The organism is Shewanella oncorhynchi (assembly GCF_012584455.1).
GTDB classification, from domain to species: domain Bacteria; phylum Pseudomonadota; class Gammaproteobacteria; order Enterobacterales; family Shewanellaceae; genus Shewanella; species Shewanella oncorhynchi.
Map to the genome: position 1 here is coordinate 282,217 of NZ_JABAEB010000003.1, position 115,343 is coordinate 397,559.

Here is a 115,343-nt window from a genome sequence, read left to right on the forward strand (position 1 = left end):
GGTCGTTAGCTCAGTCGGTAGAGCAGTTGGCTTTTAACCAATTGGTCGAAGGTTCGAATCCTTCACGACCCACCACTTATGATTCGCATTGTTTATGCCAAAATAAGTGAACATTTTTATCGTAATACCTAGATGGGTCGTTAGCTCAGTCGGTAGAGCAGTTGGCTTTTAACCAATTGGTCGAAGGTTCGAATCCTTCACGACCCACCACTTATTTCTTCAGCTGTATCTCTCTCAAATTTCCCCCCTGAATGTCCCACGTTAAACTCCAATACTGAGTACCGAATTTAATACCTTCGTTTTACTTATTCCACTGCAAAATATTTTTCTAACATAATTATTGGCATTAGCAAGTTCGACTAATGCGGCATCTTTAAAAAGAAACGTATCTTGAGTTTGGTGATTATATTAAAGCTGACATTATGTGCAGTGATGATGACAACGGTGCGCTGGATTCAGGGGGGCTTTCTAGGCAGTTTTATGTACCGAGCACTATCTTATGGAAAGCTCTAATCCCACTGGGTTGTGATAAAGACTAAAAAGGAGACCTTAGGTCTCCTTTTGCATTAAGCGGATCACATATCTATAGCGCTTAATCTAACAGATTGTTTTCACGAACATATTGCTCGAAATCTGTGCAGCCACCTATGTGCTTCTCATCAACAAAAATCTGCGGTACTGTTTCAACTGGCTTACCGACAGTTTTTTCTAAATCTGCTTTAGAGATGCCTTCTGCATGGATATCGACATATCTGAACTTAAAGTCATCACGTTTTTCAACGAGTTGCTCAGATAATTGCACAGCACGAACGCAATAAGGACAGCCTGGACGGCCAAAAATAACAACGAACATAATAGCTCCTTAGGATTACTTTAGTCGTTTTATACCATAGGCCTAAGTGAATTGATAATGTCAGCCGCGTTTATTTTCAGTTTGATAGCGACCTTGATAATCAAAATAGCTTTCGAGCAGATCCCAGCCTTTTTTATGTTTCTTCAGCAGCAAGAGATCGGGCATGCGGAATTTATCCGCGTCGCTGATTAACTCTGTCACCTTAGTGTATTTTTTCGGTTTTAATCCCGGTGTACGGCTATGGGGAAAGATGAATAAGGCATATAGGGCTCGCCACTGGGCCGGCGTTTGTAATTTAAAGCGGCGATTGAATTCATTGCCGTCGATATCGAGGTACTGCACTTTCAGATTGCCGTCATCGTCGATGAGGCTCATATGCTGGCAGCGGAATAAATGATGGTGCTGCTGGCTGAGCACTTGGCGTAGGCGTTTATCGGGATCGATGAGGGTCGATTGGCAGTGCTGGCAAATGCGCGCGGCGATATCATTCTCTTCGCCACAATCAGGGCAAGATTTAGATCTAAATCGAAAGTCGCACTGCAGCTTTTTACCTTGCTGTTCGACTATGCCCTGACAGCGGCGACCAAAGTGTTCGATAATGTCGCCATCGTCGTCCGTGAGTCCCCAGAATATATTGGCAAAATCGCATACTGGGCAATGCACCTGCACGGGTACCGATTTACTATTGGGTTTCGCTTGGCCGACCTCGGGGAAATACAAGTCATAACCATTGGCTGCATAGTCGATGATAAGACAATCTTTTTTGCCTTCAGCGATTCGCAATCCACGACCGATCATTTGTTGAAACAAACTGACTGAGGCTGTAGGGCGCAAAATTGCAATCAAATCCACATGGGGCGCGTCGAAGCCTGTCGTCAATACAGCCACGTTGACCAAAAACTTGAGCTCTTGGGCTTTAAAGCGTTCAATCGTCGCGTCACGTTCATTGTCGTGCGTTTGTGCCGTGATAATGGCGCTCTGCGCTGAGTGAGCTTGGTTGAGTAGGCCAAAAATCTCATTGGCGTGGCGCACCGTTGCCGCAAAAATGATAATGCCTTTTCTATGTTGGCTCAGTTCAATGAGCTGTTTCACAATCGCAGTGGTCGCGCGGCCGTAATGTCCCAGTAAATCGTTAACCTCGGCTTCGGCATATTCGCCATTCTCGTTTGCTTTAAGTTGGCTGAAGTCGTACTGGGCACTTAGGCCATCAAACAGAGTTGGCGCTGTGAGGTAACCTTGCTTAATGAGCGGCCTTATGGGCAGCTCGAACACACAATGTTCGAACACGGCATGTTCTGGAGACCCCACTTTGCCGTGATAGTGTTGCTGATAAATCCAGCCAGTGCCAAGGCGATAGGGCGTGGCGGTGAGACCGAGCAATCTCAATTGGGGATTTTTCGTGCGTAAATGGTTGAGTACTTGCTGATATTGGCTGGTTTTTTCTAGGCTGACTCTGTGGCATTCATCAATAATAACTAACGAGAATGGCTGATCGAACTGCATTAATCCCCGCGCTGCCGATTGAATACTGGCAACGACGGTTTTTCCGTCGGTGGCTTTTTGATTGAGTCCCGCCGCATAGATACTGGCTTGTGCTGTGAGGAGGCCGACTTTCTCGGCATTTTGAGCAACTAATTCTTTCACATGGGTGAGCACTAAGACTCTGCCTTTGGCGATGCGTGCCAGTTCGGCGATCACTATGCTTTTGCCGGCGCCTGTGGGTAATACGAGTACGGCGGAAGTTTGGCTTTGCCTAAAATGGGCGATGGCGGCATTAACCGCTTGCTGTTGATAGTCTCTGAGTTTGACTGACACGCTGATAAAAAATCTATGCTGAATAAAAGTGAGGCTGCAAGCTTAACATAACAGGCAAAAAAAATGCCCCTGGTTGGAGGGGCAAGCTAGAGAAAGGAGCAATCACACACACTCTCTCAACAGGGTTCACTTTTAACCTGAGGTTTAAAAAGGGAGGTTCAGGTTACGCTTAGCCTATTGGGCATAGACTAAGCGTTGTGGACGTTATTCGTCACTCAGATATTACTCAGTACGATTCAAGCGTGATTCAATCAAGGTCTCGATCACCGCTGGATCGGCCAAGGTTGATGCATCCCCTAAGTTGGTCACTTCGTTAGCGGCAATCTTACGCAGGAAGCGGCGCATGATCTTGCCCGAACGTGTTTTAGGTAAGCCCGTCGCCCATTGGATGAGATCTGGAGTTGCCAGCGCACCAATTTCTTTACGAACCCATTGACGCAGCTCTTGACGTAGCTCTTCGGTTTCTTCAGTACCACGGGTTAGCGTGACGTACGCATAAATACCTTGGCCTTTAATATCGTGTGGGTAGCCAACTACTGCAGCCTCGGCAACCAGTTCGTGTGATACCAGCGCACTTTCAACCTCTGCTGTACCTAATCTGTGGCCGGATACGTTGATCACGTCATCGACGCGGCCAGTGATCCAGTAGTAGCCATCTTCATCACGGCGGGCACCGTCACCGGTAAAATACATGCCGCGGAAGGTTTTAAAGTAGGTCAGTACAAATCGTTCGTGGTCGCCATACACAGTACGCATTTGGCCCGGCCAAGAATCGAGTAATACTAAGTTACCTTCGTTCTCACCTTCTAAAATATTCCCCATGTTATCCACTAAGGCGGGTTGAACGCCAAAGAACGGACGGGTCGCTGAGCCAGGTTTAGTATCGGTCGCGCCTGGCAGTGGGGTGATCAAAATACCGCCGGTTTCAGTTTGCCACCAAGTATCGACGATAGGGCAATGCTCATGACCTATGACTTCATGGTACCAACGCCATGCTTCTGGGTTGATAGGTTCACCTACCGAGCCCATGATCCTCAAGCTACTACCATCGAACTTATCGAAGTGTTGTTTACCTTCGGCCATCAGCGCGCGAATTAAGGTTGGCGCTGTATATAGAATGTTCACTTTATGGCGGTCAATCATTTCGCCTAAACGGGCAGGGCTTGGATGATTTGGTACACCTTCATGGATAAGCACAGTCGCACCATTGGCAAGTGGGCCGTAAACCATATAAGAGTGGCCTGTGATCCAACCCACATCCGCGGTACACCAGTACACTTCACCCGCTTTGTAGTCGAACACATATTCATGGGTCATAGACGCATAAACCATGTAGCCGCCAGTGGTGTGCAATACGCCCTTGGGATTACCGGTTGAACCTGAGGTATAAAGCAAGAATAACGGTGCTTCGGCGTCCATTTCTTCTGGTTGGCAGTGCTCTGATGCGGTTTCCATCAGTGAATGCCACCACACATCACGGCTTTCTACCCAATCCACTTTGCCACCTGTGCGTTTAAGAACTATGACTTTTTCAACGGTAGTGACATCAGGGTTTTTTAAGGCATCATCGATATTGCGCTTTAATGGAATTGCACGGCCACCGCGCATACCTTCATCGGAGGTAATGATGACTTTGGATTTACCGTCAATCACCCTAGAGGCGATTGAATCCGGTGAGAAACCACCGAAGACCACAGAGTGCACAGCGCCGATACGGGCACAGGCAAGCATAGCGACAGCGGCTTCTGGCACCATAGGCATGTAAATTGTGACTATATCACCGCGGCGCACGCCTTGGCTGCGCAGTGCGTTGGCGAATTTACACACATCTGCATGTAATTCACCGTAGGTGATTTTGCGTTGTTCGCTGGCATTGTCGCCTTCCCAAATAATCGCCACGCGATCACTGTGCTCGGCTAAATGACGGTCTAAACAGTTGGCTGAAGCATTCAGGGTGCCATCGTAAAACCAATTGATCGATAAATTATGGTCATCAAAAGAGGTTTTTTTAATTTTGGTATAGGGTTTTATCCAATCCATACGCTTGCCGTGTTCTCTCCAGAAACCTTCAGGATTGACAATCGACTCTTGGTACATTGTTTTATATTTATCGTTGTTTACAAGTGCATTGGCAGCGATATTGCCGGAGACTTTGTAGAGAGACTGCGAGCTCATAGGGCTTCCCTTTTGAAAAATTGCGTGGACTGAGTATGGTATGCAAGGGGGCGGCAACTCCATTAGACCTTGGTCTAGTGTTAAATTTTCCTTTATATTTAGTCTGTTGCATTAAAAATCCGGCTAGATTTTAGACAGGTTTTATCGCACAATAATCAGAAAAAAGAGCAAAGTATGAATTTAACCTTAGTCGTTGCTGTTATTGCCGTCTGTTATGTCTCGCTTTTATTCCTATTGGCTTGGGGGGCGGAGCGTTGGTTTACTCAGATCACTAAAAAGCTTCAGGTCGTGATCTATGGTCTGAGCTTAGCGGTTTATTGCTCCTCGTGGAGTTTTTTAGGCACAGTTGGGCAATCGGCTAAGGATTTTTGGTCTTTCTTACCGATTTTTATCGGCCCTATTCTGATTTTTACTTTAGGTTTTGGCATGTTACGCAAGATGGTATTAGTGTCTAAGGCGCAAAATATCACTTCCGTGGCCGACTTTATTGCCGCCCGATACGGCAAATCTCAAACCTTAGCCGCCTTAGTCACCTTAATTGCCTTGTTTGGCATCATGCCCTATATCGCCCTGCAGCTTAAGGCGATGGTGTTCAGTCTTAATTTGTTTCAACCCGCTGACGATCCCCTCGATGGCGTGACGATTCCGTTACTGATCACTTCGCTGTTAGCCATATTTGCCATTTTATTTGGTACTCGCAAACTCGATGCGACCGAGCATAATCCCGGCATGATGCTCGCGATTGCCTTTGAGTCTCTGGTGAAACTTGCCGCATTTTTGTTGGTCGGCATCGTCATCAGTTTCGGAGTGTTCGATGGTTTTGGGGATATTTGGCAGCAGGCCAATGCGCAGTCACTAATTAATTATCCTAATCCACGTATTGAAGCCTTAATGCCTGAGTTACTCGTCGGAATGGCGGCCTTTTTATGTATGCCAAGGCAGTTCCATGTAATGGTGGTGGAATGCGCCGATGAGTCAGTGTTGTCAAAGGGGCGTTGGCTGTTTCCCATCTATTTAGCGCTTTTCGGTTTATTTGTTGGACCGCTCGCCTTGGCGGGGAAGATTATCCTCGGCGATTCTGTGTCGGCCGATACCTATGTGATTAATCTACCACTCGCCTTAGACCAACCTTTGCTGGCGGTGATTGCACTGCTGGGCACACTTTCGGCGGCAACCGGCATGGTGATAGTGGCGGTGGTGACTATTAGTGTGATGGTGAGTAACGAATGGCTGGTGCCTGTGATGCTGCGCACTGGCCATATCCGCGAGAAAAACTTCAGTCAGTTCTCGCACCTGTTACTTAATGCCCGCCGCTTAGCCATCGTGATTATTCTGGGCTTAGGCTATGGCAGCTATTTGGCATTATCAGACAGTGATTCCTTGTCCCATTTAGGCATGTTGTCTTTTGGGGCTTTTGCCCAACTTGCGCCAGCTTTAGTCGGTGGACTCTATTGGAAACACGGCAATCGTGCTGGGGTATTTTTAGGACTCGGCGTGGGCTTTTCGCTGTGGTTCTACATCATGTTGCAGGGCATGACCGATGTGCAAAGTTCATCGGCGTTCTTGTCTAGTGTCGCGAGCGAGAAAGGCCTGCTAGATGCGATAACGCCCAATGTGCGTGATGCGCTGACGGCTCTTTTTGCCAATATCGCCTGTTATATTTTGGGTTCTATTTGGTTTAGAGCCGGTGTGGCCGAGCGTATTCAGGCCAGTGCTTTTGTGAGCCCTGGCAAATTGAAAAACAGCGCTAATAAGAAAAATGGTCCGATTTCACAGCAAGATTTACTGATACTGGCGAGTCGCTTCGTTAGCCCAACACGCGCCTACGAGAGCTTTAGCCGTTTCTCGATTGATGCGGTAAAAAGTGATAGTTGGCATAAAGCGGCGCCGCCGGAGTTGATTTCCCACACTGAACGTTTATTGGCGGGCGTACTCGGCGCTTCAAGCGCAGCGCTAGTGATGGATTCCGTGCTGCAAGGGCGCGATTTAGCGCTGGATGAAGTCTTTAGTCTGGTCGATGAAGCCTCATCGAAGATTATGCTCAGTCAAGACATGTTGCGCGGCGCGATTGAGCACGCCTATGAAGGCATGAGTGTTATCGATAACGATCTCAATCTCGTGGCATGGAATTACAAATATGTGGAGCTGTATCAATATCCCGATGGATTTTTGCAGCAGGGCATGCCCATCAGTGAAGTGATCCGCTTTAATGCGGCGCGGGGTTATTGTGGTGAAGGGGAAATAGAACAGCAGGTTGAGCAGCGGGTGCAGCATATGCGTAATGGCACACCGCACACTTCTGAGCGCCATCGCAGAGACGGCAAAGTGATTAAAATTCAAGGCAATCCTATGCCAGATGGCGGCTTTGTGATGACCTTTACCGACATTACTCAGTATCGCGAACAGGAGCGCGCGCTGCTCGAAGCCAATGAAACCTTAGAAAGCCGCGTTAATGAGCGAACCTATGAATTAGCCATGTTGAACAGTGAGTTACTCGAGGCTAAAGCGCAGGAAGAAATCGCCAACGCCTCTAAGAGTCGCTTCTTGGCTGCTGTTGGCCATGATTTAATGCAACCGCTTAATGCCGCGCGGCTGTTTACTGCGTCGTTATCTCAGTATCCCAATCTAGATCGTGAGGCCAGAACCACCTTATCCCATGTGAATAGCTCGCTAAAAATTGCCGGCGAGTTGCTCACCGACCTATTGGATATTTCTAAACTCGACTCAGGTATGGTGGATGTCAATCGCCGTGACTTTGCGATTTCAGAACTGATCAATGGCTTATCCGTTGAATTTGAAGCGATGGCGGCGGATAACCAAATTCGTTTTAAGATGGTCCCATGCAGCGCAACCGTTAATTCTGATCCTTCGCTGTTAAGGCGTGTCCTGCAAAACTTTTTAACTAATGCTTACCGTTATGCTCGCGGTGGCAGAGTCTTGTTTGGTTGTCGCTATCGCGGTCATTACCTTGAGATCCAAGTGTTAGACACGGGTTGTGGTATTGATGAGAAAGAAACCCAAGAAATTTTCAAAGAATTTAAGCGGTTGAATAATCCTAAGAGCAACAATGTTAGCGGCTTGGGCTTAGGTCTGGCGATTGCTGATCGCATCAGTAAAGTGTTAGAACACGGTATTCAGGTTTCGTCCCATTTAGGGCGCGGCTCGGTCTTCTCCATTTGTGTACCGCTTGGAGAAACTGTGCGTCAGCCACAAGTGAAGGCGTTACCGTCGCTGCTGCAGCCGTTATCGGGTATCAAAGTGTTGTGTATCGACAACGAAGAGGCCATTTTAGCTGGATTAGAAAGCCTATTAAGCCGCTGGCAGTGTGAGGTTATCTGTGCAAAAGATTTATCCGATGCACGCATTAAACTAGGACTGAAAGGCGTCGCGCCTGATATTGTGCTCGCGGATTACCATTTAGATGATGGCCAAAATGGCGTCGATGCGATGGACGGTATTCGCGCGCTTTATGGACAAGATTTACCCGGTATTTTGATCACCGCTAATACCCGCAAAGAGTTGGTGGAAGATGTGCAACGCCGCGGCTATCACTATATGGCGAAAATGATAAAACCTGCCGCGCTACGTGCCTTGATTTCTAGCTTGGTAAAATAAGCTTGGTATACGTGCTAGGTAACATGAGTTTAGTGACGTCGGTACGTTTATCGAAATGCCAAGATAATCGCGTAGTTTTTTATGCGGCTTATCTTGGCGAAACGGTTTGACACAGGTTTGTGGGTGTAACTAAATACATGACTAGAGTTTGAATACGGCCAGTTTATTGTTTAAATTCAGTGATAATTCGGCCAAACTTTCACTTTCTTGAGCCAAATAAGTCGCCGATTCAGAGACTTCGAGCGCTGAGTTATTAATCCCGCACACGTTTCTGTTCATGTCTTCTGCGACCACACTTTGTTCTTCTGCGGCGGTGGCGATATGGGTTGCCATGTCACTCACATGTTTTATATGAGCAACGATAAGCGATAAATCCTTCCCCGCTTTTGCCGATTGACTCACACTGTTTTCTGCCAAAGCTCGGCTTGCATCCATTGCCTTAGCAGCGCTCACGGCCCGTTGTTGCAATAATGAAATCGTGTTTTGAATTTCTTCGGTCGATTGCCTAGTGCGACTGGCAAGTTGCCTCACTTCATCGGCGACTACAGCGAACCCTCGCCCTTGCTCGCCAGCGCGGGCGGCTTCAATTGCCGCATTCAGTGCCAGCAAGTTGGTTTGGTCTGAAATCGCGCTGATAACAGAGGTGACCTCGCTGATCTGCATGACTTCCTCTTTAAGCATATTTACTTGATCCGTCGCTTGCTCCACTTCTTTGGCAAGTGCATGAATACCATCTACGCTGGCGTGAACATCTTGGTCGCCAAGGCCAGCTTCCCAAGTGGCTTCTTTGGTATCTTTGGCTGTGCTCTCCGCATTATTCGCGACATCGGCGATAGTGGCGCTCATTTCATTCATGGCGGTGGCAAGTTGGGCGAGTTGATCCCGCTGATTATTTACCGCTTGATTGGTTTCCTCTGCAGTTGAGGCGATACGAGCCGAGGCCTGTGCAACATTGTCAGCGCTATGACTCGCTTGAAGTAAAGTGCTACGAATGGAGTCTATGCTTTGGTTTATATTGTGGGCTAAGATGCCAAGTTCATCTTTACCATAGATTTTTAGCTGAGTCGTTAAATCACCTTTTGTGATGGCGAGCATAGCCAGATTCACATCATCCAATGGCTGCGTAATAGAGCGGCTAATGGCATATCCTAGCCAAGCCATAAGCACAATAATGACAAATGTAATGCCTCCCATGGTGAGGTATTCATTCCAAATGGTGGCTTCGATATCTTGGAGTAACATACCTGAGCCTAAGATCCAGCCCCAAGGTTTAAATCCCATGACAAGTGAGATTTTTTGCGCTGATTTGCCATTCGTCGTCGTCCAGCGGTATTCGACTAATCCTTGTTTGCCATCACGGCCGAGTTCGACCATTTCGAACCAATAATTCTCTTCGCCTCGATTACCCATTTGTTGGCCAACCAGTTCTTTTTTGATGGGATGAACGATAACGTGCCTCGATTCATCAATCACAAACAAGTAGTTATCACCATCAAAACGCATGTCGTTCAACATGTCTTTAGCGGCTTGCTGTGCTTGCTCTAGGGGGAGCGATTGCGACAACGCTTGGATACGGCTGCTGGCGAGGGACAATACGGCATTAAGTCGTGCTTCACGCTCTGCCATCAGGTTGTGCTTGAGGGCTGTGACGGAAATAGTGAGTAAAATTAAGGCTCCTGCGAGGGCGATAATGAGCTGTAGTGCGAGTTTTCGATTAACGGGGATGTTAGCGAGTTTGAACATATGATCTCCTTTTCTTTGTGTAGCGATTTAAGCCATTCCCTCTGCTCAAGTTGTTGTCAGCTTTTGGCGAAAGATATGTTGTGTAAAGTGAGTGATATAAGCATCGTTAGCTTTGATAAAATTTCCAGTTGGTGGATTAAATAAATGCACTAAATTACAGAGTTTTAATGGAAATTGTGAGCAATATTGCAATTGCAACCTTAGCGCGTTTATCTATCGAGAGGATGCGAGATTCGAACAAGGGAAGGGCTGCTGAGTCTGAGATAAGCCAAGCAGTTCGAACCCCTAGCGCACAGTGCGCAGGGGTTCGTTTATTCGACGTTAAAGGCTTATTGAGTTGAAAGAGCGTTAAACTAAAAGATGGTCAAGTGTTAAAGCATTAACCGTGGCTGATAAGCTGCGGCTCAAGATTTTTTGATACCGCGCTAATACCTGCTGCGACTTGCTTCATCGCACTGGTGAGTTTGCTTAATTGTGCTGAGCTAATGATATAGGGCGGCATGATATAGATAAGGTTGGCGAAGGGACGCACCCAGACGCCTAAATCAACAAATTGTTGCTGTAGCTCAGCGGTATTGACGGGTTCGTGCATCTCTAACACGCCGACAGCGCCGAGCACGCGCATGTCTTTTACGCTCGGCAAATCAATCGCATCCTTAAGTTCAACGCGCATTTGCTGCTCGATAGCGGCCACTTGCGCTTGCCATTCATTGCGATTGATTAAGTCTAAGCTCGCACACGCCGCCGCGCAGGCCAGCGGGTTGCCCATAAATGTCGGACCATGCATAAACACGCCAGCGGGAGATTGGCTTATGCCTTGGGCTACTTTATCGGTACATAGTGTTGCCGCTAGGCTGATATAACCGCCAGTCAGCGCTTTGCCTAAACATAAGATATCAGGGGTAATATGGGCGTGTTCATAGGCAAAAAGCTTGCCTGTTCGACCAAAGCCAGTGGCAATCTCATCTAAGATCAGCAGGACATCAAATTCATCACATAGGGTACGAAGACCCGTTAAATAATCTGCGCTGTAGAAACGCATACCGCCAGCGCCTTGCATGATTGGCTCTATAATCACTGCGGCAATATCATGGTGATTAATGCTTAATATGTCGCGCATTGCGGTTAAATCATCGGCTTGTAAGGCTTCGCCAAAGACGGTTTGTGGTGCAGGCACAAAGGATTGTTTCGTGACCGCATCGCCGAACATAGTGTGCATGCCACCTTCGGGATCGCATACGCTCATCGCGGCAAAGGTATCGCCGTGGTAACCCTTCTTAACGGTAAGAATGCGTTGTTTTAGCGGTCGCTCTTCTCCATGTACACTTCGCCCTTGCCAACTCTGACCTTGCCAAAATTGCAGCGCCATTTTAATTGCCACTTCGACTGAGATAGATCCAGAGTCGCACAAAAAGACCTTTGTTAGCGGTTCGCAGGTCATAGCGATAAGTTTTTTACACAGTTCAATGGCGGGTTCATGGGTGATACCGCCAAACATCACATGGCTCAGTTGATGCAACTGTTTTTCCATCGCGGTTAATATCTCGGGATGTGCATAGCCGTGCACACAGGCCCACCACGAGCTAGTACCATCGACCAACTTGCGGCCATCGACCAGTTCAAGCTCGCAGCCTTTGGCGCTGTGTACACCAAAAACAGGAAGAGATCGGGTCATTGAGGTGTAAGGATGCCAAATATGGGCGCTATCAAAGTCAAAATCGAGTAAATTGCGCATAAATGCTCACTTTTTTGGTGATAAAGTAGCCATTAGTAAACTGGGTTCACTGGTTGGCGTTGACAGTTTAAGGGCTGAGGTTATCCTAGCCAAGATAAAAAACAGAATAAAAAGGGTGTTCAATGTCGCAGTTGCAAGTTCGTCATGATTGGAAGCGGGAAGAAATCGAAGCCTTATTTGCGCTGCCGATGAATGATTTGTTATTTAAAGCCCACAGCATTCACCGTGAAGTGTACGATCCTAATGAAGTGCAAATTAGCCGCTTGTTATCGATTAAAACCGGTGCTTGCCCTGAGGATTGTAAATATTGCCCACAGAGCGCCCGTTATGACACAGGTCTAGAAAAAGAGCGTTTGCTGGCAATGGAAACTGTGCTGACCGAAGCGCGCAGCGCTAAGGCCGCGGGGGCTTCTCGTTTCTGTATGGGCGCAGCTTGGCGTAACCCAAAAGAAAAAGACATGCCGTACCTTAAGCAAATGGTACAAGAAGTCAAAGCCTTAGGTATGGAAACCTGTATGACGCTCGGCATGCTTTCTGAAGGTCAAGCGAACGATTTAGCCAGTGCTGGCTTAGATTATTACAACCATAATTTAGATACTTCGCCTGAATATTACGGCGATGTGATCACGACACGTACCTATCAAAATCGTTTAGATACACTGACACATGTGCGTGCTTCTGGCATGAAAGTGTGCTCGGGCGGGATTGTCGGCATGGGTGAAAAGGCGACGGATCGTGCAGGCTTACTACAACAGCTGGCTAATTTACCGCAGCATCCTGATTCAGTGCCGATCAATATGTTAGTTAAAGTGGCGGGCACGCCGTTTGAGAAGCTTGACGACCTCGACCCACTCGAATTTGTGCGTACTATCGCCGTAGCGCGTATCTTAATGCCGCTTTCCCGCGTGCGGTTATCGGCAGGCCGCGAAAATATGAGTGATGAGTTGCAGGCCATGTGTTTCTTTGCTGGCGCTAACTCGATTTTCTATGGTTGTAAATTGCTGACCACACCAAACCCAGAAGAAAGCGATGATATGGGGCTATTTCGACGTTTAGGCTTACGTCCCGAGCAGGGCGCCGCGGCAAAACTGGAAGAAGAAAGTGCTGTTTTAGCAAAAGCGGCGGCCTATCAAGATAAGTCATCGGCACAATTCTATGACGCGGGTGCTTTGTAATATCACTGAGTGCATGTTGTCCGACAAACAGGTCGAATAGCCTGTAAACCTTGTTGGCTGCAGCCTATTTTGATTGCGGCCGATAGCTTTATTGGCCGCACTCCATTTTTCAAGCAAGCATTTTTAAGACAATCATTCTTGAGGCTAAATCGATGAGTTCTCTGCTCGAGATGAAAATTGCCGCCCGTCAGCAAGCCTTACGTGAGCAAGGTTTATTACGGCAACGTAAAATGCTGAGTGTTGATCACAGCTTTGATGTTAACGCACCCACTTCGAGCCCGCGCTTTGTGTTCGAAGGGCGATCCTATGTTAATTTTAGCAGTAATGATTATTTAGGTTTATCCCGCGTTCCTGAGTTGGTTGAAGCGCTGCACCTTGGCGCGCAGACCTACGGTGTGGGTAGCGGTGCATCGCCCTTAGTGACAGGGTACAGTGATGCGCATGTCACACTTGAACGTGAACTCTGCGCCTTAACGGGGCATGAAGCGGGATTACTATTCTGCTCGGGCTTTAGTGCCAATACGGCGTTAATGAAAACCTTGTTTGATCAGCAAGATACTGTGATTGCCGATAAACTTGTGCACGCCTCAATTATCGATGGTTTGCAGGACAGCGGTGCGCAGTTAAAACGTTTTTTACATAATTCGCTTGAGAGCGCTGAGCGGCTTCTGACTCGAAATCACGCATCGGCGTTAATCACAGAAAGCGTGTTTAGCATGGACGGGGATTGTGCGCCGATCACTCAGTTATCGGCGCTTTGTCGTCAACAGAATACTTGGTTGATTGTTGATGATGCCCATGGTTTTGCGGTGCTCGGTGACTATCAAAATAGTGATGCAAGAGATAAAGCCGCCAAGCTTATCGATGTGCAAGTGGTGACCTTTGGTAAGGCATTAGGTTGCCAAGGCGCAGCGGTTTTGGGGAGTCAGGCGCTGATCGACTTTTTGGTCAGTAATGCCCGCGAATATATTTATTCGACCGCCTTATCGCCCGCCAATGCCGCATTAGCGTTAGCCGCGACTCGGTACTGCACTGCACATCCTGAGTTACAGCAAAAGCTGCTTGAGAATATTTCGCTATTCAAACAGTTATGCCTCGATGCTGCCGTGCCCCTTTTAGGTTCGGATACCGCAATTCAGCCGTTGATCATTGGCGATGCGCAGCAAACCCTGCAAGTCGCCGAAGCGTTAAGAGCCGCGGGCATTTGGGTTGGGGCGATTCGCCCGCCGACGGTGCCTGTAGGGTCGGCGCGGTTACGCATTACCTTAACGGCGACCCATACCGCTGAAGATATTGCTGCTTGTGTTGAGCAATTAGCCCAAGTGCTCAGTCGTGTTGGTATTCCGCTTGTCAGTGAACGAGAATCTGCCTATGAGTACAGATAAATGTACCCTATAGATCGCGTTATTTTATTGAATGTTAAGTTTTTATGGTTGAGTGTTAGTTAAAATGCCAAGCCTGATAAAGTCTAGTGATCCAAGCTGTAGTGAGCCTGCTCATGAGTCAAACAAGTTTATAGCTTGCGATCTTAAGCTGAGTGAGCTTAATGCGGGCGTTTCTTATGGGGGCGTTTTCGCGGGGACTGTGTCCAATGTGCACGGGACTCAAATTGCTGAACGTTTTTCTGCAGCGGCTCATAGTTACCAAGATCATAATCAATTACAACGCCTGAGCGCTGCCAGTTTACTCAGTGAGTTTTCGGCAGCAGGTTATCTGTTAGACATCGGGGCAGGCCCAGGCACGGATTTTTCTGCGTACCACAGTGTGTCTCAACCAGCGGATCTCTCTACGCAAAATCCATCCACAACTGTATTTGCCGTGGATATTGCCCTTGGCATGCTACAAAAGCTAAAACAGTCTTATCCCGATTATCTCGGCGTATGTGCCGATGCGCAGTGTTTACCTTTTACCAATGGCTGCATGGATGTTATTTACTCTAATCTAGCCCTGCAATGGTGTGCTGATTTTCCCGCTGCGGTAGCCGAAATAGCGCGGGTACTTAAGCCGAACGGTGAGTGTCATTTGAGCCTAGTAGCGCAGGGGAGTTTGAATCAGTTAGCTGAATTAGGGTTAAGAGTGAATGACTTTTCGACGATGCAAGCACTCAAGGCTGCATTTAAACTCGATACATGGCAATTACTTGAAGTGCAACTCGTCCCTATGACAGTGTATTTTGACACTCTTAAGGCACTACTCTATTCAATTAAAGGTGTGGGGGCTTCTGTACATGTCGCCAGTTCAACAACTCGGGTTTCAGGTTCAACAGTGAGTGCTTCAGAATTCACTCCACGGCTGCGTGGTCGTCAAGATTGGCAGGCCATGCAGGCCAAAGCCGAATCGCTACGTTTACCCCAAGGTTTGCCATTAACTTACCAGATAGTTCAAATACGTGCTCGGCGCAGGTTTTAAAGTTCACATATTATGCCTTTAGTCATGGCATTATTAATTAGCACTAATATCTAGAAAACGTTGGATTTTTAACATTACGTATAGAGATCGTTAGCTATATGGACATTTAGCTTATGGAGAGTGGGCTTAACAAAGCGCAACTCATAGCAACAGATAAGGATCTAATATGTATTTTGTAACAGGTACAGATACCGATAGCGGTAAGACTTTGGTTTCGGCGGCATTATTAACCGCTGTGAATCGTTTAGGGCTCATAGCCAATGCTGACTCTGCTGTGAGTATTCTTGCAGCTAACACTATGTTGACTTTAGGTGTTAAACCCATCGCCTCGGGCTGCGCGCAAACCTCTGAAGGATTGCGCAATGCCGATGCGTTACAGCTGATGACGTCATCATCATTAAAACTGGCTTATCCACTCATCAATCCTTTTTCCTTCGAACCTGCGATTGCACCGCACATTGCCGCCGCCCAAGTGGGCGTGAGTTTAGCGCCTGAAGCTATCATTGAAAGTTTAGATTTAGTGGCATTTGCTCAAGCGGATTTTTGCTTGATTGAGGGCGCGGGAGGCTGGCGTTTACCCTTAGGTGATGGTAGGTATCTTTCGGAAGTCGTACAGAGATTAGAACTGCCAGTGATACTCGTGGTTGGCATGAAACTCGGCTGCTTAAATCATGCATTGCTGACTCAAGAGGCGATATTGGCCGATGGGCTTAAGATTGCAGGCTGGGTTGCTAATAGTGTCGATCCGAACATGAGTATGTTTGAGGAGAATCTGACGAGCCTTAAAGAGATGATGACAGCACCTTTCCTCGGTTGTGTGCCATTTCTCGAGGATCCAAGTGCTGAAAACGCTGCTGACTATGTCGATATTGCGCCACTTTATCAAGGTGAGGAGAGCAATACTTAGCAACTACTTAATTGTTTAAGACTTTCCCCTAAGCGGAACGGTTATTTTTCTTTTGATAAAAAGTGAGCCTCAAATCATGTTGAGGCTCATTTCTATCAAGGCTGCTGATTAATGTTCGCAAAATCTCGCAAAATAGTGCCTGCACATTGAAGCTAAGCGCCGCTATTGATTTGCTGCTTCAATGTGGTTGAGGCTTTAAAGCTGGGCTGATTGTAACCGTCTATTTCTATGGCTTCGCCCGTTTGTGGATTACGCCCTGTTTTAGCGACATGGTATCTGAGTTCAAAGGTGCCAAATTGTGGCAGGAAAATTTTCTCGCCTTCGCTCAATGCGGCGTGGATCTGTTGCAGTATCTGCTCAACCACAGGTTTAGTGCTCGCTTGCGATGCATTGAGCTCGGCGGCAATACGTTGGATAAGTTGTGCTTTGTTCATAGAAACCTCTGAAGTCAGCTTAGGTTCAATCGAAGGGGAGTTATAACAAGCTCGTCCCGAGATTGAAAGCCATAGCAAGCTCAGCGCGGTTGATTGGTGTTTTATTGACAGGCTTGTGAAGCTTTTGGTGATTGTGTGTTGCTAAAGTAAGTACAAGTTTGTCGGATTGAGTGGCAGGCTGATTTTACTGGGCGAAGTGACTGACTTAATTTAAAGGCTTATTGAAAGGCTTATTGAAAGCCTTAGTTAAAAGGCTTAGTTAAAAGGCTTAAGCGCAAGGCGTATTGCGCTTAAGCTATGGATTGAACACTATTCAACCGTTGGGTGATGAGAAACCCCTTTTAACGCTTGCCTATGAAAAGAGCGTTTCTTCCAGAGTGCGACCTTTCAGCAGCATCTTGTATTGCCATTGATGCTGATTGAAGAGGGCGAATAGGCGCATCTCAATATCACTGTTGTGCGCTTTTTCTGTATTTGTGTCTAGCTGGATAATAAACACATTGCTTTGTTTTGAGCTAATGTTCACCACTCCCGCCAGTTTTGCCACTTCCGCTTGCAGTGCATCGCTCTCACAATTTTGCATGGTTAACGTCAGGTAATCGCTGTCGGTCGATGCATGCATTGACACCGCTTGACTCAGTTGGCCTTTATCTAAATACAACACTTGATCGCACAACTTTTCGAGCTCATCGAGATTATGGGAGCTGATCATAAAGGTTGTGGTGGGTGATAAGGCTTTGACCAGTTCACGGACTTTTTTCGCATTGGCAGGATCGAGTCCCGCCGTCGGTTCATCTAATAATACTAATTCTGGCGAGCCAATCAGCGCCTGCGCAATCGATACACGTTTACTCATACCGTGGCTAAGGCTAGGCGGTTTTTGCTCGGCAACATCAATTAGATCGACCAAGGCCAACACGCGCAGTGCCTCTTGCTTTGCTTGCTCTAGGTTCATGCCCTGCAGACGAGCGAAAAATATTAACTGACTGACAATCGTCAAGTTGGGATCGAGCACTGCATCCTGGGGTAAAGCGGCAATCTTGCCTAAGAGTTTAGGGCTATTGGGGGCTTCACCGAGTAGGGTTATGGTTCCAGAACTAGGTGATAAATAGCCGCATAACAGGCTAAAAAGTGTGGTTTTACCCGCGCCATTGGGACCGACAAGGGCGATGGGGGCACCCGCTTCAAGACTGAAGCTCACATCATTCAGCGCCTTTTTGCTGCCGTAAAGCTTCGACAGCCCTTGGCATTGGATCAGACTCATAGCGAGCTCCTTTGCATATAAATTCTGCCGAGCAAGAGGGCCACAGCGGTTTGTAACAGTGGAATAGGGGCATAGACTAAGCTATTGAGTCCATTGGTATTGAGCATGTCCGACAGTTGAGCACCGGGTAATACCCACTGGAGTTGTGCTAGTAGGCTAGATTGATTCGCTAACACCACGATAGTGATGGAAATCACTGTCCATAAAATGGTGGCAAACACCATAGCTTGGCGTGCCGTGCGCGCATACAGGGACAATAAAGTCATCACAGCCGTGTAGGGCAAGATCACTATGATGAGGTTAAGGCCCACTAAGGCGCCAGACGTTAACGCAGATAAAAACAGTTGGCTGTCGCGGCTGAGCGCAAGGGCGACAGTGGCGATAATCGTTAATAGGATCAGTAAACCTTGGATCAGAATTTGGCCAAGGAAACGCCCGAACAATAAGCTGTCACGGCTAGTGCGTATGGTTAAAAAGCGCAGCGTGCCGCGGGTTTTATCCGATGAGAACTGATCGGCGGCGATAAGAATGCTGAACAGTGGAAACAAATACAGCGCAAAGCACCAAAACACCGCCATTTCGGCCACGGGCCACTCAAAGAGCACATTGAGGGTATTGGCACCAAATAAGCTGTCGATGATATCTTTTACATTGGGCTGCAATAACATGGCCGATGCACTTTGAATGGGGTAAAGCAGAAGTACACCCCAAACTAAACCAAAGGCGACCAAGGCGATGATCCCGCGGGTATTAAATAAAAATTTGCGCAGTTCAAACATGGCGATAATAAACATGTTGTTGAAACTGCTGGGTGGATTATTGGTCATGTGCTGTCTCTATTCTTTTTGCGCTAGGTTCAGGGGCTATGGTGCTTGGCGCGGTTAAGTTTCTCACCCTTGGGTAGACAGTGGATTGGTCCATAAGTGCCATGTTGCTCACATAGCACTTATTATCCATCGGTATTTATCAGTCATTATCTATCGCTAATTAGCTCAATGAGGCGATTAATTCATCGAGCTTTTGCGTCAGTTCGGCGACTTGTTGTTCAAGCTCTGTCACTCTGTTCACTAATTCAAGCGGCTCTGCGTCTACATACACAGCAACATGGGCTAAGGTATGACTTGTGCTACGGGATTGACTAGCACTTTCGTGCGATGACGCAGCAGAGAATAATTCCACATAACGGGATTCACGGCGACCAGCTTCTCTGGGTAATTGTTTTAAGAAGGGCTTTTCACGGCTCATTAATTGACGGATGCAATCTTCCACGTCGATCACGTCTTTAAATTCGTGTAGTCGATTGCTGCGGGTCCGTAGTTCTCCCGGTGTTTGTGGGCCACGTAATAGCAACAAACAGACGATGGCGAGTGCGGCGGGGGACAGTTGAAGTTCGCTGAATTCGGTATTGCAGAACCGGTGTTTGTATTTAACGACGCGGCTGCCGAATCCCGACTGTTCGCTGATCAAACGTTTCCGATTTAGGGAATCAACGGCGATTTGCACTTGGGTTTCACTGAGTTCGAGTACGGGCTCGCGGCTGGTTTTTTGATTGCAGGCTAAGGTCAATGAGTTTAGCGAGAGTGGATATTGCTCAGGGGTGATGATTTCTTTCTCAAGCAGGCATCCGATGACTCTGGCTTCGTGTAACGTGAGTTCCATATAAGCTCCAAAGAAAAAAGCATGGCTTTGTTTATAACAGAGCCATGCTTAATATCCTAGGAGTTGTCAGTCAAACTCTGCCTTAGTGGCGGTAAACTGTACAATTTTAACGCTAAGTCCTGAATAGAGTTGATTATTCTGCTGTTTCAGTTAAACGCAGACCATCATTATCTATGCTCAGTTGGCCATTCTTAAATAAGCCACCTATGGCTTTTTTGAAGGCTTTTTTACTCATACCAAGCTGATCGTAAATGATTTCAGCATCGGTTTTATCGGTCAGGGCTAAGAAGCCGCCAGCCTGTTTGAGTTTTATCAGGATAATGTGGGCATGCTTATCTAACTCTTGTTTACTGCCTTGTTGCAGCACAAGATCGATTTTGCCATCGCGGCGCACTTGTTTGATGAAACCTTTGAGTCTTTGGCCGAAACGCAGTTTTTGGAACACTTCGTTTTCGTAAATCACGCCCCAATGGGCATGATTAATAATGGCTTTGTAGCCTAAATCTGTGGTGCCGCCGATATATAAATCGACCTGCTCACCGACTGTGTAGTCCGGCTCTGTCTTATCGAGGAACTTATCGATTTTTGATGAGGCCATGATGCGTTCATCGGCGCGGTTGGCGTGTACATAGACCAGATATGAGCGGCCTTCTTCAATAGGCTTATGTTGCTCACCGAAGGGCAGTAATAAATCTTTATCTAAGCCCCAGTCTAAAAAGGCGCCATAAGGACCGGTTGCGACAGCTTTTAAGTAGGCGAATTCGCCTACCTGTGCCAATGGACGGCGCGTGGTAGCAATCACGATATCTTCAGAATCTAGATACAGAAACACGTCAAGCAGATCACCGACTTGGCAGTCTTTTGGGGTGACTTTGTTTGGCAGCAGTACTTGCCCTAATTCGTGGGCGTTTAAATACACGCCAAAGCTGACTTGTTTTACAACCTCAAGTTTGCAGGTTTTACCTATCTGTACCATGGATCTCTCTGTGCATAATGGAATGTGATTCGGTTGCGATTATACACTTCGGTGCTGAAACTGCAGCATTATTGTCTTTGAGCTTTATCTTAGCGTGTGTGAGTCGTCACTTAGCGCAGGTTTGACCACGTATTGTGTCTCGGAGGAACCACTGATTTGTGGCGGGTTTGGCGCTGTGATATTGGTTGTTTGGCTTCGCTTAATGTTGGCAAATGTGCATCACTTGAGTGACACACAAAAATCAGGGATATTTGCAGGGGTAAATGTCAATAAAAGTGACAAAGGTGATATAAAAAATATTGAACAGACTCGTACGACGTTTATGGGTTAACTAACTAATATTACTCTATTTAAAACCAATGGGTGGCGGGTGATTGTTAAGCCGGTGTTTATTATATTTTAATGTAAAAGATTAAATGAGATTCTTGCTTGCATTCTGTGACATTGCGCGGTTTAATTGCGCCGTTCAACGATTCCGCTCGTTGCAGACATTACAAATATTACGTGAGTAATAAAGGTTTTATGGTTCACCAGTCATTAACCGTGTAATTAACAGTAGATGTAGTTACATGGGGTTAAGAGGGTTTTTATTAGCTAATGCACAAGCATCCATTTTTTGCACTTTGCCTAAAAGTGTCACAATGCCAACGCTCGATTGTCGTACCATACGATGATACTGGCCTTAAGCATCTCACGTTGATCCGCATCAATTCTGGCCGCGAAGAAGCCAATAGTCCCCTGTTAAAATAATCTTGCCTAGCGATAAGCTGGTTTGGCGTTTTCGCTAGTTCAGTGTTATCGGTTTTCGTTTTCTACTTGTGTTATCGGTTTCTGAAGGTCTTAACCTCTTTCAAACGTCTTTAAGCTACTTATTAGCTTGATGTTTTAAGGATGCGACTCAGGATCTTATTTGGCTTTTTGGCGGTATTTGCGCCCTTTAGCCTGAGGATAAATGCAAGCGAGGCAAGTAAAGATAGCTTTACTGAGGTAAGGGAATAAGCTTTCCCTTCAATATGATACGATGTATTGCGCTAAGATGCGTTGTCTCTTGCGCTATTAATGAAAATCGCAGCAATGTCACTTACACTAGCGTGACGTTGCGGCATTAAGGAGAAGGTAAAATCTACCTTCGTGTATGTCAGGTAAGGTGTCCCTTTGCCTGGGTTTGTCGAACGGGCGGTTGTGCTATTAAGCCATAACCGTTTAACCCATTTTTTAATAGACGGGCTAAATAATAATGAATGATTGGTCTATTGATGATGCTCGTGCTGGGTACAATGTTACTCACTGGAGCCAAGGTTTTTATGGGATTAGCGATCAAGGTGAGGTGACTGTGTCACCGGACCCCAAAAATCCTGATTACAAGATTGGCTTAAATGAGCTAGCCAAAGACATGGTTAAAGCGGGCGTCGCTTTACCTGTACTAGTTCGTTTTCCGCAGATCCTGCACCACAGAGTGAACAGTTTGTGCCAAGCATTCGACCAAGCGATACAGAAGTACGAGTATCAGGCGGACTATTTGCTGGTTTACCCGATTAAAGTAAACCAACAGCAAACTGTGGTGGAAGAGATCCTGGCGAGTCAGGCATCAAAAGAAGTACCACAACTGGGTTTAGAAGCAGGCAGTAAGCCTGAGCTGATGGCTGTGTTAGCCATGGCGCAAAAAGCCAGTTCAGTCATTGTATGTAATGGTTATAAAGATAATGAATATATCCGTTTAGCACTGATTGGTGAAAAGTTAGGCCACAAGGTTTACATCGTTTTAGAAAAACTGTCTGAACTGAAAATGGTGTTAGCTGAATCTAAACGTCTGGGTGTGACACCGCGTTTAGGTCTACGTGCACGTTTAGCGTTCCAAGGCAAAGGCAAGTGGCAGGCGAGCGGCGGTGAAAAATCTAAGTTCGGTTTATCTGCTGCGCAAATTTTGTTGGTTGTAGAGCAACTTAAGCAACACGATATGCTGGATTCGCTGCAATTGCTGCATTTCCACTTAGGTTCGCAAATCGCTAATATCCGTGATATTCGCCAAGGTGTGAGTGAAGCGGGTCGTTTCTACTGTGAATTACGTGAATTAGGCGCAAGCGTTAACTGCTTCGACGTCGGTGGTGGTTTAGCGGTGGATTACGATGGCACTCGTAGCCAAAGTAATAACTCGATGAACTATGGCCTGACCGAATACGCCAACAACATAGTTAACGTATTGACTGACATCTGTAATGAATACGAGCAACCTATGCCACGTATTATTTCAGAATCGGGTCGTTACTTAACGGCGCACCATGCTGTGCTTATCACCGATGTTATCGGTACTGAAGCTTATCAGCCTGAAGATATTCAACCGCCAGCGGAAGATTCACCACAGTTATTGCATAACATGTGGCATTCATGGTCTGAGATTAGCGGCCGCGCCGATCAACGTGCTTTGATTGAGATTTACCACGATAGCCAAAGTGACTTACAAGAAGCGCATTCGCTATTTGCTTTAGGTCAATTGACCTTAGCGGAGCGTGCGTGGGCTGAGCAAGCTAACCTGCGTGTATGTCATGAAGTACAAGGGCTATTGAGTGCGAAAAACCGTTATCACAGACCTATCATTGATGAACTCAATGAAAAGTTAGCCGATAAGTTCTTTGTTAACTTCTCATTATTCCAGTCATTACCGGATGCTTGGGGTATTGACCAAGTGTTCCCAGTATTGCCGTTATCGGGCTTAGATAAAGCCCCTGAGCGCCGTGCTGTCATGCTCGATATCACCTGCGACTCTGACGGTATTGTCGATCAATACGTTGATGGTCAAGGGATTGAAACCACGCTGCCAGTGCCAGCATGGAGTGCGGATAGCCCGTACCTGATTGGTTTCTTCCTTGTGGGAGCATACCAAGAAATCTTGGGTGATATGCATAACCTCTTTGGTGATACAAACTCAGCAGTGGTTCGCATTGAAGATAATGGTGTGACTAACATCGAATCGGTATTGGCGGGTGACACGGTTGCTGACGTATTGCGTTACGTTAACTTAGATGCGGTGGCCTTTATGCGCACTTATGAAGAGTTAGTGAATCTGCATATCGCCGAAGGTGAACGCGCACAAATTTTAGAAGAATTGCAACTAGGGCTGAAAGGCTATACCTATTTAGAAGATTTTTCTTAATTTCTAGCGTGTTAAAATAAATCAGCCTTGGGTAACCTCGGCTGATTTTTGTTTTTATAAGGACAGATTTTTCGCTTTTATTGCCGTTTTAGTCGTGTAAAATCGCGTTGTTCTAGGATCAAGTAAAGGATGAGTGACGATCATGAGGTCAAAGAGTTGATGTTTTTCGAAGGTTCAGAAAAAAAACTCGAGATTATCGTGACGGCGTCTACGCCGAATTTACGAGAACTCGATGTGAGTTTTTGGTCTGCCTTAGTCAACTGTGCCCACGCCGAGATACTGTCGCAGTTAAGTAATGCGGACTGTGATGCCTATCTGTTGAGTGAATCCAGCTTGTTTGTATGGCACGACAGATTTGTCATGCTCACCTGTGGTAACAGTACCTTAGTGGACGCCGCTTGTTACTTTATCGGCGCGCTTGGCGTGCCTGCCATGGCATTGGTGAGTTATCAGCGTAAAAACGAATACCAAGCTCATCTGCAAACCACGAGTTTTGCCGAAGATATTGGCAAACTGCGCCAACGTATCGCCGGTAAAGCCTTTCGAGTAGGCCATCTCGACAGCCATCATCACTATTTTTTCTGCTCTGACAGTGATTATCGAGCACCAAATGATGATCAAACCAGTGAGCTGTTGATGTACCACATTCGTGGCGAATTTGCCGACTATCTTAATGGCGGCTCGCAGAGTAAAGATGAGATTTGCGCCGCACTCGAGCTTAACGATTTACTCCCTGAATTTGAGATTGACTCCTATTTATTTGATCCGTCAGGCTTTTCGATGAACGGTCTCTGGGGCAAATATTATGTTACCTTGCATATTACGCCTCAAAGCGAGAATGCGTGCGCTAGCTCCTATGTGAGCTTTGAAACGAATCTGGATTTAGCCTTATATCCGCAAGATCTATTGGGGCGTCTATTAACCTTGTTTGCTCCTGTCAGTTGGGACACAATCCGCTTTAATACCGACGACTCAACGCAGGGATTTCCTGCCCATTTATGCTTAGGGCGGTGTTCATTAACGACCGAGCAAGGTTATAACATTGGTTTTAGCCACTATCAGCAGCTTCAGGCTGAAGTGCTGATCCCTGAACTCATGTGAATTTTTGGTGTTTGCTTAAGGAAACCCTATGACAGATCTCAGTGATATCCGCCGCGAGTATGCCAAAGGCGGCTTAAGACGTGCCGACTTACCGCAAAACCCGATGGACTTGTTTGAATTGTGGATGACGCAGGCAAGGGATGCTGAGCTTAGCGATCCCACCGCCATGTGTGTGGCGACTGTAGATGAGCACGGCCAACCTTTTCAACGTATAGTATTACTTAAGCGTTTTGATGACACAGGTTTCGTATTTTTTACTAACCTTGGCAGCCGCAAAGCACAGCAAATTGCTGCTAATAATAAAGTCAGTTTACATTTCCCTTGGCATCCTCTAGAGCGTCAAGTATCTGTGCTCGGTGAAGCGCAGGCACTGTCCACCGCTGAAGTGCTTAAATACTTTATTACCCGTCCTAAGGACAGCCAAATTGCGGCTTGGGTATCGCAGCAGTCGAGTAAACTCAGCGCTAGACAAGTACTTGAAGGCAAGTTCTTCGAAATGAAAGCTAAGTTCGCTAAGGGCGATGTGCCTTTACCCAGTTTTTGGGGCGGTTACTTAGTGAGACCTTCGAGTATCGAATTTTGGCAGGGTGGAGAACATAGGCTGCATGATCGTTTTATGTATACCCGCCATGATGCCGAGTGGGAAATCGATCGTTTAGCGCCATAGTACGGCGCAAAGTTCGATAGCTCGGCATAAAACTGAGCTTGTGAACCTAATTACAGAGCTAAAAGACATTGAGTGATTATAAAATTTGGGTTGATGCGGATGCATGCCCTAATCCCATCAAAGAAATCCTGTTTCGGGCGGCGGAGCGCAAAGCCCTGCCGCTGGTGCTGGTGGCTAATCAGATGATCCGTGTACCGCCATCTCCCTATATCAGCCAAATTCGAGTCGGTGCGGGATTTGATGTGGCAGATCAATATATAGTCGATCATGTGGAACCGACGCATTTAGTGATCACCGCGGATATTCCCTTAGCGGCTTTAATCATTGAAAAGGGCGCCTTGGCGCTCAATCCCCGTGGCGAGCTTTATACCGTCGATAACATAAAACAAAAGCTGACGATGCGCGATTTTATGGAAGATTTGCGCGGTTCTGGCGTGCACACTGGCGGGCCTGATTCGTTTTCTCAAGCAGATAAACAGGCTTTTGCCAATAGCTTAGATAAATGGTTAGTGCGCGTATGAATCATAGTTTACTGGTCGCTAATGGATAAACAGAGTATCTTTAGCTTAAGTTAGGTGATGTTGATCACGTTTAACTGGGCAGGATTTTAGCCTGTTGCGGATGTCGAATTTCTTTACGACATGGCTTTTAAACTCACTCTTTAAGGACGGATACGATGAAAAAATGGATGGGAATTGTCGCCTTATCTGCTATGGCCAGTTTTAGCTGTGCCGCGCAATGGCAAGTGATGGAACAAGATTCGCGAGTCAGTTTTATTTCGGTAAAGAAAGGTGATATAGGTGAAGTCCATCACTTTAAACAACTCAAAGGTACGCTAAAAGATAACGGTCAATTTGAATTAACAATTCCACTAATCGGTGTGGCAACGGGTATTGATGTCCGCGATGAGCGGATGCAAAATTTGTTATTTGAAGTGTCTTTGTATCCAGAGCTTAAACTGTCATCACAAGTAGACCCTAAGATACTAAAAAATCTTGGCGTCGGTGAGAGTAAAGTTTTTGATATTGATGGAAAAATTGCGTTACACGGCAAATCGCAAACTAAGGCTTTTTCGGTGATTATCACTAAAGTTTCTGATAACAAACTTTTAGTGAACAGTTTTCAACCGGTAATTGTTAATGCCAATGAGTTTGATCTTGTGGCTGGGATTGATAAATTACGTGAAATTGCGGGTTTATCGAGCATTAGTCAAGCTGTTCCTGTGTCATTTGTACTAACCTTAACTCAGTAACTTCAATAAGATTGGTATAGATCAATACGTCTGTTATCGAAGATAGGCTAGAGTTAAATAAGTGGCGTATGCGAGATCTTGATAAGAAGCCGAGCTTTTGGCTTCTTTGATATTTTCTGATGTGCTATTAATAGCATCACAATAGATATTAAGTTAATGAGTTTAAAGGGTAAAAAATGGTCACAGATAAAGATGGTTACATGCATTTGGTCCAGTATTTAACTGAACATCTTGGCTTATTTGAAACACCAGGTTCAGAGGTAGTTTCAGACGATACTGTGATGGAATTATTTGAAGAGCAATTGTCGGCACAGATCATTATGGTGTGTGGCCAAAATCCATCGTTGTCTTTTACGCAACGTAATGTGATTATCCGTGAAGTGGATGCAATTGTGTATGATTTAGAAGAGATTTTAGCTTCAGTAGCCAACCATAAAGCGACTCCCGCACAGACTTTATTTATTACTGAGTTTTCTAGTTTGATTAAGAATTTGTTCGATCAAGAAATCGCTAAACTTCAAGTGAGTGCTTAGTCAGAATAGCAATTAGATTATTTATTAATGCGTGATTTCAGGTAAGTCAGGACTAATACTAATTTTTAGCGGCGTAAATCATCATCGTTTGAGTACCATGTGTTTCCTCACTCTTATTGTTAAGCTCGAGCTGCAGCAGCTTTGAGTGTGAGGTAAATATCTGCTCTTTGCTTCACTTCATGTTATTTCGTATGGTCACCATTTTTCATCGAGTTCTGCGACTAAGTTTTGTTGCTGGGTTATGCGAGTTATCGCTGTGGATTCGCTCCTTTTGGCGTCATTTGCATTGCTGATGTGTATGTATAAAATGGTGTTAGCTTAAAATAAAAAGCCCATCTTTCCCGCATTTATGTCATTGTCTGTGTATCTTTAGTGTATGAGCTTTAACTATTTTTCCCTTCATGTATTGATAAGGAGTGTTCAATGCTAACGATTTCTTCGGGTCATGCTGATGATATATTGGCTGTGGTCGCATCTGGCCGTGTTAACCATGGGGATGTTGAAGGCTATTTGGTTCCCGCCATAGAAGCCAAGCTGCAAGACCACGCCAGTATTCGCCTTTGGTACGAGTTTTCCCCTGAATTTGAAGGTATATCCGTTGGGGCCCTGTGGGATGATGCGGTATTAGGTTTATTTCATTTAAGTGATTTTTCAAGGGTTGTGATGATTGCCAATGCCACTCAAACAAATGCTATGATTAATGCGCTAGCCTGCATGCTGCCATGTCCGGTAAAGGTATTTACCGCCGATGAACATAGCCAAGCCAAGGCATGGTTAGATCAATAACGCACCTTTGTTTATTGCGGTTCTAAATTTGTACTCAATGGCCAACGACATTGAATGTGTGTGCCTTGGTTCAAGTGGCTACTGATGCTAAGGCTGCCATTGAGATCATTTTTAAGCCACAGATTTATACAGGTCAGCGTTCCAAGGCAGAGTTCTTGCGTTAGTTCTTGCCGTAACTGTGCGAGTTGCGACTCTGTCATACCTATCCCATTATCGATAATACTGATGTGTAACTCTTCGCTCGACTTGTCGATATTAATGGTTATTTCACGCTGTTCATTGTGAGCTTTAAATGCATGATTCAACGTGTTGGTGATTAGACGATAAAACAGCTGCAAATATTGCCATGAAGGGCCATCAATAATGATGTTTTCTTCGCAATTTAACGCTATTTCCACATTTGTTTTAGCTAATTGTACCTTTAGCAACCCTAAGAGATGGCGCATAAATTGTGCGAGATGCAGTGGCCGAATGTCATTTTGATGATTCGTTAATAACTGGGCAATATGTCGCAATTTATCTGCCTGAGTCACCATGATTTCGGTGATCTGATTTTGGTCGTTAGCATTATCTATTGGCTGAAGTTGGCACACTTTGGCGAGTAGCTGATCTTGCTCATGCATAATTTGCGTCATCATTTCCGCTAGAAAATTTTGCATTAGCTGTTGGCTTTGTTCACGACTGAGATTGAGTTGATGATGCTTCTCAAGCAATTGGGTTGATTTGTCTTGGAGCAGATAGAGTTCATGGTTATGTTGATTACTGAGACGAACTTGTTCTTGTAGGTGATTAAGCGCCTCGACTTGCCCTAAAAGTAACTTTTCTTGTTCTTGCTCTTTAATTTTTTGTAAGGTGATATCAAAGGCAATAGCACCGACTGCAATAACGGTATCGTCATCATCTTTGATCTTAAATTTAGTCACGATATAAATAAGATTGCCTAGGGGCGATGGAATAGCTTCTTCAAAGTTTATGGCTTCATGATTATGCAGAACGCGTCGATCATTTTGTTGATACTCGTGGGCAAATTGGCTGGGAAATATCTCAAAATCAGAGGTGCCAATAATGCGTCTGCGTTCTATACCTAAGATTTCACAATATTTGTCATTGACGAGAATATATTTACCGTGAAGATCTTTGATATAGATGAGATTTTGAGAAAATTTAAGTAAAGCCCTCAATTGTTCTTTATGGCGCTTTAACTCCAGTTGAAACAGGTTTTGGCTCTGCAATTGCTGTTCTAGTGCCAGATTACTCGCATCTAAGCTCGCCATTGCCACTTCAAGCTGTCGAGTACGCGACAGGAATGTTTTTGCCAATAAGCCAATTTCGTCATGGCTGTTATTGGCTTTGAGTTCGATTGAGGCGGAATCATTACGTTTTAAGGCTTGGACGATTTCAATAATGGGGGTGATAAATAGTCGGTGCTGGAGTAAGAATAATAGAATTAAGCCTAATAGTTGAATACAGACTAAATAAACGCCGACCTTTTCGATTAAATGTTTAGCGGTATCTTGCAGCGGTGAAATTGGGGTGACGACAAGTACCTTCCAATAGGTATTTGGCATGAGAAATACCGAAACGAGAGATGCCGTTTTAAGGATTGGATCATGGGTCAAAGTTACCGACGTCAGTAATTTCGGGGCAGTAAAATGATTTAAGGCATTGTTATTTACGATGGCCGCTAACATGTCACGCTCATTTTGATGACTTAGTCTCGTTAGATGCTGCATCTGTTCTTGGGTAAAAACGCGCTCGGCAATCGCCGCTTCTATAAAGGCTTTATCTGCACTCTGCAATGCGACTTCGACGGGGCTGAAATCTGGCTGTTGGCTGGCGAGATGATTGAAGGTGACGAAAGAATGATTGGTATTGGTTTGATGCTTAAGATCGTTATTGGCATCTGGATAGGCGAGTACTTGGTTTTGATGATCTAAGGCTATGACATAGCCTCTGACATTAATCATAGTATTGCGTAATAGCACATTGAGCTTTTCTAAACTGATATCCACAGTGGCGGCACCAATAAACTGATGGTCCATCCACATAGCGCCTGAGGCTGTGATCATTGACTCATGGGTTGTCGGATCGAAATAAGATTTTGACCAGAAAATTTTACCAGCAGGAAAATAGCGCGTCGGGCGATACCATTCTTCGGTGTGGTAGCTTGGGAACGTGTCTTTGTTATAGGAATCAATGGCGACTAATTCATCGTTTACATTGTTTGCCCAAAACAGGCTATCTCGAAATTTTTGCTGATTAAACGCGCCGGGTTCCGGCCAGACGCCGCCGCCAGAAATGATGCGTTGTTGACTATCGAGTTTCAGCAACGTGGGAATGGTTTTCACCAGTTGCTCATGATCATAGCGGTAAAGTTTGGCAATACTGGAAATAGAGTCGACTACGGTTTCAACCTGTGAAGTCATTTCTTGCAGTTTGGCGATAATCAACTGGCCATAGTTTTGGTTTAACACGGCTTGCTGATCAAGAACTTGTTGGCGTTGAATGCTTAGCATCACCCAAGCTGTACTACAAATCAAAATAGCGGCAATGACGAGCTGAATAAGGCTAAATTTGAATGGCAAACTGTTTTGCCATTGGGTTAATGGCGTGTGTGGCTCAGATGTCGAACTTTTTCCCATAATCCCCAGTTTCCAAATCACCACTTTTCATTGAGCCAGTGTAGCGCTTTCTCACTGTTTTGCTATTGGCATATGTTTAAGTTGCGAGGATTGAATAGGATAAGTGGAATATAATCGTCAATAAAAAGGCAGGTTTTATGCCTGCCTTATCTCAAACTCGTTATTTATAAAGAGACGGTTTATTTGAACCACTTAGGACAGGTACAATAAAGAGTAACCAAGCGACTAAGAAGCCACTGAAAGCCACTACCATCCATTCGGGCATCGTTACACCCATAAAGACCCAAGGTACATCAGTACACATGCCAGTAGGCATCATAACGGCAGGGAACCATTCGTGTAATGGCATCCAAGCTGGAAATTCAGGTAAGAATGAACAGGTTGAAAAAGGGGATGGGTTGGCTTGCATATCTACGAGCGATAAGGCTAGTTTTAATCCCCAAGTTGCACTGATGGCCCAGAGCACGGCAGCTAAGATCCTGACGATTCGATATTTGGGTGCTGTCATGCCAATGAGACCTGCTGCCAATAAACCAAAAATAGCGAGTCTTTGGTAAATACACATGACACAGGGTTCCAGTTTCATGACATATTGAAAATACAGTGCGGCTGCTTCTAACCCAAGGGCTGTGCCTGCGAGAATAAACCAAGATGAACGGGAATGGGCAAAGCGAGTCATTACAGTCAAAGTGAGCTCCATATCAACAAAAAACGCCCTCAGACATGGGGCGTTTTTTGGACTCTACTTATTAAATAAAGTTCAGTCAATAAAGAAGATTAATGTCCAGTCATCGGCTCTAAAACTTCACTCGCGCTGTGATGGATGATTATCTGGGAATCATAGAAATATTGGGTAGCTTGTTCTAAGAAACCCGTTTGAATCGCCATGACACCTACGATAGACAGCACGATAGTGTAAGGCAATGCCATCCATACCATTCTGCCATAGGATAAGCGAATAAGTGGCGCTAGTGCTGAGGTTAGTAGGAATAAGAACGCCGCTTGACCATTGGGCGTGGCAACCGAAGGTAAGTTAGTTCCAGTATTAATCGCAACGGCCAGCAAGTCGAATTGATCACGGCTGATTTGACCGTTAATCAATGCCGCTTTCACTTCGTTAATGTACACAGTGCCGACAAACACGTTATCACTCACCATAGACAGCAATCCGTTGGCGATATAGAAAATCACCAACTGAGTATTGCCTTGATAACTCAGTGCCCATTGGATCACTGGTGCGAATAAGTGCTGGTCGATAATCACGCCAACAACCGCAAAGAAGACAGCTAATAACGCGGTAAAAGGCAGTGCTTCTTCGAAAGCTTTACCGAGGGCATGCTCATCGGTAACGCCGTTAAAGGCTGTGGTTAAAATAATCACAGAAAGACCAATTAGGCCCACTGAGGCCAAGTGCAATGCAAGTCCTGCGATCAACCAGACACCCACTAAGGCTTGGACGATTAACTTCATGTTGTCTTTATTGGTACGGCGCGCATCTTCATGGGCGGCATATTCACATAAGATCCGATGAACGGCCGTTGGCAACTTAGCGCCATAACCAAAAATGCCAAATTTCTCAACTAAGTAACAAGTTAAGATACCCGAGATTAATACAGGAACAGTAACGGGTGACATACGCACGGCGAATTCACCAAATTGCCAATTTGCTTGCGCGGCGATAATAAGGTTTTGTGGTTCGCCCACCATAGTACACACGCCGCCCAGTGCAGTACCCACACCCGCATGCATTAACAGATTACGTAGGAAACCACGGAATGCACTGAGTTCTTCTTCGTTTAACTGATCTTCACCATCATCATTTTTACCTTCAGAGGTATGATCGTGATCAGCGCCGAAATCTTTTCCAGAAGCGACCTTGTGGTAAATAGAATAGAAACCCACAGCGACCGCAATAATGACGGCAATAACCGTTAACGCATCTAAGAAGGCTGATAAAAAGGCTGAAGCCAAACAAAACATTAATGACACTAAAATTTTAGAGCGCACTTTAGTAATGATTTTTGTGAAGCCAAATAGCAGCAATTGCTTCATGAAATATATACCAGCGACCATAAACACCAAGAGTAATAATACTTCGAGGTTGGCTTCTATTTCATGTAAGACTTGGCTTGCCGATGTCATTCCGATCGCGACGGCTTCAATTGCCAATAATCCGCCAGGCTGTAATGGATAGCATTTTAATGCCATTGCTAAGGTAAAAATAAATTCTAGAACCAATACCCAACCAGCCACAAAGGGGTCGACATAGAAAAAGAGTATTGGATTGATAATTAAAAATGACAGTATTGCGGTTTTGTACCACTTAGGAGAATTTCCTAAGAAGTTCCCAATAAACGCCTGACTCATTGTCGCCGGCATGGCAGCCTCTCTTCTAATTATGTTAAAAATTGCACGTGATTATTATCAATACCTGCGTTAGTTAAATGAGTCTAGCCTAAAGAGAAAGCTAATGTAATGAGTTACTGATACCGACATTTCAAAAAGCGGAGCTAAGCGGCAAAATTGGCCCATCCTGTATTGACCTTGGTCGTTTTTTTGAACGATTCTGTGACATTTACACGGCGATAACACAGTGATTTTAAGTGAATGGTTTCCATTTTTTACCGCTCTGGTATGATCAGTGACCATTACGAAGCACAACAACTGGATAAGTGGGCTGATGATTATCAATGCCAAAGGACCTGCAAGTTTTGCAGAGAAGTATATTGTGAGATCAATTTGGGAAAACAAATTTCCTCCAGGGTCCATTTTACCGGCTGAACGTGAGCTTTCAGAATTGATTGGTGTGACTCGCACCACTCTGCGTGAGGTGCTACAGCGCTTGGCGCGTGACGGTTGGTTGAAAATTCAGCATGGCAAACCAACACGGGTTAACAACTTTTGGGAAACTTCAGGCTTAAACATCCTTGAGACTATTGCTGATTTGAATCCCGAGGGTTTTCCGGTATTGGTTGACCAACTCTTGTCAGCTAGAACGAACGTCAGTGCTATCTATTTTCGCGGTGCTTTGCGTTATAACCCGGATACCGCTGTGGAGGTACTTGCAAAGATTCACCAGCTTGAAGATACGGCTGAATCCTATGCTGAATTTGACTACTTACTGCATCACACCTTAGCGTTTTCGTCTGGAAATCCACTTTACGTTTTGATATTAAACGGATTTAAAGGTTTGTATAGTCGAGTTGGTCGTTATTACTTTACCAGCTCAGATGCGCGTTTATTAGCATTGAACTTTTACAAAGAATTAGAACTGTTGGCTCAGGCGAAAAATTACCTCGATGTCTCTGCGCTAATGCGTACCTATGGCATGAATAGCGGTAAGATGTGGTTACAATTACGCGAAGATATGCCAGCTTCTATTGCTCAAGATCATTAATCTCTGTGAGTGATATCGCGTTAAGATAGCGCTAAATAAACAAAAAGGCCGTTTCAATTGGAAACGGCCTTTTTATTGTGCTTATTATTCTGGTTTATTGGCTTCAGGGCAGGATGCTAAGACGCTAATACTCGCATCTGCATTTTTTTGCTCTAAGGTGACAGTGAAACCCCATAATCGATGTAAATGCTTTAATACTTCTTTATGGCTGTTGGCTAAGGGAATATCGTTATTTGGCACATAATGTAAGGTTAAGGATCGATCACCGTTGATTTCTACATTATGTACTTGGATATTCGGCTCAATATTAGACAGGTTATATTGTTGTGATAGTAACTGGCGAATATCTTGATAGCCCCGTTCATCGTGGATTGCAGATACCGAAAGATAATTGCGTTTCTCATCATCATGGATACCGAACAATTTAAATTGGCGGATAACTTTAGGTGAGAGATATTGGCTAATAAAACTTTCATCTTTAAAGTTTTGCATCGCAAAATGCAACGTTTCTATCCAATTACTGCCGGCAATGTCTGGAAACCAAGCTTTATCTTCATCGGTTGGATTTTCACAAATACGCCGAATATCGGTGAACATGGCAAAACCTAAGGCGTATGGGTTGATGCCGCTGTAATAACGACTGTTGTAATCGGGTTGGGCAACTACGCCTGTATGGCTTTGCAAAAACTCGATCATGAAGCGATCAGTGACCACGCCATCGTCGTATAAGTGATTCAAGATAGTGTAATGCCAGAAGGTTGCCCAGCCTTCATTCATGACTTGAGTTTGTTTTTGCGGATAAAAATATTGCGCCATTTTACGCACAATGCGGATTATTTCCCTTTGCCATGGTTCAAGCAAAGGAGCGTTTTTCTCGATGAAATATAAAATATTTTCCTGCGGTTCGGCGGGGAAACGACGTTTTTTAGATTGAGACTGCTCATGTTGATGGGTTGGAATGGTGCGCCATAAATCATTTACTTGGCTTTGAAGGTAAGCCTCGCGATCCTTTTGTCTTGCTTGTTCTTCCCTGAATGAGATTTCAGAGGGACGTTTATAACGATCGACACCATAGTTCATTAGCGCATGACAGGAGTCTATGACGCTTTCGACTTGTTCTACACCGTATTTTTGCTCGCAGTCACTGATGTAGTTTTTAGCAAAGACAAGGTAGTCAATAATCGAGCTCGCATCTGTCCATGTCTTAAATAAGTAATTGTTTTTAAAAAAGCTGTTATGTCCGAAACAGGCGTGAGCTATCACCAGCGCCTGCATTGTGATGGTGTTTTCTTCCATTAAGTAAGCGATGCAGGGGTTAGAGTTAATCACAATTTCATAGGCGAGCCCCATTTGGCCACGTTTGTAACCTTGCTCGGTTTCGATAAAACGTTTGCCGAAAGACCAATGGGTGTAACCTATGGGCATGCCTATGCCAGCATACGCATCCATCATCTGTTCAGCAGTGATGACTTCGATTTGATTCGGGTAAGTGCTGAGTTTATAGAGCGCTGCCACCCGCTCAATTTCCTTGAGGTAGTCCTGAAGTAGCTCGAAGCTCCAGTCGGGACCATCGCTCAGTGGTGTCCAAGGTGTTGATTTAGTTATCCCCATAGTGCCCCCTTAAACCGCTTGTTTCTTGAATAGCTCCCTAAAGACAGGGTAAATATCTTCGGCTTGACGTATATGCTGCACGGCGATGTTGTCGTAATGCTGTTGCAGGGATTCATATTCGCGCCACAGGGTTTGATGGGCGCGATTGGTGATTTCGATATAGCTGTAGTAGCGCACCAGTGGCAATATTTTTTGTTCTAACAATTGCCTACAGGTAGGTGAATCGTCGGCCCAGTTATCACCGTCGGATGCTTGGGCTGTGTAAATATTCCACTCATCGGCGGGGTAGCGGGCTTGTTGAATTTCATGCATTAATTTCAATGCACTGGACACTATGGTGCCGCCCGTTTCTTGGGAGTAAAAGAACTCGTGTTCATCGACTTCTTTGGCTTGGGTATGGTGGCGAATGTAAACTACTTCTAAATTTTTATAGGTACGAGTGAGGAACAAATACAGCAAGATATAGAAGCGTTTTGCCATATCTTTAGTTGCCTGATCCATAGAACCAGACACATCCATTAAACAGAACATCACAGCTTGGCTAGAGGGGATTTCTCGTTTCGCATAATTATTAAAGCGCAGATCGAAAGTATCGATAAACGGCACTCTAGCAATCTTTTGTTTTAACTCCTCAATTTGAGCTTTTAAATCCAAAATCAACTCAGCCTTAGTACCTGGAATATTTTCCAGTTCAGCAAGTTCTTGTTCTAACTCTTTTAATAGTTTCTTTTTACTGGCCGACATCGCAATGCGACGAGCAAGGGATGAACGTAATGAACGGACAATATTGATGTTAGCGGGGACGCCATCATTGGTGAATCCAGCACGGTAAATTTGGTATTCCACCAGTTTATTGAGGCGATTTTTTTGTAGATTGGGGAGTTCTAAGTCCTCAAACAATAACTCTAGATACTCATCTTTAGAGATTTCGAACACAAAGTCATCGTCGCCTTCACCCGAGTTTGAGGCCTCGCCTTTGCCCGAACCGCCGCCTGAACCACCAGGTGGTCGGTCAATTTTATCGCCACGGGTAAATTGGTCATTACCGGGATGCACTCTATCCCTGACACCGCCTTTGCCTTGGTGAAACATAGGTTCACTGATATCCCGTGTTGGGATACTGATTTTTTCGCCTTTATCTACATCCGTTACGCTGCGACGAGTCACTGCATCGCTGACGGCTTTTTTAATTTGTTGCTTATATCTATTGATAAAGCGTTGGCGGTTGACTGTGCTTTTTCCTTTCGCATTCAACCGTCTATCGATAAAGTTCGCCATACGCACCTCCCAAAACCCAGCGAAGGCTTTGGTAACACCAAAGCCCTGTACTTAGTTAGCGCAAGTTTAAGAAGATTTACGTACTCGTAAATACCACTCAGACAAGAGTCGGACTTGTTTTTTGGTATAGCCTTTCTCCATCATGCGATTGACGAAATCATCGTGTTTGCGTTGATCGTCGTTCGACGTTTTGGCGTTAAAGGAAATAACAGGCAGTAAATCTTCTGTGTTGGAGAACATTTTCTTCTCGATCACAGTGCGAAGTTTCTCGTAGCTGGTCCAGAGTGGATTGTTACCCTCATGGTTCGCGCGGGCGCGCAGCACAAAGTTAACGATTTCATTACGGAAATCTTTAGGATTGCTGATCCCCGCGGGCTTCTCAATCTTCTCAAGTTCAGCATTGAGGGCGGCGCGGTCGAATAGCTGACCCGTTTCTGGGTCGCGGTATTCTTGATCTTGGATCCAAAAATCGGCGTAAGTGACATAGCGGTCGAAGATATTTTGGCCGTATTCAGAGTAAGACTCTAAGTAAGCGGTTTGAATTTCTTTACCGATAAACTCCACATATTTAGGGATCAAATAACCTTTTAGGAATTCAAGATAACGTTCGGCGGTATCACCGGGGAACTGTTCTTGTTCAATTTGTCGTTCGAGGACATAGAATAAATGTACTGGGTTGGCGGCGATCTCTGAATGGTCGAAGTTAAATACCCGCGACAAAATCTTAAAGGCAAAACGAGTGGATAGTCCATTCATGCCTTCATCGACACCTGCGTAATCACGGTATTCTTGGTAAGACTTAGCCTTAGGATCGGTATCTTTCAGGCTTTCACCGTCATATACCCGCATCTTAGAGTAGATGGAGGAGTTTTCAGGGGGCTTGATGCGTGACAACACACTAAATTGCGCTAAGGTTTCTAAGGTGCCGGGAGCGCAGGGCGCTTTCGATAACTCAGAGTTGATTAGCAGTTTTTGATAGATTTGCAGTTCTTCCGAAACCCGTAAACAGTAGGGTACTTTGACGATATAAACACGGTCGAGGAAGGCTTCGTTGTTTTTGTTGTTTTTGAAGGTTGACCACTCGGACTCGTTTGAGTGAGCCAGAATAATCCCGCTATAGGGCAGGGCCGATAAGCCTTCTGTGCCGTTATAGTTACCTTCTTGCGTTGCAGTCAGTAGTGGATGCAGCACTTTAATGGGTGCCTTAAACATCTCGACGAATTCCATCACCCCTTGGTTTGCACGGCACAATGCGCCTGAATAGGCGTAAGCATCGGGATCATCTTGGGAGAAATGTTCGAGTTGCCGAATATCGACTTTACCGACAAGGGACGAAATATCTTGGTTGTTTTCATCACCTGGTTCAGTTTTCGCTATTGCCACTTGGTCCAGAATGGATGGAAAGACTTTTACCACGCGAAATTTGGAGATATCGCCACCAAACTCATGCAGACGTTTTACCGCCCAAGGCGACATGATGGTTTTCAGATAACGGTTGGGAATGTTGAATTCATCTTTTAACAGCTGTCCATCTTCTTCCACATCAAACAGGCAGAAGGGGTGATCGTTGACTGGGCTGCGGACTCCATTCGCGCTCAGAATGTAAATGGGCACTTTTTGCATTAGGGCTTTGAGTTTTTCGGCTAGCGATGACTTACCGCCGCCCACTGGACCCAGTAGGTATAGAATTTGTTTGGATTCTTCTAATCCTTGAGCCGAGTGCTTTAGGTAAGCCACAATTTGCTCTATGGCGTCTTCCATGCCGAAGAAATCTTTAAATGCGGGATAGCGTGAAATAAGTCGATTCGAAAAAATACGGCTAAGTGTTGGATTTTTTGCGGTATCAATGACTTCTGCTTCACCAATTGCAAGCAGTAGTCGCTCTGATGCTGACATGTAAGCGCTGCGATCTCCCTTGCAGATGTCCAGAAACTCCTGCAAAGAATATTCTTCATCGAGTTTTTGTTCGTAGCGCTTTTGGTAATGCTCGAAAATGCCCATATAAACCCCCTGAAACGCCAGTGATGTCATGGAACGGATAACTGGCTAGCCAGCCTCCTACTCTAATCTTAGACACAAACTCACTATCTGTGTCAAAAAAATATCAAATAAAAACAATAACAAATAGTTGCAAACGCAATTATTGCACTTGTAGTTAGCGGAGGATAAATCGGTAGGATAAGGGATGGGCGGCAAACGAGGGGCATAAAAAAAGAGCCACTAGGGCTCTTTTTACTGGGATTAACCCACTGCTTATTCGGCAGTAAACAACGTTAGGTTAAATGAATTAACCTGCGAAGTTTTGGTTAACGAAGTCCCAGTTAACTAATTGCCAGAAGTGGGCAAGATAGTCAGGACGCACGTTACGGTAATCGATGTAGTAAGCGTGTTCCCACACGTCAACTGTCATGATTGGCGTTACTGTGCTGTCAGTCAGTGGCGTCGCTGCATTGCTAGTGTTAACGATAGCAAGAGTGCCATCGGCTTTTTTCACTAACCATGTCCAAGCGCTACCGAAATTGTTTACTGCTGAATCAGTAAATTGCGCTTTGAATGCGTCGAATGAACCGAAAGCGGCATTGATTGCATCAGCAACTGGGCCTGTTGGTTCGCCGCCAGCATTAGGGGCTAAGCAGTTCCAGTAGAAAGTGTGGTTCCACACTTGAGCTGCGTTGTTAAATACGCCACCAGTAGAAGTCTTGATGATATCTTCTAAAGATTTGCCAGCGAAATCAGTTCCTTCGATTAAGCCGTTTAGCTTCACAACATAAGTGTTGTGGTGCTTGCCGTAGTGGTATTCTATGGTTTCTTGAGAAATGTGTGGTTCTAGTGCGTTCTTTGCATATGGTAATGCGGGTAATTCGAAAGCCATTAGTATCTCTCCATGGTCTTAGGTTATCGTTTCTTAAACGTGCTCACTTAGGACTATTGTACCGATAAAATTTGTGATGTGAATCATTGTTTAGCTAATTGACTAGATAGACGCCATCGAAAAATCAAATGTCGACATAACCTTACAAACTGTGGGATTTTGTTCTGCGTCTAGCTGACGTACAATAGTCGCATTGAGTCAATGTCATCCTACTTAGGAATCAAAATGGAAACAGTAGAGAAAATTAAGCAACAGATCACGGAAAACCCTATCATTGTTTATATGAAAGGTTCTCCAAAGTTGCCTAGCTGTGGCTTCTCGTCACAGGTCGCTCAGATCATGATTAACTGCGGTGAGCAGTTTGCATTCGTGGATATTCTTCAGCATCCAGACATTCGCGCAGAATTACCTAAGTTTGCTAACTGGCCGACTTTCCCACAATTGTGGATTGAAGGTGAGTTGATTGGTGGCTGTGATATCGTCGTGGACATGTTCCAAAAAGGCGAATTACAACCTTTGATTAAAGCTGCTGCCGCTAAGATCAAGACTGAGGAGTAAGAGTTAATTCTTACTTCATAAAAATATTGCTTCATAAAAATATTGCTTCATAAAAAAGCCGCCGTGATTGATATCACGGCGGCTTTTTTATGGTGGTTTCTTAAGAAACGATCAATTTTATAAAGTGGTCATTTTTCAACGACCTACTTCGAAATTGATCGTGTCTTCAAGCCGTAATTAATGAGGCGTTACATCAGACTCGTGGTGTTTATTGTGTGGCTTAGTCGCGGGTAATAGTAAGTTCATGGTAATTGCGACAATACCGCACAAGCTAATACCAGTCAGACTGAATGAACCTATGCCAAATGCCATGCCGCCGATACCAAAGACTAAGGTAACACCGACAATACTTAAATTACGTGGCTCTGATAAATCCACATGATTACGAATAAGGGTGTTGAGGCCAACTGCGGCAATGGAACCAAATAGCAAACACATAATACCGCCCATCACTGGGACGGGGATAGTTTGCATCAGCGCACCTAGTTTGCCAACGAAGGCTAAAGTGATGGCGGTAATGGCAGTCCAAGTCATGATCTTAGGATCAAAATTTCGGGTTAAGGTTACTGCACCTGTCACTTCTGAGTAAGTCGTGTTCGGTGGACCACCAAAGGCTGCGGCTGCAATTGTGGCAATCCCGTCGCCCGTTAGCGTGCGATGCAGGCCGGGTTTTTTCATAAAATCTTTACCCGTGACGTTGGATATCGCCAGAATATCACCTATGTGTTCTACCGCAGGGGCGATTGCCACTGGGATCATAAATGCGATGGCATACCAGTTTAATTCTGGCGCGACAAATTTAGGAATAGCAATCCAGCTTGCAGCGGTCACGACTGCAAAATCAACAATACCAAAGGCTAGGCTTAAACTGTAACCTACTATAATACCTGCTAAAATAGGCATCACTTTGAGGAGGCCCTTTGCGAAAATGGCCACCGCGATAGTGGTACCAAGCGATGCGAGCGAAATAAATAACGCCGTATTTGTAGCGACTAAAGTCAAGCTACCATCACCACTCTTGCCTAATGCCATATTCACCGCCACGGGGGCTAAGCCAAGGCCGATAATAATGATCACGGGTCCCACTACGACAGGGGGCAATAGTCTGTGAATAAAGTCAGTGCCGCGCACTTTAACCAAGGCGCCGAGCATGACGTAGACCACGCCCGCGGCCATAATGCCGCCCATTGTGGATGGAATTCCCCAAGTCTGCACGCCATAAAGTATGGGGGCAATAAAGGCGAAGGAAGATGCGAGGAAGATAGGCACTTGGCGTTTAGTAATCAATTGGAAGAGTAGGGTACCGATACCTGCGGTAAACAATGCCACACTGGTGTCGAGCCCTGTGAGTAGCGGCATTAGCACTAGGGCACCGAAGGCCACAAATAGCATTTGCGCGCCCTGTAGGGGGATAGCGAGTCGTCTCATTTATTATTCTCGTTAATTTAGGGTAAACCGCCAAATGATAACAGTTTGTTGGATTTTGAGCAGGAGAAAATCGCCTGTTTTGCCGACGTTGATCACTGTTTGGGTTTTCTGTGCTATGGCTGGCACGGAAATGGGGCTAAATTTTGGCAAGACTCGCTTAAGGCGCTAACTATGGTACAATTTGCCTCATCTGACGCTACTTCAACTACTCAAAGATGCTGAAATTCCTATTGAAGCCGAGCTTAATTGCATTTCTATATTGTCTGTTCACGATTAATAGCGTCAATGCTGTTGAGGTGAGTAAATTAGATGAGGCCAATGTGCCTGTGTCTTCGCGCGCAGTTGCTGAACGCGACAAAGCCTTAAAAAGTGCACTTGAGCAAGTCATTATCAAGAACACTGGGACTGCGCGATCCCTCGATAACAGCCTAATCCAATCTCAGCTCAGTAATCCTGATACCTTGCTGAGCCAGTATGGTTATATCGAGCAAAATGGCCAATTGCTGTTGACCGCGAGTTTTGAGCACCGCCGCATAGTGGCGTTACTGCGTCAGGCACAATTGCCTGTTTGGGGAACTCAACGCCCGCTGACCTTATTTTGGGTCGCTATGCCTGGTGATGGCGACACTATGATATTGGGTGACTCATCTGCGTTAGCCGAACGTAAAATTTTTAGCGATTTTTCCTATGCCCGCGGTATACCTGTACTCTTGCCTATCTTAGATCTTGATGAGTTGATGGGTATTAATCCTAACGATATTAAAGGGATGTTTGCCGATATCGTGGCGAGTGTATCTGGCCGCTATCAAGCTGACTTTTTGGCGCTAGTGGCAATTGATGCCGCCGGCAATCAGGTTCGTTATCGTTTAAATCTTTATACTAAGGCTACCATTGACTCTTTGACGCCACCGTTATTCAGTTACAACGGCAGTGCTGAAAATTCGGCCCAAGCGATTACCGCTATGATGGCGGCGTTAGGTGAATACTATTTTACTAAGTATGCGATTGCCGATACTGGTACTCAGCTTGGTGCGAGTGTTACCTTCGTTAATATCCAAAAAATGGCGCAATTAGTTGAAGTTGAAAAATATTTGAAGCAACTCAGCGCGATTAAAAATGCCACGTTAACGCATATTCAAGGTAATACTGTGACTTTCTCGTTAGATTTATTTGGCTCAGAGACGGATTTACAACGCTTATTAAGCTTAGAGCCGCGTATTTCTGTGGTCGCACCTGTGAGTGCAGGTGAATTTAGCCCTGTCTCTAATCAAACTGGCAAACCTGTGTATGAATGGCGTTTACATTAAGATGTTATCGGCCGTGCTTAGTTAAGCACGGCATTGTTTTTATTTAATATTGAGAAGACCGAGTGCCCTTAAACTCACCTCTGCAACTCTCGTTACCTGTGCATTTGCCAGACGACGAAACCTTTAATAGTTATTACCCCGCCGCGGGTAATGATGAACTTATTCAAAAATTGAGAGCGAATGCCGAAGGGCATGGTGAAGCCGCCATCTATTTGTGGGGCCCAGTTAAATCGGGTCGAACCCATTTAATGCACGCTGCTTGCGCGCACGCTAATGAAGTGGAGCGTCGCAGCTTTTATATTCCCTTAGGCATACATGCGAGTATTTCGACCGCATTGCTTGAAGGCCTAGAACAGTTGGATTTGGTTTGTATCGATGATGTCGATGCCATCGCCGGGCACCCAGTATGGGAAGAGGCGATTTTTGATCTCTACAATCGCGTCGCAGAAAATAAGAATTGCGCCTTAGTGGTCAGCGGCAGCTCGTCTCCTGCGGATGCTGGGTTCCTCTTGCCAGATCTTGTTTCACGTATGCAATGGGGGTTGAATTACCAACTGCAACCCATGGCAGATGATGAAAAACTTGCCGCACTGCAACGCCGCGCCGCTATGCGTGGCCTGCAATTACCGGAAGATGTCGGGCGTTTTTTACTGAACCGTATGGCGCGGGATTTGCGTACCTTGTTTGATGTATTGGATAAGTTAGATAAAGCCTCATTAGTGCATCAGCGTAAGCTCACGATTCCGTTTGCCAAAGAGATGCTGCACCTTTAGATACAGCATGGTTTGTGTTCGTTCTGAAGATACAAAACCTACTGGCATTAAAGCCAAAAAGAGTAAAGCCCGTCATGTTGAATACATACGGGCTTTTGTTTATCTAAAATTTAAAACGCTATTGTTGTGGATGTTGGTGACGGTCACCACTTAAGCGAAGTTCGGCTTCAAAACGAGACTCGGCATTAATTGCAGCTGCATTGCTTTGGCCTTTGAGCTGCGTATTCGCAGGCGATATTGCCAATGTTTGACGCCAGCTTTGACCTTGCACCATATTCATTGGCTCGGGTAGGCTTTCGACCAGACTGATCCCATTAAGCTCTGGCAGCATTTCATCAATCACCAACGCAGCGCGATTTTCTAGACTGTCTTGCGCAATTCGTCCCCTTTGTCCCCAGTCAATAATCAGCGAATCTGCAGTTAATATCGCAGGTTTATTGGTGACGGCGACATCACGCAATATTTGATAGCGATAACTCATCATGGCTTCCTCAAATAACATGGCCGTGTCTTCACGGGTACTGGAATAGGCATAGAAGTCGCTGGCGATATCGGTAGAAAAGAAAGTACTGACATCCGATGCTTGATAGGTCTTTTGCACATTACTCGCCGCTGCGCCGAGGAAACTAACATTGGCAAGTCCCATCATTTCAGTGCTCGTTAATGGGTAGGTTTTGCTGACTTGATCTGAAATTAGACTCTTGCTGGCATTGCGGCGGCTGTAGTCATCTAACAGTCTTGGCCCTGTGAGTGTGGCATGCACGCTGCGTGGAAAAAAGTCATTGGCATGGGCGAGCTCGTGGTACAACAAGGAGGCCAGATCGGGATTGATTTGCGCTAATGTGCGGTTTGCTCTGACTGTGATAGGCACGCCAAGGGAGGCATATTGGTTATCTTTCACGTAACGCCAAGGCATCACAAAGTTAAGATCATTTCCGAAATTACTGCGGTAATCCGGCGCCTCATTAATAGTGTCGCGCTGGCTTGGCGTAAGCCATAAATCATTGGGATCGAGATAAATCGCCCCTGTGACTACCCAATAAAAAGAAGGGCGTACATCATAGCTAATCACCACGGCTGTAACGGATTGTAACAGGCGGGCAAAATCGCTATTGGGGTCCATCTGGGCTAAGAAAGCGGCAAAGTTATCACCCATCCAATCGTGTGAAACCAGTACTCGATTTAGAATCGTCTCGTGATTGAGATCGCTTGAGGTTTGTCCTATCAAAGGTAAGGTATTGATAGTGCAACTATCATTGAGCTGATTAGAGTAAACACAGTTTGCTAGTACATTAGCGTAAGGCGAGGCTGGACGATAGGCATGGGTGCGCGCAACTGGGGTATCGAAGTATGGCGAGCTGATCGCTGGCGCCGAGGTTGTTAGCACAAAGACATCATCGCTAAGCTGATTGCCATTAACGTTGGCATTCACTTTGAGGTGAGTGATTGTATCCTGGGTGACCGTTGGCGCGGTAAACAAGGGTCTAAACGGATCGCTCACATCGACCATTAAATCTGGGCCAGATGCTACACACCAAGAGATATTTGCTGCGCTTAATTCCGATTGTTGTCCGAGTCTTAAGCTCACATTATTGCCTTCAACCACTTGGTGATCTTGACGGACGTTTAGCACACCCGTCGATGCGGGATCGACATTAATGCCAATTTCTCCGGTGACATCTAGATTACTGCCCGTCACATGCAAGCTAAAACGGTAGCCGCCTGCGGTGGGAGTATCAAAGGCTAATACTGGGCTGTTTTGACTGACGAGTGCTATGTTAGGGCCATCGATTTGCTGCCAACGGAAGGTTAAGTCTTGGCTGTCACGATTTAGGATATTGGCAATGATAGTACTGGATTGACCCGCCACATAATTTGGCTCGGTTTGAAAGCGAATTGAGGATGACGTGGTGGTAATGAGTGGCGAAATACTATCTGTGCAGCGTGCTAGTGAAGTGGAGGGGGGCGTGACTACACTATCATCTGGTTGACTATCACCACCGCCCCCGCATGCCGCAAGTAGGCCCGAGCAGGCCATAAATCCGAAAAATTTCAGTGGTATCGACATTCCCATTACACCATTCTCCCTTGTTAACTCTGCTGTGCTATTTAGACTTTTGTGGCGCCATGGGACGCTTATACTGTGAGAAACTGACTATAACACGGGCACTTAGTTGCAAAAAGTAAGTGTAAGTATAATAAGTGTTAATTTTGTCGTGATGGGAATTGACGTCGGAACAGAGGTTGAAACTAAGGTTGAAATGGGTATTCAGACTGAGATCATAAGGGATATTTGAGTCAAGGTTTGGCCTTGCAATATAAAAAGTGCCGCTATACCCAGCAAGGTTAAACGGCACTGAAAATACATTGAACTGACTATTCTTTAGATTTTTTCTTCAGGCCTAATCCCAGTTCACGACCACGTATGCGGGCATAAAATGGGAAAGCGATTAGCAGTACGCCAATCAATAATACTTCGATTAAGGCAAAAGCGAAGGCGTCATTGGTGACATAAAGCAGGGTGAGCCCATGTAACATATATAAGCATAGAATAAAACTCGCCCAAGCGTAAGTGTATGGATTACCTTGGAAAACTCCCTTTGCGGGTAGTAATAACGGCACTATCCATAAGAGGCTAAATAGCAGGGTGTATTCACCGCTAATCCCTTGGCCAACAAACCAACCGCCTAACAGCAGCACTAGCGCAAAGTAGCCTAAACGGCTAAGGATAAATAAGGTGTTGGACGTCATAAGTCTACCTAAGGGTTGAAAATAAAAGCCATTTTTGTTTAAAAATTATGGGTTAAAGAATAGTAAGCACATTCTCAGGAGGACGGCCGATGGCTGCGCTTTGATTGGCGAGCACAATTGGCCGTTCGATGAGTTTAGGTGTGTTGACCATAGCCTCAATCAACTGCAATTCTGTTAGTGATGAGTCTGCAAGTCCCAAGGCTTGATATTCTGCTTCCTTGGTGCGCATTAATTCGCGAGCACTGATGCCTAATTTAACCAGAATGTCGCCGATATCTTTAGCCGTAGGGGGATTTTTTAAGTATTCCACTAGGGTAATGTCGCAGCCTTGTTGCTCGAGTAAAGCTAAGGTTTCACGGCTTTTTGAACAACGTGGGTTATGGTAAATCGTCGCTTGGGTCATAGTACTAGAGGCTCAATACGGGCTGAAATAACAATGGCGCGGATAATAACAGAAAAAACCGCGCCCCGTCAGTGTGTTCGGGGCGCATAAATGGGTTATTGTCTTTAATCTATGTGTAAAACAACTTATTACTTAAGCGCATCCATCTCTTTATCAGCCATTTTAAACTGGCGAATACGTGCTTCAATACGTGCAAGCTGTAATGGATTATTTTCGGATGCACGGTAGGCAAAGTTAAGTTGATCGATTGCGCCCTTATAATTAGCACCTAAGGCCATCAGCTCAGCGGTGGAGAAATATTCCAATGCTTGATTGCCGGTTTTTTTATACACCATAGTCAACAATTGATAGGGCAGTTCATTTTGTTTATCGAGGAAAATCATATCTTCCAGCAAAGGGATTGCTTTGGGGGCTTGATCGGCTTCGATATATATATTGGCTAAGTTGGCATTGATCACTTGAGACGTTGGTTTCATTTTACGCTGGGCTTCGAGCATAGTAATCGCTTTTGCATAGTCCTTACGTTCGATCAGTAAATCAGATTTAGTGTCTATATAAAACAGGTTGTTATCATCGATTTTTAACAGCTCATCGACGATTTTTTCTGATTCATTAAACTTCTTCAATCTATATAAAGCCAGCGCTTTGCCATAAAGTGCCGCCTCTTTGAAGCTATAGGTCTGTTTGTTGAGTTGCCGATCAAACATGCTTAATACTGCTTCGTCGCTATAGCTGGAAAAACGGACTTGAATACGAGCTTTTGCTAGCTGAAAATTAAGATTATCAGGGATATAACGTTTAGGGTATTGCTCGGCACGGTTACGGGCTTCAGTGATCCGCGATTCAGGCAATGGGTGAGTTAATAACATTTGTGGTGGTGTTGTGGTAAAGCGATAACGACTGGCTAATTTACCAAAGAAATCCGCCGCAGCATTGGGATTAAAGCCTGCATCCACTAGAATTTGCATTCCGATGCGATCGGCTTCCTTTTCATGCAAACGGGTGTAGTTGATTTTCGATTGTGTCGCCATGGCTTGGGTTGTCGCAAGCGCCGCCATACCTGCTTGTGGTACTGCAATAGTTAACAAAATGGCGCCGAGTAAACCGGCAATTGTTGCAGGATTACTTTTTTGCTGTGCTTCAAGTGATCGGGCAAGGTGACGTTGAGTAACGTGAGTCACTTCGTGGCCTAATACTGAAGCGAGTTCGCTTTCATTGTCGGCATTGAGAAATAAGCCTGTGTGCACGGCAACATGGCCGCCAAAGAAGGCGAAGGCGTTGATTTCATCATTTTGTAATAGGAAAAAATAAAACGGCGTTTTTACGCCTGTGGCATGGGCGACCAGTTTATTGCCAAGCTCGGTAAGATATTGACTCAACACGGGGTCATTTAGCATAGGTGCTGATGAGCGAATGATGCGCATATAAGCATCACCGTAAACCATTTCTTTTTCAAGGCTGAAGGTGTTAACTGCGGCCGTACCTAAATCCGGTAAGTCATTGTTGGCAAAGCTTTTGGCGGCGAAGGTTAGCAGCATCAAGGAGAGTGCGCCTGCAACAAAAGGTTTGAATCGAGTCAAAAAAGTCAAGTTACGCAAGCGGATCCTTTTATTTCTAATTATCTCAACTAAAGGCAGATACTGCACTTAGCTTGTAGTTTGAGGTGCAACTTAGGATAATGGCCCAAGTTCGTCTATAGCAAGTTCATTATGATTTTTATTGATTTAACGCTCTTTCGTTGTCCAGTACCCTTAGTGAAAGTGAAGCTTGCATTGAAGCCAATACGAGAGGGTGAGCAGTTGCATATCTTACTCTCAGACTCTGGTTCGCGGCGAGATGTTCCCCAATATTTAAAAAAACAAGGGCATGTCGTGCAAGAGTTGCGTAATGATGCAAGTCTGTTAGCCTTGATGGTCACCAAAGTTGATCTATCTCAGGGATAAATTGAGGATTTTTATGTTTAAATCCTCTTAGACTAACATTAATCGCTTAATTCTGAGCCAGACTACCGCTCAGGCTCGGTTGTTTACTCCTATCAGTTTATTTTTTGATTTAGCTGACGTGTAGAAGCGAAAGTCTAACTGAGTAAAGTCTCGAATAACATCATGATAAATAAACTTTCCTGAGCGTTTGGGAAGCATCGCCAACCATCACTATTGGAATGATCCATGTTTACTGTTTTTTCTCGTTGGTACCAAGAGCGCTTTAGTGATCCACAAGCTGTGACCTTAATGGCTATTCTTGTCGGGCTCGCGCTAGTGATTTATTTTGCGGCAGGTTTACTTGCTCCGCTGTTGGTCGCTCTTGTGTTGGCATTTCTATTGGAATGGCCTGTGGCGCAAATGCTTAAATTGGGAATTAATCGCACCGCTGGTGCATCCTTGGTTATTGTGTTGTTTTTGGGAATCGTGGTTTTACTGACATTTGGCTTAATTCCGAGTGTGTGGCGTCAAGGTGTTAGCTTAATTGCCGACTTGCCTAGCATGATAGATAAAGGCTTGCTGACAATACAAACGCTGATCAATCAATATCCACGATTTATCAATCCAGAGCAGTTAGATCTGATGGTTGGTGAGCTTAAAAAACTGCTCGATACTCAACATGTGTTGGATATTGCTAAGCAATTAATCGGTTATTCAGCTTCTTTACTCGTCTTGATGGTGTACGCGATTTTAGTGCCCTTACTGGTGTTTTTCTTTTTAAAAGATAAAGATCAACTGATTAGCGGCAGTAAGCGATTTTTCCCTGCAAATCGCCAGTTAGCCCGTAAAGTGTGGTTTGAAATGCACCAACAGATTTTTAATTACATTCGTGGCAAAGTGATCGAAATCGTGGTTGTTGGTGTCGCAACTTATATTTTGTTTGCCTTGATGGGACTGCGATATTCGGCGTTGCTCGGTGTGTTAACGGGGTTATCGGTATTGATCCCTTATGTCGGTGCAACCTTAGTTACATTACCTATCACCCTAGTGGCATTTTTTCAGTGGGGTTTTAGTTCTGAATTTGGCTATTTAATGTTGGGTTACGGTATTATTCAGGCGCTCGACGGTAATTTACTCGTGCCTATTTTGTTCTCCGATGCGGTGGATTTACATCCGGTGATCATCATAGCGGCCGTTTTAGTCTTTGGCGGTTTATGGGGTGTATGGGGAGTATTCTTTGCCATTCCATTGGCATCGTTGGTCAAAGCCGTGATTAACGCTTGGCCTAAAACAGAGCTTGAGGCTGACAATAAACTTGATGCGAGTTGATGCCTACCTGTCTAATAGCTATTTGTATCATTGGTTATAGTGGGCGAGTTAACCGTTATCGCTAATTCCTCTTGGCATTTGAATTAAGTGCCAGAGGCGTTTTGGTTGAATGTTGTGCCTTCACTATTTAAAGCATCCTCGTCTAGTACTCTGTACCCATTCACTTATTGTCATTCCTTTTTATTATCACTTTGTCTTAAGTATCACCATGAATCGAGCTTTTAGTTTTAGATTAAGGGGGATTTATTCTGTCGCTTGCCAGTTTAGGGATTTACATTATGTAGCCTCTAGGTTAGGTAGATGTAAAACTCTTATATAAGCATGTGGTTACATGATGCAGCGCACATTTTACCCTTGAGTATGTTGATAAAGTTGTGTCGCTTAGTTTGGGTTTGCTTATTCGTTCATCCTTAGCTAAGTTATATCGAGTCGTGCTATTTATTTTGGTTGAGAGATGGAAGTCACCCTGACAAGAATTTCCACTGACAATCGCCATTGGAGGATACTATTGTGAGCAAAAAACTATTAAGTGCGCTTTTCGGGGCAAGTCTTGCAGCGTTAGCGCTGTCGCCAACCGCATTTGCTGCAGATCAAAAATTGTCTGATTTCCATGCTGAGTCGGGTGGATGCGAAAGCTGTCATAAAGATGGTACACCTTCTGCGGATGGTGCCTTTGAATTTGCACAGTGCCAAAGTTGTCATGGTACCTATGCTGAAATGGACGCTGTGCATAAGCCACATGACGGTAATTTAGTCTGTGCAGATTGTCATGCGGTACATGATATGAATGTCGGTCAAAAACCTACCTGTGAAAGTTGCCATGATGATGGTCGTACCCCAGCAACTGTTCTGAAAAAATAATCTCAAAAATACGTTTAGAAAAGTTGGTATATACCTTCATGTCTAAATAAATAACGCCAGCAAATGCTGGCGTTATTTTTATCCGTTTACTAACCGATTACTCGTCTTTTGGCTGACCTTGGATGATCTTCTTGCCGGAGAACATGGCTGAAATAATCCCTGGTTGACGTTTTACTTCAGTATAAATCACCGCGAATACATGTAATAACATCAGCAGTAACAACACATAAACCGCATAGACGTGCACTTGACCTGCCAATCCTTTCATTGGTTTAAGTGCATCCGCTTTTTCTGCGTTCACACCCGTTGCATCATAGGGTTTTAAGCTTGTAGGTTCGACATTGGTATCGGCAAGATAGCTTTGTACAGCACTACCTAGCGGCGGATAATAAATATCTGTACCTGCACGCAAAAGTCCAGTGATCATTATGGTCACTAATAGCAACATGATGGCCAGCACGGCAAATTTACCTTTAGGGTTATGACCTAAATACTGCGGATTTTTCCCCGCGGCTAATTCAGTCTTATAAGCTATTAATTCGCTTTTGCTATTAGCATTGGGAAACATGTGGCTGAAACGCGCATATTTGTTACCGATAAAACCCCACACAAGGCGGACGATGAGGTTTATTGCGAACGCATATCCTATGCACACGTGTAAAGTTTTCAAGCCAATTTTACCTGTTAACTCAGATATGCCTAGCTCAGTGCGATACATCATGATGCCACCGACTAAGATGAGTGCGAGCACAAGAATGACATTAATCCAATGAAATAATCGCGTCGGTTTGTCCCACACAGGATAGGATTTTATTTCAAAAGCGGTGGGGTTACTGCTGGACATGGAATTTCCTTATTTTTTGTGTTGGTATGATCTTACGCTTTTATCCTAAAATTTCAGTAACTTTTTTCAGTTTCAATTAAGACTTCTGATTGATAGTGTAGTCAACGAAAGTGTTAGAAGTTTTTGATTTGCGTACGGTAAATATTTTTTACGTAAGTCTTTTTAATCTGTTTTATCTAATGCTAATATCGTGACCACGGTAGACTTGGAAGTCTATTGAACGGATGTTGAAGTCGTATTTGGAGGATCTTAGATCCTTAAAGTGAATAATCGTTAACCAGACAGGGAGTGAGCAGGATGTTCAAAATATTACATTGGATTGTAGTGTCACGATCGCAAGTATTGATGGAATTGCTCGCAGGACGTTGGCCGCAGGAGTTTCTCGTTAAGTTGACCCAAGTCAGCCCTGATGAGATGTGTGAGAAAATCAAAGATAATAATGCCTCCATGGTCGTGATCGATTTAGCGACTGTTGATCTTCAAAAAGCCCACCAATTTCAGCGTTTACTTGCCCGTGAGCAACCGAGTGTGCGAGTTGTCTATTTGCAGTTCCCTAAACAAGTGGATGCACGTTTCTTAATGCAAGCTGCCACAACTGCAGGGGTGTTTTATCTCGATGCAGGTTTAACTGAGATAAGCCTAGGACTCTCGAATATTTTACGAGGTCATAGGGTCATCCCAATTCAGCTCATTAATGGGGTAAATGATGATTTTGGATTGTTCGAAGACACTGAACCGTTAACTATCCGTGAGCGTGAAGTATTACAAGCATTGTTGACGGGAAGTACTAATTTAGATATCGCCAATCAGTTGTTTGTCAGTGAAAGCACGATAAAAACCCATTTGTACCGAGTATTCCGTAAAATTGGAGTGTCTAGCCGTGGTCAAGCGATTGCGTGGGCACAAACCTATTTGCACGATGTGGTGGTTTAAGTCGATATCAGTATTGATATACACACGGATATACGTTTAAGTTAAGTCTTATCTCAGATAAAAGGGGCTAAAGCCCCTTTTATTATTTCTCAAAAGTGTTCTTAAGCAGAAAGTCTATTAACGTCCAAGCCAAGCCGCTATTTTGCTTTTGTCACGAATGGATAGGGCGACAGTATCCTTAGGCGCGGCAGTTATCATCAATTCACCCGTCATCAATTCATCCCGTCTAAACCAATGTAAATTCAAGGATTCACCCAGCGGATACTGCTGTAGCTGCGCCTCAAATTGTCCTGTGACTTGTAGGTTATCCGCGGCAATTAACACATCACCTGCACTTAACCCTGCAAGGTGTGCAGGGCTGCCTTGGGTGACTGTCACGATTTTTAATCCTATAGGTGCTGCTTGGGTTTTCGCGCCGAATGCAATCTCATAACCTTTCGCTTGCCCGCCGCCCACATCTTGCGCACCTTGACTGGCTCGAAGACTCAAGTTGACTCCAAATTCGGCGAGTAAAGCCGCTAACGGAATATCGTCAGTGCTATCTAAGTAGGCAAACAGATCTTGGCAATCACGACCAAGGAGTCGTTCCACGATGGCTTGATGGCAAGTATCTGTGGTGCCTTTATCTTGCAGAGCATATTCCTGCCATAAAATCTGCATAACATGGTCGAGATTGTATTTGCCAAGGGTTTCGCTGCGCAGGGTTAAATCTAAATACAGCGCAAACAGAGCCCCTTTAGTGTAATAACTGATGATGGCATTTTGTGCGTTTTCATCCTGCTTGTAGAACTTAGTCCAAGCATTAAAGCTTGAGTCCTTAACACTTTGTTTAAAGCGCCCCTGGCTGCGATAGACACGGGTGAAGGTATCACTCAGCATATCTAAATAGCTTTGTTCATCTACCAGACCTGCACGATAGGTAAGAAAGTCATCGTAATAGGAGGTGATGCCTTCATAGGCCCATAATTGTGGCGTATAGGTTTCTGCATCAAGTTTATAGGGTAAAAAGCATTCAGGCTTAATGCGCTTAACGTTCCAGCTGTGGAAATACTCGTGGCTGCACAGGGATAAATAAGTGCGATAGTCGTTATTGACTGGCGCATCGAGCGACAGTGGTAAGTCTTTGCGTGAACACATTAATGCAGTAGAAGCTCTGTGCTCTAAACCGCCAAAGCCATTGTCTAATACTGAGGTCATAAACAAATAACGTTTAAACGGTGCAGGCGTACCAAATAAGTTAATCTGATACTCACAAATGCTCTTTAAATCTTGGCAGAGCCTTGGCATGCAAGCACGGTGGCGACCATTGAGTACGATATCATGCCGCACGCCACAGGCATCAAAACTCCCTAAGGTGAATAAACCCATTTCCACCGGATGATCGATGAGCTCGTCATAGCTTTTAGCTGAAAATTGGCCGAAGGCAAAATCGTCACCACTGGTGCGAGTCATGCTGGTAGCAAGGCGCCAGTCACTTAATGTTGGCTCTGTTGGTGGCTCTATAGAGACGGTATGTAAAGTGTCTTCGAAACCATGGGCGGATAAAAATACGCTACTGCCATTAAAGAAGCCGTGGGTCGTGTCCAAATGCGCGGTGCGCACCGACAGATCCCAAGCATACACTTGATAAGTCAGAATAATTTCGCTGCTATTATTATCAACCGACCAAGTTTGCTTATCTAGTTGGGTGAGCTTAAGCGTTTGGCCTTGTGCATCTTGTGCCTTGAGTTCAATGATATTTTTGGCAAAGTCACGCACCATATAACTGCCTGGCAGCCAAGCGGGTAGGCTAAAGACCTGCACTGGCTTGGGTTGTGATAATGTCATAGTGACAGCGAATAAATGGGCTTTCGGATCGACGGGGATTATCTGGTAATGGATCATATTTATCCTACAAAACCTGAGTGTTTTAATGGTGGCCATGCTGCCAAAAATGCCTGCAACTGGCAAATGAAAAGCAAAATATCTGCAGACACAAAGTATTGAATTGCTAGTATACTATGCCAACTAACCCAAGGAGGACGCCCCATGGCCGAAGAAACGATTTTCAGCAAAATTATTCGTCGCGAAATTCCCGCGGATATTCTGTATCAAGATGAACTTGTGACTGCCTTTAGAGACATTTCCCCTAAGGCGCCGACCCATATTTTGATTGTACCGAATCACTTGATCCCAACGGCGAACGACATGAAAGCCTCTGATGAGCCGGTACTTGGCCGTATGATGACGGTTGCAGCTAAATTGGCGGCGGAAGCGGGTATTGCTAAAGATGGCTACCGACTGATCATGAACTGCAATCAACATGGTGGACAAGAAGTCTATCACATTCATTTCCACCTTGTGGGCGGGGAGCCTCTGGGGCCCATGTTGAGCCAAGGCAAATGAAGGTCAATTCGGATTTTTTCCCGCTGACCCAAATGGCGCAGCGGTTTGTGGATCAACTAGCTCAGTGTCGCCGTCTCGGTTTAACCGTATTGGAGGCGAGTGAGCACCATGTGTTGATTGAGTTGCCCTACAGCACTGAATTAATTGGTTATCCCGATACGGGCGTTATCCATGGTGGAGTGATCACTACCTTAATGGATACTGCCTGTGGCAGTGCAGTCGTGAGCGCTATTTTCCATAAATTCAAATTATTAGAAATATCACCTACGCTCGATTTGCGGGTGGACTACATGAAGCCCGCTCAGCCCCATAAGCCTGTATTTGGATTTGCGGAATGCTATAAGTTGTCTTCTAATATTGCCTTTACCCGTGCAATTGCTTACCAAGACAGTATCGACGATCCCATCGCCCATGCCGTCGGCTCTTTTATGCGGATCAGCCCTGAAATGGTCGGTGATGCCTTTAGGCAAGCGTTAATGGGTGAAGCCGTGCCTGCGATAGGAGAGAGTGATGAGCGCAAATAATTCGATACTAGATGCCGCCAGTACAACTCAAAACGCACAGGTTAAAGCGCCTATTGATGTGCAAGGCATAGTTAAACGCGCCACTGAACTTAATGATTTTGGCCATTTACTTGAGCACGTTCCCTATGCCAAATTTATTGGCATGAAGGTGGAGCGTTTTGGTGATGAACTGATTTTTAAATTGCCCGCTAAAGACGACAATATCGGTAATCCCGTGTTGCCCGCCATTCATGGCGGCGTGATTGCGGGCTTTATGGAAATGTCAGCGATAGTGCAGTTAATGGTATTTATGCAAACAGCAAAGGTTCCTAAAGTCGTTGATTTTTCAATCGACTATTTACGTGCAGGTCTGCACAAGGATAGTTTTGCTGAGTGTCGTATTACCCGTCAGGGTCGACGAGTCGCCAACGTGAATATTGATTGTTGGCAAACCAATCGTAAGCAGCTTATTGCTACGGCACGGGCACATTTTTTGATTGATTAATCTGATTAAGTTTAGATTGATGAAGCATGACTGATTCACTATTTTAGATTGAGAATGCTTTATTTAGCCTATGTTATTAAGCATGAGTTCAGCACTGTTCGATTAGTTTGTCGTTTAATAGGAAATGATGCGCTAGCTGCGTATTTTGTGGCGTGACTAGGAGAAATATATGAAACAAGTTTATACAGGGTTATTACTGGCCGCAGCGCTTACCTTAGGTGCTTGTGCCTCACATACCGCAGGGATTTCAGTGAGCTCACTGGGTGAAACCCGCGTCGATAATTCCAGCTTTGCCCGAGATATTGCGGTACAGAGTGTGGATGCACGCCGAGTCGGTGATTTAGTGCAGGGCTCAGCGTTGATTGTTAGCAAATCCTCTTCCGATATGCGTGTGCAATATAAATTCACTTGGTACGATGCCAGCGGCTTTACTATCGAAGATGAAGCGACCAGCTGGAAATCGGTAAAATTACACGGCAAACAGCAATTGCAAGTCGGCGCCGTAGCACCTAATGCCCAAGTGGTTAAATTTGATGTATATGTGCGTGAAACCTTTTCAAACTAAGCTTGAGTTTGCTTCTGTTTAGTTTATTCCGAGTTTAATTGATTTTTTTGATATTAAACCCGTTCTAAAAAGGCTTACTTCTTTTAAGGAGTAAGCCTTTTTATTCGTTTTACATCAACGTTCAATGACCTTAAGGTCACTCAAATGTTATTAGCTTTCGTCTTTTTGACCTTGAAAGTTGCGATAAATTACCCATTTTTAAGCAAAAAGGTTTACGGCAAGATGAAATCCGGACTTTAGTCCTAAATACATTCAGTGATTGAGCACTACTATCAGCATATTACCACATGAGGATAGAAAGATGACTGCTCATATTAATGCTCAACCTACTGATTTTGCTGAAACTGTTATTATGCCGGGTGATCCACTACGTGCTAAATATATCGCTGAAACCTATCTCACCGATGCCGTAGAAGTCACGAATGTTCGCAATATGCTTGGTTACACAGGCTTTTACCAAGGACAACGCATTTCCGTTATGGGGCATGGTATGGGTATTTCATCTATGGTGCTCTATGGCCATGAGCTGATTAATTATTTTGGCGTGAAACGCATTATTCGTATTGGCAGTTTAGGTGCAACACAAAAACATGTACAAATGCGAGATGTCATTTTAGCCCAAGCCGCAGGCACGGATTCACCCACTAACGCTAAGCGTAGTAGCGGCTACCAAATGGCAACTTCTGCGACCTTTTCTTTATTGCATAAAGCTTATACCACAGCGAATGAGAAAGGCATTAGTGTAAAAGTTGGCAATATCTTTAGTGGTGATCTTTATTACGATCCCGATGAAGATATGATCCCCGCACTTGAACGTTTTGGGGTATTAGGTATTGATATGGAAGTGGCGGGGCTTTATGGATTGTCACACCAACAAGGTATCGAATCATTAGCCATTTTAACGGTATCGGATCATTGTTTAACCGGTGAAGAAACAACGGCCGAAGAACGTCAACTCTCTTTTAATAATATGATCGAGCTCGCGTTAGAAACCGCCCTCAATTAGGTTTAAAGCCATCCTTTGAACCCTTAGCATTTCACTTATGGAATGACATAATGAATAATAAAATTACTTTAACAGCCATCAGTTTTCTCGCCAATTTTATTATGGCGGGCTTTGCGACCCAATTTGGGATGTTGATTGAACCCATAGCTGAGAAATTTGCCGCTAATGTTAACGAAGTTGCATCAATCTTTTCATTGCTCAATGGTGGTGCACTCGCTGGGACGATTGCAGCATTTTTCTTTATTGAAAAAATGGGTATCAAAAGAATGACCTTGATAAGTTACAGTCTGGTTGCTCTTTCTGCTCTGGCTTTACATTTAACCAGTTCCCTACAAGTTGTGATGGTAGCAATGACCTTGATTGGTTTTTGTGGCGGTATCGGTCTATGTATTGCTGGTACGATTGTGGTGTCTGTGTGGCAAGAGAAATTACAAAGCACAATGTTAGTGGTGCAAGATGCGACGTTTAATATTGCAGGCGTTATTTTTCCATTGATAACGACTTATGCATTAACAAGTTCATTATCATGGAGTTATAGCTATTTAGCCGTAGGTTTAGTGGCGTTCGTTACAGTCATTATTACCTTGTTCACTCATTTCTCTATTTGCGAGCAATCTTCTACAACACAAGAGAAACAACAGTCTGAATGGAATCTCGGCATTATTAGTGGAGGTATTGGTTTATTTTTAGGAATGCTGGCTTTATATACTTTTTTAACTTGGGCACCTTTATTTGTAAAACAAAAATTTGATATTCCGTTTGAAGATGCCGGTAATATTATTACCCAGTATTGGTCCGCTGCGCTAATTGGTGCATTAATTTCGACTGTGATTGTGACTCGTGTAAAAATTCACCATTTCTTAGTTGGTATTATTGCTTTAGCTATGGTGATCACCGCTGCCATTGTCAGTACCAATAATCTTAATTGGATAGCTTATTTAACTTATGGTTATGGTTTTGTGTGTGCCGCGCTTTATAATGCATTTATTGCTTATGGCGTGTCTTTTGTAAAAAAAGCCAGCAGCAAAAATGTGTCATATATACTTATTAGCGGAAGTGCAGGGGCGATGTTTAGCCCAGCCATCAGTTCTTTCTTTGAACGTATTATCGGATTACAAACAGTGATGTACGTGATTCCTCTGCTTTACGCAGCGATATTTATGCTATTGATCGTTTCAAGTCGGATGAAACCGGCTATGGAACAACACTCGCCATCGGTAAGTTAATTAACCTGTGCATCCATCCCACACTCGGTTGTTAAATTAAGTCGAGTGTGGGTTATGTTGAAAGCGGTTATATACCTGCTTCAACAAATTTCTTGAGTGCGTTGAGATCACAAATCCGAATACCATCTTTTTTCCGCTCAATTAAGCCTCGTTCCTCAAGATTTTGTAGCGCCCGACGGTAGACTCGGTCGGTAGTGCCAAATCGTTCAGCCTCTAAATAGCGTTTACTAAAGCCATCTACGGGCAAGTCATTTAAGTATTCATGGTAAATATCAAATGCCACGTTATAACTGATAGGATAGAGCAGTCGCCGAGTAAAAATATCCACTGTGTCTTGGTAGTCAATCGCAATTGCACTAGCGAAAAATAGCGCGAGTTGAGGATGCTGACCGAGGCAATGTTGTAGTTTTTCAGCGTTAATCAACATGATTTCTAAGGGTTCACTGGCAATAATGTCTAATTGACAGTGGTACTGGGTGAAGAACTCCATTTCGCCAAACAGTTGTGAATCACAATCAATAGTACCTAATTGAAAACACCGACCATTTCTCGCGGTATGGCCGAGTGATACGCGACCTTGCTTCACCAATACAAGTGATGCCATCGCTTCCCCCTGCGTCATGAGGTGAGCGCCTTTTTTGAGCATTTTGATTTCGCTGATGCAGCTAAGTACAACCGCTTCAATAAGTGGATAGTCTTGCTCCCATCGCTGGCTATAACGTCCTTTCGATAAAGGTTTTAGCTGCATCGACTATGATCCTCTTACTGTGTTCGAAATTGCGACCTTCTATAGCATTATCATGATAGGCGGTCAAATGGACGAAAGGATTTAGGCGGCTACTAAAGATATTTTCATCATACGAACTGAAGGGTAGTGGTTTTCGCGACATTTAATTGAATCGCGGAGATAAGAGTGCCCACTTTTTATTTCCGTCATGTATACTAGGCGCCGCCAAGGGGTGTTTGTTGTGCATTAATGTTACTCTGATTTTAACGTTAACGGCTGCAAACTGAGATGTCATCTGACGAACCCTTAGAACCTGATCCGGCTAATACCGGCGTAGGAATGGGCCAATCAACAGCACACTTCTGAATCGCTTATTCGTTGCCGGATCTCAAACATTATATTTGAGGTCCTATGTCAAACCGTAAAACGTCAAACCATCAATCCCCATTTTCAACCGTATCGCTAAGCTTATTTTTAGCCCGAGCGCCGCTGGCATTAGCCATTGCTGCTGCGATGAGCACTTCTGCACTTGCACAAACTGATGCTATCGATAAACCCGATCCCAACCCTGAGATGGAAGTCATGGTGGTGACGGCGGATTTTCGCAGTTCAAGCTTAGAAAAAATGCCCTCCAGCATTACCGTTATCGACAGTCAAAAAATTCAAGATGAAAGTGTGCAACACTTTGAAGATCTGCTTAATTCTATCGCCAATTTTAACTGGTCAGGTGGAAGCTCTCGGCCGAAATATTTTCAAATTCGCGGTGTAGGAGAGCAGGAACAATACCAAGGCGCACCTAATTCTTCCGTGGGTTACATCATAGATGATATCGATTTATCCGGTATTGGTATGGTGTCGAGCATGTACGATTTACAGCAGGTCGAAGTGCTTCGTGGACCGCAGGGGACGCGTTACGGCGCGAATGCCTTAGCGGGATTGATTTATCTGAAGAGTAACGATCCAACTGATGTGTTTGAGCATGGTGGCGAAGTGTCGTTAGGCGATGATGATTTACGCACTTTTAGCGGGTTTAGCTCGGGCCCATTAACGGATTCTGGCAAGCTGCTTTATCGTGTGTCAATGCAGCAGCACCAGCAAAATGGTTACCACGATAACCTGTATTTAGGCCGTGATGATACCAATGGTCGCGATGAATTCAGCGGCCGCGCTAAGCTGCGCTGGTATGCGACAGATGATTTGCAGTTTGATTTAACAGTGCTGCATGCCGATTTTGATAATGGCTATGATGTGTGGAGTTTAACCAATTCACCAACCCAGACAACATCGGATCAACCGGGTGTTGATAGTCAGCGCACCACAGGCGCGGGTTTTAAAGCGACCTATTCTGGCGCAGAAAACTTCGAATTAACTTCGTTAACCTCTTTTGCCAATACCGATCACCATTACAGTTACGATGGCGATTGGGCTAACTCAGAATATTGGGCCTCTAAGCAATGTAATGATGGCAATCTGGCGCCGTGTCAATACGATTATTTTTGGGATAAAACGGGTCAGCGTAAAACCGTGTCGCAAGAGTTTCGCCTAAGTTCTACCGAGCAGGGCCGTATTTTTGCAGAGAGTACAGATTGGTTGCTTGGTGTGTATGCCATGAATCTGAAAGAAGATAACCAATTGTATTCTGAATACAATGCTTCGCCGGATGAAGTCTTAGACTCAGAGTATGAGGCGACAAATTATGCGCTGTTTGGCCAGCTTGATACGGATTTGGGCTCAAATTATGCTTTATCTGTGGGTCTACGTTTAGAGCGTCGCAACAGCCATTACTCTGATACGAATAACGATAATTTCGACCCGAGCGAAACCATGTGGGGTGGTCATATTGCTGTGAGTAAAGTGCTGAACGACTCACACAATGCTTATGTCCGAGTCGCACGCGGTTACAAGGCGGGCGGTTTCAACATGACTTTGCCCGTCGAATTGAACGATAAAAAAGAGTTTAGTACTGAGACGCTCTATAACTATGAAATCGGCCTTAAATCCCATTGGTTAGCTGGACTTATCGATACTAATTTGGCGCTGTTCTATATGGACAGACAAGATCAACAGGTGGCTGCATCACAGCAAGATCCCGATAAACCACAGCGTTTTATCTTGTTCACTGAAAATGCAGGCAGTTCGAATAACTATGGCGCTGAGTTAGATGCAACCTGGTATGCCACGGATAATCTGCAAGTTTACTCAAGCTTAGGTTGGTTAGAAACGGCCTACGGTGACTACCAGTATCAGGACAAATATGGCACTGAGGTGGATTTAACTGGCCGCGATCTAGCCCATTCTCCACATCTTACCTACAGCCTTGGCGGGACTTATCGTGCTAATTCGGGTTGGTTTGCTAACCTGAATCTTAGCGGTAAGAGTGAATTCTATTATTCAGACAGCAATGAATCCCGCTCTGAACCCTACACTATCGTCAATGCTCGCGTAGGTTATGAGGCGAGCGCATGGTCGGCATATTTATGGGGGCGCAATCTGTTTAATGAGGAATACGGTGTGCGTGGCTTCTATTTTGGCAATGAGCCAGATAACGGTTGGGCGGAAAAGCAATATATTCGTTACGGCGATCCGCGTCAGATTGGCGTAACCTTTAACGTTAAGTTTATGTAATAGCTCATTTTAAAGTGAGCACAATCATTTAAGTGTAACTGAACTGTAGCCCAGTGTTTGGGCTACAGCCTTACTTCAGAATATCAAGGAATTAAAATGAAACTGACCGCAGAAATTAGCATGTATCCCTTTAATGAAAATTACCTTGATCCTATCAAGTGGTTTATTGGCCGCGTGGATAGCTATCCCAATATCGAGCGCGTGACTAATGCGATGGCAACTCAAGTGTGCGGCGATTATTTAGATGTGATGACTATGCTGGCGACCGAGATGCAAGCGGCCCATGAGAAGTGGGGCAAGGCGGTATTTGTGTGTAAGTTTATCGGTGGTGAGCTGAATTTAGCCCACAGCGAATAATGATTGACCGCCATGTAAGCAACAAATAGGCAATGAGAACAACACTATGACAGATTTATGGTTAACCTTGGTCGAGAGCGTTAATACGGCCTTTGGTGAAGTCCATGTGATGACCGTATGGGAAGTACTCGCGGTATTGCTGGCGATGGCATATTTACTGCTGGCGATGAAGGCCAGTGTGTGGTGCTGGGCGGCGGCCTTTGCCAGTACCGCCATTTACACTGTGTTGTTTTGGAAGGTGTCGCTACTGATGGAGTCTGTGCTTAACGTCTATTACATGGCGATGGCGCTCTATGGATATTGGCTCTGGACCCAAGGTGGTGATAAGCATCAAGGAGTAAAAGTGACCACTTGGCCATTGAAAACCCATTTAAAGTTGATCGCAGCGACGGGAGTGATTTCGCTTTTGGTTGGCCACGGTATGGCGACGTATACCCAAGCCGCATTCCCGTATCTAGATGCGGCGACAACCTGTTTCGCCGTGATGACGACTTATTTAGTGGCAAAAAAGGTACTTGAGAATTGGCTTTATTGGGTGGTTATCGACATAGTGTCGATTTACCTTTACCTCAGCAAAGGCTTGATGCTGACATCCTTGTTATTCGTGCTTTATGTGGGTTTGGCGGTCGTGGGGTATTTCCTGTGGCGAACCGCGTTAGCCGATGCCCGTGAAGCTAATACCTTGAAGTTACTCAGTTAATGCTCGATATAAACGCCTCGATGCAACGCTCAGCAGGCGAGCTATTCAAAGCACTTTACCCCATACTCAAAAGTGCTGGGCTAGTTAACGTGTTAAGTATTCATGAGCTTGCGGGCGGCTTAAGTAATCACAACTATAAAATCACTACGCCCACAGGCAGTTATGTGTTGCGGGTGAATGCCGATGCGGCGGACAGTTTTTGCAACCGCCAGCAGGAGCGTTTTTACTGGCAGCAATTGGCTCAAGCTAAACTTGCTCCTGAACTGTTGTGGGTGTGCGAAGATGAGCGTTATTACCTCAGTGATTTTATTGAAAGTGACGATATTGAAAACGAGGTCTTAATCCACTGGCCAGCGTTAGAGCGCCAAACGAGTGCTGCTGATTTTGTGCTGGGGCAATCGACGTTTAATTATTTACAGTATCCGGCAGCAGAACAAGAAACGCATCCTAACCAAGCCCATTGTTTACTATTGGCGTTATTGCTGCAATTACGCGATCTGCCTACAGGGCCTTACGCTATTAGTATCACTGAGCAGTGGCAGGAATATCACCAGCAAATACTTGCCTATCAGGCTTCTGCAACATTTAGTGAGCCAGTATTAAGGCGACCTGTGCCATTGAAGCAGGGTAGTGATATTGGTGATAGCAATACTCACGATTGGAATGAGCGGGTGGCTAAGCTGCTTGCAATTCAAATCGAAATTAAACATTGGTGTGATGAGTTAGCAGCCTGCATAATCAAGCCGCAGTTTTGCCATCGCGATCTTAATCCCCATAATTTGTTACTCAAAAGTAACCGCTTGTGTTGTATTGATTTTGAGTATGCGACTGCGTCGCATCCACTGTGTGAGTTAGCTGTAGTGTTAGCGACCCATGCGTTAACGCCCTATCAGCAAAGTGTGTTGGTGAAACAGTATCTGAGTGGGCATCCTTATGTTACTGCACAAGCAGTAACGGCAGTGCCTGCCGCTATTGACATGTATTGGGTATTTGCTTGCTACTGGGCATTATTGATGGCAGCGCAAACAGAACCCAGTCGTAGCGCCGACTACCTTGCTTGGTTTGATTGCTTCTGGCCGCTGATCACCCCCAAATAGTCATTATTGCGTGTGCTTAGTTTCCATCTGATGATAATTGCTCATTCCCTTATGGCATTGACCGCGCGATTGGTGGGACATGCGGGTAGAACATACTGAAAACCTTTATTAGACAAACTTGTTTGATATAAAAAGCAACTTTATATAGTCTCAAGCGTCTTATTAGCAACAATTCTAGGATGGATTATTCAGTATGAAAAAAGGCGTGATGCTACTTGTGTGTCTCTTAGGCTTAAGCGCCTGCTCCACTAAATTCAGTTATCATTTCCTCGACTGGGCCATCGGCTGGGAGCAAGAGGATTATGTTACCTTAGATAAATCTCAGCAAAAGGCATTCGATTCCCTCATTGAAAAATTTGTCATTTGGCACCAATCCAAAGAGTTAGCTCATTATGTGGTGCAATTAACAGAAGTTGAAATCCTCATAAAAACCAATACGTTAACGCCAGTGCTATGGGCAGATCATGTGAATATTGCTAAGCGGCATTGGTTTCGATTGTTTGAGTTCGCCTTGCCCGAGCTTCTACCTATCATAATGTCTTTGTCCGATGAACAGGTGAAGCAGATCCTCACAAAATTACGGGAGGAAGAGCAGGAGCTCGTTAAAGAATTTGCGGGTAAAACCCCTGAACAGTTACAAAAAGATGCCGATGAAAACCTTCAAACCCAATTTGATGATTGGCTTGGAAGTGTAACTGCGGAGCAAAAAGTGCTTATTCACCAATATAATCAACAGCGTTTATCCACCTTAGATATGTGGCTTGAGTACAGACACGAATGGTTACGCCAGTTTGAAGTTGCATTGGGTCAGCGCGCCGATAAAACATTATTAACCGAGCGTTTGACCTTGCTGATGACGCAGCCCGATGAGCTTAAGTCAGAACAACATAAAGTGTTTTTACGTAAAAATACTGAGGCATTCGGGACTTTGCTGCTGGCGCTGAATACGAGCTTATCGGAGCAGCAGTCTAAGCATTTTTATAAAAAGTTAGGTGGGCTCATTCAAGATCTCAAGGAACTGAATCAGGAAGCGATTGAAAAAGAAGCCTAGGCCATGAAAGATTTATTGCCTTACTAGGGTCTATTCCTGCAAGCCAATAAATCAGCCTACTAACGACTAAATAGAGACCTTATGCTACTCGTATCCCTTTATCAGAAACTGCTCAATATGAGCCGCTATTTCGAAGGCTTAGCGCCATTAGCCCTTAGGATTTACCTTGCACCTGTGTTAATGCAAGCAGGCTATAACAAGCTCGCTCACTTTGAAGATACGGTTGCTTGGTTTGCCAATCCCGATTGGGGCTTAGGTCTGCCAATGCCGGCGTTAATGGCAGGACTGGCGGCGGGAACTGAGTTCTTTGGCGCTATCTTGTTACTGCTTGGGCTCGCGACGCGACTGATTTCTATCCCTTTAATGGTCACTATGTTGGTCGCCGCATTGACTGTGCATTGGCCAAATGGTTGGTTAGCGATTGCCGATGGTAGCTCTTGGCTAGCCAACGACAGAGTGCTTGAGGCAGGGGATAAACTGGCGAAAGCCAAAGAAATATTGCAGGAGCACGGTAACTATGACTGGCTGACTAGCTCAGGTAACTTAGCTGTGCTTAATAATGGGATTGAGTTTGCGATCACCTATTTTATTATGTTGCTGGCGCTTTTTACCTTAGGCGGTGGTCGTTACACTAGCCTAGATTATTTCATCGCTAAGCGCTGTGGGATTAAGTAAGTCTTTCTGAAGCGGGCCCAATTGTTAACTGCATCGGATTTTCAAGCGCATTTAATTTTGAAGCCCACTCGATTGTTAAGTGCACTCAACAAGTTAAATCCCACTCAAGCGGTGGGATTTTTTTATGCCTCTTTGTCAGCAATTTGCTATGCTTGAGCGCAATTTATATCGAACTAGGATAAGAACTTGGACGCTATTGAACTTTTACTCACTCGCCAATCAACCCCACGATTAACTGCTCCTGCTCCAGATGCGAGTCAATTAAAAATCATCTTAGATGCTGCCATTCGTGTGCCAGATCATGGCGCTTTAGCGCCATGGGAATTTATTATTGCCGTAGGAAAAGGGTTAGATACCTTGGCAGATATCTTTGTTGAGGCAGCGAAAGCGAGCGACGCCGATGAGGATTTTGTCAATAAAGCTAAGGGCATGCCAATGCGTGCGCCTATGGTGATTACTGTCGTGGCGAAAACGCAGCAACATCCCAAAGTCCCCGTACTTGAACAGCTCATTGCAGCGGGTTGTGCGACCATGGCGATGCAGCAGGCTGCCTTTGCCTTAGGTTTAGGTGCCGTGTGGCGTACAGGGGATTTTGCCTTTGATGCGAATGTGAATGTTGCTTTAGGTCTTGAGCCACACGATCAAATCGTCGGCTTTTTGTATGTGGGTACGCCAGCCGTTACTGCTCCTAAGAAACCGCAAAAGGACGGCAGTCAGTACGTCCGTTATTTATAAATCCGCCTCTATTTTTAGTGGAGAAATTCTATGCAAGTTGCGCGTACTCCTAGACTCATCCTGCGGCAGTTAACCCCAGCCGACGCTTCTTTTATGTTAGTCTTGCTCAATAGCCAAGGCTTTATAGAGAATATCGGGGATAGAGGAGTACGCACACTTGTGCAGGCTAAGGATTATATCGTCAATGGACCGATGAAAAGTTATGCCGAGTGCGGTTTTGGTTTTTATGCTGTAGTGCTCGCCGAGAATGGATTCACTATTGGCATCTGCGGTTTAATCAAACGGCCGACACTGGACAATGTCGATATAGGCTATGCTTTTTTGCCGCAATATTGGGGCAAGGGCTATGCATTCGAAGCGGCTAAAGCCGCTTTTGACTTAGGTAAAAGTTTAGGTATTGAGCGTATTGTCGCGATTGTTAGCAGTCATAATAGTGCTTCAAAAGCTTTGCTGAACAAACTTGGATTACACTTTGAGCGTTGTTTGCAGCTTAGTGATCATGATGCGCCTGTTGAACTGTTTGGTTAATGTTAACGTGTTGTTTGTATAGGTTTTTATTTTATTGTAATTCCGTCTTCTTTATTCTAGAATTTCGCAAAATTTATCGTTGAGATATGGCAATCATATCTCTTATCGACGCCCCTCGAAAATCAGGCTCACTTAATCCCTCCTTGAGCCCTTGAGTACAGCAAAAGCGTAGCCCTTTTTTGGATGTAGCATAATGGTTTCGCAATTAAGTGAAGCAATGCTGGACGTGATCGCTGATGCCTTGGTAGACAAAGGCTATATCTTTTTATCTGACTTAGTTCCTTCCTGTATTAGCCAAGTACTATTGGAAAAAATTCAATCAACTGAAATATATGAATTAAAAGCTGCCTCTATTGGTCGAGGTTCTGAACAGCACTTAAATCCAGACATTCGTCGTGACAGAATACAGTGGCTAGAAGAGCAAAATGAGCCCGATGCCCAGTATCTTGAGTTGATGACACAACTCAAAAATGGCTTGAATCGTCGCTTGTTTATGGGCTTATTCGATTATGAAAGCCACTATGCGGTATATCAGCCTGGGGCCTTTTATAAAAAACATGTTGATGCACTTAAGGGCAGCCAAAATCGTATTTTAACCACAGTGTTTTTCTTAAATCCTGATTGGAAAGCGGCAGATTGTGGTGAGTTGATTATCTATGATGAAGCTGACATTGAGATTGAGCGCATCGCGCCTAAAATGGGCCATTTTGTGATTTTCCTCAGTGAGCGTTTTCCCCATGAAGTGACCAAAACCTTGGCCCAGCGTAATAGCATTGCGGGCTGGTTTAGGGTCAGTAACAGTGTTCATGGCTTTTAACTTTAGCTTTTAACTTCACCTGATAACAAACGCCTAAATACTGCCCACAGGTTTAGGTGTTTTTGCTCTCGATTGCCGCTTTTGGTCATCATCAATCATCAATCATCAATCACCAATCACCAATCACCAATCACCAATCACCAATCACTTATCGCGACTGCGCAATGTCATTGGCTATTTCTCGGATATTGATTGGCCATCACGGCGTGTTCTTCCGCAGCAGTATTTATTCCAACCTGTTTTAACTACCTTCTACTCATTTTTTCAAATTTTTTTACACTCTTAAGCTTTAGGTAATCTAAGCCGCCAACAATGGAATGAATTTGTCCAATCATACTGAAAATAGGGTATTTTTTTATTCTCGTTTAATGTTAGGCTAGATAAAAACGTGCGCTACAACACACTTTTCTATCATCTAACGGAGGCGATACTGTGGGCTGTGAAGATAACTTAGGTTGTTTAAGTGGTGAGCATATTGTACTTGAGTCCTTATCTTTGTCCCATGTGGCGGCATTGAGTCTCGCCGTCACAGATGGTCAACTTTGGCGTTTATGGTTTACCAGTGTCCCTGAGCCAACAGAGATGAAGCTCTATGTGGCTAAAGCACTCGAAGAAAAAGCGCGGGGCCTGAGTTTTCCCTTTGCGGTGCGGGATAGAGTGTCAGGGGAAATCGTCGGATGCACGCGAATTTGCAACTGGGAGTCTGATAATCGCCGTCTTGAGATTGGATACACTTGGTATGCTAAACGTGCCCAGCGCACTGGGATTAATACTGAAGCTAAACTGCTGTTATTGACCTTTGCTTTTGAAACCTTAGACGCCATTGCCGTTGAGTTCCGTACTCACTGGCATAATCAAGCTTCGAGACAAGCCATTGCAAGACTGGGCGCTAAGCAAGATGGTGTATTGCGAAATCATAAGATTCTTAAGGACGGCACTATCCGCGATACCGTGGTGTATTCCATTATTGATACCGAGTGGCCAACGGTGAAAAACAGTCTGCAATTTCGATTGCGACAACGACCGTCAACACTCTAATGATAAATAGGAAAAGCCCATGGCAAGCATCATAACTCGAGTAGATGTGACTCATGTCCATGAGGTTGCAGTGTTGTTCAATGAGTACCGACAATTTTATGGGCGTAGGGATGATCTCGCGGCTGCGGAGCAGTTTATTCATTCAAGAGTGTCAGATGGCTCATCGGTGATATTTATTGCTAAAGATAATCAAGGGCTTGGATTAGGTTTTGTTCAAATGTATCCCAGTTTTTCATCGTTACGTTTGGCCCCTATGTTGATCCTCAATGATGTGTATGTGACTCAACATGCCCGATGTGTCGGTATTGGGCGGGCGTTAGTGCTACAGGCCGCCAGTTATGCCAAAGCGCATAATATGAGTTATTTGATGTTAGAAACACAGCAAAAAAACCAGCGCGCGCAGGGCTTGTATGAAGGTTTAGGCTTTGTGCGTAACCAAGATTTTTATATCTACGAACTTGAGCTCCACCGAGGGCTTGAGTAGGTTTATTTATGGCGATTAAAAGGAAAAGTAACATGTTAACTCAGGTAAAAACGTTAGTATTAGGTGGTTTAGTCTTAAGTGCCAGTACTGCAGTTTGGGCTGATGAAGCAGAAAAAGCGTTTAGTAAAGAAGCCATTGAATGTGCCGCTTACTATCAAATTAGCTCAGAAGCCATTGGGGCGATGAATGCACCACAAATGCAGGCCGTGGGTGAGCGTTTAAAAAGTTCTAAAATTGAGTCTGAGAATTTAGCTAAGAAATACAGCTCTGAAGCAGAGGTCACTCAAGCGGTTGCCGATGCTAAAGCCCGTCAAATCGAAAGCTTAGGTGGGTCAAGCAACTTAGGTGCGTTAATGGGTAAATATAAAGAAGAATGTAAAAACCTGTTAGCCGATCCACAAAAGCGTTTAAATTATTGGACTATGGCGACTATGTAATCGTAGGTTTTAGTCAGGGTAATCGTTTACGGATTGTGAAGAGAAGGAGCCTGATGGCTCCTTTTTTGCGTTAAAGTACAAGCACTAAGGAGCTGATGGAGTCATTCATATTGAGTCGGTTTTCCCATAGATTTTAGCCTCGTTTGGTTTAGGGGCTTAGAACCAAGTTGCTTATTTTCGCTCGGCTGAAACTCAACCGCAGTTTTTAGGGTCTTAGTTACATGGTCAAGTATTTAAGCCTTGGGTTTAAATTCTCCTCAGTTTTAAATTCTTAGTTCAGTTTACGATATTCAAAGATAATCAAATATGAGTACTAAATGGGAGCACTATGGTATTAACAATAATGGCAGCGACTGTTTTGAGTGCTGGAGTCTGTGGCTACCATTTAATCTATGGTAAGCGGGTTTTATTAGCGCCACTCTTGAAGGCGAATGTGTCACAGCAAAGCAAGCAAATGCTACTGTGCTTATTTCACTGCCAATCGGTATTTTTTGTGGTTTCTACGGCTGCACTTTTAGCCTGTGCATTAAAGGTGATCCCTGGGATGTATGCCTTTAGCCTGTTGTTATTCCTCGGGATGAACTATGGGATCTTTGCGATTTGGCAGTTTTATATTGCCACTCTGAGTCCACCAAATAGTGGCCAGATGCTCATAGTGCAAGCGCTGATTTTCTTACTCATTGGTATTTTGGCTATGCTAGGGCCACTCTTATCCGCCGCGTAAATTGCTCATGATAGCTTGATAAATCATCGCGATTGAAGCGTAAGAGTTTGAAAAAATAAACAGCGAATTATGGGGTTAATTGAATACCGTATTGGGCGGCGAGTTCAGCGAGTTTACCATTATTGATGAGCAGTTCAATCCAGTGCGAGAGCCTTTTACTATCGAGCTGTGAACTGGGGTTGAGTAAAATGCCATTGGCGTATTTTTGGTCCCATTTATCTGATATTAAAAGTAATTTTCTATCTTCTGGATGAACCTTTAAATAATACTGTAGGTAAGAGTTAGTCACGGGCGCTATGTCGGCGCGTTCACGCAGAATACTTTCGATAGAGGCGTTATTGTGACTGACGAACAAGGGGCGAAATTGCTTTGCCAGCGTGTTCGCATCGGTTTCAAAGTGGGCAAACTGGTAGTGATATCCTTTGATAAACGCAATTGACTTGTTGGTTAAGTTTTTGAAATAGCTTTGGTTATGAGCTTTAGTTTTAAGTGCAATAAAGACTTCACCATCTATCATATGTAGCGGAATAAACTGAGTCGCTATTTTTTGCCATCCCCAAGCGGGATTCTCAAAGAGCATCATGTCGAAGCGACCTAAGGAATAGGCTTTATATCTGTGCTCAATACTGGTGACGGCAAATTTAAAGACCACTTCTTGTTGTACTTGATTTAATGCATTAATGATATCGAGTGTGAGACCTGTGTAACGGCCGTCTTGTTGTTGATGGACATAGGGAGCAAATTGATAACCACCGACATGAATTGTCGGAATTGACTCGGGAATCGCTGGCGACTGAACTTTATCTTGGGCGATAGCCGCAGTAAATGCGCTAATGCTTAAGGCTAAACAAAAGAGTAGACGACACAACTGGCTCAATATCATAGTCACCCCTTGTTATTTTTAGCATGAATGATTTTTTACAAGTATACACAATTTAATTTGTTCAATGCTGTCGATAAAGTGCGAATTTTAAATCTGTCATAGTAAGCTAGCGCAAACAGGATGAGGGAGATTTCACATTGAGCAAGATAAAATCTCAAGTGTGTGGTTGGGTTGAACAGGGACATATCACGCAAGAGCAGGCAAATAAGCTTTATCGACAGGTGACAGTCTTGCCGGATGGGTCTAGTTGGCGTCGCTTAATCGCTCATTTATTACTCTGGTTCGGTGCGTTAAGTTTTGCCTGTGGGGTGATTTTTTTCTTTGCCTATAATTGGCAATCTTTGGGGCGATTTGCCAAATTTGGACTGATTGAAGTGGCTATAATACTTGCTATCAGCGCATTTGCTTGGCTCTATTATCGTGCCAACATTTATTCCCCCGTTAGCCCTTATCGTAAAGACAGCACTTTTGGTGCGACGACCGCCAATGGCGTGCTACTGGCCGCAAGTGTGTTAGTCGGTGGCTTATTAGCGTTAGTTGGGCAAACCTATCAAACGGGCGCCGATCCTTGGCAGTTATTCGCGCTATGGGCATTTGTTATCTTACCCTTTGCTTGGGTGGCGGGATTTGATGGTTTGTGGCTGTTGCTGGTGGGATTGCTAAACCTCAGCATAGGGATATTTCTGGATTCCTTTTCCCATTTCTGGGGATTATTTTGGGGCGCTCAAGGACAATTGCTGATCTTTATCTGTTTGAATTTAGTTATCTATTATGCTTTTGTACTTTTAGACCACAAAGTCGCGGGGCGCTGGCATGCGCCAATCCTTGAATATGCCTGTTCATTGTTTGCTATGGGTTGTTTTACTTGGTTAATCACTTGGCTTATTTTCGACGATTTCCTTGAACGTGATAGCTTCAGCACTGGGATCTTCTGTGGTTATTTTGCCCATCTGATATTCGGATTCGTTATTTTTCGTTATAGATTACCACGCATATATCCCTTGGCCTTGGGCGGTTTTAGCCTGATTGCCGTAGGAGCCGCGTTACTGATAAAGCTGATGTTTGAGGATAATGACCCCATAGGTGGATTTTTGTTTATTGGGCTTTATATCATTTTGGCAAGCACAGGTTTGAGTATTTGGTTGAGGGAGCTAAGCCGGAAACTTAAACCACAGTTTGTAAGAATCGTCACTCAAGGGAGCGTGGGCGTGGGAGATGTTCATGAGCAACAATAATGGTTTACAGGATAGCGAAATGATCACTCGACCCTGCACTGATAGTGTTACGTCAATCGACGCTTCGAGTGAATTAAGTCTAATCAAACACTGGCAAGCTTTGTATGCCGAAGGCAATGTTAGTGCAGCTCAAATGCCAGAAGACCATGATATCCCTTGGTATATTGCCACTATGCAGGCGTTTGCTGCTTGGATAGCGGCGTTGTTTTTATTGAGTTTCATGATGGCAGTGTTTGGTGCCATTTTTGAGCATGTTGAAGAAGATGTCATTTTATTTATCGGCTTAACCTATTTAGCCTTGGGGATTGGGCTGTATTTTTTACCGCGGCAACAGATTTTTATTGAACAATTTGCTTTTGCCGCCTGTTTGAGTGGTTTGATCAGTGTGGCATGGGGATTATTTGATTTAATTAACAATGATTTTAGCCTCACATGGTATCTCTGTATGGCGGGTATTACATTGTTATTGTGGTGCTTGATTGCCCATGGGCTAGCCCAGTTTGTATTCGCTTTTTGCTTAAGTTGGTGCGTGATTGGCCTGATGGCAAAATTTGAACTGCTCAATTTTAGTCCGAGCCTTTTTGCCGTAGTCATTAGTCTAGTGTTATTAAATATCAATCAGTTCGGGCGTCATTATCGCAGGGCTCGGATGCTCATCTATGGTTTCGCACTCGCGTTGCTTTCGTTGCAGTTGATGCACGCTTTTAGTATGGACAGTATTTTTGAAGTCTTATTTAGCCCTTGGCAGCAAAGCCTGTGGCTGACACTGACTCATCTGTTGATTATTTTCGCTATTTGCGGATTTTTATTGGTGACAATCTTGCGCGAGCGCCAGCAATCACTAAGCTCACCAGCGGCGCTAGGGTGTGTTATCGGTTTAGTCATCGTTAGCGGTTTATCTTTACCTATGCAGGGTTTATCAACGGCTATTCTATTGATCTTGCTTGGTCATTATTGCAACGAGTCTTGGTTGAAAGGTATGGGAATGGTGTCGGCGCTGTTATTTGTCAGCGGGTATTATTATTCCCTAGAGACGACTCTGTTACTTAAATCTGGTTATTTGATGGGCTTAGGCGCCTTGCTGTTGGTGGCAAGGTTAGTGATGTGGCGGTTATTTCCTGCCAATGAAAATGCCAAGGAGACTGTGTGATGGGCAATGTGATGGGAAAACTGTCGGCTTCACATAAATGGGCGCTTGGACTCGTATTATTCACAACAGTGACGATTCTCGCTGGCGTGAATTGGCGCATTTTCAAATTCGAACAACTCCTTAATCACGGCCAAGTGGTGCGTTTTGCATTAGCACCGGTCGATCCGCGCTCATTAATGCAGGGTGATTACATGGCGCTTGAATATGCCATTGCGCGCGATGTGCGTAGCGCCTTAGCGCCGCAACAAATGCAGGGGCAGTTATTGCTGGCTGTCGATGGGCAAAAAGTGGCGCGTTTTGTGGACTTTTATACCGACCAAGCACTCGGTAAAGATCAACTACGAGTGCAGTTTCGTGTCCGTAGTAATCAAATTAAGCTCGCATCGAACAGCTTTTTCTTTGAAGAAGGACAAGCCGATCATTTTAGTGCAGCTAAATACGGTGAGTTTAGAGTGAATTTGCAAGGTGAGTTACTGCTCGTCAGTTTACTCGATGAAAAGCTTCAGCCCTTATAACCCTATGTCAGGATTGCCATCCATTTGTTCTGCTTAATTGATTAACCTCGATTTATCTCTGGCCGCACTGTGTAGTGCGGCCAGCATCTCCCGTACTGCTTTCTTCCTAGTTCTGATCGCTAAATCGCACGAATAATATCCACCTTAAGTTGCAACTTTGATGCAACCAATTTGTAACCTTGACCGTCTATAGTATCGTCAGTCTTCGAGGTGACATCACCTTGAAGCATCTAAGCGCATCAATTAAATACCAAATATTAAAACAATACATTTAGGGGTCTCAATGTTTAACACTAAAACTGTGCTGGCGTTAGCCATCAGCAGCGTTTGTGGGCTTGCCCATGGCGCGGATAATGTGATCATTTCTGAATACGTCGAAGGCAGCAGCAATAATAAAGCTATCGAACTGCATAACCCAACCGCGGGCGCTATTGATTTAAGCCAATATCAATTGCGCTTCTATTTTAATGGCAGCACAAATGTCGGCACGACCATTGCGCTCACTGGCTCATTAGCGGCGGGGGCGACTTATGTGGTTGCCGATAATGACTCTTCTGCCGATATCCTTGCAGTCACAAATCAACAGAGTAGCGCCAGCTTCTTTAACGGCGACGATGCGATTGAACTGACCTATCAAAATCAAGTCATTGATAGTTTAGGCCAAGTCGGTGTTGATCCCGGTGCCGAGTGGGGCAGTGGTGATCTCTCCACTCAAGATAATACCCTGCGCCGTAATCCTGATCTGCTGATTGCCGATCCTATCAGTACTGATGCAGTAAGCTTTAGCACTTGGCTAGGTTTTGCTAAGGACGATGTTTCTGATCTTGGTAAGTTCAGTGTGGGTACGCCAACCGATCCCGTCGACCCTCCACCAAGCTCTTTAGTGTGCGGCGAAGAAGCCACAGCAATTCATGCGCTTCAAGGCGCGGGCGCTGCTAGCCCTCTCAATGGTCAAACTTTAGTGGTTGAGGCGGTTGTCGTCAGTAATCAAGAAGCAGGTCTTAAGGGCATTTTTGTACAAATGGCCGATAACGAAGCCGATAGCGAGCCCCAAACCTCGGAAGGTGTGTTTGTGTATACCGGCACTGCACCCACAGCTTATGTGGCAGGCGATCGTATTCGTTTAAAAGCCAAAGTCACTGAATATCAAGGCTTAACTGAACTAACGACTTTATCTGATCACAAGTTGTGTGCCACAGGACAAACGTTACCGACGGCCGCGCTAGTGACCTTACCTGTTAACAGCAGTGATGATTTTGAGCCCTTTGAGGGCATGCGTGTTCGTTTTAGCCAAGATTTAGTGGTGAATGAAGTCTATAACCTAGGCCGTTATGGCGAGATTTCATTAGGCAGTCAGCGCCACTTTATTGGTACGCAGGTGGCTGCGCCGGGCGCGGATGCGCTGGCGGTGAGCGCAGCCAACCAACGTGACAGTATTTTATTGGATGACGGTTTAACGGCGCAGAATCCTGATCCTGTGCAATTCCCCGCTCCTGGTTTGAGCGCATCAAACACAGTGCGTGTAGGCGATAAAGCCACATCGCTTACGGGTGTAATGCACTATGGCTTTAATTTGTATCGCATTATGCCAATCGAGACGGTGAACTTTGTGGCTGAAAACCCACGCCCAGTTGCGCCCACATTGGTTGAGGGTGGTAATCTAAAAGTCGCTAGCTTTAACGTGCTTAATTACTTCAATGGTGATGGCCAAGGTGCAGGTTTCCCAACCGCGCGTGGTGCCAATACCTTAAGCGAGTTTGAGCGTCAAAAGGCGAAGATTGTCAGTGCCATGGTGGGCATTAGTGCCGATGTATTTGGTTTGATGGAAATTGAAAATGATGGCTTTGGCACTAATTCAGCCATTGCCGATTTAGTCGCAGGTTTGAATGCCGCAGTGGGTGAAGCGCGTTATGCTTATATCGCGCCAACAGGCATGAATGCGATTGGCACCGATGCCATCACAGTCGGCTTGATTTATCGCAGTGATAAAGTCACGCCGCAGGGCGCTGCACGTATTTTATCCAGTGCAAATTCGCCATTAGATAGCGATCAACAGCCCCTGTTTGACGATAGCAAAAACCGTCCAATGCTGACGCAAGCCTTTAGCGTGAACGGCAGTGAAGAAGGCGTAGTTGTTGCGGTTAATCACCTTAAATCTAAGGGCAGTGAATGTGCGGGCGAACCTGATCTTAACGACGGTCAAGGCAACTGTAATATCACTCGTACCCGTGCGGCGACGGCTGCAGGTCAATGGATTAGCGAGCAATATCCAGATCAAGGCGTACTGCTGATTGGTGATTTGAACGCCTATGCGAAGGAAGATCCATTAACGGCCTTAGGTAATGCAGGCTTTAGTGAGCTGTTTGCCAAACTTGAAAAGCCAAATCCTTATTCCTATGTATTCTCGGCTGAATCGGGTCAGTTGGACCATGCTTTAGCAAACGCTGCCCTGGTGGATAAAGTGGTGGATGTGACGCAGTGGCATATCAATACCGACGAACCACGTGTATTGGATTACAACGAAGAGTTTAAGACACCTGCTCAAATCCAAGACTTATTCGCAAGTGATGCTTATCGCTCATCGGATCACGATCCTGTGGTGATTTCACTCTTGCTCGAAGCGGAAAAAGTCGCGCCAGTGGCCAGTTTCACCCAAGTGGTGAATGGCGCAGCGGTGCAACTGACATCCACTTCAACCGACAGCGATGGACAAATCGTGTCTGCCGAGTGGAGCTTTGGTGATAACACAGTCGCAGTGGGTGAGGTAGTGACTCACAGTTACAGCCAAAGCGGTGAGTATCTGGTCACGCTAACTGTGACTGATAACGACGGCCTAACCCATAGCACGTCGCAAATGGTGACAGTGGTTGCTGGAGAGGTGAAACAACCACCCGTTGCACAAATTCAGCGTATCAATTTACTGTTCGTCGATATGTTTATCTCGACTAGCTATGATACCGATGGCGTGATCAAGCAACATAAATGGACGTTCGACAATGGCACTCGCGCTAACGGTCAAGTGGTATTGCGCCTTGCCCGCCGTGGACAACACACTGTTGAACTGACCGTTAAAGATAACGACAAGTTAACGGATACCACGACGCTGACTTACCGTTAAGCCAGTTTTTGTATTCCGTTGATTTTAAGTGACGCCAAGCCCGCAGCCGCGGGCTTTTGTTTTTGCCTAAAAGCAAGATAACTTTGTCGTCAGTTGCTGTGACGCATCAATTGTCATTGTTTCCCCAGTGACTCATCACCTCTTTATTTAACAAGAAGCCTCCCTGAGGGCTCTAATAAAATATCTCTGTTTTAGAAGGTTACAGGTGCAACAATGCCAATCTTAACTAACTCTTCTGCTGTTCGTTTAGCTAAAAAGCTATTGCCCCAAAGTTTACCACAGCTTGAAGTTCAGCCATTTGTTGTCTGATAATTTGAGATACATAAAGTAATGACTACCAAAAAGTAAGGCCTGACCATCAGGGATTTCATAAACCGTTACAGTTGATCAGACTTTGAAGTGATTCTCGGGAGCAAAATCTAGTATTTGGCGTTAGCTTTGGCTTAAAGCGCTTCTGCCCCATTCTTAATTGAAACCAGTAGACTCGTCGTATCAAGCTTGGATATTGACCGGCCTTTGTTAATGAGTATTGTTGTGCTTACAGCTATTTTGGAAAAATAAGGTAACAAATCAACAAATAATAATGTGTGATTTTTCTTTTTTTCTATATGTATAGAACGTTAATTGGGATCTGAGGTGACGATAAAACAAGAAAGTAACCTGTTGATTTATTGAGCAGTAATAGTGCAGCAATTCAGCGCAAAATGTTTAGCCATGATTCAACCATGTATGGTTGGGGAGTAGAGCCCCAATGCATTAATCTTTCGTTAATAACAACCGCTGGTGAGCTCACCACTCTATAGTCCATCATCACTTCTGGATTTGATTCCATAATCAAGTTAATACTGATGCCACGATTAGTCGCTATAGTAGTGATTAACGCTGCTGTACTTGTGCATTTTGTGCATCCATTGCCCAAAACTTTTATGTATAGCATTTTTTACACTCTCACAAAATGGATCATTCACTCAGTGCCACTGTTATTGGAGATAGGATAAGGACACTTTGCAAAAATTCACTTTAATGCGATAACGGTTAAAATCTATGTGCGCACTATGCCTTTTGGTTTTATTCTAATCAACTAGAGCTTCATTAAAATTTAGGTGTTTTTCTTAAATTTTTGTTAACCTTAGTGTGCTTAAGTAAGGTAAAAACGTAAGTGCTCCGTACAACTGATGACCTAAGTAGTCTTCGCTACTCATACACTTAAGCTATAATTTTTTAATATTAGAGCTTAAGTATCCGTACTAATTATGTTAATTACTAATACTTTACAACTCTCTCTTTTCGTTTAATATGCGAATTACAATCACTTTTTTATGTAGGATTATGGACCCTCACCGACGATACGCTGTAACTTCAGTTGTTGCAGCCATTATCAATAAACATTGTCTTTCCATTTATTTCAATGAGTTAAGACAACTTTCTACACAATCAAATACACGGCTAATCAAAAAGTTGATAGCAAGTAGTAGATGGTTTGTTCTGAGAATTTCAAATCATACCCCAAGCCCGTTCTGGGAAAGGTCCTTTCGTTATATTCTTTTGTTATTTAAGAAGATTATTTCATGAGTTGTATCTAAGCTATCTTTCGATATTTAGCTGAGCTCATTGAGTTTCAGTATCAATTGTCTATTCATTTTTCTTGTTCAACTTAAAGCGGAACCCAGAGCCACGACTATGGAAATTTTTATTCTTATTGGTTTGATTGTGTTAAATGGCTTATTTGCTATGTCGGAAATCGCCATTGTGACTGCTCGCAAGTCACGGCTAACTGCCCTTGCTCATGGCGGTAGCAGCACTGCTAAAGCAGCGCTCAAACTGGCAGAAGATCCAACGCAATTCTTGTCAACTGTGCAAATAGGCATAACATCAATAGGGATCTTAAACGGAATATTTGGTGAATCCATCCTCGCCGAACCTTTGTCACTTTGGCTTCAGACTTTTGGTCTAAGTCCAGATTTAACCAACATCTTTTCAACCGTTCTAGTGGTTATCATTGTCACTTATGTGTCAATTGTCATTGGTGAGTTAGTTCCCAAGCGAATTGGTCAAGTCAGTGCGGAAAGTATTGCCTGTCTAATGGCTAAACCAATGGTATTTCTAGCAATAGCAACCAAACCATTTGTATGGATGTTATCCGGTTCAACTCATGCTCTTATGCGTCTAATGGGATTTTCGCATAGACTTGACGACAATGTGACTCAGGAAGATATTCAGGCTATGTTGCAAGAAGGTTCATCTGCAGGGGTGATTGAGCACAATGAACATGCGATGGTTAAAAATGTTTTTCGATTAGATGAACGTACTATTTCTTCTTTGATGGTGCCACGGTCTGATATTGTATTTCTCGACTTAAACCTGCCTCTTGATGCAAATCTGCGAACTGTTATGCAGTCTCCTCACTCACGATTTCCTGTTTGTCGTAACAATGTTGATGATATGGTGGGTATTATTTCAGCTAAACAACTCCTTTCACAGTCTATCGCGGGTGAACGTTTAGAACTGGTGGATCTCGTTAAGAATTGTAACTTTGTACCCAACAGCTTATCTGGAATGGAGCTACTTGAGCATTTTCGTACTACAGGCTCGCAGATGGTGTTTGTTGTTGATGAATATGGTGATTTGAAAGGGCTGGTAACGCTTCAAGATATGATGGATGCACTGACTGGTGAGTTTTTTCAGGAAGATGTGAATGATCAGATGGTGATAAAAAGGGAAGATGGCTCATTATTACTGGATGGTCTAATCCCTATTTTTGACCTAAAAGACGCTTTAGGTATAAAGCAATTGCCAAATGAAGAGGATGGGCGTTATCAAACGCTAAATGGATTTTTAATGTATGAATTAGGGAAAATACCTCAAACCACAGATATTGTTGAAGTTGCTGGTTGGCGACTCGAAATTATGGATATGGACGGTAAAAGGGTAGATAAAGTCCTTGCTCAAATGTTACCTGATGCTGATTCTTCAGAAGAATCTATATTTGTTGATTGATAAATTCAAAAGCATAGTAGTTGTCAGCTTTAGTGCAAAAAACACGTCTAAAGAGCGACCAACTAAATCTGCTCGGTGAGTCGAGCATTAGCCATAGATTTCCTCATGGTTGTTTAACTAAAAATCGTGCCCGTGAATCACTCTACATCAGACTGATTCACGCTATCCCCAATGCCCCGTTTGCAGCTATTCTGGGGCGCTTTTTTCCCTTGAGATTAATCAAATTTTTATAGAATTGATTCATGTCCCTGCTATGCCTATTCCGACTAGTAATATCGAGAGTTGATTAATTTACAGTCAACAGATACGTTACTAATAGAATAGCTAATCCGAATCTGACTAAGCAGAGTGAATTATCTAACAAGGTTTTGTCCAAAAGTATGTTACGTATGCCTTTTAAACCTACAGGTTACGCGAATGCTCGAAAGGTGAGCCGTGGTGATTTGCGATACGACCGTTCGCCCTCCATGGCTCTCATTCATAAACTTAGAATCCCTAGGTTTCTATTCACCCTGTCGACGAGCAAATACGATGGCAAGCCAATATGAGTAGGTCAAACCAATAAGCGCTCCACGGTTAAAAATGGCTGGCCTAATTTATTGCCCATCATTTTATCTGTCATTTTAATTAGTTTTTATTGGCAATATATATCTATTAAAGCTATATCATTTAGTTTTTCACTTAGTCGCTTGAGACACTAAAAAATGAATTCTGAAGTTTTGAAGTATGTAAACGAGCATCAGCTTTCGTCTGTAATGAATAAAACAAAGTGGTGCGAGCTTGAAAAGGCATTAAATGGATCTGAAGACTTTATTCCCTATGTGCGATACAAATTGATTTATGATGAAAACCCTAATGCAGGTTTTACAGCCGTGTGGTGGCACGAGTTACTTGAAATAGCAGAAACCATTGAGTGGTTAGAAGTTAATCCATTCAAAAGAGAATGGCTAGGCCGATTAGTGGCGGATCGAGTGACGGACTTTTCTGATGTTGTAAGCGCACAATTAGCCCAATATTCAATTCCTTATTCGATAGAAAATGGTATGTTTCGGATTTGGGGTTATCTGAGGAGGAATGAATCTCCAGAATTTATCTAACTGAAGAGTTTTATCTCTGTAAGTTACTTATTTTCAAGCTAAAACCACTCAAAACTGAGACGTCAATACTGATTATTGGGATTGAGCATAGAGACAAAAGACATTAAAAAAGTGCTTTATTTTTCAATAAAGCACTCATTTTAAAGCGACTCAAGCACTCGTTAACGTACTGAACACAGTACTGATTAAAGTCCCAATCAAAGGACCGATCAAAGTACTATGTAGAGTGGCCAGCCGAGGAGGCCGATGAGACCTTCCTTGTGTTCAAATCTTTCTAAGCGTTCGGGTGAAGCGTCGCTGAGTAATAGTTCGCGGTAGCTTTTCGCAAAGTGCAGGGTACGCAGTAGGGCGGGGGCAAAGTTTTTACCGAGATCTTTACTGATGGTTTCAGCGAGTTCTGCGGGTAATTCTGCTAACGCTTTCTGGGTTTCCAATTCGATATGCTCACGGGTAAACCATTCCTCTTTTAAGGTGATTTTGCCGATACGCTTTTTCAAATCCTGTCTGACTTTGGCGCCATCAAACAACAATCGATACAGTACCGCTTCGGCTAATACACTCTCTAGATTGAGAAAATCTAGCGGATCATAGCTCGATTGCGCGTAAAACTGTGCCAATAGGGCCGCAATTGACTGTTGGCGTTGATGCTCAAGCAGGGCATCTTGATAGGCTTCATAGCCTAACCATTCTTCTGCATCTGGCGGGCTAGACACTTGTTCAAGCAAGAACTTGTCGACATCACCGTACAGTGACTTGCCGTTGATGAGTTTATGCTTGCTGACAGTGCTGAGCATGCTCCAGCCTTTTTGAAAGCATTTGACTACGCCATCGGCGGTGATCAACAGGCGTATCGCCTGCTGCGGGTTTTGGTTTGATAATTCCATCAAACCAAGGCTCACCACACCAATCACATCGTGCGCTGCTTGTTCGAGCAAGTGCATTTTGTACTTGTTGTAAAACTTATCGGCCAGTTTGAGGCTCATCAAAATGGCTTTGGATTTGATTTGTGACAGCTGTTCACCGCTCAGCGTTTCGTCTGCTTGGCCTTGGATCAATACCTTGCTCAGGTAGGGTCCTTGATCTACATCACGCAGTACCAGTTGCATCAAATAATTCCTTAATCCAAAAAGCTAAACATATCATCGACTTCAGCGTATTCATCCGTCACTTGGTTTTTCTCTTTGGCTTGAATAACCAGCTCGTTGACAAACTTGCTGATGATCATTTCCCAACCTGAGCTTTCGTTTCGCAGCAGACTCTTAATGGCTTTTTCAACATCGGGCGCGAGCTCGTGGATCAAGGCCATTAGGCTGCGTGGGTCGTCTATGCTGAGGCTGTGTGCATCTTCACTAGCGACGCGGCTGTCATAGCCGATGGTTTCAGTGTCTTCTTCGTCATCGTAGAGATCTGTATAGCCGTCTTCATCTTCATGTTTTTCGCCTAACATCATTTCGATGAAAGGGATCGACAGGTAGAAAAGGCCCGCAGGATCTTCGGCGATACATTCTAGAATCGCAGTTTGCTTTTCTTCGCTATCTTGAATGCGAATTAAATAGGTCAAAAAATCAAAGGTATGCTGAATAAGTTCTTCGGCATTGTTTTTGATTTTTTCTTCCCAGTACAAAGGTTGCTGACAGACGATGTCGCGAATTTGTTCTGGGGTCATGAGTTCAGACATGATCGAAGGACAAGAGATATCATGGTGACTGTTGATTTGGGTCAGCGTGACGATATCCATGTGCTCGATAACTTCGACTAATTGCTCGTCGCTCATGGTATTTGCAATGATTTCAAAGCGTTTGCTCGCTTGTTTTGGCTCTACGTCCGCCAACTCTTTAATTTCGGCGACGGTAATCTCAATGAGACTAGTGTTCATTAGCGGTCCTCATCATCGTAGTGATCGTAGTAGCCATCTTCCTCTTCCTCTTCGCCTTCATCATCATCGTCGTTATCTGAGGTGCCAACATAATCGTTGTCATCATCTTCATCGTCGTGATGTTTTGCTGCTGGCGTTGCTTTACCTTGAGTTTCAAGTAAATACAGCACGGCGCAGCTTTCAATCAGTAAGGTTTCCGAGTAACCACGCACGGCTAACACTAAAGGTAAATCAGCATTGTTAAAGCCAATCGTGACTTTAAACTCATCCCACTCGGGTTGAGTTGCCGTGTTTATCCAATGTGCCCACTTGAGTTTGGCTTCGGCGGGAAACTTAATTCGACCGTAAAGCGCGACAGGCAGGTACTCAGGCACAGTATCGAGCATCTTAGGATCGGCTTCTAACACCTTTTTGATTTGGCTAGTAAATTGCTCTAGCGCTTTAGGTGTATCGGGATCGTCGTAGGACTCGATATTGTCGTAGGCATTATTTTTTAGCTCATTAATGCGTGAGATATTCAGTTTTTTGACCATTTGACACTACTCTAGAAAACGCTCAAGGATAAAATTGATCCCACAGCTCGCGCATGGCGCTAGCGGGATCGGTCACTATGACGTTATTGAAATCTTTGATAAACGCATTACGTCGCTTAGGATCGGACAACACATCATAAGCATTTTTAACGCGTTCAAGTTGTACGGCGGCTTGCTGCTTTTCCTCTTCCGAGGCGCCTAACAACTTGTCGGGATGATATTTGTTTGACAGCCGTCGATAGGCTTTTTTAATGTCGTCTTCTTTGGCACTGGGTTTTATACCAAGCACACTAAAGTGGTTAATCATACTTGTACCTGCAGGCGATGGGGCTGATATCGCGAGATAAAAAGGGTTTGACTCTGATTATCTTTAAATTCGTGGAATTATGATTAGTCAGCCGTGGATGATAGCAGAAATCCCCACTCAGCGGCAAACGCGCGAGCAGGAATTTGTGCTTTAGTGAAGGGTTAAAAATCCTTTAAACTTTAATCTGTTGTGGTGCATGGATTAAGTCTACCGCTATGCTGTTGAAATCTGGTTATCAAGCCAGATTGACAGCTAACTTAACCTTGTTTTTAGGTGAGATAATGGCCCTCGATTAAGGGCAATATTTTAGTGCAGAATCCTTCGCTAAACGTATTCACACAGATCTAACCCACACTCGCTTCAGGCACGTTCGGCTGAGTTAACGCCGTAACAGCTAAGTCAGACTAGACACTAAACGTAGGTTCATCCCAAGGGTGAGCATTTGTTTTTGTTCTCGCTGTAAATCTTTCATAAACAAGCTGATTTTCCGCTTATGGCTTGGTAGTACTAGCATGAGTCCATCGGGGATCACTTTAATATGATCTAAGGTCAGCGTCTTAGCGATACGGCCAAGATTGAGCAAGACAGCGAGTCTAAGCAGGCAGAGTAGGCGATTGAGCGTGAGCTTATGGTTGGGATCGAGTTCAGCGAGCATTAATTCGTTAGGCTTCTTTCTGTGATTGGTGATAAGTCGTGCTAAATCCAGCTGTAATGCTTCACTAAACCCAGGTAAGTCACTGTTACTGATAATGTAACCGCCGTGTTTGTGCAGGGATTTTGAATTAATGTGTAATCCGATTTCATGTAAAGTCGCGCTATAGGCGAGCAAGCGCGCATGGGGCCTTAATTGCCATTCGTCGGCGACCTGTTCAAACAAGGCCATAGCAGTGTCGCGTACCTTAGCGGCGTGGGCCATATCGATATGATAAAGCTGGGCAATACTGTCGACGGTGCGGTGGCGAATATCCTGATACTGGCCAATCTTTGCCAGTTCATAGAGTACGCCTTCACGCAGTGCGCCTGGGCTAAACTCGAGCTTTTGTATCGGTAAGCGCCTAAAAAAGCTGATTAAAATGGCAAGTCCGGCGGGCACTAAGGGAATGCGTTTATCATCGACGTTGGCAAATTGGATTTGGCTAATATGGCCACATTTGATCAACTTGATTTTGAGCTGTTTGAGTCGTGGCAGCGTGATGGTTTCATCGCCGTGCTCTTCTTGAATTGCTTCGCAGATGGCTTTCACTGTACCTGAACTACCCAAGGTGAGTTCCCAGCCACCCGCGAAATATTCCTTTGAGAGCGACGCGAACTGCTTATCGGCCGCACTTTGGGCATCGCGAAATGAGGCTGGGGTGATGAGCCCATCAATAAAGAAACGCTCATTAAAACTCACACAACCGCAGCGCAGGCTAGATAACTGAGTTGGGGTATTTTTCTGGCCGATCACCACTTCGGTAGAACCGCCACCGATGTCGATGACTAAATTACTTTTCCCTAGCACTTGGCTTTGGGCAATACCGTTATAAATCAAACGCGCTTCTTCATGGCCCGAAATGACCTCCACCGGATAGGGCATGATGGCGAGCGCAGCCTCGATAAACTGATCGCGATTTTTGGCGATTCTCAGAGTGTGGGTGGCGACTAATCGCACTTGCGCTTGGTCGAGATTGGAAAATCGTTGGTTAAAATCCCTTAGGCAATTGAGCCCACGTTCTATGGCGTCATTGTCGAGAATATTTTGCGCATTGAGCCCAGTGGCGAGCTGAACCTGTTGTTTTTCTTTATGTAAAATCTGCAAACTGCCATCTTGCTCGCGGGCAATGACCAGATGAAAACTGTTCGACCCCATATCGATGGCGACAAAGTGGCGTGATTTAGAGTTTGCGAGTACATTGCTGGGCGTAGCGTGTGACTGTGTGTGCGAATATGTGGTTACCAATCGGATTATCCTTAGGCAATCAAAGCGATATAAAGCCAGCGGTTAGCTGGCTTTGGCCCGTAACTCAGGTGTTATGTCAGGCTGAGTTTTCACTTCTCGCTCAGCGGCACCCTCATGGGTGGACATACGTAAGGCATTAAATTCTTGCAGTTGGCGCTTCTCATAATTAATCAGATATTGATAAATGGCAATTTGAGAACGCACTTTTCGTTTGTTACCGCGATTCCGATAAGGATTACTTTGTTCCTTGTTAATCACACGTGCTTTAGTGTTGTCATTGAACTGTAAGGATAAAATATCCATTATCATCTGTTTTAGGCGCAGATCATAAATCGGCACACTCACTTCAACGCGATTATCTATGTTGCGGCTCATCCAGTCGGCGGAGCAGATGAAGAGTTTGTTCTCTCCACCCGCGTGGAACAGCATCACTCGTGAGTGTTCGAGGAATCGGTCGACGATACTATAGACTTCGATGTTGTCGCTGATCCCCGGAATTTGCGGTATAAGCGAACACATGCCCCGAATAAGTAACTTGATTTTGACCCCTGCCGCCGAGGCTTCATAGAGCTTTTGTACTAAGGATTCATCGAGTAAGTTATTTAATTTTAAGGTAATCGCCGCCTTCATATGGCTCTGGGCATTAACGATTTCATTATCAATTAAGTGACTCAGTTTTTGTCTGGCATCGTAGGGCGACACAATTAAATGCTGGAAATTATCGCGGCGATACGGATGTTCAATTAAGTCAAACACTTGCTCCACTTCACGGGCAATTTCTTGATTAGCGGTGAATAGCGACAAGTCAGTGTAGACCCGCGCCGTGCCTTCGTTAAAGTTGCCTGAGCCGACGTGACAATAGAGTTTGATTTCCCCTTGTTCTTCGCGGCCAATTAAACACAACTTGGAATGCACTTTTAAGCTGGTGATACCGTGGTGAACTTTGACGCCCGCTTCGGCCAAGATGCGGGTCCATTCGATGTTGGATTGCTCATCGAATCTGGCCCTGAGTTCAATGACGGCGGTGACTTGTTTGCCGTTCTTCACTGCATCTATAAGCGATTGCATTACATGGGATTTTTTCGCCACTCGATATAAATTAATTCGAATAAAGCGCACCGCCGGATCGTAGGCCGCTTGGCGCACCATTTCGGTAAAGTGGGAAAACTTATGGTACGGATAATTGAGCATGATATCGCCCATCCGAATCGCATCGAAACTGTTGGCACTGCGGCCAAAACCTGCACTATTGAGCGCCGGTAGTTTTTCGTTTTCGAGGTAGTCGCGGCTCGGGTTGGGGAAGGCGATAAAGTCTTTAAAGCTGTGGTAACGCCCGCCTGGGATCAAACATTCAGTCGAGCTGATGTTCAGGTTTTCTTTGAGCATCACCAACATGTGTTCAGGCATTTCTTTGTCATACACTAAGCGCACAGGCTCGGCGGTAAGACGTTTTTTCAATCCCTTGGTCATTTTCTCAAGCTGGGTTTGTTCAAGCTCGTCAGTGATATCAAAATCGGCATCGCGGGTTAACTTCATCGAATACACTTCGATAGCATCGTACTCGAAGAAGGGACCAAAGAGTTCATCTACGCAGTGGCGAATAATGTTATCTAATAAAATCAGATATTTTTTCGCTTTACTCTTTTCGGCTGGGAGTTCGATAAACCGCGGTACATTTTTAGTCGGCACTTCGACTAAGGCGTATTGGCGGCGAGCTTTAGTGAACAAACACACACACAAATAGGTGGCGTCGTCGTTGATTTGCTTGATCAGATCGCGATTATTATTGACCATAAGCGGCGCGATATGGCGTTTGAAATGGTCTCTAAAATGCTTTTTCAGCCAGTCGCTGTGGAACTCGCTTAATTGTTTCTCATTGATTAACAAAATATTACGGCGCACAAGTTCGCGCATTAAATCCGTGTATATGCCATCGAACCTTTCTTGCAATGCCATCACTTTCGATTGGATCTTGGCCATTAAATGGCGGCTGTTACTGCGACCTTCCTGCAGGGATGACAGCAAAATGGAGCGTCTGACCGCAGCCACACGCACCCTAAAAAACTCATCCATGTTATTGGAAAATATCCCTAAAAAGCGGACTCGCTCCACTAAGGGAACATTGTGATCGCAGGCTTCTTGCAATACCCGCTCATTAAAAGACAACCAAGAGAGTTCTTTATCAATCGAAAGTTTATCGGTATTCGGGGACACTGCACAGCTCCTTTAAGCAAGCGTCATGGCGCAATATACAATAGCATTCATCCGCCGTTGTGCAATCAGATTTACTGCCGACAAGTGAAGGAATTTCAATGATAAATATTGCGTACACGCCAAAATCAGTCTGGGATTTATCTGGGATAAAGATACGAGGGAAATATGTCAACTTGATGACGAGTGTGACAGAAATATGACCTTATGATGATCATCTTGGGTTGAGCTTAAACTCTGTTCGCGTCACTGCGATTTAAGCCTTGAGAAACTGTGCAAGCGTGGCTTACTGGAGAATAAATCCGTCAGTGTTAACTCCTTGGGCATTATCGCAAACTATGTTATCTTGCTCGGCTTTTTTATCGCGGGAGTATAAAGGTATGTTTGTTGGATTTGATTATGGTAGTGCTAACTGCGCCGTAGGGATCATGCTGGATGATGGTGTGCAGTTATTGGCGTTATCAGAGCAATCAGCTTATTTGCCTTCGACCTTATACGCGATGGACAGGGAACTGATCGCCGAGGCGGTTTATCGTGGCCTTCCCACTGAATTAAAAGCCGATTACGCCAAAAAGCGCGCCGCGCAATTGAGTCGCGCCCGTATGGTGCGCCATGAGTTAGATCTCGATGCCGATGTTCAGGCTGTATTTGTTGGCGAGCAGGCGGTGAGCGCGTATTTAGAGATGCCGGAGGAGGGATTCTATGTCCGTTCGCCAAAATCTTTTTTAGGCGCGACAGGGCTTAGACCCGAACAAGTGGCCCTGTTTGAAGATATTGTTACCTTGATGATGCAGCACATTAAAGTGCGCGCCGAATCTGTGTTAGTTGAAAAGGACCTTGTTAAACAGGGTAGCACTGCGATGATCACCCATGCGATTATTGGTCGTCCGGTGAACTTTCAAGGTATAGGCGGTGAAGAGAGTAACCGTCAGGCCGAAGCCATTTTGACCTTAGCGGCAAAACGCGCGGGTTTCATCGACGTTGATTTTCTGTTCGAGCCGTTAGCGGCGGGGATGGATTATGAAGCGACCTTGACCGACAACAAAACGGTATTGGTCGTCGACGTCGGCGGCGGTACAACGGACTGCTCTGTGGTAAAAATGGGACCCGCCCATAAACAAAAAGCGGATCGCAGTGAAGATTTCCTCGGTCACAGCGGCCAGCGGATCGGCGGTAACGATCTTGATATCGCCCTTGCAATGAATGCCTTTATGCCGCACTTTGGTTTAGGTTCCTTGATGATCAATGGCAAACCTATGCCCAGTAAAACATTTTGGAATGCGGTCGCAGTGAATGATATTAGCGCCCAGCGAGAATTCAGTACCTTAAGTAGCCGTAAATTGATTGATGAATTGGTTAAAGAAGCCGAGCAGCCACAGTTACTGAAGCGATTGTTAAAGGTGCAACAGCAGCAGTTAAGCTATCAACTGGTTCGCCAAGCCGAGCGTGCGAAAATTGCACTGTCAGATACCGATAATACTGATGTTAATCTGGATTTTATCGAAGCGGCGCTGCACGCAGGTGTGAGTCGTGAATTGTTTGAAAATGCCATTGAGCCGTCGCTGACGAAAGTGGAAGCTCTGATGCACCAAGCGCTCGCGCAAGCTGCAAAAACTTTGGCTGCAACAAATGTCGCGGTAAACCGCTCAGCAACAGAGGATTTATCCGCTGAAGCAGAGTGTAAACCCGATGTGATTTACGTGACGGGCGGTACGGCACGAAGCCCTGCGATTTATGCGAAAATCGCTGGTATCTATCCCGATATTCCGGTCGTGGTCGGCGATCACTTTGGCTCAGTGACAGCCGGATTAACCCGCTGGGCACAAAAGCTATTCGCTACGCATTAATATATAAGCGCTAGCATATCAGCACTAATGTAAAAGGATGTATGAATGAAAACTCTGTTGAAGTGTGCGTTTGCGGCCTCTGTAGGTCTATTGCTTGCGGGTTGTGGTGACGATGTGGGTAAGGTGAGCTTAGGGCTTTTTACCACTAAAGATGTGATTATTGATGCTAAAAACGATCCTAAAATACCTGGGGTGACTTGCCATATCAGTCGTATCGAAGCCAATTTAGATTTTGCTGATCCGTCCGATATGGGGATCAGTTGCCGTCAAACTGGGCCAATTACTGCGGCCGATCTGGCGAAGATAGACATGGGGAAACACGGCGAAGTGATTTTCACTGAATCCCTGAGTATTTTATTTAAGTCATTAAAAGTGCGCCGGATTTATGATGCACAAAATCAGACTCTGTTGTATTTGTCCTATTCGACGAAAGAGACCAATGGCAGCCATAAACATGCGCTCTCAACAGTGCCGCTTTATGGCTCTGCGGCTTGGGTCGATCCTGCATTAAGTATTGGAACGAAAGCGCATTAATCGCCCTAGAGTTTATGATTTAGCGGTTTATTTGCTATAAGCATAATGATATTGCAGTAAACATTCGTATTTGTGTCAGTATCGATAAGAGAAGGGGCGGAATATTTATTCCGCCCCTTTTTTATATTCAGCTAGCACTTAGCACATTAAATATCGTTACTTAGCTTTGGCCGCCAATACAGCGTTAAAACGTTCAAACCCAGCACTGAGATCGGCGATTAAATCAGCGGGATCTTCTAAACCAATATGTAAACGGATCAAAGGTTTGCTCGCATCCCATTGAGTCGCTGAGCGGATTTTTTCAATACCGAAAATGCCGAGGATTAAACTCTCGTAGCCGCCCCAAGAAAAGCCCATCTTAAAGTGACTCATATTTTCAACCAGTGCGGTGACGGCATCGCCATCGCCCTGTTTTAAGATAAAGGAGAACAAGCCGTTGGAGGCACTAAAGTCGCGTTTAAAGAATTCGTGCCCAGGGCATGTCTCGAATGCGGGGTGACGTAGATGATCGACTTCTGGCCGGGTTTTCAACCAGTTGGCCACTTGCAGGGCATTTTTTTCATGTTGCGCCATACGCACGCCTAAGGTACGTAGGCCGCGGGCAGCAAGGTACACATCGTCTGGCGATGTGGTTTGTCCCATCAAATAACTGTGTTCACGTAATTGTGGCCAGTATTTTTCGTTGGCCGTGGCCGTGCCTATCATCACATCCGAGTGACCGACGATATATTTGGTCGCCGCTTGAATTGAGATATCTACACCCATTTCAAAGGGTTTGCTATTGATGGGCGAGGCCCAAGTGTTGTCCAGCATAGTGATCAACCCATGTTCGTGTGCGATGCGGCACAAGGTCGGTACATCTTGCACTTCCATGGTGATGGAGCCCGGAGACTCTAAAAACAGTACCTTAGTATTGGGGCGAATGAGGTCGCGAATGCCTGCGCCAATCAGCGGGTCGTAGTAAGTGGTTTCGATACCAAAACCGCCGAGAATATGGGTGCACAGATCCCGCGTTGGCTCATACACGCTATCAACCATTAGCATGTGATCGCCGGCTTTTAAAAATGACAATAACGCCGCACTGATCGCCGCAGCGCCAGAAGGATACAGCGCCGTACCGACGCCGCCTTCTAGTTCGGCAATCGCGGCCTGAAAGGCAAAATGGGTTGGGGTGCCACGGCGGCCATAAAACATCTCGCCATTGGTTTTATTTTTCGCGGCGTGGCGCATTTCATCCATGGTTTCGAAGACGATAGTCGAAGCGCGAAAGACGGGCGGATTGATCACGCCTTTGGTCCATTTTTTGTCTCGACCTAAGCTGACGATTTGAGTGGCTTGATGATGTTTATCTGTCATTGGATCATTACCTTGGCATTTAGGTTGAACGAATAGGTTGAACAATTTGGGAGAATAATTGGCGTTTCTAATCGATTGTTATGGCGGTCATCTTAGCATCTGCCCGCATAAATGACAGGAGGCGCGTGATGAGTTTGGCTCATGTTATTGGCCTCCTGTATTTTAGCTGTTGAGATTATGACGCAGGGCTTAAAAGCTGTAACACGCTTAACTTAAAGCCCGCATGTTCTTAATTTAAAGGTAAGGTGACAAGGATATCCACACCATTATGTTCGCTGCGATTACGGGCAAGGATTTGCCCTTGGTGGAACTCGGCGACCAATCGCGCGATATACAGACCTAAGCCTAGGTGGGGTTTATCTTGGGCTTGATTAATCCGTACCGACACCATGGAATCGAAAATCTGCTCCGACATATCAATGGGCAGTTCAGGCCCTAAGTTACTGATAAGCAGAGTTGCTTGCTTACCCACTTGGGTGAGTGTGACTTCGATAGCACTGTCTTTATGGCAAAACTCAATGGCGTTGGCGATAAGTTTGTCCATTAACTGGGCGATATATTCTGGCACACCTTGCATCATCAGTGGTTGCTCGGGCACTTTCACACTAAAGCCTTGTTCTGGATAGGTCATTTGATAACCTTGCATACAACCGCTGACCACTTGGGAGAGTGGGAACTTAGTGATATCGGCTTGCGTTAAACTCTGCTCTAAGCGTGTTGCCTCGCTCATGTTGTTTAAAATCATGCTTAAGCGGCTGACACCTTCTTGGGCGCGGTCGACATATTTTTGCGTGTCTTTATCTAAAGTCTGCAGGTTTAAATGCTCAAGGGATGAACGCACTACAGCCACGGGCGTGCGCAACTCATGGGACAGGCGCGACGACATGTTTTCTAGATAGTGAGTGTACTGACCCAGTCGTCCCACAATGCTAGAGAAGCTACGGGACAGATCGCCAATTTCATCCCGAGCCTTCGACGGTTTGAGGTGATTACGCACACGGCCTTGGCTATCGATGGCGTTTTCGGCTTCATCGCGCAATTTACGGATGCGGTTAGAAATACTCGAGGCGAAGAAGAACAGCGCCAAAGTGCCCATGCTCATAATGGTCAAAATCACGTTAAAGAGCTTTTCTAGCGCTCGGTTACGTAGAGTTCGAATTCCGTGGGTGGTTTCTTCGGCGACGACGGCCCCCATCACATTGTTATCAATCCAAATGGGGCTCGCGGCGGCGAGTACCACAGCTTTGTTGTCTGGGGTTAACCGCCAAGTCGAACTTTGCTGACCCGCGAGGGCTTTTTGGATATGACTGCCGTCAAGCTCGGTGGAATCTTGTAAGGAATCAATAAAGTCTTTGGGCGGTTTAGTGAGAATTTTATAGTACAGCGGATGCAGATAATCACGCTTGAAGGTATCCCACAGCGCGGTGCTCTTTTCATCTTCTAAGGTGCGGGTCCATACACTGTCATTAGCGCGAATGTCGCCGGATTTTGCCAGTACGCGACCGTGTTTATCGACCACCCAAATACGTGAGCTATAGTGGCTCATGCCTTTGATAATACTTTCAATTTCCGGTGATGGTACCAGCACAGTGCCGAGATTGTCGACCGTATCTAAGGCCGAGGTGCCGACAACTGCAGCGACATCACGGTATTTGCTGTCGTTGACATCGGCAATGGCAAATCCGAGTTTGCTGCCGACCATGTCTAAGGGAATACGCAGCTCGACATTGTAGCCCACATCTGTCGTCGCCCATTGTCCTTGGATACGCACCTCAGGTGTAACAGGCACAGTTTGCTTAGGATTAGCGGGTAATTCGAAGGCGCTGATCCAGCCGGGTTGAGTCGTGGCAACGATATAGCGTTTGAATTTATTGTCGGGCGCGAGTGTCGCAATCGAGAGATGATCGTTTCTATCGACACTTAGGGCATTTTTACCCCGCAGTACCACGGTTGGATCAATGACTTGAAAAAAAGCATACAGATAACCATCGTATTGGCCGACCATGTGGGTAAAGCTTAAGGTCAGGGGGGCGTTCGGATCGGCACGCATAATTTGGTGCGCCTCACCGTATTTGATAAATCTGTGCTGATATTCCTGCCATTCGTTGAGTTTGCCGTCGAGTAGAATCGCCCCCGCCAGTGGATAGGCGTATAGATCGCGGCTTTTTTCTACTTGCTTTAAAAAACTCGCTTGCCCATCGAACAATTTCGGCCGCTCGTGCAGCGCGGTGGCCAGTGCTTGAGTGGTGCCTTCTAAGGTGCGTTCTTGGCCGTGGCGAAGATACTTTTCCATTTCCCACACATATTGGTACCCCAGCCAAGGTAGGCAGAGCAAGAACAGGCTAAGGCCGATGACTTTAGTGCGTAGACCAAAGGGGAAACGTGTCATAAGTTAGGGATCAGCATTAATGGGTTTAAAAGTTCATTCATCCAAGGTTATCTGGTTCAACGCCGCGCGCTTAAAGGTTGGTTAAGCCATAGATCAGGCCAAGCTGTCCCAGCGATAACCCATACCATAGACAGTATCAATACAATCAAACTCTGGCGCGGTAGCGATAAACTTTTTGCGAATGCGTTTCACATGGGAGGTGATAGTGCTGTCATCGACAAAGATTTTAGCCTCTTGCATTAATTCATGGCGACTGCGTACATGGCCTGGATGTTTGGCTAACGCATGCACCATCCAAAATTCGGTCACAGTAAGTTCGATTGGTAACTGGTTCCAATAGACTTGCATGCGGTTGGCATCAATGGTCAGCGGGCCACGTTCGAGCAGGTTTTCCTGCGCCGTTTGGCTGGCCGCAAGTTCAGATCGTCGAAACAATGCGGCTAGTCGTGCGGTTAAATGGGGAAAACTCACTTCTTTACTCAAGTAATCATCGGCGCCTAAACGCAGGCCACACACAGTATCAAAGTCACTGTCACGGGCGGTTAAAAAGATGATCGGCAGCGTGCTCGACATGGCGCGCAATGACTGACATAGCATAAAGCCGCCGTCAATTTCATTACCTAAGCCGATGTCGATAATGGCTAAATCCGGTAAACGGGTATTAAAGGCTAGCATGGCCGATGGTCTGTCGGCGTAGGTTTGCACGCTGTAACCGTGTTGTTGCAGCACGTCCTTGTAATTCTCGCGAATGGCCGCTTCATCTTCCACTATGGCGATACGCTTCATAGAGCCGTATTCCTATTGACTTGGGGGAGTAAGTTTTCGTGACTATACAGGATTTTACCCGAGAAAAAAGGCCACAAATGCAATTGCCATTTTGTTGCCACAATTGATAGTTGTATTGCCATTTTCCATCCCTGCTCATGCCATTCCACTTGTGTTTAATAGCCCCATTCAGTTTTGTACCCGTTTGACCTGATGTGGTGTTGAGTGGATTGCTTCAGGTACGAGTCCAAGCTCAGCTAATAATCAAAAAGGAATGAGATGATGAAAAAGACACTAATTAATCTATTGGTTTTGAGTTTATTAAGCACACCTGTAGCCAGTGTGTCAGCGCGGGTTTCACTTCAAAACCAAGTGATAGGACAAGACCTCACCCTAGAAAATGATGCCTATGTTAGCGGTATCGCGATGGATGACGAATACGCAAGCGAGGACGAACAACCGGAAGCCTTAATTGGCCTCGGTGGTGGAGCCTTAGTAGGGGCGTTAGTCGGTGGTCCAGTGGGGGCGATTATTGGTGCGTTCACAGGCACCTTAATTGGCAAATCGGTCAGCGATACAGACACTCTGCACGTTCAGCAAAGACAGATCCATTTGCAAGAGTCCCAGTTATCCGAGTGGAGTGTAAAACAGCAAGCCGCTGAAAAACGGGCGAGCGAATATACCAAGGCGCAGCAAGAGCTGGATGAGTTGCTGTCAGCGCAACGTCAATTGCTCAGTGAACTCGCCTTGGGGCTTAGCGTACAGTTTCGTACCGGTTCCTCTGAGGTTGAATCGCATTTTTTGCCCCAATTAGATGATGTGGCTGAGGTGATGAATTTGTCACCAGAACTCAATCTTGAGCTGAAGGGTTATGCCGACCGCCGTGGTGATGAGAGTTACAACCAAGCCCTTTCTGAGCAGCGTCTACTGGAGGTGCGTGGCTACCTGATTAAGCAAGGCGTCACTGCCGAGCGTATGACCACTCAAGCCTTTGGCGCTTTATCGCCTTTGCAAGCCGACCAAGACAGAGAATCGGATGTGTTCGACCGCCGCGTGACATTAACACTACAGCCTCATTTGGCCTTGACGGCGAGGCATGCTGCTGACTAGCGGTCAATTTAAGCAGTCCATTTTACGTCGTTCATATTAACGACAACTAACATCAGTTCATATTTGTTAATAGAGGAAGCCTTTGTGATGATCACAGGGAAAAGGGTAAAAGAAGTGAGTGAAGCGGTAGCGGTATTGCTGATCAGTGCCGCCGTGTGTTGGGGTTTGCCCTTTGTGGCATTAGCTTCGCCGAATAGTACCGGCACATTGTCTGCGCCACAGAATATGGCTTCGGCAATGGTCGGGCAAAATAGTGCTGAGTCACACATCATTAATTACGATGATATTACGCAGGGGCTGTTGCTTTATCGCCAGCCGAGCGGTGCTTGGGTGCCATCTTTGCCGCTCGATACACAAGTGTCGATGCAAGTCTCTGGCTTAAGTAATCGCGTGAGCTTGAAACAGGTTTTTCGCAATAATACTGAATTTGTGTTGAATGGGCAATATTTGTTCCCGCTGCCCAATGAGGCTGCGGTGGATTCGTTGCGATTACATATAGGCCAGAGAGTGATCGAAGGGCAAATTCATCCTAAGGCCGATGCCAAGCAGATTTTTGAGCAAGCGAAAGCTGAAGGCAAACGTGCCAGCTTAGTGAGCCAAGAGCGGCCTAATATGTTCACGACCGAAGTCGCAAACCTAGCACCTCAAGAGGAGCTGATTGTAGAAATCAGCTATCAGGAGACCATTAAATATGAAGATGGTTTGTTTAGTTTACGTTTTCCGCTGGTGGTCGCGCCCCGTTATATTCCGGGATTAACATCGGATTCAAGTGCTAGCGACTCACATGATCCTATGGCACTGGTTCGCCAATCAAGCCGAGTGACAAGTTCGCAGGTGTTTGATGCTGACCGGATTGTGGCACCAGTGCGGGACGGCGCCAGTGGACGCGATCCTGTGCTGAAGGCAGACATTCAAGTCTTACTCGCAAAGGGGGTTGATAAAGCGTCCATTGAGAGTCCTTACCATGACATCAAACTCAAGCAAGGCAACAGCGGCGCGGTCGATGTATCGCTGGCGCAACGTGTGCCCGCTAATCGTGATTTTGTGCTGCAATGGCGAGTACAGCAGGGCACGAGCCCAATGGCTTGGGTGTTTAATCAGCAAGGTAAAACCCATAAGCTCGATGGCGAAAATCTGTCTCAGGATACACTTGAGACAAGTAAAACCAGCGGCGTAAATGATGATAATTACAGTCTCGTCATGGTGTTGCCTCCTAAGGTTGAAAAGAGTACTCAGCCGAGTTTGCCCCGTGAATTAATTTTAGTGATTGATACTTCGGGCTCTATGGCGGGGGATTCTATCGTTCAAGCTAAAAATGCACTGTTATACGCGTTAAAAGGACTGAAGCCGGAGGACAGTTTTAACATTATCGAATTTAACTCCAGTTTGTCTCAGTTCTCAACAGTGTCATTACCGGCGACCTCGTCGAATTTGTCACGGGCCCGTCAGTTTGTGAGCCGTTTACAGGCCTATGGTGGCACTGAAATGGCGTTAGCACTGGACGCTGCCTTGCCAAAATCCTTGGGCAGTGTATCGCTTGATGCAACGCAGCCTTTGCGCCAAGTGATCTTTATGACCGACGGCTCTGTGGGCAATGAACAAGCGTTATTTGATTTGATCCGTTATCAAATAGGTGAAAGCCGACTATTTACTGTCGGTATAGGTTCGGCACCTAATTCTCACTTTATGCAAAGGGCGGCTGAACTCGGTCGTGGCACTTTTACCTATATTGGCAAAGTGGATGAAGTCGATGAGAAGATCAGCGCCTTACTGAGCAAAATTCAATATCCGGTGTTAACCGATATTCAAGTGCGTTTTGATGATGGCAGTGTGCCCGATTACTGGCCATCACCGATTGCCGATCTGTACCGCGGTGAGCCAGTGCTCGTGAGTTTAAAGCGCAGCGCCCGTGAGCCACAGGAGTTAGTGATTTCAGGACGCCAAGGGCATCAAAACTGGCAACAGTCGCTCTCGCTGCAGGATAACTCCGCAGGATTGATGACCCATCAAGGTGCAGGTTTAGACTTACTGTGGGCGCGTAAACAGATTGGTGCATTGGAGTTGAGTAAAAATGGCGCGAATGATGACAAGGTCAAACAGCAAGTGACAGCCTTATCAATGAATTATCACTTAGTCAGCGCCTATACCAGCTTAGTGGCGGTGGACTTAACCCCAATTGATTCAACTGCAATGAGCCGTGATGCCGTGGTTCGTCAGCACTTGCCCTTAGGTTGGCAACCTTTTGGAGCCTTGCCGCAAACCGCGACGTCAAGCCGTTTGGATATGTTATTAGGTGCGCTGACCTTGCTACTCGCTTTGATTCTTACGGGATCGATTCTTCGACAAAGACGGGAAGAGAAGGCGGCCTTGGTGGCACTTACCAGTGAACGATGAGTTAAGCGCGATGAGCAAAAGCAGAACACAGCGATTTTTAGTGGTGGGATTATTTTTAATTGGCGCAACATTGTTAGGAAAGGGACTCTATATGCAAGCTAAAGCACACTTTGCCCAGTATTTGATTGAACAGGCGTGGACTAAAACCTTGGCTGATGGTCAATCCCATAAGCCTTGGTCATGGGCGGATACTTATCCCGTGGCAAAGCTGTCTATTCATCGTGAACAAGTGGCGGCGAGCAACAATATTGAAGCAGAGCTTAATGACAGTTTATATGTTCTTGCGGGGGCTTCTGGGCGAAATTTGGCCTTTGGTCCGAGTCTGGTGTTGTCCAGTGCGCCAGCGGGGCAAAAAGGCAATACTGTGATTGCCGGCCACAGGGACACGCATTTTGCGATACTTAATGGCATGGCGGTGGGGCGTCGATTATCGTTACAAACGCTTAAAGGCAATCACATTATTTATGAAGTGGTGGCGACTCAGGTCGTACATGAAACAGAAACTCAATTTATGGCGCCATCCGATGATAATCGCTTAACGTTAATTACGTGTTATCCCTTCGATTCACTTCAAGGTGGTGCTGAACTGCGGTTTGTGGTGCAGGCGATACCCGTCGAAAATGAGTCGATGGAAACACTCGGTACGAATGTATCCGTTTCAATAGGGAGTGGCGTGCAAGGGAATATTGGAACTGTTTCTCGCAGTTTCAAACATTAATCTGAAATCGAATTTAAATCCTTCATATAGCTTTCAAAAAAATACTCCTTTGTTAATCATCTTAGCCTGAAGCTGAATTATCGGCTTCAGGCTAAGTTATAACCATCAGTTACTGATAGGCAGCACACGATTTCGTCCTAAGCGTTTGGCTTCATAAAGTAATTTGTCTGCCGCTTCAATCAATTGCATACCCGTTTGTTTTTCTTGCCATTGGGCGACGCCAAAGGAAGCACTGATATTATTGATGCGTTCGTCTTTGCGTCTGTCTTTTAAACTGAGTTTTTCGAGTCCACGGCGCATAGCTTCGGCCAGTTGCCTTGCGATACGTAGCTGACTTTTAGGGACAATAATCGCAAATTCTTCACCGCCAAAACGATACAGTTTCGTGCCATCGCGGCAGGATTCCTGTAGTCGTTTCGCCACGGCGCGTAACACTTGGTCGCCGAGTTGGTGGCCATAGGTGTCGTTAAACACTTTAAAATGGTCGATATCGGCCAAGATCACACAAGTGCCTAAGGGGGCTTGGGCTATCATTCCTGCAAAATCAGTGTCAAAGGCGCGGCGATTAAAGCAGCCCGTCAGTGCATCGTAGAGAACGTCTTTTTCTGTTTGTTCAAGTTTTTTCTTTAGTGCGTCTATTTCGGTTTGAGCCTTCTGCAGCTGACCAGTAAAGAACTCTGTGCTCGAGCGAATATTGTCCGACTCTTTCACTAAGCTGCGGACCAGATCGAGTACTTGTTCGACGCTAAAGCCTTCGTCTTCGATGCGGTTGAGCTTTTCAAAATTACTTTCGATACGCGACTGGAAGTCATTGGCATCTAGATTGGTATCTTTGAGTGATTGGGAAAGCTCAGTCACCATAGCATCCAGATTTTGGCGCATTTCTCTGACATCGAGTTCAACTGGGTCGGCAACATATTGGCGATACAAGATTTCGCTACTGACTGGAGGGCAAGTGTTGTATTGGGCAATAACAGTATCGAGTTGTTGATTTAATTCGGGATTTTGTTCACCAACATAAGTGTACCAAAGCGCATAGTTGACGGGTGTGGTCGGAATTTTATGTTTGAGCATCAGAGGCACTGCTTTTTTGAGGTTCAGTGCAGCAGCTTGTAATAACTCTAGCGACATATTGTTACCTTACTCAATGAAAATACACGGATATTTTAAAATTTTCGCTATTTTTTATTCTGTTGCAGTCAGATTTAGGTCAACGACAAGAATATCGGTCAGATGGAGACATGATTACCGTTTACTCTTGGATGCAGCGACTCCGTTTGCGCTAAGACTTCCATCATAAATTAAAGATGATATGGTAAAGTCTATCCTTAAAACCAAATAATGATAATAACTTGGGAGAAAGTTGTGAAAAATTTAATCATAACCACAAGTCTGTTGGCCACTATCTCATTACCTGTCTTTGCTGAAACGGCATTTGTGAAAAGTCTCGATCTCGTGCAATACCGAACCGATGTGAAAACCTTAGCGAGCGATGCTTTTGGGGGACGCGCGCCCTTGTCTGAAGGAGAGACGTTAACTTTAGACTATTTAGTGGCAGCATTTAAAGATATGGGTCTCAAACCCGGATTTGGCGATAGCTATTTACAGGCGGTTCCTTTGGCGCAAATTAGTGCCGATCAAAACATGCAGCTTGATATCGGCGGACTTAAATTTGCCAATGGCAGTGAATTTACCGCGAGAACCCAAAGAATCGCCGACACCGTGAGCCTGAATAAAAGCGATGTGGTATTTGTTGGCTATGGTATCAATGCACCCGAATATGGCTGGAATGATTATCAAGGGTTAGATGTAAAAGGCAAAACGGTCATCGTTCTCGTGAATGACCCCGGCTTTGCGACCCAAGATCCAACAATATTTAAAGGCAATGCTATGACCTATTATGGTCGCTGGACTTATAAATATGAGGAAGCGGCACGTCAAGGCGCTGAGGCCGTGTTTATTGTTCACGAAACAGCGCCTGCCGCCTATGGCTGGGGAGTGGTGCAAAATTCCAACACAGGGACTAAGTTTACTCTGGTCGATGCCAATAATAACCAAGGTCAAGTGGGCGTGATGGGCTGGGTTCAGCACGAAACCGCACAAAAAATCTTTGCCAAAGCGGGATTGGATTTTGATACCTTAAAACGGCAAGCAGCCAAGCCAAACTTTAAGGCTATCCCACTTAAGCTGAGTGCGCAGCTCACGTTAAACAATAAAATTGAACGCGCCGAGTCCCATAACGTCGCGGCCTTACTGCCCGGTAAAACGCGCCCCGACGAAGTGGTGATGATGCATGCCCATTGGGATCACCTTGGCACTGTGATTGAAGACGGTAAGTCAGAGATTTTAAACGGTGCGGTCGATAATGCCAGCGGTGTGGCGGGGGTTTTAGCGTTAGCGCGTTACTTCAAACAGCAAGCTAGCACGGCGCCACTGGATCGCTCGGTGCTCTTCAGTGCCTTTACTGCAGAAGAAACGGGTCTGATTGGTGCACAGCATTTTGCTCAGCATCCCAGTGTGCCAACCAAAAATATCGTCGCCTTTTTAAATATCGATGGCATGAATGTAAATAAAGGCGTGGATTACATTTTGCGCTATGGGGAAGGGGTATCTGAGTTGGAGCAATACTTAGATAAAGTTGCCAAAGCCCAAGACCGTTCGGTAAAAGCGGATCCAAGACCACAGAATGGATTGATGTTTAGATCAGACCATTTTGCGCTGGCCCAGCAAGGTGTACCAGGATTGTTATTTATGAGTCTTGGGGATACAGATCCTGACTATATTGCGCATAAATATCACCAAGGAGCCGATGATTATGATCCAAATTGGACGTTGGAGGGGGTGAGTCAAGACCTAGACTTGATCGCCAGTATGATAACCACCTTAGCGAATGGTTCAGATTGGCCCCATTGGCTTGAATCATCAGACTTTAAAGCCAAACGTGAGCAGGATGGCCGTAAATAGGTTTAATGGATTGGATTATGAGGGCGTCCAGTAGGCGCCCTTATTTTTTAGCACTAATTTGGGCTAGGGTTCGGGCAACTGTTTGAGCTAGAAGGGGTGTTTAATACAATATGGGAAGAGATTTTTTATAGAATTAAAATTAAAAGGAATAGCTGATAGAAAGCATAGGACCAATAAAATTGTAATAGATGTTGTAATCGGCGATTTGAGTATCTTTATTCGGCGAATTTTGGGCGATATCAACGTCAACTTTATAGTAGTTATAGGCCACGCTCATTCGCCAGTTTGGGGTGATTTGTGCATTAACCCCCACTTTAATATCAACCAGTTCGCCTTTGACATCATTGAGTTTGATGTAAAAATACTGTGCATGGCTGGTGATTTGCCAACCGGGAACAAATTCATACTGACCATATATGCCAATGTCGGGCAGTGGCGCAGTGACATTTTCGTCAACAATGCGCGGAATTGCTTGGCTACCGCAGACATTATTGAGTAATTCCGATGAAGCGCAAACACCAATCACCCCTTCAAAACCTGTCTTGATAAACATAGTATGTAAACCAAGTGATAGACCTACATCATAGTTACTGCCTTGAAATACATCATAGCCATAGCCGAAGCGCAGTACATCAATGTTTAAGGTTGAATTTAGATTACCGCCTGCTTTGATATCGTAAATGGTGTCGTTAATCTCGAGCTGGAAGGGTTTGGTTAAGGCTTGGGTTTCGGCGTTACGATGAAGCTGTTTCCAGTCTAGGTAGATATTGTGCCGTTCGTTAAAGTGATAATTTAACTCGATAAAGGGTAAAAATTCGTTTTCTGCAAGTTGTAGATCGGACTCATAATCTAAGGTGAAATTATTACCCGAAATAGGGTTAGTGACTTCCATATTGGTGTCTGATTGCGAATAAAAGCCGCCTAACTGAATAGTAAAATCATCGGCTTGCACTTGAGTGCTGAGCAGTGACACTATGATTAGGGGTAATAGGCGGATCGACATGTTAAGGAGTGACTCCTGCATTATTCTTATTATGTTTAGCGATAAGGTCAGAATTTAGTGCCATAAAAAAACAACATTTGGAGTTTAACAGCAAATTTTTTAATGTGAACAAAATGTTTTAAAAAATGCAAAAAATTGTGATTCAAAACAAAAGTAGAGCTGGTTCTCGTGAGGTTGAATGAAATTTGAGTGAGCGATCACATCAATTGTGGATTGAAAGACTAAGGGCAAGTGCTTCCTGAACGGCTTTAGGATTGTTGTGTTGGATGGGGCGAGATACAAATGGATATAGACACAAACATGGAGGAGAATCATCGATATTGAGAATATCTAGCGGTACGATCCCGCTAGATATTGATATGTCCTAGTACTTCTATTTCGTCTCGATAGAGGACGATAGAGGTGACGGGGTAGAAGTCTCAGCCTCTACGCTATCAGCTACGATTTTTGGGCTACTTGGTTCATCTTTATTAAACATGCCTAAACGGATGCGAATAAAATGCAAAATTTGCGCGGCAATATCCACATTCAAACAGGACTCTAAGCCCTCAAACCCTGGAGATGAGTTAGCCTCACAAATTTTGTAATGGCCGTTATCAAACAATAAATCGATACCTGCAACATCAAGATCGAGAATATTGGCTGTTTGGGTGGCAAGCCATTCAATTTCAGGAGTGATCTGAAATGGACGCGCTGAACCACCGGCACTGACATTGGCTTTGAAGCTGTCTTCTTGACCACGCCTTTCATAGCAACCCGCCACACGACCACCAATAGTGAATACGCGTAGATCGCGCCCATGACTGTTAGCGATAAACTCTTGCAGAATGATGTTAGCGTTTTTATTGGTCGCTTCAATCAACTGCATTAAATCGTCAAATTCACGCGCCTTATGGGATAAAAACACACCACTGCCCTGTGAGCCTGAAAGTGTTTTTATCACCACAGGAAAACCGAGATGGCGTTCTACGAGGGCGATATCGACGGGGAATTTAACCAACATGGTTTTAGGCGTAGGCAGATTCTTCTCGGCCAACAATTGTTGGGAGAATAACTTGTCTTTAACGATTTCAATGGCTTTAGATGGATTGAGGCAATATACCCCTAATCTTTCTAAGTGACGAATAATGGCTAAAGCAAAGTAGGTCGTGCCTGAGCCCATTCGCGGAATGATAAAATCGGGCAGCTCGACGGCTTGCCCATTCAATAAAATACTCTTGTTATCTTCTCTGGTGACAGTCAGATCAAATTCATCAGGTGCGTAAACTTCCAACTCTATGTTATCGGCTTTTGCTGCCGCCAGTAGACGCTCAATTTCATACCATTCAGGTTTTAGCTGAGTCGCGGTTTCTTTATATAAAATCCAACCACGCATTTAGTAGCAAACCTTAATCTTCATTCTTTATCCTCGGGTTCAGGTTCATCCTGAACATCATCTTCAATATCAAATACAGCCTCTGCCTCTATTTCTATCTCGGGCTTGGTTGCAGGCAAATGCACTGTACCAACCACGGCATAAAAGGGTTTCCCCATGGCGAGCCTGCGATACTTTACCCAGATCTGCTCTAACAAGCTACTGGGGGCGATATTTCCTTTGGCGACTTCCACAAATTGGGCTTCATCAGAGGTGCAAGGCAGCGTTTTTCCTTCCGCTAAATTCTTCATCGCATGACCATGCAATTCAAGGAGTTCAGCTTCTTTATTGGTAAAATCGCCGCTTCGTTTAAAGCCTTTGGGGAAATTAGCGTCGTCGTAGAAACGTTTTTGAGAGACAAAACTGGCAGCAACTGAGCCGTTAAACGTCTCAGAACCCTTGTTAGCGTTAAAAAAAGACTGTTCAGACATGGCAGATACCCTCTAGTTTTTGATATACAAAGATTTGCAACTGGAGTATTGGCTAGTATTATTGATTTATAAATCAAAAAAATTTGCCTATGTTGGTCAAGAATTTTTATGGATACCGATTTACTAAAAACCTTTCTCGAAGTCTCCCGTACTCGCCATTTTGGTAAAGCGGCTGAGAATCTTTATCTCACCCGAAGCGCTGTGAGCTTTAGGGTGAAACAGCTTGAGAGCATTTTGGGTGTCGCCTTATTTGAACGGCAACGTAATAATATTCAGCCCACGCCAGCAGGCGAACGTATGCTTGGTCATGCTGAAGCGGTGTTAACAGCATGGGAGCGGGCTAAGCAAGATGTTTCCCTCAGCCAGTTACAGACAACGCAGCTTGCCATTGGTGCAGGGCCGAATATTTGGGACGCTTACTTGCAAGGTTATTTACAGGGACTGCATGTCGGTTTACCTGGCGTGGCGTTGCGCACCGAAGTGCTACCCGCGAATGCAATGACGCGTCAGCTAATGGACCGTACCTTAGATATTGCGATTTCATTCGATCCGCCAAAGCTTGATCAATTTGAGATAGTACAACTGGGGCAAATTAATTTGTTGTTGGTGTCGAGCTTAAAAGGTCAAACGGTAAAAGCGGTTGTGCCGGGGCAATATGTAAAAGTCGATTGGGGTACGGCGTTCAATATTGTTCACGCGCAGGAATATGCCTCGCTGCCAGTGCCAACGCTGCACACGAGTTCAGCACGTATTGCGTTAGATTTCATCTTGAATAATGGCGGCTGCGCATTTTTACCTGAGCATCTAGTGCAACATGCATTGCGCGGCGGCGAATTGCATCTTGTCAGCGGCGCGAATGCCATTTCACGAAATGTGTATCTTGCGTATTGGGCTGAGAATGACCGCTTAGCCCAGATCAAACAAGCCATCGACTTTTTAAGGGAGGATGGCTCAATGGTTTCTCATACAACGGTTTAGAAACTAAGAATTAAAGCACTAGCGGTGTTAATACAACCAGCCAAGTTAATCCACAAAGCGCAAGACTCATAAAGACGGCAGCCGAGGCAATGTCCTTGGCTTGGCCACTTAACGGGTGTATTTCACTGCCGACACGGTCAACCACAGCTTCAATCGCCGAGTTTAATAGCTCAACAATCAACACGATAAACAACGTGAAAATCAGCATAAGGCGTTCAATAGTGCTGATATCAACCCATAAGGCTACGGGTAACATGACTATCGTTAAGATTAATTCCTGTCTGAAGGCGGCTTCGTGGATCCAAGCGGCCTTTAGGCCCTTCATCGAAAATCCCGTCGCTCTGAATATGCGCTTAATACCGTGATTATTGGCTGGTTTCATAGTGTTTCCAATTGACGTTAGCGACAAAGCGCTGAGGTTCTGCTCATTCAAAACAGGGTGAATAAACCCTACTGTTGTCTTTGTTAACATTTGACTGAGTCATAAATTTGGCCGCAGTATAGCCTGAGATGAAAAGTGCATAAACAATTAACTGAGCAAATTTGATCATCAACATTCGTTGTTAACTTAGGGAGTTAGTGACTTTTGCGGTTATTTTAGTGCAACTTTAGCCGTGCGGCCTAAGCTTGATGAAGGATATATTGCAGCGTGGGCAAGGGAATGACTCATACTAACCCGTTACGAAATTTAACATTTAATCAGTTCATCCGTTTTAGTGTTTTTAAGCTCAGCTTGCTCATACTTTGCGGTTTAACTCTTTCGGTTAACGCACAAACCTCACCACCTGCCATACAACTTGCTACCGAGTTTGATGCGACTCGAACTTCGCAAGATATTAATATTCAAAATTTTTTGATTAGTGAGAAACTCGACGGGGTTCGAGGTTACTGGAATGGCAAGGAATTATTCACTCGGCAGGGAAATGCCATCGCCACACCCATTTGGTTTACTGCGAATTTTCCGAATTATCCCCTCGATGGTGAATTATGGCTTGGGCGAGGTCAGTTTGAAGCGATGTCGAGTTTAGTTCGACAAACCTCAGCTAAGGATGATGATTGGCGCAAAGTGCGATTTATGGTGTTCGATGTCCCCAAGGCGAGTGGCGACTTTCAGCATCGCTATCAATTTGCGCTGACTGAACTGAGTGGCAAATCGAATTATCTTAAAGTCATAGTGCAGTTCCAAGTAGAAAGCCTTGAAGCCCTGTATCAAAAACTCGATGCCTTAGTTGCAAAAGGCGCCGAAGGCTTGATGCTGCATCGCAGTTCTGCGACTTATATCAGTGGCCGAAATCCTCATTTGATGAAGCTAAAACCTTATTATGATGCTGAAGCTACTGTTATCGCTTATATCCCTGGTAAAGGTCAATTTGCAGGGCAGATGGGCGCATTAAAAGTGCAAACGCCAGACGGCCGAATTTTTAGTATTGGCACAGGTTTTAGTCTCGCAGAGCGCCAACATCCCCCCGCAGTGGGCACTATCATTACCTATAAATATCTTGGTCTTACTGTCAATGGCTTGCCCAGATTTGCCAGTTTCCTGCGGGTACGCAGTGATGTCGAATCAAGTAATAAAGCCACTGCAAAGTAAACAACATCATAACGTTATTAATAGATATAACTTCGCTTGCTGTCTATTAAGCCTGCCGCGAGCTGTGCTGTGCTGTGTTGATACTGTGGACAACAGCGATGGACGAGTCGTGTTTGCACCGAGCGCTAATCCAACTCTTGTTCGAGCAGATGGATTGCATAACTTTGGGGTAGGCTGTGGTGCTGATGACAATCGCGATTTTGTAAGGGATAAGGATAACAAACTGATGTTTCACCTGTGGCGGTTTGACAATATGAAGCCACTGCCAAGATTAATTGAGGATGTGAAAGTTGAAAAACGGTAACCCGTTACAGTCGAGTTTGACTGTGCTCCATCAATGGTTGTGGGCTGCTTGCCTTGCAAGGCTAAGTTGGTAAGATGTTGTTCATAAAGAAAATCAAATCGTTGTACATCTAAGGACATATATGGAAATTTCATTACTTGCCGATAATCCCTCTGCGATAGACACGGTAGCTAGTTGGTATTTCAACGAATGGTGCCAAGACAATGGTAGCTATACCAAGGAGGAAGTCGTTAAAAAAGTCTCTGCATCAATAAATCGAGATACCGCGCCTATTCTGATCATTGGAAAAGTAAATGGTGTTCTTGCTGGTTCAGCAGAGCTAAAAATTCGAGAAATGGACATATACCCAGAATTTGAATTTTGGCTTGGTGGTGTTTACGTCACTCAGCAGGCTAGGGGACAGGGTGTCGCCTCAAAACTTGTGAAAGAGATAATATCGCTAGCACATAAAATAGGTGTGAAAAAATTATATCTTCAAACAGAAGATTTAACTGGAGGTTTGTACTTACATCATGGGTTTAAGCCTATAGAACAAGTGAATTATAAAGGTATAAATGTATTGGTTATGGGCACAAACATCGGTGAATAACAAGTTTGTGAAGGTACACTGCCGCTCAATTGTGGGAAGCAAGTGGAACGATATGATCATATTTCACAGGGCTACCTAAGTAGGTCAAAGCATCCCCAAATGGCATCATTTTTAATCTTAGAGTTTTCGTCAGTACAAGAAAATAGATTTCCTGTTTCAACAGTAAGAACCAGTTGTGTTCTGTTTCAGTCAAAGTGTTTATAAAGTCATTAGCAAGGCCATATAATCAGATGCTGAGTGACTCTTTACAGAATCTAATGATGAAAATGAGTCGAAATCTTCCAAACTTTGACAGTTATTGTTGAATCAATGGCTACCAAATAAGAATAGGCCGCGCGTAGTTGCGACCGATTTTACGATCGCTTAGTCAGTGTTGGAGCACTGCCCACGCTTGGCCCTCGCAGACTTCAGATCAATGTTGAACTCTTGATATCACATTATGCTTTTACTGCTGTTATCGTCGTGCGGCGGGCTTTTTTACAAATAAAATAAACCTTCTGCCTCACGCTTGACAATAAGTGAAACGTAAACAATCTTTTAACATGGAATATTTTCAGAAGGTTACTTTTATTTCTGCAGAATAGAATTGTTTTCACTACGGGAACACAGGAGTGTTTAACCCTTCCACTGAGATTACTAGGTTCATTTGAGGTGATCCTCAATGAATAATCTAGACTCAAGGTATCGTGATAAAACGCAATCATGAAAAGGAATTTCAATGAAAGACGTTAATATTTATCCGTATCAATCAATCTGTTCAGACCGGCTCAGTAAGCCAGAGACTGCGATCAAAACAGCAAATTTCAATTTTAATATCGAAACCCATTTATTTGGATTTGGTTGAGGTCAAGTCTTGTACGCTATTTGTATCGTGACATCACGCCTGCAGTGGCGGGTGTTATGAAAGCCCTGATTTTAAGTCGTTAAAGAAAGTGGAATCGTAAACGTTTTAAGCATTGAATAAGTCAATAACAAGGAGAGTTAATTTCATGTCTATCAAATCTTTTAGCTACAGTACGCTTTTTTTGTGTATGAGTGCTGCTGTACATGCAGAAGCACCAGTAGAGACAAAAACAGCTATAACGCTACCCACGTTAAGCCCTGTTATGCCACTGGAAATCACAGCAAAACCCCCGTTCTCACTCGAAAGCCTGCAACATGATTTTGATGATTTTTCTTGGCAATCGTTTATTGCACTTAACTGGCCAGCCAATGCCGATGGTACACCCAATACCATGTCCACCATTGGGCAAAAAACTAACCAGCCAGTCGTGTGGCTGCATTGGAAGGAAAGCCGAGATATTTTTTTACCCGATGGCGTAAAACCACCTGGGTGGGATCAGTCCAATAATGTGCCGGATGTTTGCAAAAGTATTGATCCCAAGTCCATTCCTGAAGGGACTATTTATTTAACGCAAGTAGGGAAGACCCCGAATGTGTTGGATGAAAGTGGCGAGCCTTTTACAACGGGTCCATTGATTGATCAAAACGGGCTTTATACCCGTTATGAAATATTAACCAATGAAACTATGTTCAATTTTATTTTGGACAATAACCTTTACAGTAAAAAAGGACAGAAACAGTTTAATGCCGATGTCGACTTTACCGCGAGCGACAGTAAAACCGGGCAGGTAGGTTCTATCATGCTTAAGGCATCATGGATAAAAATGGGCGGCAAGTTTGATGCGACGAATTACTATACAACTTACGCGCTAGTTTATAACAATCCCGAAGAGCAGCACGGGGTCAAGCCCGCGTGTGCGCTTGAGCAAGTCGGGTTAGTGGGGTTTCACATTGCCCACAAAACCGCAGACGAACCACAATGGATTTGGTCTACCTTTGAGCATGTCGCTAATGCGCCAACCCAAGGTGAGTCAGCATCATTGTCGGCATATAATTTTTACGATCCTAAATGTACTGACTGCAAAGTGAATGAACCCCCAGCACGCCCGTGGGATCCGGCAAACCCGCACACTAAACCAACTCAAGTTGAACGCGTTATTCCTATCACTGCCGATGCTAAAGCCTTAAATGCCAGTTATCACGCTGCACTCGACGCTGTCGTGCCGGGATCGGTATGGAAGAACTACGAATTGATCAGCACGCAATGGCCTACCGATGCCAAAAATCCCACCGATCCAACGGGCGTGCCTGCTCCCTCATTTTTAGCGAACACCACGCTCGAAACTTATATCCAAGGTTCGGTAAAGCAAACATCAAGCAGCTGTATGGCTTGTCACAATAATGCGGCAACCACTAACGGTAATTTTGCTGATTTCACTTACTTGCTGCAACGCGCGCAATAATTTACGAAAGGAACTCATCATGACTGATATTACAGGCGCGACTGCCGATACTATGAATCATTTTATTGGTTTGAGCGCGGTATTAACCGGCTTTGCTACCAGTATTATTGCCCCGACATTGGATCCCGTGGATATTAAATCCGAATACTTAGCCGTGTTTACGCAAAAAATAACCGAAGAATCGCAGGACCTAACTTTAGTTACAACTATTCTGCAAAAATTTGCGGCGTTAAAAGCGCAGCAATTATCAGATCAACAAATTGGCACGCAAATGCTGGCACCAGACAACGGGGCTAATTTTGTGTTGGCCTGTCGTAAATTGATTTTTATGTGGTACTCAGGTGCATGGCCAACCATTATTCCCGCGACGGATACAGAGCCGGAAACCACGGTTAGCGATATGATTTCGGCAAAAAGCTATACCACAGGTTTAGTCTGGCAAGTTATGCAGGCTCATCCGATGGGGGATTCAAATTATCGCTATGGCTATTGGGCGAAACCACCCGCTGTACTGTCGGCCTATACGGGTCATCAAGGAGGTGCAGTATGAGCACTCAAACCAATTACGATGTCATTATTGTGGGATCAGGTATTGCCGGCTCTATCATGGCTTATCAATTGGGGATGGCGGGGAAAAAAGTATTAATCCTCGAAGCAGGGCAGGAAGTGCCGGTTGACCGCAGTGGTTACATGGAAACCTTTTTTAAAGCCAATGCCAAAACACCTGAATCACCTTATCCTCCTACTACGCAAAATCCAGCGGCATCGACGGCGGATAATCCACTCGGATTGCCTGATCCTGCGAAGGAAAATGTGCCGCGTTATACCGTGTTGCAAGTTGGCGCATGGCGTAATCCAAAGCAATGTTATTTCGATTACACGCCGCAACCAGAGCATTTGAAACCTGACAGCCCTGAAGCAAAGTTTGCTTTTGCGAGTTCCTATGAGCGTATTGGCGGCGGCACAACTTGGCATTGGCTAGGAACCAGTTTGCATCTATTGCCCAATGATTTTGAGTTGCAAACCCAGTATAAGCAGGGTGTGGATTGGCCCGGTGGAAAACAATTTTATCAGGCGCTGGTTCCTTACTATGAACAGGCGACCAATGAGATTGGCGTCGCCGGTGACAAAGAGGCGATGGATCAGCTTTATCGCGGATTTAATGTTTCACCGGATGGTGTTTATGGGCCGAATTACGATTACCCAATGCCTGGCATTGTTTCATCTTTAGTTGATCAACAATATGAACAAGCGGTGAGCGATATGGTGTACGACAATATTCAATTGTCAGTCACGCCAACCCCCCAGGGGCGCAATTCATTACCGGGTGAACGCCGTCAATGTGCGGGGAATACGAATTGTATTCCTATTTGTCCTATCCAAGCCAAATACGATGCCACTGTGACGCTCGGGCGAGCATTGCAAACCGGCAATGTTGATGTATTTTATCGGCACGTCGCGACAAATGTTCAAGTGGATGAAAACACAAAGGATGTTGTTGGTATTGATTATGTGACCTATCAAACTCACGGGGGGATAGCGACGGGCGGCGGTACCGTTACGGGTAAAAAATATGTGATTGCAGCTCACGCGATTGAGACGCCAAAATTATTGCTCATGTCTAAACGTAATAAAGCCTGTCCGAACGGCGTCGCCAACCATAGCGATCAAGTGGGGCGTAATTTGATGGATCACATTATGTATTTGGCCTGGGGTCTGGCGAAAGATCCTGTCTATGGTTTTCGAGGGCCTTTATCTACTGCGGGTATCGAAAGTTTACGCGATGGCGCCTTTCGTAAAGACCGTGCCGCCTATCGTATTGAAATCGGTAATGAAGGTTGGCAGTGGGCTGCGAACGATCCATTCACGACCTTAGCTGATTTTGTATTTGGGCAAAATAATTCGCAATTAAATGGGGATTCTGTCAATCAGCAGGGGATTCCATTACGGTTTGATCCCGCCATGTCTGCGAATAGCGCTTTATTTGGTGCCTCACTGGTGAATACCTTGAATGGTATTTACACACGGCAAATTCGTATGGGCTATTTAATTGAACAATTACCTGATCCGGAAAACCGTGTCGAGTTGTCGGAGACGCTGAAAGATAACTTAGGTTTGCCGCGCCCCAAATTAACCTATCGTGTACGCGAGGATTATGTGCGCAATGCGTTCGTGTCGGCTAAAGATATTTCGACCAAACTCTTTGACGCCCTTGATGCGCGGGAATATACCAAGGCTCCGCCTGCGCCGGTATTTTATGGTGATAAGAGTCAAGTAACGTCGAATAATTTTGAATATCAGGGCCATAATTTTACGTTTTACGGTGCTGGACACATTGTGGGGACGTATCGAATGGGGGACTGCAGAGATACGTCGGTGGTGAATCATCGTCAGCAATCTTGGGATCATAGCAATCTGTTTTTAGTCGGTAGCGGAGTGTTTCCAACAGTTGCAACGGGTAATCCAACCCTCACTTTGGCAGCGTTGGCATTCCAGGCTGCAGATCATGTTTTGGAAGACCTTAAAATAAGTTAAAAAAGTTGTAATTATTCATTAGCTTGCTGTTAATTCCCATTGAAAACCGCGTGCAAATTGGCGCGGTTTTTGGCTAACTGAATATACCTTCATATTACGCTAACTGGCATTTTCCTACTCATAATGCAGTTTATTGTCATTGTATTTAAAATCAAAATATTACAGTTTTTTATGCTGATAATTGGTTTGAAAACTGTGCATGCGTGTGTTGTCGGATAGTATGTCTGATAGAAAACTGATGAGTTTCACTCAAACTGAGCGTTAATTGGGCGTGCTTTAATAAGCGAATAAAGTTAATTTTTACTGATATTTATCAAAAGGTTAACTGAATACATGATTACTAAGAAATATATCGTTGTCAATCCACATGAAAGTGAGTTCCCTAACCCCATTACGTTCAAAAAAGGTGATCCTCTTGTCGTTGGAGAAAAATATGAAGGTCCTGAAGGCTGGGATCTCTGGTTCCTTTGCACTACGCCAGGGCAAGATGCTGGTTGGGTTCCTGGTCAAGTGATTCAGCGCCTAAAAAATGCCAACGGGCTGGCGCTTGAGGACTATACGGCAAGAGAACTTAATGTGCATGAAGGGGAACAACTCATTGGCACACGAATGTTGAATGGCTGGGTATGGTGTATAAAAGCTGTCAGCGAAGAATCAGGGTGGGTACCATTAGAAAACTTGAAAGAAGTGGTAGATCTATCCCGCGACTAAAGCACCTTTGCTATGCAGTCAAATCCAAGATGGCTCCTTGGTGTATTGTGCCAAGAGGATGATGACTGGCGGATATTGAGAGCTTATATCTGGCACGCAGAAGTCATTGGCGTAAAAGTGTTTTTTAGCGCAAGCTTTCCGTTTCTGTTAATAAAAAAGCCAGTATATTCAATATACTGGCTTTAACTTTAAACTTGAT

At 44.9% G+C, this 115,343-nt stretch carries 100 protein-coding genes, 1 tRNA gene and 1 riboswitch; of the genes, 60 read left to right on the top strand and 41 right to left on the bottom strand.

Annotated features, from left to right (window positions below; genetic code table 11):
- The first annotated feature begins 134 nt into the window (after positions 1–134).
- A tRNA-Lys gene (locus HGO26_RS05895) sits at positions 135–210 on the top strand.
- A 382-nt stretch (positions 211–592) separates the two neighbouring features.
- Here the strand turns inward: HGO26_RS05895 and HGO26_RS05905 are convergent.
- From HGO26_RS05905 to acs, 3 genes are all read right to left on the bottom strand, one after another.
- Positions 593–853 carry a GrxA family glutaredoxin gene (locus tag HGO26_RS05905; RefSeq protein WP_028760344.1) on the bottom strand — a complete coding sequence of 87 codons (261 nt, stop codon included), beginning with the start codon at positions 851–853 and terminating at the stop codon, positions 593–595.
- 60 nt (positions 854–913) lie between these two features.
- Positions 914–2,668: a DNA repair helicase RadD gene (gene radD / locus HGO26_RS05910; protein WP_168823904.1), complete on the bottom strand. Its 1,755-nt coding sequence runs from the start codon at positions 2,666–2,668 to the stop codon at positions 914–916.
- A 222-nt stretch (positions 2,669–2,890) separates the two neighbouring features.
- On the bottom strand, positions 2,891–4,843 hold the full coding sequence (acs, locus tag HGO26_RS05915; protein WP_168823907.1) for an acetate--CoA ligase: 1,953 nt from the start codon (positions 4,841–4,843) through the stop codon (positions 2,891–2,893).
- A 174-nt stretch (positions 4,844–5,017) separates the two neighbouring features.
- On the opposite strand from acs, the gene HGO26_RS05920 reads away from it, so the two are divergent.
- The gene (locus tag HGO26_RS05920; RefSeq protein ID WP_168823909.1) at positions 5,018–8,458 is read left to right on the top strand and encodes a hybrid sensor histidine kinase/response regulator; all 3,441 of its coding nucleotides are present in this window, start codon (positions 5,018–5,020) and stop codon (positions 8,456–8,458) included.
- Positions 8,459–8,599: 141 nt separating this feature from the next.
- Here the strand turns inward: HGO26_RS05920 and HGO26_RS05925 are convergent, their stop codons facing one another.
- A complete protein-coding gene (locus HGO26_RS05925; RefSeq protein ID WP_168823911.1) occupies positions 8,600–10,201 on the bottom strand; it encodes a methyl-accepting chemotaxis protein in 1,602 nt (533 codons plus the stop codon).
- A 379-nt stretch (positions 10,202–10,580) separates the two neighbouring features.
- Positions 10,581–11,936 (bottom strand): adenosylmethionine--8-amino-7-oxononanoate transaminase, encoded by a 1,356-nt coding sequence (gene bioA / locus HGO26_RS05930; RefSeq protein ID WP_168823913.1) that lies wholly within the window; start codon positions 11,934–11,936, stop codon positions 10,581–10,583.
- A 122-nt stretch (positions 11,937–12,058) separates the two neighbouring features.
- On the opposite strand from bioA, the gene bioB reads away from it, so the two are divergent.
- From bioB to bioD, 4 genes are all read left to right on the top strand, one after another.
- Positions 12,059–13,111 carry a biotin synthase BioB gene (gene bioB, locus HGO26_RS05935; protein ID WP_168823915.1) on the top strand — a complete coding sequence of 351 codons (1,053 nt, stop codon included), beginning with the start codon at positions 12,059–12,061 and terminating at the stop codon, positions 13,109–13,111.
- A 152-nt stretch (positions 13,112–13,263) separates the two neighbouring features.
- Entirely contained in the window at positions 13,264–14,496 is a 1,233-nt protein-coding gene (locus HGO26_RS05940) for an aminotransferase class I/II-fold pyridoxal phosphate-dependent enzyme (RefSeq protein ID WP_168823917.1), read from the top strand.
- Between the two features lie 64 nt (positions 14,497–14,560).
- On the top strand, positions 14,561–15,520 hold the full coding sequence (locus HGO26_RS05945) for a methyltransferase domain-containing protein (RefSeq protein ID WP_168823919.1): 960 nt from the start codon (positions 14,561–14,563) through the stop codon (positions 15,518–15,520).
- A 166-nt stretch (positions 15,521–15,686) separates the two neighbouring features.
- Positions 15,687–16,427 (top strand): dethiobiotin synthase, encoded by a 741-nt coding sequence (gene bioD / locus HGO26_RS05950; RefSeq protein ID WP_113938770.1) that lies wholly within the window; start codon positions 15,687–15,689, stop codon positions 16,425–16,427.
- Positions 16,428–16,579: 152 nt separating this feature from the next.
- On the opposite strand, the gene HGO26_RS05955 is transcribed toward bioD, so the two are convergent.
- The 5 genes from HGO26_RS05955 to HGO26_RS05975 form a co-directional block, all read right to left on the bottom strand.
- Positions 16,580–16,861, bottom strand: coding sequence for an HU family DNA-binding protein (locus HGO26_RS05955; RefSeq protein WP_168823921.1), 282 nt, complete (start codon positions 16,859–16,861; stop codon positions 16,580–16,582).
- Between the two features lie 352 nt (positions 16,862–17,213).
- Positions 17,214–18,125, bottom strand: a complete 912-nt coding sequence (locus HGO26_RS05960; protein WP_168823923.1) for an ABC transporter ATP-binding protein — start codon at positions 18,123–18,125, stop codon at positions 17,214–17,216.
- A complete protein-coding gene (locus tag HGO26_RS05965; protein WP_113938767.1) occupies positions 18,122–18,952 on the bottom strand; it encodes an ABC transporter permease subunit in 831 nt (276 codons plus the stop codon). Before HGO26_RS05965 ends, HGO26_RS05960 begins: the two co-directional genes overlap by 4 nt.
- A 160-nt stretch (positions 18,953–19,112) precedes the next feature.
- Complete coding sequence (locus HGO26_RS05970) at positions 19,113–19,784, bottom strand: YceH family protein (RefSeq protein ID WP_168823925.1); 672 nt, start codon at positions 19,782–19,784, stop codon at positions 19,113–19,115.
- Positions 19,785–19,917: 133 nt separating this feature from the next.
- Entirely contained in the window at positions 19,918–20,760 is an 843-nt protein-coding gene (locus HGO26_RS05975; protein ID WP_105252833.1) for a CvfB family protein, read from the bottom strand.
- A 597-nt stretch (positions 20,761–21,357) separates the two neighbouring features.
- Here HGO26_RS05975 and HGO26_RS05980 point away from each other — a divergent pair.
- The 8 genes from HGO26_RS05980 to HGO26_RS06015 all read left to right on the top strand — a co-directional run bounded on the left by HGO26_RS05980 (position 21,358) and on the right by HGO26_RS06015 (position 28,250).
- The gene (locus HGO26_RS05980) at positions 21,358–21,510 is read left to right on the top strand and encodes a hypothetical protein (RefSeq protein ID WP_011846564.1); all 153 of its coding nucleotides are present in this window, start codon (positions 21,358–21,360) and stop codon (positions 21,508–21,510) included.
- Positions 21,511–21,997: 487 nt separating this feature from the next.
- The gene (gene speA / locus HGO26_RS05985) at positions 21,998–23,911 is read left to right on the top strand and encodes a biosynthetic arginine decarboxylase (RefSeq protein ID WP_028760330.1); all 1,914 of its coding nucleotides are present in this window, start codon (positions 21,998–22,000) and stop codon (positions 23,909–23,911) included.
- Positions 23,912–24,070: 159 nt separating this feature from the next.
- Positions 24,071–25,012: an adenosylmethionine decarboxylase gene (locus HGO26_RS05990; RefSeq protein WP_168824116.1), complete on the top strand. Its 942-nt coding sequence runs from the start codon at positions 24,071–24,073 to the stop codon at positions 25,010–25,012.
- 28 nt (positions 25,013–25,040) lie between these two features.
- On the top strand, positions 25,041–25,679 hold the full coding sequence (gene pdxH, locus HGO26_RS05995; protein WP_168823927.1) for a pyridoxamine 5'-phosphate oxidase: 639 nt from the start codon (positions 25,041–25,043) through the stop codon (positions 25,677–25,679).
- 68 nt (positions 25,680–25,747) lie between these two features.
- Entirely contained in the window at positions 25,748–26,200 is a 453-nt protein-coding gene (locus HGO26_RS06000) for a YaiI/YqxD family protein (protein WP_006081277.1), read from the top strand.
- A gap of 155 nt (positions 26,201–26,355) precedes the next feature.
- Complete coding sequence (locus tag HGO26_RS06005) at positions 26,356–26,931, top strand: YceI family protein (protein ID WP_028760327.1); 576 nt, start codon at positions 26,356–26,358, stop codon at positions 26,929–26,931.
- Between the two features lie 176 nt (positions 26,932–27,107).
- Entirely contained in the window at positions 27,108–27,464 is a 357-nt protein-coding gene (locus tag HGO26_RS06010; protein WP_028760326.1) for a DUF3802 family protein, read from the top strand.
- A 423-nt stretch (positions 27,465–27,887) separates the two neighbouring features.
- Positions 27,888–28,250: a SpoIIAA family protein gene (locus tag HGO26_RS06015; RefSeq protein ID WP_168823929.1), complete on the top strand. Its 363-nt coding sequence runs from the start codon at positions 27,888–27,890 to the stop codon at positions 28,248–28,250.
- Between the two features lie 11 nt (positions 28,251–28,261).
- On the opposite strand, the gene HGO26_RS06020 is transcribed toward HGO26_RS06015, so the two are convergent.
- From HGO26_RS06020 to nhaB, 3 genes are all read right to left on the bottom strand, one after another.
- Positions 28,262–30,892 (bottom strand): PAS domain-containing protein, encoded by a 2,631-nt coding sequence (locus HGO26_RS06020; RefSeq protein ID WP_168823931.1) that lies wholly within the window; start codon positions 30,890–30,892, stop codon positions 28,262–28,264.
- A 160-nt stretch (positions 30,893–31,052) separates the two neighbouring features.
- Positions 31,053–31,580: a disulfide bond formation protein DsbB gene (gene dsbB, locus HGO26_RS06025; protein WP_028760323.1), complete on the bottom strand. Its 528-nt coding sequence runs from the start codon at positions 31,578–31,580 to the stop codon at positions 31,053–31,055.
- A gap of 89 nt (positions 31,581–31,669) precedes the next feature.
- Complete coding sequence (gene nhaB / locus HGO26_RS06030; protein ID WP_028760322.1) at positions 31,670–33,271, bottom strand: sodium/proton antiporter NhaB; 1,602 nt, start codon at positions 33,269–33,271, stop codon at positions 31,670–31,672.
- A 301-nt stretch (positions 33,272–33,572) separates the two neighbouring features.
- Between nhaB and fadR the strand changes: the two genes are divergently transcribed.
- Entirely contained in the window at positions 33,573–34,289 is a 717-nt protein-coding gene (gene fadR, locus HGO26_RS06035; RefSeq protein WP_028760321.1) for a fatty acid metabolism transcriptional regulator FadR, read from the top strand.
- 84 nt (positions 34,290–34,373) lie between these two features.
- On the opposite strand, the gene HGO26_RS06040 is transcribed toward fadR, so the two are convergent.
- The 4 genes from HGO26_RS06040 to sodB form a co-directional block, all read right to left on the bottom strand.
- Positions 34,374–35,900: a SpoVR family protein gene (locus HGO26_RS06040; RefSeq protein WP_028760320.1), complete on the bottom strand. Its 1,527-nt coding sequence runs from the start codon at positions 35,898–35,900 to the stop codon at positions 34,374–34,376.
- 9 nt (positions 35,901–35,909) lie between these two features.
- Positions 35,910–37,178 (bottom strand): YeaH/YhbH family protein, encoded by a 1,269-nt coding sequence (locus HGO26_RS06045; protein ID WP_168823933.1) that lies wholly within the window; start codon positions 37,176–37,178, stop codon positions 35,910–35,912.
- A gap of 66 nt (positions 37,179–37,244) precedes the next feature.
- Positions 37,245–39,179, bottom strand: a complete 1,935-nt coding sequence (locus HGO26_RS06050) for a PrkA family serine protein kinase (RefSeq protein ID WP_131523897.1) — start codon at positions 39,177–39,179, stop codon at positions 37,245–37,247.
- Between the two features lie 286 nt (positions 39,180–39,465).
- Entirely contained in the window at positions 39,466–40,050 is a 585-nt protein-coding gene (gene sodB / locus HGO26_RS06055; protein ID WP_028760317.1) for a superoxide dismutase [Fe], read from the bottom strand.
- A 225-nt stretch (positions 40,051–40,275) separates the two neighbouring features.
- On the opposite strand from sodB, the gene grxD reads away from it, so the two are divergent.
- Positions 40,276–40,608, top strand: a complete 333-nt coding sequence (gene grxD / locus HGO26_RS06060) for a Grx4 family monothiol glutaredoxin (RefSeq protein WP_011846572.1) — start codon at positions 40,276–40,278, stop codon at positions 40,606–40,608.
- Between the two features lie 177 nt (positions 40,609–40,785).
- Here grxD and HGO26_RS06065 read toward each other — a convergent pair whose 3' ends face one another.
- Positions 40,786–42,036: a uracil-xanthine permease family protein gene (locus HGO26_RS06065; protein WP_028760316.1), complete on the bottom strand. Its 1,251-nt coding sequence runs from the start codon at positions 42,034–42,036 to the stop codon at positions 40,786–40,788.
- Between the two features lie 215 nt (positions 42,037–42,251).
- Here HGO26_RS06065 and HGO26_RS06070 point away from each other — a divergent pair, with 215 nt between their 5' ends.
- Both HGO26_RS06070 and hda read left to right on the top strand, forming a co-directional pair.
- Entirely contained in the window at positions 42,252–43,343 is a 1,092-nt protein-coding gene (locus tag HGO26_RS06070) for a DUF2066 domain-containing protein (RefSeq protein ID WP_028760315.1), read from the top strand.
- 62 nt (positions 43,344–43,405) lie between these two features.
- On the top strand, positions 43,406–44,116 hold the full coding sequence (gene hda / locus HGO26_RS06075; RefSeq protein WP_168823935.1) for a DnaA inactivator Hda: 711 nt from the start codon (positions 43,406–43,408) through the stop codon (positions 44,114–44,116).
- A 118-nt stretch (positions 44,117–44,234) separates the two neighbouring features.
- Here hda and HGO26_RS06080 read toward each other — a convergent pair whose 3' ends face one another.
- The 4 genes from HGO26_RS06080 to bepA all read right to left on the bottom strand — a co-directional run bounded on the left by HGO26_RS06080 (position 44,235) and on the right by bepA (position 48,868).
- Entirely contained in the window at positions 44,235–46,190 is a 1,956-nt protein-coding gene (locus HGO26_RS06080; RefSeq protein WP_168823937.1) for a hypothetical protein, read from the bottom strand.
- 302 nt (positions 46,191–46,492) lie between these two features.
- Positions 46,493–46,867 carry a DUF2069 domain-containing protein gene (locus HGO26_RS06085; RefSeq protein ID WP_028760312.1) on the bottom strand — a complete coding sequence of 125 codons (375 nt, stop codon included), beginning with the start codon at positions 46,865–46,867 and terminating at the stop codon, positions 46,493–46,495.
- 52 nt (positions 46,868–46,919) lie between these two features.
- Entirely contained in the window at positions 46,920–47,270 is a 351-nt protein-coding gene (arsC, locus tag HGO26_RS06090; protein ID WP_168823940.1) for an arsenate reductase (glutaredoxin), read from the bottom strand.
- Positions 47,271–47,398: 128 nt separating this feature from the next.
- Positions 47,399–48,868 (bottom strand): beta-barrel assembly-enhancing protease, encoded by a 1,470-nt coding sequence (bepA, locus tag HGO26_RS06095; RefSeq protein WP_168823942.1) that lies wholly within the window; start codon positions 48,866–48,868, stop codon positions 47,399–47,401.
- Positions 48,869–48,979: 111 nt separating this feature from the next.
- On the opposite strand from bepA, the gene HGO26_RS06100 reads away from it, so the two are divergent.
- The 3 genes from HGO26_RS06100 (at position 48,980) to cctA (ending at position 51,382) form a co-directional block, all read left to right on the top strand.
- A complete protein-coding gene (locus HGO26_RS06100) occupies positions 48,980–49,213 on the top strand; it encodes a sulfurtransferase TusA family protein (protein ID WP_168823944.1) in 234 nt (77 codons plus the stop codon).
- Between the two features lie 225 nt (positions 49,214–49,438).
- Complete coding sequence (locus HGO26_RS06105; protein WP_131523891.1) at positions 49,439–50,521, top strand: AI-2E family transporter; 1,083 nt, start codon at positions 49,439–49,441, stop codon at positions 50,519–50,521.
- A 510-nt stretch (positions 50,522–51,031) separates the two neighbouring features.
- A complete protein-coding gene (cctA, locus tag HGO26_RS06110) occupies positions 51,032–51,382 on the top strand; it encodes a tetraheme c-type cytochrome CctA (protein WP_105252823.1) in 351 nt (116 codons plus the stop codon).
- 97 nt (positions 51,383–51,479) lie between these two features.
- Here cctA and HGO26_RS06115 read toward each other — a convergent pair whose 3' ends face one another.
- Entirely contained in the window at positions 51,480–52,226 is a 747-nt protein-coding gene (locus HGO26_RS06115; RefSeq protein ID WP_105252822.1) for a cytochrome b/b6 domain-containing protein, read from the bottom strand.
- 297 nt (positions 52,227–52,523) lie between these two features.
- On the opposite strand from HGO26_RS06115, the gene HGO26_RS06120 reads away from it, so the two are divergent.
- Complete coding sequence (locus HGO26_RS06120; protein WP_028760305.1) at positions 52,524–53,159, top strand: LuxR C-terminal-related transcriptional regulator; 636 nt, start codon at positions 52,524–52,526, stop codon at positions 53,157–53,159.
- A 117-nt stretch (positions 53,160–53,276) separates the two neighbouring features.
- Here HGO26_RS06120 and HGO26_RS06125 read toward each other — a convergent pair whose 3' ends face one another.
- Positions 53,277–55,043 carry a M61 family metallopeptidase gene (locus HGO26_RS06125; protein ID WP_168823946.1) on the bottom strand — a complete coding sequence of 589 codons (1,767 nt, stop codon included), beginning with the start codon at positions 55,041–55,043 and terminating at the stop codon, positions 53,277–53,279.
- A 144-nt stretch (positions 55,044–55,187) separates the two neighbouring features.
- Here HGO26_RS06125 and hinT point away from each other — a divergent pair, with 144 nt between their 5' ends.
- From hinT to tsgA, 6 genes are all read left to right on the top strand, one after another.
- Complete coding sequence (gene hinT, locus HGO26_RS06130; RefSeq protein WP_006081303.1) at positions 55,188–55,544, top strand: purine nucleoside phosphoramidase; 357 nt, start codon at positions 55,188–55,190, stop codon at positions 55,542–55,544.
- The gene (locus HGO26_RS06135; protein WP_028760303.1) at positions 55,541–56,068 is read left to right on the top strand and encodes a PaaI family thioesterase; all 528 of its coding nucleotides are present in this window, start codon (positions 55,541–55,543) and stop codon (positions 56,066–56,068) included. The genes hinT and HGO26_RS06135 overlap by 4 nt, the downstream gene beginning before the upstream one ends.
- Entirely contained in the window at positions 56,055–56,552 is a 498-nt protein-coding gene (locus tag HGO26_RS06140) for a PaaI family thioesterase (protein WP_168823948.1), read from the top strand. The genes HGO26_RS06135 and HGO26_RS06140 overlap by 14 nt, the downstream gene beginning before the upstream one ends.
- A 169-nt stretch (positions 56,553–56,721) precedes the next feature.
- Positions 56,722–57,117, top strand: coding sequence for a YcfL family putative periplasmic lipoprotein (locus HGO26_RS06145; protein ID WP_028760301.1), 396 nt, complete (start codon positions 56,722–56,724; stop codon positions 57,115–57,117).
- Positions 57,118–57,418: 301 nt separating this feature from the next.
- Positions 57,419–58,123: a purine-nucleoside phosphorylase gene (deoD, locus tag HGO26_RS06150; protein ID WP_012196924.1), complete on the top strand. Its 705-nt coding sequence runs from the start codon at positions 57,419–57,421 to the stop codon at positions 58,121–58,123.
- A 50-nt stretch (positions 58,124–58,173) separates the two neighbouring features.
- The gene (gene tsgA, locus HGO26_RS06155; RefSeq protein ID WP_168823950.1) at positions 58,174–59,349 is read left to right on the top strand and encodes an MFS transporter TsgA; all 1,176 of its coding nucleotides are present in this window, start codon (positions 58,174–58,176) and stop codon (positions 59,347–59,349) included.
- A 67-nt stretch (positions 59,350–59,416) separates the two neighbouring features.
- On the opposite strand, the gene HGO26_RS06160 is transcribed toward tsgA, so the two are convergent.
- A complete protein-coding gene (locus HGO26_RS06160) occupies positions 59,417–60,097 on the bottom strand; it encodes a Crp/Fnr family transcriptional regulator (RefSeq protein WP_168823952.1) in 681 nt (226 codons plus the stop codon).
- A gap of 197 nt (positions 60,098–60,294) precedes the next feature.
- Positions 60,295–60,433: riboswitch (TPP riboswitch) on the top strand.
- A 54-nt stretch (positions 60,434–60,487) separates the two neighbouring features.
- Between HGO26_RS06160 and HGO26_RS06165 the strand changes: the two genes are divergently transcribed.
- The 13 genes from HGO26_RS06165 (at position 60,488) to HGO26_RS06225 (ending at position 71,344) form a co-directional block, all read left to right on the top strand.
- Entirely contained in the window at positions 60,488–62,701 is a 2,214-nt protein-coding gene (locus HGO26_RS06165; protein ID WP_168823954.1) for a TonB-dependent receptor, read from the top strand.
- 96 nt (positions 62,702–62,797) lie between these two features.
- Complete coding sequence (locus tag HGO26_RS06170; protein ID WP_028760297.1) at positions 62,798–63,058, top strand: hypothetical protein; 261 nt, start codon at positions 62,798–62,800, stop codon at positions 63,056–63,058.
- A gap of 46 nt (positions 63,059–63,104) precedes the next feature.
- Positions 63,105–63,758, top strand: a complete 654-nt coding sequence (pnuC, locus tag HGO26_RS06175; RefSeq protein ID WP_168823956.1) for a nicotinamide riboside transporter PnuC — start codon at positions 63,105–63,107, stop codon at positions 63,756–63,758.
- Entirely contained in the window at positions 63,758–64,855 is a 1,098-nt protein-coding gene (locus HGO26_RS06180; RefSeq protein WP_168823958.1) for a phosphotransferase, read from the top strand. Before pnuC ends, HGO26_RS06180 begins: the two co-directional genes overlap by 1 nt.
- Before the next feature lie 193 nt (positions 64,856–65,048).
- Positions 65,049–65,906: a DUF6279 family lipoprotein gene (locus HGO26_RS06185; RefSeq protein ID WP_168823960.1), complete on the top strand. Its 858-nt coding sequence runs from the start codon at positions 65,049–65,051 to the stop codon at positions 65,904–65,906.
- Between the two features lie 81 nt (positions 65,907–65,987).
- On the top strand, positions 65,988–66,581 hold the full coding sequence (locus HGO26_RS06190; RefSeq protein ID WP_105252813.1) for an HvfX family Cu-binding RiPP maturation protein: 594 nt from the start codon (positions 65,988–65,990) through the stop codon (positions 66,579–66,581).
- A 186-nt stretch (positions 66,582–66,767) separates the two neighbouring features.
- A complete protein-coding gene (locus HGO26_RS06195) occupies positions 66,768–67,316 on the top strand; it encodes an NAD(P)H nitroreductase (protein ID WP_168823962.1) in 549 nt (182 codons plus the stop codon).
- A gap of 30 nt (positions 67,317–67,346) precedes the next feature.
- Positions 67,347–67,844, top strand: a complete 498-nt coding sequence (locus HGO26_RS06200; protein ID WP_131525839.1) for a GNAT family N-acetyltransferase — start codon at positions 67,347–67,349, stop codon at positions 67,842–67,844.
- Between the two features lie 193 nt (positions 67,845–68,037).
- A complete protein-coding gene (locus HGO26_RS06205) occupies positions 68,038–68,661 on the top strand; it encodes a 2OG-Fe(II) oxygenase (RefSeq protein WP_028760290.1) in 624 nt (207 codons plus the stop codon).
- 432 nt (positions 68,662–69,093) lie between these two features.
- Complete coding sequence (locus tag HGO26_RS06210) at positions 69,094–69,699, top strand: GNAT family N-acetyltransferase (protein WP_168823964.1); 606 nt, start codon at positions 69,094–69,096, stop codon at positions 69,697–69,699.
- A 19-nt stretch (positions 69,700–69,718) separates the two neighbouring features.
- Complete coding sequence (locus HGO26_RS06215; RefSeq protein WP_028760288.1) at positions 69,719–70,183, top strand: GNAT family N-acetyltransferase; 465 nt, start codon at positions 69,719–69,721, stop codon at positions 70,181–70,183.
- A gap of 32 nt (positions 70,184–70,215) precedes the next feature.
- Entirely contained in the window at positions 70,216–70,620 is a 405-nt protein-coding gene (locus HGO26_RS06220) for a hypothetical protein (protein WP_105252762.1), read from the top strand.
- A gap of 328 nt (positions 70,621–70,948) precedes the next feature.
- Positions 70,949–71,344 (top strand): hypothetical protein, encoded by a 396-nt coding sequence (locus HGO26_RS06225; RefSeq protein ID WP_168823966.1) that lies wholly within the window; start codon positions 70,949–70,951, stop codon positions 71,342–71,344.
- A 67-nt stretch (positions 71,345–71,411) separates the two neighbouring features.
- Here HGO26_RS06225 and HGO26_RS06230 read toward each other — a convergent pair whose 3' ends face one another.
- Positions 71,412–72,227 carry a substrate-binding periplasmic protein gene (locus HGO26_RS06230; RefSeq protein WP_168823968.1) on the bottom strand — a complete coding sequence of 272 codons (816 nt, stop codon included), beginning with the start codon at positions 72,225–72,227 and terminating at the stop codon, positions 71,412–71,414.
- A gap of 137 nt (positions 72,228–72,364) precedes the next feature.
- Between HGO26_RS06230 and HGO26_RS06235 the strand changes: the two genes are divergently transcribed.
- The 4 genes from HGO26_RS06235 (at position 72,365) to HGO26_RS06250 (ending at position 78,245) form a co-directional block, all read left to right on the top strand.
- The gene (locus HGO26_RS06235) at positions 72,365–73,462 is read left to right on the top strand and encodes a DUF2157 domain-containing protein (RefSeq protein WP_168823970.1); all 1,098 of its coding nucleotides are present in this window, start codon (positions 72,365–72,367) and stop codon (positions 73,460–73,462) included.
- Complete coding sequence (locus tag HGO26_RS06240) at positions 73,449–74,612, top strand: DUF4401 domain-containing protein (RefSeq protein WP_168823972.1); 1,164 nt, start codon at positions 73,449–73,451, stop codon at positions 74,610–74,612. The genes HGO26_RS06235 and HGO26_RS06240 overlap by 14 nt, the downstream gene beginning before the upstream one ends.
- Positions 74,612–75,127 carry a GDYXXLXY domain-containing protein gene (locus tag HGO26_RS06245; RefSeq protein WP_168824117.1) on the top strand — a complete coding sequence of 172 codons (516 nt, stop codon included), beginning with the start codon at positions 74,612–74,614 and terminating at the stop codon, positions 75,125–75,127. Before HGO26_RS06240 ends, HGO26_RS06245 begins: the two co-directional genes overlap by 1 nt.
- A 283-nt stretch (positions 75,128–75,410) precedes the next feature.
- Complete coding sequence (locus HGO26_RS06250) at positions 75,411–78,245, top strand: ExeM/NucH family extracellular endonuclease (RefSeq protein ID WP_168823974.1); 2,835 nt, start codon at positions 75,411–75,413, stop codon at positions 78,243–78,245.
- Positions 78,246–78,939: 694 nt separating this feature from the next.
- On the opposite strand, the gene HGO26_RS06255 is transcribed toward HGO26_RS06250, so the two are convergent.
- The gene (locus HGO26_RS06255) at positions 78,940–79,182 is read right to left on the bottom strand and encodes a thioredoxin family protein (RefSeq protein ID WP_168823976.1); all 243 of its coding nucleotides are present in this window, start codon (positions 79,180–79,182) and stop codon (positions 78,940–78,942) included.
- Between the two features lie 743 nt (positions 79,183–79,925).
- Here HGO26_RS06255 and HGO26_RS06260 point away from each other — a divergent pair.
- On the top strand, positions 79,926–81,242 hold the full coding sequence (locus tag HGO26_RS06260) for a hemolysin family protein (RefSeq protein WP_168823978.1): 1,317 nt from the start codon (positions 79,926–79,928) through the stop codon (positions 81,240–81,242).
- 704 nt (positions 81,243–81,946) lie between these two features.
- A complete protein-coding gene (locus HGO26_RS06265) occupies positions 81,947–82,339 on the top strand; it encodes a DUF6678 family protein (protein WP_168823979.1) in 393 nt (130 codons plus the stop codon).
- A 209-nt stretch (positions 82,340–82,548) separates the two neighbouring features.
- Here the strand turns inward: HGO26_RS06265 and atcC are convergent, their stop codons facing one another.
- The 6 genes from atcC to ppk1 form a co-directional block, all read right to left on the bottom strand.
- On the bottom strand, positions 82,549–83,445 hold the full coding sequence (gene atcC / locus HGO26_RS06270) for a cold adaptation protein AtcC (protein ID WP_168823981.1): 897 nt from the start codon (positions 83,443–83,445) through the stop codon (positions 82,549–82,551).
- Between the two features lie 11 nt (positions 83,446–83,456).
- Positions 83,457–84,215: a cold adaptation protein AtcB gene (atcB, locus tag HGO26_RS06275; protein ID WP_006086363.1), complete on the bottom strand. Its 759-nt coding sequence runs from the start codon at positions 84,213–84,215 to the stop codon at positions 83,457–83,459.
- Positions 84,215–84,748 carry a cold adaptation protein AtcA gene (atcA, locus tag HGO26_RS06280; protein WP_168823983.1) on the bottom strand — a complete coding sequence of 178 codons (534 nt, stop codon included), beginning with the start codon at positions 84,746–84,748 and terminating at the stop codon, positions 84,215–84,217. Before atcA ends, atcB begins: the two co-directional genes overlap by 1 nt.
- 22 nt (positions 84,749–84,770) lie before the next feature.
- The gene (gene atcJ, locus HGO26_RS06285; RefSeq protein ID WP_006081330.1) at positions 84,771–85,055 is read right to left on the bottom strand and encodes a cold adaptation protein ActJcold adaptation protein ActJ; all 285 of its coding nucleotides are present in this window, start codon (positions 85,053–85,055) and stop codon (positions 84,771–84,773) included.
- 394 nt (positions 85,056–85,449) lie between these two features.
- Positions 85,450–86,994 carry an exopolyphosphatase gene (gene ppx, locus HGO26_RS06290; protein ID WP_028760274.1) on the bottom strand — a complete coding sequence of 515 codons (1,545 nt, stop codon included), beginning with the start codon at positions 86,992–86,994 and terminating at the stop codon, positions 85,450–85,452.
- A gap of 42 nt (positions 86,995–87,036) precedes the next feature.
- Positions 87,037–89,208, bottom strand: a complete 2,172-nt coding sequence (gene ppk1 / locus HGO26_RS06295; protein ID WP_168823985.1) for a polyphosphate kinase 1 — start codon at positions 89,206–89,208, stop codon at positions 87,037–87,039.
- A gap of 377 nt (positions 89,209–89,585) precedes the next feature.
- Here ppk1 and yegD point away from each other — a divergent pair, with 377 nt between their 5' ends.
- Positions 89,586–91,052 carry a molecular chaperone gene (gene yegD / locus HGO26_RS06300; RefSeq protein ID WP_168823987.1) on the top strand — a complete coding sequence of 489 codons (1,467 nt, stop codon included), beginning with the start codon at positions 89,586–89,588 and terminating at the stop codon, positions 91,050–91,052.
- A gap of 45 nt (positions 91,053–91,097) precedes the next feature.
- The gene (locus tag HGO26_RS06305) at positions 91,098–91,586 is read left to right on the top strand and encodes a CreA family protein (protein WP_113941505.1); all 489 of its coding nucleotides are present in this window, start codon (positions 91,098–91,100) and stop codon (positions 91,584–91,586) included.
- Positions 91,587–91,742: 156 nt separating this feature from the next.
- On the opposite strand, the gene HGO26_RS06310 is transcribed toward HGO26_RS06305, so the two are convergent.
- From HGO26_RS06310 to pdsR, 3 genes are all read right to left on the bottom strand, one after another.
- Positions 91,743–92,942: a cystathionine beta-lyase gene (locus HGO26_RS06310; RefSeq protein WP_168823989.1), complete on the bottom strand. Its 1,200-nt coding sequence runs from the start codon at positions 92,940–92,942 to the stop codon at positions 91,743–91,745.
- Positions 92,943–93,171: 229 nt separating this feature from the next.
- A complete protein-coding gene (gene pdsS / locus HGO26_RS06315; protein ID WP_168823992.1) occupies positions 93,172–95,331 on the bottom strand; it encodes a proteobacterial dedicated sortase system histidine kinase in 2,160 nt (719 codons plus the stop codon).
- A gap of 93 nt (positions 95,332–95,424) precedes the next feature.
- A complete protein-coding gene (gene pdsR, locus HGO26_RS06320; protein ID WP_006081337.1) occupies positions 95,425–96,117 on the bottom strand; it encodes a proteobacterial dedicated sortase system response regulator in 693 nt (230 codons plus the stop codon).
- Positions 96,118–96,375: 258 nt separating this feature from the next.
- Here pdsR and pdsO point away from each other — a divergent pair, with 258 nt between their 5' ends.
- The 3 genes from pdsO (at position 96,376) to HGO26_RS06335 (ending at position 100,318) form a co-directional block, all read left to right on the top strand.
- Complete coding sequence (gene pdsO / locus HGO26_RS06325; RefSeq protein WP_168823993.1) at positions 96,376–97,206, top strand: sortase-associated OmpA-like protein PdsO; 831 nt, start codon at positions 96,376–96,378, stop codon at positions 97,204–97,206.
- 87 nt (positions 97,207–97,293) lie between these two features.
- Positions 97,294–99,600: a marine proteobacterial sortase target protein gene (locus tag HGO26_RS06330; protein ID WP_168823995.1), complete on the top strand. Its 2,307-nt coding sequence runs from the start codon at positions 97,294–97,296 to the stop codon at positions 99,598–99,600.
- 10 nt (positions 99,601–99,610) lie between these two features.
- Positions 99,611–100,318 (top strand): class GN sortase, encoded by a 708-nt coding sequence (locus tag HGO26_RS06335; RefSeq protein ID WP_168823997.1) that lies wholly within the window; start codon positions 99,611–99,613, stop codon positions 100,316–100,318.
- Positions 100,319–100,423: 105 nt separating this feature from the next.
- On the opposite strand, the gene HGO26_RS06340 is transcribed toward HGO26_RS06335, so the two are convergent.
- Complete coding sequence (locus tag HGO26_RS06340) at positions 100,424–101,449, bottom strand: GGDEF domain-containing protein (protein ID WP_028760265.1); 1,026 nt, start codon at positions 101,447–101,449, stop codon at positions 100,424–100,426.
- Between the two features lie 210 nt (positions 101,450–101,659).
- Between HGO26_RS06340 and HGO26_RS06345 the strand changes: the two genes are divergently transcribed.
- Positions 101,660–103,282 carry a M28 family metallopeptidase gene (locus tag HGO26_RS06345; RefSeq protein ID WP_168823998.1) on the top strand — a complete coding sequence of 541 codons (1,623 nt, stop codon included), beginning with the start codon at positions 101,660–101,662 and terminating at the stop codon, positions 103,280–103,282.
- A 139-nt stretch (positions 103,283–103,421) separates the two neighbouring features.
- Here HGO26_RS06345 and HGO26_RS06350 read toward each other — a convergent pair whose 3' ends face one another.
- The 3 genes from HGO26_RS06350 to HGO26_RS06360 form a co-directional block, all read right to left on the bottom strand.
- Positions 103,422–104,285 carry a hypothetical protein gene (locus tag HGO26_RS06350; protein ID WP_168824000.1) on the bottom strand — a complete coding sequence of 288 codons (864 nt, stop codon included), beginning with the start codon at positions 104,283–104,285 and terminating at the stop codon, positions 103,422–103,424.
- A gap of 373 nt (positions 104,286–104,658) precedes the next feature.
- A complete protein-coding gene (locus HGO26_RS06355) occupies positions 104,659–105,660 on the bottom strand; it encodes an ATP-grasp domain-containing protein (protein WP_113941500.1) in 1,002 nt (333 codons plus the stop codon).
- A 20-nt stretch (positions 105,661–105,680) separates the two neighbouring features.
- Positions 105,681–106,130, bottom strand: coding sequence for a MaoP family protein (locus HGO26_RS06360; protein WP_028760261.1), 450 nt, complete (start codon positions 106,128–106,130; stop codon positions 105,681–105,683).
- Positions 106,131–106,238: 108 nt separating this feature from the next.
- On the opposite strand from HGO26_RS06360, the gene hdfR reads away from it, so the two are divergent.
- A complete protein-coding gene (gene hdfR / locus HGO26_RS06365) occupies positions 106,239–107,108 on the top strand; it encodes an HTH-type transcriptional regulator HdfR (RefSeq protein WP_168824002.1) in 870 nt (289 codons plus the stop codon).
- Between the two features lie 10 nt (positions 107,109–107,118).
- Here hdfR and HGO26_RS06370 read toward each other — a convergent pair whose 3' ends face one another.
- On the bottom strand, positions 107,119–107,490 hold the full coding sequence (locus tag HGO26_RS06370; RefSeq protein WP_028760259.1) for a diacylglycerol kinase: 372 nt from the start codon (positions 107,488–107,490) through the stop codon (positions 107,119–107,121).
- Between the two features lie 279 nt (positions 107,491–107,769).
- On the opposite strand from HGO26_RS06370, the gene HGO26_RS06375 reads away from it, so the two are divergent.
- From HGO26_RS06375 to HGO26_RS06400, 6 genes are all read left to right on the top strand, one after another.
- Entirely contained in the window at positions 107,770–108,699 is a 930-nt protein-coding gene (locus tag HGO26_RS06375; protein ID WP_168824004.1) for a DNA ligase, read from the top strand.
- A 425-nt stretch (positions 108,700–109,124) separates the two neighbouring features.
- Positions 109,125–109,592, top strand: a complete 468-nt coding sequence (locus HGO26_RS06380; RefSeq protein ID WP_168824006.1) for a GNAT family N-acetyltransferase — start codon at positions 109,125–109,127, stop codon at positions 109,590–109,592.
- A gap of 989 nt (positions 109,593–110,581) precedes the next feature.
- Entirely contained in the window at positions 110,582–111,898 is a 1,317-nt protein-coding gene (locus HGO26_RS06385; RefSeq protein WP_168824008.1) for a hypothetical protein, read from the top strand.
- A gap of 19 nt (positions 111,899–111,917) precedes the next feature.
- Positions 111,918–112,448: a hypothetical protein gene (locus tag HGO26_RS06390; RefSeq protein WP_168824010.1), complete on the top strand. Its 531-nt coding sequence runs from the start codon at positions 111,918–111,920 to the stop codon at positions 112,446–112,448.
- A complete protein-coding gene (locus HGO26_RS06395; RefSeq protein WP_168824012.1) occupies positions 112,445–114,433 on the top strand; it encodes a GMC family oxidoreductase in 1,989 nt (662 codons plus the stop codon). The genes HGO26_RS06390 and HGO26_RS06395 overlap by 4 nt, the downstream gene beginning before the upstream one ends.
- Positions 114,434–114,766: 333 nt before the next feature.
- Entirely contained in the window at positions 114,767–115,144 is a 378-nt protein-coding gene (locus HGO26_RS06400) for an SH3 domain-containing protein (RefSeq protein ID WP_168824014.1), read from the top strand.
- Positions 115,145–115,343: the final 199 nt, after the last annotated feature.

What these genes read in the sequence shown, in the direction of transcription:
- HGO26_RS05905 (WP_028760344.1), bottom strand. Translation starts at nt 853, where the DNA reads ATGTTCGTTGTTATTTTTGGCCGTCCAGGCTGTCCTTATTGCGTTCGT.
- acs (WP_168823907.1), bottom strand. Translation starts at nt 4,843, where the DNA reads ATGAGCTCGCAGTCTCTCTACAAAGTCTCCGGCAATATCGCTGCCAAT.
- HGO26_RS05920 (WP_168823909.1), top strand. Translation starts at nt 5,018, where the DNA reads ATGAATTTAACCTTAGTCGTTGCTGTTATTGCCGTCTGTTATGTCTCG.
- HGO26_RS05925 (WP_168823911.1), bottom strand. Translation starts at nt 10,201, where the DNA reads ATGTTCAAACTCGCTAACATCCCCGTTAATCGAAAACTCGCACTACAG.
- bioA (WP_168823913.1), bottom strand. Translation starts at nt 11,936, where the DNA reads ATGCGCAATTTACTCGATTTTGACTTTGATAGCGCCCATATTTGGCAT.
- bioB (WP_168823915.1), top strand. Translation starts at nt 12,059, where the DNA reads ATGTCGCAGTTGCAAGTTCGTCATGATTGGAAGCGGGAAGAAATCGAA.
- HGO26_RS05940 (WP_168823917.1), top strand. Translation starts at nt 13,264, where the DNA reads ATGAGTTCTCTGCTCGAGATGAAAATTGCCGCCCGTCAGCAAGCCTTA.
- HGO26_RS05945 (WP_168823919.1), top strand. Translation starts at nt 14,561, where the DNA reads ATGCCAAGCCTGATAAAGTCTAGTGATCCAAGCTGTAGTGAGCCTGCT.
- bioD (WP_113938770.1), top strand. Translation starts at nt 15,687, where the DNA reads ATGTATTTTGTAACAGGTACAGATACCGATAGCGGTAAGACTTTGGTT.
- HGO26_RS05955 (WP_168823921.1), bottom strand. Translation starts at nt 16,861, where the DNA reads ATGAACAAAGCACAACTTATCCAACGTATTGCCGCCGAGCTCAATGCA.
- HGO26_RS05960 (WP_168823923.1), bottom strand. Translation starts at nt 18,125, where the DNA reads ATGAGTCTGATCCAATGCCAAGGGCTGTCGAAGCTTTACGGCAGCAAA.
- HGO26_RS05965 (WP_113938767.1), bottom strand. Translation starts at nt 18,952, where the DNA reads ATGACCAATAATCCACCCAGCAGTTTCAACAACATGTTTATTATCGCC.
- HGO26_RS05970 (WP_168823925.1), bottom strand. Translation starts at nt 19,784, where the DNA reads ATGGAACTCACGTTACACGAAGCCAGAGTCATCGGATGCCTGCTTGAG.
- HGO26_RS05975 (WP_105252833.1), bottom strand. Translation starts at nt 20,760, where the DNA reads ATGGTACAGATAGGTAAAACCTGCAAACTTGAGGTTGTAAAACAAGTC.
- HGO26_RS05980 (WP_011846564.1), top strand. Translation starts at nt 21,358, where the DNA reads ATGCACAAGCATCCATTTTTTGCACTTTGCCTAAAAGTGTCACAATGC.
- speA (WP_028760330.1), top strand. Translation starts at nt 21,998, where the DNA reads ATGAATGATTGGTCTATTGATGATGCTCGTGCTGGGTACAATGTTACT.
- HGO26_RS05990 (WP_168824116.1), top strand. Translation starts at nt 24,071, where the DNA reads ATGTTTTTCGAAGGTTCAGAAAAAAAACTCGAGATTATCGTGACGGCG.
- pdxH (WP_168823927.1), top strand. Translation starts at nt 25,041, where the DNA reads ATGACAGATCTCAGTGATATCCGCCGCGAGTATGCCAAAGGCGGCTTA.
- HGO26_RS06005 (WP_028760327.1), top strand. Translation starts at nt 26,356, where the DNA reads ATGAAAAAATGGATGGGAATTGTCGCCTTATCTGCTATGGCCAGTTTT.
- HGO26_RS06010 (WP_028760326.1), top strand. Translation starts at nt 27,108, where the DNA reads ATGGTCACAGATAAAGATGGTTACATGCATTTGGTCCAGTATTTAACT.
- HGO26_RS06015 (WP_168823929.1), top strand. Translation starts at nt 27,888, where the DNA reads ATGCTAACGATTTCTTCGGGTCATGCTGATGATATATTGGCTGTGGTC.
- HGO26_RS06020 (WP_168823931.1), bottom strand. Translation starts at nt 30,892, where the DNA reads ATGGGAAAAAGTTCGACATCTGAGCCACACACGCCATTAACCCAATGG.
- nhaB (WP_028760322.1), bottom strand. Translation starts at nt 33,271, where the DNA reads ATGCCGGCGACAATGAGTCAGGCGTTTATTGGGAACTTCTTAGGAAAT.
- fadR (WP_028760321.1), top strand. Translation starts at nt 33,573, where the DNA reads ATGATTATCAATGCCAAAGGACCTGCAAGTTTTGCAGAGAAGTATATT.
- HGO26_RS06040 (WP_028760320.1), bottom strand. Translation starts at nt 35,900, where the DNA reads ATGGGGATAACTAAATCAACACCTTGGACACCACTGAGCGATGGTCCC.
- HGO26_RS06045 (WP_168823933.1), bottom strand. Translation starts at nt 37,178, where the DNA reads ATGGCGAACTTTATCGATAGACGGTTGAATGCGAAAGGAAAAAGCACA.
- HGO26_RS06050 (WP_131523897.1), bottom strand. Translation starts at nt 39,179, where the DNA reads ATGGGCATTTTCGAGCATTACCAAAAGCGCTACGAACAAAAACTCGAT.
- sodB (WP_028760317.1), bottom strand. Translation starts at nt 40,050, where the DNA reads ATGGCTTTCGAATTACCCGCATTACCATATGCAAAGAACGCACTAGAA.
- grxD (WP_011846572.1), top strand. Translation starts at nt 40,276, where the DNA reads ATGGAAACAGTAGAGAAAATTAAGCAACAGATCACGGAAAACCCTATC.
- HGO26_RS06065 (WP_028760316.1), bottom strand. Translation starts at nt 42,036, where the DNA reads ATGAGACGACTCGCTATCCCCCTACAGGGCGCGCAAATGCTATTTGTG.
- HGO26_RS06070 (WP_028760315.1), top strand. Translation starts at nt 42,252, where the DNA reads ATGCTGAAATTCCTATTGAAGCCGAGCTTAATTGCATTTCTATATTGT.
- HGO26_RS06080 (WP_168823937.1), bottom strand. Translation starts at nt 46,190, where the DNA reads ATGGGAATGTCGATACCACTGAAATTTTTCGGATTTATGGCCTGCTCG.
- HGO26_RS06085 (WP_028760312.1), bottom strand. Translation starts at nt 46,867, where the DNA reads ATGACGTCCAACACCTTATTTATCCTTAGCCGTTTAGGCTACTTTGCG.
- arsC (WP_168823940.1), bottom strand. Translation starts at nt 47,270, where the DNA reads ATGACCCAAGCGACGATTTACCATAACCCACGTTGTTCAAAAAGCCGT.
- HGO26_RS06100 (WP_168823944.1), top strand. Translation starts at nt 48,980, where the DNA reads ATGATTTTTATTGATTTAACGCTCTTTCGTTGTCCAGTACCCTTAGTG.
- HGO26_RS06105 (WP_131523891.1), top strand. Translation starts at nt 49,439, where the DNA reads ATGTTTACTGTTTTTTCTCGTTGGTACCAAGAGCGCTTTAGTGATCCA.
- HGO26_RS06115 (WP_105252822.1), bottom strand. Translation starts at nt 52,226, where the DNA reads ATGTCCAGCAGTAACCCCACCGCTTTTGAAATAAAATCCTATCCTGTG.
- HGO26_RS06120 (WP_028760305.1), top strand. Translation starts at nt 52,524, where the DNA reads ATGTTCAAAATATTACATTGGATTGTAGTGTCACGATCGCAAGTATTG.
- HGO26_RS06125 (WP_168823946.1), bottom strand. Translation starts at nt 55,043, where the DNA reads ATGATCCATTACCAGATAATCCCCGTCGATCCGAAAGCCCATTTATTC.
- hinT (WP_006081303.1), top strand. Translation starts at nt 55,188, where the DNA reads ATGGCCGAAGAAACGATTTTCAGCAAAATTATTCGTCGCGAAATTCCC.
- HGO26_RS06135 (WP_028760303.1), top strand. Translation starts at nt 55,541, where the DNA reads ATGAAGGTCAATTCGGATTTTTTCCCGCTGACCCAAATGGCGCAGCGG.
- HGO26_RS06140 (WP_168823948.1), top strand. Translation starts at nt 56,055, where the DNA reads ATGAGCGCAAATAATTCGATACTAGATGCCGCCAGTACAACTCAAAAC.
- HGO26_RS06145 (WP_028760301.1), top strand. Translation starts at nt 56,722, where the DNA reads ATGAAACAAGTTTATACAGGGTTATTACTGGCCGCAGCGCTTACCTTA.
- deoD (WP_012196924.1), top strand. Translation starts at nt 57,419, where the DNA reads ATGACTGCTCATATTAATGCTCAACCTACTGATTTTGCTGAAACTGTT.
- tsgA (WP_168823950.1), top strand. Translation starts at nt 58,174, where the DNA reads ATGAATAATAAAATTACTTTAACAGCCATCAGTTTTCTCGCCAATTTT.
- HGO26_RS06160 (WP_168823952.1), bottom strand. Translation starts at nt 60,097, where the DNA reads ATGCAGCTAAAACCTTTATCGAAAGGACGTTATAGCCAGCGATGGGAG.
- HGO26_RS06165 (WP_168823954.1), top strand. Translation starts at nt 60,488, where the DNA reads ATGTCAAACCGTAAAACGTCAAACCATCAATCCCCATTTTCAACCGTA.
- HGO26_RS06170 (WP_028760297.1), top strand. Translation starts at nt 62,798, where the DNA reads ATGAAACTGACCGCAGAAATTAGCATGTATCCCTTTAATGAAAATTAC.
- pnuC (WP_168823956.1), top strand. Translation starts at nt 63,105, where the DNA reads ATGACAGATTTATGGTTAACCTTGGTCGAGAGCGTTAATACGGCCTTT.
- HGO26_RS06180 (WP_168823958.1), top strand. Translation starts at nt 63,758, where the DNA reads ATGCTCGATATAAACGCCTCGATGCAACGCTCAGCAGGCGAGCTATTC.
- HGO26_RS06185 (WP_168823960.1), top strand. Translation starts at nt 65,049, where the DNA reads ATGAAAAAAGGCGTGATGCTACTTGTGTGTCTCTTAGGCTTAAGCGCC.
- HGO26_RS06190 (WP_105252813.1), top strand. Translation starts at nt 65,988, where the DNA reads ATGCTACTCGTATCCCTTTATCAGAAACTGCTCAATATGAGCCGCTAT.
- HGO26_RS06200 (WP_131525839.1), top strand. Translation starts at nt 67,347, where the DNA reads ATGCAAGTTGCGCGTACTCCTAGACTCATCCTGCGGCAGTTAACCCCA.
- HGO26_RS06205 (WP_028760290.1), top strand. Translation starts at nt 68,038, where the DNA reads ATGGTTTCGCAATTAAGTGAAGCAATGCTGGACGTGATCGCTGATGCC.
- HGO26_RS06215 (WP_028760288.1), top strand. Translation starts at nt 69,719, where the DNA reads ATGGCAAGCATCATAACTCGAGTAGATGTGACTCATGTCCATGAGGTT.
- HGO26_RS06220 (WP_105252762.1), top strand. Translation starts at nt 70,216, where the DNA reads ATGTTAACTCAGGTAAAAACGTTAGTATTAGGTGGTTTAGTCTTAAGT.
- HGO26_RS06225 (WP_168823966.1), top strand. Translation starts at nt 70,949, where the DNA reads ATGGTATTAACAATAATGGCAGCGACTGTTTTGAGTGCTGGAGTCTGT.
- HGO26_RS06230 (WP_168823968.1), bottom strand. Translation starts at nt 72,227, where the DNA reads ATGATATTGAGCCAGTTGTGTCGTCTACTCTTTTGTTTAGCCTTAAGC.
- HGO26_RS06240 (WP_168823972.1), top strand. Translation starts at nt 73,449, where the DNA reads ATGAGCAACAATAATGGTTTACAGGATAGCGAAATGATCACTCGACCC.
- HGO26_RS06245 (WP_168824117.1), top strand. Translation starts at nt 74,612, where the DNA reads ATGGGCAATGTGATGGGAAAACTGTCGGCTTCACATAAATGGGCGCTT.
- HGO26_RS06250 (WP_168823974.1), top strand. Translation starts at nt 75,411, where the DNA reads ATGTTTAACACTAAAACTGTGCTGGCGTTAGCCATCAGCAGCGTTTGT.
- HGO26_RS06255 (WP_168823976.1), bottom strand. Translation starts at nt 79,182, where the DNA reads ATGCTATACATAAAAGTTTTGGGCAATGGATGCACAAAATGCACAAGT.
- HGO26_RS06260 (WP_168823978.1), top strand. Translation starts at nt 79,926, where the DNA reads ATGGAAATTTTTATTCTTATTGGTTTGATTGTGTTAAATGGCTTATTT.
- HGO26_RS06265 (WP_168823979.1), top strand. Translation starts at nt 81,947, where the DNA reads ATGAATTCTGAAGTTTTGAAGTATGTAAACGAGCATCAGCTTTCGTCT.
- atcC (WP_168823981.1), bottom strand. Translation starts at nt 83,445, where the DNA reads ATGCAACTGGTACTGCGTGATGTAGATCAAGGACCCTACCTGAGCAAG.
- atcB (WP_006086363.1), bottom strand. Translation starts at nt 84,215, where the DNA reads ATGAACACTAGTCTCATTGAGATTACCGTCGCCGAAATTAAAGAGTTG.
- atcA (WP_168823983.1), bottom strand. Translation starts at nt 84,748, where the DNA reads ATGGTCAAAAAACTGAATATCTCACGCATTAATGAGCTAAAAAATAAT.
- atcJ (WP_006081330.1), bottom strand. Translation starts at nt 85,055, where the DNA reads ATGATTAACCACTTTAGTGTGCTTGGTATAAAACCCAGTGCCAAAGAA.
- yegD (WP_168823987.1), top strand. Translation starts at nt 89,586, where the DNA reads ATGTTTGTTGGATTTGATTATGGTAGTGCTAACTGCGCCGTAGGGATC.
- HGO26_RS06305 (WP_113941505.1), top strand. Translation starts at nt 91,098, where the DNA reads ATGAAAACTCTGTTGAAGTGTGCGTTTGCGGCCTCTGTAGGTCTATTG.
- HGO26_RS06310 (WP_168823989.1), bottom strand. Translation starts at nt 92,942, where the DNA reads ATGACAGATAAACATCATCAAGCCACTCAAATCGTCAGCTTAGGTCGA.
- pdsS (WP_168823992.1), bottom strand. Translation starts at nt 95,331, where the DNA reads ATGACACGTTTCCCCTTTGGTCTACGCACTAAAGTCATCGGCCTTAGC.
- pdsR (WP_006081337.1), bottom strand. Translation starts at nt 96,117, where the DNA reads ATGAAGCGTATCGCCATAGTGGAAGATGAAGCGGCCATTCGCGAGAAT.
- pdsO (WP_168823993.1), top strand. Translation starts at nt 96,376, where the DNA reads ATGATGAAAAAGACACTAATTAATCTATTGGTTTTGAGTTTATTAAGC.
- HGO26_RS06330 (WP_168823995.1), top strand. Translation starts at nt 97,294, where the DNA reads ATGATCACAGGGAAAAGGGTAAAAGAAGTGAGTGAAGCGGTAGCGGTA.
- HGO26_RS06335 (WP_168823997.1), top strand. Translation starts at nt 99,611, where the DNA reads ATGAGCAAAAGCAGAACACAGCGATTTTTAGTGGTGGGATTATTTTTA.
- HGO26_RS06340 (WP_028760265.1), bottom strand. Translation starts at nt 101,449, where the DNA reads ATGTCGCTAGAGTTATTACAAGCTGCTGCACTGAACCTCAAAAAAGCA.
- HGO26_RS06345 (WP_168823998.1), top strand. Translation starts at nt 101,660, where the DNA reads ATGATAATAACTTGGGAGAAAGTTGTGAAAAATTTAATCATAACCACA.
- HGO26_RS06350 (WP_168824000.1), bottom strand. Translation starts at nt 104,285, where the DNA reads ATGTCGATCCGCCTATTACCCCTAATCATAGTGTCACTGCTCAGCACT.
- HGO26_RS06355 (WP_113941500.1), bottom strand. Translation starts at nt 105,660, where the DNA reads ATGCGTGGTTGGATTTTATATAAAGAAACCGCGACTCAGCTAAAACCT.
- HGO26_RS06360 (WP_028760261.1), bottom strand. Translation starts at nt 106,130, where the DNA reads ATGTCTGAACAGTCTTTTTTTAACGCTAACAAGGGTTCTGAGACGTTT.
- hdfR (WP_168824002.1), top strand. Translation starts at nt 106,239, where the DNA reads ATGGATACCGATTTACTAAAAACCTTTCTCGAAGTCTCCCGTACTCGC.
- HGO26_RS06370 (WP_028760259.1), bottom strand. Translation starts at nt 107,490, where the DNA reads ATGAAACCAGCCAATAATCACGGTATTAAGCGCATATTCAGAGCGACG.
- HGO26_RS06375 (WP_168824004.1), top strand. Translation starts at nt 107,770, where the DNA reads ATGACTCATACTAACCCGTTACGAAATTTAACATTTAATCAGTTCATC.
- HGO26_RS06380 (WP_168824006.1), top strand. Translation starts at nt 109,125, where the DNA reads ATGGAAATTTCATTACTTGCCGATAATCCCTCTGCGATAGACACGGTA.
- HGO26_RS06385 (WP_168824008.1), top strand. Translation starts at nt 110,582, where the DNA reads ATGTCTATCAAATCTTTTAGCTACAGTACGCTTTTTTTGTGTATGAGT.
- HGO26_RS06390 (WP_168824010.1), top strand. Translation starts at nt 111,918, where the DNA reads ATGACTGATATTACAGGCGCGACTGCCGATACTATGAATCATTTTATT.
- HGO26_RS06395 (WP_168824012.1), top strand. Translation starts at nt 112,445, where the DNA reads ATGAGCACTCAAACCAATTACGATGTCATTATTGTGGGATCAGGTATT.
- HGO26_RS06400 (WP_168824014.1), top strand. Translation starts at nt 114,767, where the DNA reads ATGATTACTAAGAAATATATCGTTGTCAATCCACATGAAAGTGAGTTC.